Origin of the sequence: Anaerotignum sp. MSJ-24 (assembly GCF_018918145.1) — a bacterium.
Classification (GTDB): domain Bacteria; phylum Bacillota; class Clostridia; order Lachnospirales; family Anaerotignaceae; genus Metalachnospira.
Map to the genome: position 1 here is coordinate 1 of NZ_JAHLPX010000005.1, position 115,343 is coordinate 115,343.

The 115,343-nt window shown below is 38.6% G+C and carries 109 protein-coding genes, 1 tRNA gene, 1 rRNA gene and 1 riboswitch (1 of these 112 running past the window's edge); of the genes, 74 read left to right on the forward strand and 37 right to left on the reverse strand.

The genetic code is table 11. The features are described from left to right. Together KQI66_RS04385 and KQI66_RS04390 are read right to left on the reverse strand one after the other, a co-directional pair. Positions 1–111 (reverse strand): 16S ribosomal RNA (locus KQI66_RS04385); the annotation flags it as partial. Between the two features lie 353 nt (positions 112–464). After that, positions 465–1,178 (reverse strand): FadR/GntR family transcriptional regulator, encoded by a 714-nt coding sequence (locus tag KQI66_RS04390; protein WP_216427472.1) that lies wholly within the window; start codon positions 1,176–1,178, stop codon positions 465–467. Positions 1,179–1,350: 172 nt separating this feature from the next. Here KQI66_RS04390 and KQI66_RS04395 point away from each other — a divergent pair, with 172 nt between their 5' ends. Further along, a complete protein-coding gene (locus KQI66_RS04395) occupies positions 1,351–3,441 on the forward strand; it encodes a PTS transporter subunit IIABC (RefSeq protein ID WP_216427473.1) in 2,091 nt (696 codons plus the stop codon). 526 nt (positions 3,442–3,967) lie between these two features. Further along, a complete protein-coding gene (locus KQI66_RS04400; protein WP_216427474.1) occupies positions 3,968–4,693 on the forward strand; it encodes a FadR/GntR family transcriptional regulator in 726 nt (241 codons plus the stop codon). Positions 4,694–4,734: 41 nt separating this feature from the next. Here the strand turns inward: KQI66_RS04400 and KQI66_RS04405 are convergent, their stop codons facing one another. From KQI66_RS04405 to dnaA, 14 genes are all read right to left on the reverse strand, one after another. After that, the gene (locus tag KQI66_RS04405; protein ID WP_216427804.1) at positions 4,735–5,868 is read right to left on the reverse strand and encodes a glycerate kinase family protein; all 1,134 of its coding nucleotides are present in this window, start codon (positions 5,866–5,868) and stop codon (positions 4,735–4,737) included. 17 nt (positions 5,869–5,885) lie between these two features. Continuing rightward, a complete protein-coding gene (gene thiI, locus KQI66_RS04410; RefSeq protein ID WP_216427475.1) occupies positions 5,886–7,061 on the reverse strand; it encodes a tRNA uracil 4-sulfurtransferase ThiI in 1,176 nt (391 codons plus the stop codon). Positions 7,062–7,066: 5 nt separating this feature from the next. Further along, the gene (locus tag KQI66_RS04415; protein ID WP_216427476.1) at positions 7,067–8,218 is read right to left on the reverse strand and encodes a cysteine desulfurase family protein; all 1,152 of its coding nucleotides are present in this window, start codon (positions 8,216–8,218) and stop codon (positions 7,067–7,069) included. Between the two features lie 11 nt (positions 8,219–8,229). Then, complete coding sequence (locus KQI66_RS04420) at positions 8,230–8,973, reverse strand: 16S rRNA (uracil(1498)-N(3))-methyltransferase (RefSeq protein ID WP_216427477.1); 744 nt, start codon at positions 8,971–8,973, stop codon at positions 8,230–8,232. A gap of 4 nt (positions 8,974–8,977) precedes the next feature. Beyond that, positions 8,978–9,970, reverse strand: a complete 993-nt coding sequence (gene prmA / locus KQI66_RS04425; protein ID WP_216427478.1) for a 50S ribosomal protein L11 methyltransferase — start codon at positions 9,968–9,970, stop codon at positions 8,978–8,980. A 21-nt stretch (positions 9,971–9,991) separates the two neighbouring features. Then, positions 9,992–11,242: a CapA family protein gene (locus KQI66_RS04430; protein ID WP_216427479.1), complete on the reverse strand. Its 1,251-nt coding sequence runs from the start codon at positions 11,240–11,242 to the stop codon at positions 9,992–9,994. Further along, complete coding sequence (locus KQI66_RS04435) at positions 11,208–11,759, reverse strand: Fe-S-containing hydro-lyase (protein ID WP_216427480.1); 552 nt, start codon at positions 11,757–11,759, stop codon at positions 11,208–11,210. The genes KQI66_RS04430 and KQI66_RS04435 overlap by 35 nt, the downstream gene beginning before the upstream one ends. Continuing rightward, the gene (locus KQI66_RS04440) at positions 11,756–12,598 is read right to left on the reverse strand and encodes a fumarate hydratase (RefSeq protein WP_216427481.1); all 843 of its coding nucleotides are present in this window, start codon (positions 12,596–12,598) and stop codon (positions 11,756–11,758) included. The genes KQI66_RS04435 and KQI66_RS04440 overlap by 4 nt, the downstream gene beginning before the upstream one ends. Positions 12,599–12,874: 276 nt before the next feature. Then, entirely contained in the window at positions 12,875–15,400 is a 2,526-nt protein-coding gene (gene gyrA, locus KQI66_RS04445; RefSeq protein WP_216427482.1) for a DNA gyrase subunit A, read from the reverse strand. Positions 15,401–15,425: 25 nt separating this feature from the next. Further along, positions 15,426–17,360: a DNA topoisomerase (ATP-hydrolyzing) subunit B gene (gyrB, locus tag KQI66_RS04450; protein ID WP_216427483.1), complete on the reverse strand. Its 1,935-nt coding sequence runs from the start codon at positions 17,358–17,360 to the stop codon at positions 15,426–15,428. Between the two features lie 159 nt (positions 17,361–17,519). Next, entirely contained in the window at positions 17,520–18,605 is a 1,086-nt protein-coding gene (gene recF, locus KQI66_RS04455; protein ID WP_216427484.1) for a DNA replication/repair protein RecF, read from the reverse strand. A 55-nt stretch (positions 18,606–18,660) separates the two neighbouring features. Further along, positions 18,661–18,876, reverse strand: a complete 216-nt coding sequence (locus KQI66_RS04460) for an RNA-binding S4 domain-containing protein (protein ID WP_216427485.1) — start codon at positions 18,874–18,876, stop codon at positions 18,661–18,663. Between the two features lie 15 nt (positions 18,877–18,891). Beyond that, complete coding sequence (gene dnaN, locus KQI66_RS04465) at positions 18,892–20,001, reverse strand: DNA polymerase III subunit beta (RefSeq protein WP_216427486.1); 1,110 nt, start codon at positions 19,999–20,001, stop codon at positions 18,892–18,894. 385 nt (positions 20,002–20,386) lie between these two features. Then, on the reverse strand, positions 20,387–21,715 hold the full coding sequence (gene dnaA, locus KQI66_RS04470; RefSeq protein WP_216427487.1) for a chromosomal replication initiator protein DnaA: 1,329 nt from the start codon (positions 21,713–21,715) through the stop codon (positions 20,387–20,389). Between the two features lie 561 nt (positions 21,716–22,276). On the opposite strand from dnaA, the gene rpmH reads away from it, so the two are divergent. From rpmH to KQI66_RS04515, 9 genes are all read left to right on the forward strand, one after another. Continuing rightward, positions 22,277–22,411 carry a 50S ribosomal protein L34 gene (rpmH, locus tag KQI66_RS04475; RefSeq protein ID WP_177936339.1) on the forward strand — a complete coding sequence of 45 codons (135 nt, stop codon included), beginning with the start codon at positions 22,277–22,279 and terminating at the stop codon, positions 22,409–22,411. A 135-nt stretch (positions 22,412–22,546) separates the two neighbouring features. After that, complete coding sequence (rnpA, locus tag KQI66_RS04480) at positions 22,547–22,906, forward strand: ribonuclease P protein component (protein WP_216427488.1); 360 nt, start codon at positions 22,547–22,549, stop codon at positions 22,904–22,906. 18 nt (positions 22,907–22,924) lie between these two features. Continuing rightward, positions 22,925–23,134, forward strand: a complete 210-nt coding sequence (gene yidD, locus KQI66_RS04485) for a membrane protein insertion efficiency factor YidD (protein ID WP_253287691.1) — start codon at positions 22,925–22,927, stop codon at positions 23,132–23,134. A 47-nt stretch (positions 23,135–23,181) separates the two neighbouring features. After that, positions 23,182–24,273, forward strand: coding sequence for a YidC/Oxa1 family membrane protein insertase (locus KQI66_RS04490; RefSeq protein WP_216427489.1), 1,092 nt, complete (start codon positions 23,182–23,184; stop codon positions 24,271–24,273). A 2-nt stretch (positions 24,274–24,275) separates the two neighbouring features. Continuing rightward, positions 24,276–24,899 carry an RNA-binding cell elongation regulator Jag/EloR gene (jag, locus tag KQI66_RS04495; protein ID WP_216427490.1) on the forward strand — a complete coding sequence of 208 codons (624 nt, stop codon included), beginning with the start codon at positions 24,276–24,278 and terminating at the stop codon, positions 24,897–24,899. Between the two features lie 60 nt (positions 24,900–24,959). Then, a complete protein-coding gene (mnmE, locus tag KQI66_RS04500; RefSeq protein ID WP_216427491.1) occupies positions 24,960–26,354 on the forward strand; it encodes a tRNA uridine-5-carboxymethylaminomethyl(34) synthesis GTPase MnmE in 1,395 nt (464 codons plus the stop codon). Between the two features lie 14 nt (positions 26,355–26,368). Beyond that, positions 26,369–28,261 (forward strand): tRNA uridine-5-carboxymethylaminomethyl(34) synthesis enzyme MnmG, encoded by a 1,893-nt coding sequence (gene mnmG / locus KQI66_RS04505; RefSeq protein WP_216427492.1) that lies wholly within the window; start codon positions 26,369–26,371, stop codon positions 28,259–28,261. 1 nt (position 28,262) lies between these two features. Next, entirely contained in the window at positions 28,263–28,982 is a 720-nt protein-coding gene (gene rsmG / locus KQI66_RS04510; protein WP_330655016.1) for a 16S rRNA (guanine(527)-N(7))-methyltransferase RsmG, read from the forward strand. 150 nt (positions 28,983–29,132) lie between these two features. After that, positions 29,133–29,954 (forward strand): ParB/RepB/Spo0J family partition protein, encoded by an 822-nt coding sequence (locus KQI66_RS04515; protein WP_216427493.1) that lies wholly within the window; start codon positions 29,133–29,135, stop codon positions 29,952–29,954. A 31-nt stretch (positions 29,955–29,985) separates the two neighbouring features. Here the strand turns inward: KQI66_RS04515 and KQI66_RS04520 are convergent, their stop codons facing one another. After that, positions 29,986–30,453: a PaaI family thioesterase gene (locus tag KQI66_RS04520; protein WP_216427494.1), complete on the reverse strand. Its 468-nt coding sequence runs from the start codon at positions 30,451–30,453 to the stop codon at positions 29,986–29,988. 60 nt (positions 30,454–30,513) lie between these two features. Further along, complete coding sequence (locus KQI66_RS04525; RefSeq protein WP_216427495.1) at positions 30,514–31,452, reverse strand: alpha/beta fold hydrolase; 939 nt, start codon at positions 31,450–31,452, stop codon at positions 30,514–30,516. A 148-nt stretch (positions 31,453–31,600) separates the two neighbouring features. Between KQI66_RS04525 and KQI66_RS04530 the strand changes: the two genes are divergently transcribed. The 11 genes from KQI66_RS04530 to KQI66_RS04580 all read left to right on the forward strand — a co-directional run bounded on the left by KQI66_RS04530 (position 31,601) and on the right by KQI66_RS04580 (position 41,804). Next, entirely contained in the window at positions 31,601–32,086 is a 486-nt protein-coding gene (locus KQI66_RS04530; protein WP_216427496.1) for an RNA polymerase sigma factor, read from the forward strand. After that, positions 32,070–32,675, forward strand: coding sequence for a hypothetical protein (locus tag KQI66_RS04535; protein WP_216427497.1), 606 nt, complete (start codon positions 32,070–32,072; stop codon positions 32,673–32,675). The genes KQI66_RS04530 and KQI66_RS04535 overlap by 17 nt, the downstream gene beginning before the upstream one ends. Positions 32,676–32,846: 171 nt before the next feature. After that, positions 32,847–33,899, forward strand: coding sequence for a PhnD/SsuA/transferrin family substrate-binding protein (locus KQI66_RS04540; RefSeq protein WP_216427498.1), 1,053 nt, complete (start codon positions 32,847–32,849; stop codon positions 33,897–33,899). 14 nt (positions 33,900–33,913) lie between these two features. Further along, a complete protein-coding gene (phnC, locus tag KQI66_RS04545; RefSeq protein WP_216427499.1) occupies positions 33,914–34,672 on the forward strand; it encodes a phosphonate ABC transporter ATP-binding protein in 759 nt (252 codons plus the stop codon). Further along, positions 34,665–36,188 carry a phosphonate ABC transporter, permease protein PhnE gene (gene phnE, locus KQI66_RS04550; RefSeq protein ID WP_216427500.1) on the forward strand — a complete coding sequence of 508 codons (1,524 nt, stop codon included), beginning with the start codon at positions 34,665–34,667 and terminating at the stop codon, positions 36,186–36,188. Before phnC ends, phnE begins: the two co-directional genes overlap by 8 nt. Before the next feature lie 61 nt (positions 36,189–36,249). Then, positions 36,250–37,947 carry an arginine--tRNA ligase gene (gene argS, locus KQI66_RS04555; RefSeq protein WP_216427501.1) on the forward strand — a complete coding sequence of 566 codons (1,698 nt, stop codon included), beginning with the start codon at positions 36,250–36,252 and terminating at the stop codon, positions 37,945–37,947. A 180-nt stretch (positions 37,948–38,127) separates the two neighbouring features. Then, positions 38,128–38,901, forward strand: a complete 774-nt coding sequence (locus KQI66_RS04560) for a ParA family protein (RefSeq protein ID WP_216427502.1) — start codon at positions 38,128–38,130, stop codon at positions 38,899–38,901. After that, entirely contained in the window at positions 38,901–39,776 is an 876-nt protein-coding gene (locus KQI66_RS04565) for a ParB/RepB/Spo0J family partition protein (protein ID WP_216427503.1), read from the forward strand. Before KQI66_RS04560 ends, KQI66_RS04565 begins: the two co-directional genes overlap by 1 nt. Before the next feature lie 14 nt (positions 39,777–39,790). Further along, positions 39,791–40,477, forward strand: coding sequence for a DUF4446 family protein (locus tag KQI66_RS04570; protein ID WP_216427504.1), 687 nt, complete (start codon positions 39,791–39,793; stop codon positions 40,475–40,477). A 92-nt stretch (positions 40,478–40,569) separates the two neighbouring features. After that, a complete protein-coding gene (locus tag KQI66_RS04575) occupies positions 40,570–41,649 on the forward strand; it encodes a Cof-type HAD-IIB family hydrolase (protein ID WP_216427505.1) in 1,080 nt (359 codons plus the stop codon). Positions 41,650–41,716: 67 nt separating this feature from the next. Then, positions 41,717–41,804 (forward strand) — tRNA-Ser (locus KQI66_RS04580). A gap of 156 nt (positions 41,805–41,960) precedes the next feature. On the opposite strand, the gene KQI66_RS04585 is transcribed toward KQI66_RS04580, so the two are convergent. Beyond that, positions 41,961–42,629, reverse strand: a complete 669-nt coding sequence (locus KQI66_RS04585; RefSeq protein ID WP_216427506.1) for a copper amine oxidase N-terminal domain-containing protein — start codon at positions 42,627–42,629, stop codon at positions 41,961–41,963. A gap of 98 nt (positions 42,630–42,727) precedes the next feature. Between KQI66_RS04585 and KQI66_RS04590 the strand changes: the two genes are divergently transcribed. Next, a complete protein-coding gene (locus KQI66_RS04590) occupies positions 42,728–42,874 on the forward strand; it encodes a hypothetical protein (RefSeq protein ID WP_216427507.1) in 147 nt (48 codons plus the stop codon). A 79-nt stretch (positions 42,875–42,953) separates the two neighbouring features. After that, the gene (locus KQI66_RS04595; protein WP_216427508.1) at positions 42,954–45,530 is read left to right on the forward strand and encodes a translation factor GTPase family protein; all 2,577 of its coding nucleotides are present in this window, start codon (positions 42,954–42,956) and stop codon (positions 45,528–45,530) included. A gap of 78 nt (positions 45,531–45,608) precedes the next feature. On the opposite strand, the gene KQI66_RS04600 is transcribed toward KQI66_RS04595, so the two are convergent. From KQI66_RS04600 to KQI66_RS04620, 5 genes are all read right to left on the reverse strand, one after another. After that, on the reverse strand, positions 45,609–46,313 hold the full coding sequence (locus KQI66_RS04600; RefSeq protein ID WP_216427509.1) for an ABC transporter ATP-binding protein: 705 nt from the start codon (positions 46,311–46,313) through the stop codon (positions 45,609–45,611). Continuing rightward, positions 46,300–47,148 (reverse strand): ABC transporter ATP-binding protein, encoded by an 849-nt coding sequence (locus tag KQI66_RS04605; protein ID WP_216427510.1) that lies wholly within the window; start codon positions 47,146–47,148, stop codon positions 46,300–46,302. Before KQI66_RS04605 ends, KQI66_RS04600 begins: the two co-directional genes overlap by 14 nt. Beyond that, positions 47,148–48,275: a branched-chain amino acid ABC transporter permease gene (locus KQI66_RS04610; RefSeq protein WP_216427511.1), complete on the reverse strand. Its 1,128-nt coding sequence runs from the start codon at positions 48,273–48,275 to the stop codon at positions 47,148–47,150. The genes KQI66_RS04605 and KQI66_RS04610 overlap by 1 nt, the downstream gene beginning before the upstream one ends. A gap of 10 nt (positions 48,276–48,285) precedes the next feature. Then, positions 48,286–49,167: a branched-chain amino acid ABC transporter permease gene (locus tag KQI66_RS04615; protein WP_216427512.1), complete on the reverse strand. Its 882-nt coding sequence runs from the start codon at positions 49,165–49,167 to the stop codon at positions 48,286–48,288. Between the two features lie 108 nt (positions 49,168–49,275). Next, positions 49,276–50,472 (reverse strand): ABC transporter substrate-binding protein, encoded by a 1,197-nt coding sequence (locus KQI66_RS04620; RefSeq protein WP_216427513.1) that lies wholly within the window; start codon positions 50,470–50,472, stop codon positions 49,276–49,278. A 255-nt stretch (positions 50,473–50,727) separates the two neighbouring features. On the opposite strand from KQI66_RS04620, the gene KQI66_RS04625 reads away from it, so the two are divergent. From KQI66_RS04625 to KQI66_RS04650, 6 genes are all read left to right on the forward strand, one after another. After that, positions 50,728–51,636, forward strand: a complete 909-nt coding sequence (locus KQI66_RS04625; RefSeq protein WP_216427514.1) for an MBL fold metallo-hydrolase — start codon at positions 50,728–50,730, stop codon at positions 51,634–51,636. A 364-nt stretch (positions 51,637–52,000) separates the two neighbouring features. Further along, positions 52,001–53,101: a PfkB family carbohydrate kinase gene (locus tag KQI66_RS04630; protein WP_216427515.1), complete on the forward strand. Its 1,101-nt coding sequence runs from the start codon at positions 52,001–52,003 to the stop codon at positions 53,099–53,101. Further along, positions 53,098–54,021 carry a pseudouridine-5'-phosphate glycosidase gene (locus KQI66_RS04635; RefSeq protein WP_216427516.1) on the forward strand — a complete coding sequence of 308 codons (924 nt, stop codon included), beginning with the start codon at positions 53,098–53,100 and terminating at the stop codon, positions 54,019–54,021. Before KQI66_RS04630 ends, KQI66_RS04635 begins: the two co-directional genes overlap by 4 nt. A 164-nt stretch (positions 54,022–54,185) precedes the next feature. Continuing rightward, complete coding sequence (locus tag KQI66_RS04640) at positions 54,186–55,457, forward strand: 2-hydroxyacyl-CoA dehydratase subunit D (protein WP_216427517.1); 1,272 nt, start codon at positions 54,186–54,188, stop codon at positions 55,455–55,457. Continuing rightward, on the forward strand, positions 55,454–57,106 hold the full coding sequence (locus KQI66_RS04645) for an acyl-CoA dehydratase activase (RefSeq protein WP_216427518.1): 1,653 nt from the start codon (positions 55,454–55,456) through the stop codon (positions 57,104–57,106). Before KQI66_RS04640 ends, KQI66_RS04645 begins: the two co-directional genes overlap by 4 nt. Continuing rightward, entirely contained in the window at positions 57,096–57,716 is a 621-nt protein-coding gene (locus KQI66_RS04650) for an ImmA/IrrE family metallo-endopeptidase (RefSeq protein ID WP_216427519.1), read from the forward strand. Before KQI66_RS04645 ends, KQI66_RS04650 begins: the two co-directional genes overlap by 11 nt. Before the next feature lie 51 nt (positions 57,717–57,767). Here the strand turns inward: KQI66_RS04650 and KQI66_RS04655 are convergent, their stop codons facing one another. Next, entirely contained in the window at positions 57,768–58,907 is a 1,140-nt protein-coding gene (locus tag KQI66_RS04655) for a pyridoxal-phosphate-dependent aminotransferase family protein (protein WP_216427520.1), read from the reverse strand. A gap of 8 nt (positions 58,908–58,915) precedes the next feature. Beyond that, positions 58,916–59,452 carry an ECF transporter S component gene (locus KQI66_RS04660; RefSeq protein ID WP_216427521.1) on the reverse strand — a complete coding sequence of 179 codons (537 nt, stop codon included), beginning with the start codon at positions 59,450–59,452 and terminating at the stop codon, positions 58,916–58,918. 133 nt (positions 59,453–59,585) lie between these two features. On the opposite strand from KQI66_RS04660, the gene pdxR reads away from it, so the two are divergent. From pdxR to larA, 6 genes are all read left to right on the forward strand, one after another. Continuing rightward, on the forward strand, positions 59,586–60,989 hold the full coding sequence (pdxR, locus tag KQI66_RS04665; protein ID WP_216427522.1) for a MocR-like pyridoxine biosynthesis transcription factor PdxR: 1,404 nt from the start codon (positions 59,586–59,588) through the stop codon (positions 60,987–60,989). Between the two features lie 116 nt (positions 60,990–61,105). Next, positions 61,106–61,276: riboswitch (Lysine riboswitch) on the forward strand. A 104-nt stretch (positions 61,277–61,380) separates the two neighbouring features. Continuing rightward, a complete protein-coding gene (locus KQI66_RS04670) occupies positions 61,381–62,265 on the forward strand; it encodes a transporter substrate-binding domain-containing protein (protein WP_216427523.1) in 885 nt (294 codons plus the stop codon). Positions 62,266–62,318: 53 nt separating this feature from the next. Next, positions 62,319–63,137, forward strand: a complete 819-nt coding sequence (locus tag KQI66_RS04675; RefSeq protein ID WP_216427524.1) for an amino acid ABC transporter permease — start codon at positions 62,319–62,321, stop codon at positions 63,135–63,137. Positions 63,138–63,142: 5 nt separating this feature from the next. After that, positions 63,143–63,886, forward strand: a complete 744-nt coding sequence (locus KQI66_RS04680; protein WP_216427525.1) for an amino acid ABC transporter ATP-binding protein — start codon at positions 63,143–63,145, stop codon at positions 63,884–63,886. Between the two features lie 438 nt (positions 63,887–64,324). Beyond that, entirely contained in the window at positions 64,325–65,626 is a 1,302-nt protein-coding gene (locus tag KQI66_RS04685) for a hemolysin family protein (RefSeq protein ID WP_253287675.1), read from the forward strand. A 131-nt stretch (positions 65,627–65,757) separates the two neighbouring features. Beyond that, the gene (larA, locus tag KQI66_RS04690) at positions 65,758–67,062 is read left to right on the forward strand and encodes a nickel-dependent lactate racemase (protein WP_216427526.1); all 1,305 of its coding nucleotides are present in this window, start codon (positions 65,758–65,760) and stop codon (positions 67,060–67,062) included. 51 nt (positions 67,063–67,113) lie between these two features. Here larA and KQI66_RS04695 read toward each other — a convergent pair whose 3' ends face one another. The 4 genes from KQI66_RS04695 to KQI66_RS04710 form a co-directional block, all read right to left on the reverse strand. Continuing rightward, positions 67,114–67,731 (reverse strand): HAD family hydrolase, encoded by a 618-nt coding sequence (locus KQI66_RS04695; protein WP_216427527.1) that lies wholly within the window; start codon positions 67,729–67,731, stop codon positions 67,114–67,116. After that, the gene (locus KQI66_RS04700) at positions 67,731–68,048 is read right to left on the reverse strand and encodes a thiamine-binding protein (protein WP_216427528.1); all 318 of its coding nucleotides are present in this window, start codon (positions 68,046–68,048) and stop codon (positions 67,731–67,733) included. Before KQI66_RS04700 ends, KQI66_RS04695 begins: the two co-directional genes overlap by 1 nt. Before the next feature lie 203 nt (positions 68,049–68,251). After that, on the reverse strand, positions 68,252–68,560 hold the full coding sequence (locus KQI66_RS04705) for an AzlD domain-containing protein (protein ID WP_330655021.1): 309 nt from the start codon (positions 68,558–68,560) through the stop codon (positions 68,252–68,254). Continuing rightward, positions 68,547–69,302, reverse strand: a complete 756-nt coding sequence (locus tag KQI66_RS04710; protein WP_253287676.1) for an AzlC family ABC transporter permease — start codon at positions 69,300–69,302, stop codon at positions 68,547–68,549. Before KQI66_RS04710 ends, KQI66_RS04705 begins: the two co-directional genes overlap by 14 nt. Before the next feature lie 137 nt (positions 69,303–69,439). On the opposite strand from KQI66_RS04710, the gene KQI66_RS04715 reads away from it, so the two are divergent. Then, positions 69,440–70,312, forward strand: a complete 873-nt coding sequence (locus tag KQI66_RS04715; protein ID WP_216427529.1) for a LysR family transcriptional regulator — start codon at positions 69,440–69,442, stop codon at positions 70,310–70,312. Positions 70,313–70,838: 526 nt separating this feature from the next. After that, complete coding sequence (gene ltrA, locus KQI66_RS04720; RefSeq protein WP_216427530.1) at positions 70,839–72,122, forward strand: group II intron reverse transcriptase/maturase; 1,284 nt, start codon at positions 70,839–70,841, stop codon at positions 72,120–72,122. A gap of 84 nt (positions 72,123–72,206) precedes the next feature. On the opposite strand, the gene KQI66_RS04725 is transcribed toward ltrA, so the two are convergent. Beyond that, positions 72,207–73,409, reverse strand: coding sequence for an FprA family A-type flavoprotein (locus KQI66_RS04725; protein WP_216427531.1), 1,203 nt, complete (start codon positions 73,407–73,409; stop codon positions 72,207–72,209). A 137-nt stretch (positions 73,410–73,546) separates the two neighbouring features. Between KQI66_RS04725 and KQI66_RS04730 the strand changes: the two genes are divergently transcribed. The 24 genes from KQI66_RS04730 to yfcE all read left to right on the forward strand — a co-directional run bounded on the left by KQI66_RS04730 (position 73,547) and on the right by yfcE (position 96,723). Beyond that, positions 73,547–73,909, forward strand: coding sequence for a hypothetical protein (locus tag KQI66_RS04730; protein WP_216427532.1), 363 nt, complete (start codon positions 73,547–73,549; stop codon positions 73,907–73,909). Beyond that, positions 73,885–74,424: a molybdopterin-binding protein gene (locus KQI66_RS04735; protein WP_216427533.1), complete on the forward strand. Its 540-nt coding sequence runs from the start codon at positions 73,885–73,887 to the stop codon at positions 74,422–74,424. The genes KQI66_RS04730 and KQI66_RS04735 overlap by 25 nt, the downstream gene beginning before the upstream one ends. A gap of 10 nt (positions 74,425–74,434) precedes the next feature. Continuing rightward, positions 74,435–75,697: a nicotinate-nucleotide adenylyltransferase gene (nadD, locus tag KQI66_RS04740; protein ID WP_216427534.1), complete on the forward strand. Its 1,263-nt coding sequence runs from the start codon at positions 74,435–74,437 to the stop codon at positions 75,695–75,697. Between the two features lie 28 nt (positions 75,698–75,725). Beyond that, the gene (locus tag KQI66_RS11265) at positions 75,726–77,114 is read left to right on the forward strand and encodes a sigma-54 interaction domain-containing protein (protein WP_216427535.1); all 1,389 of its coding nucleotides are present in this window, start codon (positions 75,726–75,728) and stop codon (positions 77,112–77,114) included. A gap of 180 nt (positions 77,115–77,294) precedes the next feature. Beyond that, positions 77,295–77,684, forward strand: coding sequence for a hypothetical protein (locus tag KQI66_RS04750; RefSeq protein WP_253287677.1), 390 nt, complete (start codon positions 77,295–77,297; stop codon positions 77,682–77,684). A 26-nt stretch (positions 77,685–77,710) separates the two neighbouring features. Further along, complete coding sequence (locus KQI66_RS04755; RefSeq protein ID WP_216427537.1) at positions 77,711–78,733, forward strand: hypothetical protein; 1,023 nt, start codon at positions 77,711–77,713, stop codon at positions 78,731–78,733. A 14-nt stretch (positions 78,734–78,747) separates the two neighbouring features. Next, positions 78,748–80,007 (forward strand): DUF362 domain-containing protein, encoded by a 1,260-nt coding sequence (locus KQI66_RS04760; protein ID WP_216427538.1) that lies wholly within the window; start codon positions 78,748–78,750, stop codon positions 80,005–80,007. 645 nt (positions 80,008–80,652) lie between these two features. Beyond that, on the forward strand, positions 80,653–81,798 hold the full coding sequence (locus KQI66_RS04765; protein ID WP_216427539.1) for an acyl-CoA dehydrogenase: 1,146 nt from the start codon (positions 80,653–80,655) through the stop codon (positions 81,796–81,798). An 18-nt stretch (positions 81,799–81,816) separates the two neighbouring features. Continuing rightward, entirely contained in the window at positions 81,817–82,605 is a 789-nt protein-coding gene (locus KQI66_RS04770) for an electron transfer flavoprotein subunit beta/FixA family protein (protein ID WP_216427540.1), read from the forward strand. A 16-nt stretch (positions 82,606–82,621) separates the two neighbouring features. Next, complete coding sequence (locus tag KQI66_RS04775) at positions 82,622–83,608, forward strand: electron transfer flavoprotein subunit alpha/FixB family protein (RefSeq protein WP_216427541.1); 987 nt, start codon at positions 82,622–82,624, stop codon at positions 83,606–83,608. 165 nt (positions 83,609–83,773) lie between these two features. Then, positions 83,774–84,409, forward strand: coding sequence for a dTMP kinase (gene tmk, locus KQI66_RS04780; RefSeq protein ID WP_216427542.1), 636 nt, complete (start codon positions 83,774–83,776; stop codon positions 84,407–84,409). Continuing rightward, on the forward strand, positions 84,402–85,412 hold the full coding sequence (locus tag KQI66_RS04785; RefSeq protein WP_216427543.1) for a DNA polymerase III subunit: 1,011 nt from the start codon (positions 84,402–84,404) through the stop codon (positions 85,410–85,412). Before tmk ends, KQI66_RS04785 begins: the two co-directional genes overlap by 8 nt. After that, on the forward strand, positions 85,390–86,262 hold the full coding sequence (locus KQI66_RS04790) for a PSP1 domain-containing protein (RefSeq protein ID WP_216427544.1): 873 nt from the start codon (positions 85,390–85,392) through the stop codon (positions 86,260–86,262). The genes KQI66_RS04785 and KQI66_RS04790 overlap by 23 nt, the downstream gene beginning before the upstream one ends. A 2-nt stretch (positions 86,263–86,264) precedes the next feature. Next, positions 86,265–87,008, forward strand: coding sequence for a tRNA1(Val) (adenine(37)-N6)-methyltransferase (locus tag KQI66_RS04795; RefSeq protein WP_216427545.1), 744 nt, complete (start codon positions 86,265–86,267; stop codon positions 87,006–87,008). 9 nt (positions 87,009–87,017) lie between these two features. Beyond that, positions 87,018–87,860 carry a 16S rRNA (cytidine(1402)-2'-O)-methyltransferase gene (gene rsmI, locus KQI66_RS04800; protein WP_216427546.1) on the forward strand — a complete coding sequence of 281 codons (843 nt, stop codon included), beginning with the start codon at positions 87,018–87,020 and terminating at the stop codon, positions 87,858–87,860. Positions 87,861–87,869: 9 nt separating this feature from the next. Further along, positions 87,870–88,367 carry a prolyl-tRNA synthetase associated domain-containing protein gene (locus KQI66_RS04805; RefSeq protein ID WP_216427547.1) on the forward strand — a complete coding sequence of 166 codons (498 nt, stop codon included), beginning with the start codon at positions 87,870–87,872 and terminating at the stop codon, positions 88,365–88,367. A gap of 56 nt (positions 88,368–88,423) precedes the next feature. Then, positions 88,424–88,825 carry a hypothetical protein gene (locus tag KQI66_RS04810; RefSeq protein WP_216427548.1) on the forward strand — a complete coding sequence of 134 codons (402 nt, stop codon included), beginning with the start codon at positions 88,424–88,426 and terminating at the stop codon, positions 88,823–88,825. A gap of 16 nt (positions 88,826–88,841) precedes the next feature. Beyond that, positions 88,842–89,849, forward strand: a complete 1,008-nt coding sequence (asnA, locus tag KQI66_RS04815; protein ID WP_216427549.1) for an aspartate--ammonia ligase — start codon at positions 88,842–88,844, stop codon at positions 89,847–89,849. An 878-nt stretch (positions 89,850–90,727) separates the two neighbouring features. Further along, positions 90,728–92,818, forward strand: coding sequence for an McrB family protein (locus KQI66_RS04820; protein WP_253287678.1), 2,091 nt, complete (start codon positions 90,728–90,730; stop codon positions 92,816–92,818). Continuing rightward, positions 92,805–94,130: a 5-methylcytosine restriction system specificity protein McrC gene (locus KQI66_RS04825; protein WP_216427550.1), complete on the forward strand. Its 1,326-nt coding sequence runs from the start codon at positions 92,805–92,807 to the stop codon at positions 94,128–94,130. The genes KQI66_RS04820 and KQI66_RS04825 overlap by 14 nt, the downstream gene beginning before the upstream one ends. 246 nt (positions 94,131–94,376) lie before the next feature. After that, positions 94,377–94,859 carry a low molecular weight protein-tyrosine-phosphatase gene (locus KQI66_RS04830; protein WP_216427551.1) on the forward strand — a complete coding sequence of 161 codons (483 nt, stop codon included), beginning with the start codon at positions 94,377–94,379 and terminating at the stop codon, positions 94,857–94,859. Positions 94,860–95,140: 281 nt separating this feature from the next. Next, the gene (locus KQI66_RS04835) at positions 95,141–95,557 is read left to right on the forward strand and encodes a hypothetical protein (protein ID WP_216427552.1); all 417 of its coding nucleotides are present in this window, start codon (positions 95,141–95,143) and stop codon (positions 95,555–95,557) included. Positions 95,558–95,646: 89 nt separating this feature from the next. After that, on the forward strand, positions 95,647–96,171 hold the full coding sequence (locus KQI66_RS04840; RefSeq protein ID WP_216427553.1) for a YgjV family protein: 525 nt from the start codon (positions 95,647–95,649) through the stop codon (positions 96,169–96,171). Between the two features lie 12 nt (positions 96,172–96,183). Then, entirely contained in the window at positions 96,184–96,723 is a 540-nt protein-coding gene (gene yfcE / locus KQI66_RS04845; protein ID WP_216427554.1) for a phosphodiesterase, read from the forward strand. Here the strand turns inward: yfcE and KQI66_RS04850 are convergent. Then, entirely contained in the window at positions 96,720–97,586 is an 867-nt protein-coding gene (locus KQI66_RS04850; RefSeq protein WP_216427555.1) for a LysR family transcriptional regulator, read from the reverse strand. The genes yfcE and KQI66_RS04850 overlap by 4 nt on opposite strands. A gap of 112 nt (positions 97,587–97,698) precedes the next feature. On the opposite strand from KQI66_RS04850, the gene KQI66_RS04855 reads away from it, so the two are divergent. From KQI66_RS04855 to KQI66_RS04865, 3 genes are all read left to right on the forward strand, one after another. Further along, positions 97,699–99,045, forward strand: coding sequence for an MATE family efflux transporter (locus KQI66_RS04855; RefSeq protein WP_216427556.1), 1,347 nt, complete (start codon positions 97,699–97,701; stop codon positions 99,043–99,045). A gap of 224 nt (positions 99,046–99,269) precedes the next feature. After that, complete coding sequence (gene trkA, locus KQI66_RS04860) at positions 99,270–100,631, forward strand: Trk system potassium transporter TrkA (RefSeq protein WP_216427557.1); 1,362 nt, start codon at positions 99,270–99,272, stop codon at positions 100,629–100,631. Between the two features lie 4 nt (positions 100,632–100,635). Further along, on the forward strand, positions 100,636–102,090 hold the full coding sequence (locus tag KQI66_RS04865; RefSeq protein WP_216427558.1) for a TrkH family potassium uptake protein: 1,455 nt from the start codon (positions 100,636–100,638) through the stop codon (positions 102,088–102,090). 34 nt (positions 102,091–102,124) lie between these two features. Here the strand turns inward: KQI66_RS04865 and KQI66_RS04870 are convergent, their stop codons facing one another. From KQI66_RS04870 to KQI66_RS04885, 4 genes are read right to left on the reverse strand one after another with little or no spacing between them, the layout of a single operon-like run. Beyond that, on the reverse strand, positions 102,125–102,964 hold the full coding sequence (locus tag KQI66_RS04870; protein WP_216427559.1) for a tRNA 2-thiocytidine biosynthesis TtcA family protein: 840 nt from the start codon (positions 102,962–102,964) through the stop codon (positions 102,125–102,127). A gap of 15 nt (positions 102,965–102,979) precedes the next feature. Then, positions 102,980–103,699 (reverse strand): tRNA threonylcarbamoyladenosine dehydratase, encoded by a 720-nt coding sequence (locus KQI66_RS04875; RefSeq protein WP_216427560.1) that lies wholly within the window; start codon positions 103,697–103,699, stop codon positions 102,980–102,982. Between the two features lie 15 nt (positions 103,700–103,714). After that, on the reverse strand, positions 103,715–104,425 hold the full coding sequence (locus KQI66_RS04880) for an MBL fold metallo-hydrolase (protein WP_216427561.1): 711 nt from the start codon (positions 104,423–104,425) through the stop codon (positions 103,715–103,717). A gap of 15 nt (positions 104,426–104,440) precedes the next feature. After that, positions 104,441–104,953: a YcxB family protein gene (locus KQI66_RS04885; protein ID WP_216427562.1), complete on the reverse strand. Its 513-nt coding sequence runs from the start codon at positions 104,951–104,953 to the stop codon at positions 104,441–104,443. A gap of 254 nt (positions 104,954–105,207) precedes the next feature. Between KQI66_RS04885 and KQI66_RS04890 the strand changes: the two genes are divergently transcribed. Further along, positions 105,208–105,675: a MaoC family dehydratase gene (locus KQI66_RS04890; protein ID WP_216427563.1), complete on the forward strand. Its 468-nt coding sequence runs from the start codon at positions 105,208–105,210 to the stop codon at positions 105,673–105,675. Between the two features lie 93 nt (positions 105,676–105,768). Here the strand turns inward: KQI66_RS04890 and KQI66_RS04895 are convergent, their stop codons facing one another. Then, positions 105,769–106,761 carry a nucleoside hydrolase gene (locus KQI66_RS04895; protein ID WP_216427564.1) on the reverse strand — a complete coding sequence of 331 codons (993 nt, stop codon included), beginning with the start codon at positions 106,759–106,761 and terminating at the stop codon, positions 105,769–105,771. A gap of 443 nt (positions 106,762–107,204) precedes the next feature. On the opposite strand from KQI66_RS04895, the gene KQI66_RS04900 reads away from it, so the two are divergent. The 8 genes from KQI66_RS04900 to KQI66_RS04935 all read left to right on the forward strand — a co-directional run. Then, the gene (locus KQI66_RS04900; protein WP_216427565.1) at positions 107,205–108,152 is read left to right on the forward strand and encodes an AEC family transporter; all 948 of its coding nucleotides are present in this window, start codon (positions 107,205–107,207) and stop codon (positions 108,150–108,152) included. Between the two features lie 160 nt (positions 108,153–108,312). Next, positions 108,313–109,194: a diadenylate cyclase CdaA gene (cdaA, locus tag KQI66_RS04905; RefSeq protein ID WP_253287679.1), complete on the forward strand. Its 882-nt coding sequence runs from the start codon at positions 108,313–108,315 to the stop codon at positions 109,192–109,194. Next, complete coding sequence (locus KQI66_RS04910) at positions 109,178–110,452, forward strand: CdaR family protein (RefSeq protein ID WP_216427566.1); 1,275 nt, start codon at positions 109,178–109,180, stop codon at positions 110,450–110,452. The genes cdaA and KQI66_RS04910 overlap by 17 nt, the downstream gene beginning before the upstream one ends. A gap of 68 nt (positions 110,453–110,520) precedes the next feature. Continuing rightward, entirely contained in the window at positions 110,521–111,009 is a 489-nt protein-coding gene (gene lepB, locus KQI66_RS04915; protein WP_216427567.1) for a signal peptidase I, read from the forward strand. A 60-nt stretch (positions 111,010–111,069) separates the two neighbouring features. Beyond that, on the forward strand, positions 111,070–112,632 hold the full coding sequence (locus KQI66_RS04920; protein ID WP_216427568.1) for a DUF3794 and LysM peptidoglycan-binding domain-containing protein: 1,563 nt from the start codon (positions 111,070–111,072) through the stop codon (positions 112,630–112,632). Positions 112,633–112,741: 109 nt separating this feature from the next. Next, positions 112,742–113,479: a hypothetical protein gene (locus KQI66_RS04925; RefSeq protein ID WP_216427569.1), complete on the forward strand. Its 738-nt coding sequence runs from the start codon at positions 112,742–112,744 to the stop codon at positions 113,477–113,479. Positions 113,480–113,654: 175 nt separating this feature from the next. Then, the gene (locus KQI66_RS04930; protein WP_216427570.1) at positions 113,655–115,043 is read left to right on the forward strand and encodes a sigma-54 interaction domain-containing protein; all 1,389 of its coding nucleotides are present in this window, start codon (positions 113,655–113,657) and stop codon (positions 115,041–115,043) included. A 241-nt stretch (positions 115,044–115,284) separates the two neighbouring features. Beyond that, a protein-coding gene (locus tag KQI66_RS04935) for a folate family ECF transporter S component (RefSeq protein WP_216427571.1) crosses the window boundary here: on the forward strand, positions 115,285–115,343 show its beginning. The gene runs 463 nt beyond the window's last position; only the first 59 of its 522 coding nucleotides appear in the window; its start codon is at positions 115,285–115,287; its stop codon lies off the right edge, out of view.

Here is a 115,343-nt window from a genome sequence, read left to right on the forward strand (position 1 = left end):
CGTCCGCCGCTAAGATATTCAAAAGCAAGCTTCTAAATATCTCCGCTCGACTTGCATGTGTTAAGCACGCCGCCAGCGTTCATCCTGAGCCAGGATCAAACTCTTATGTTAAAATCCTTTGTCAGTTAACTCTGACTTTTTTGTTTCCATTTATTACTTGGTAGTTTATCTCAATCTCAATAAACTCGTTATTGACTTGGGTTTAATTTTTTACCATCAACTGTTCAGTTTTCAAGGATCAATTCTTTTCTTACTCACTGTCTCACCAGACAGCTTATTTATAATACATTATTTTGTTTCTTTTGTCAACACCTTTTTTCGACTTTTTTAAAATCTTTTGTTATCAGCAATTCTTTTAAATCCATCTCTTTCGGTTGACTTCGCCGCTCTCAGCAGCAACGTTTATTTATTATACTCGGTTTATTTGATTTGTCAACACCTTTTTTCATTATTTTTAATTTTTTTCATTCGGTGTATGTTACTGTTGCATTTACATAGGAAATATGCTCCTTCATAACCGTGTATGCTGTTGCATAGTCCCTATCCTTTATTGCTTTTAACAAATCTCCGTGAACCTTTATTACTACATCCATAAAGCCCCATTTTTTGCTGTAAGCATTAAGTCCTGCCTGCTTTACATCTCTTCTTATTGTTCCATAGGCAGCCTGCATAACATTATAAAGCAAATCATTATGTGCCGCCTTAGCCACATTCATATGAAACTCAACATCATAATAAGAAAACTTTTCTATATCATTTTTACATTCGATCATATTATTGTAGGACTCTGTTATTTTTTCTATATCTTCTTTTGTTGCTCTCTTTGCCGCATAGCTTGCATTTTCTGCCTCAAGCATAAAACGAAATTCAAGTATATCCGCCGGCTTTGAGCTTTCAACTATCATATTAAAAGGAGCCGTGTTTATTGTGTCCTCAGATTTATTTATATATGTACCAGATTTTGACCGTACTATAAATCCTGAAAGCGCAAGTGCAGTATATGCTTCTCGCAAAGAGCTTCTTCCAACTCCGAGCAGCTCACTCATAACATTCTCATTCGGAAGCGCCATTCCTGCCGGAAGCTTTCCCATAACTATAAGATCTCTGAATTTTTTAAACAATGAATCAGAAATATTTTTACCGTCATTATTTTTAAGATACTCTATGTTTTCAAGCAATAACTCGTTTATAACAATCGCCTCCCCTTGTCTGACATTTTAACATTATGAAATTTTTGTGTCAATAAATTATTATCTGATTTAGATTTATATTACTGATAGGAATATTTATTTCGATATATGCAAATATTTATCTCGATATTATTTGTCCCAAAAAGGAGGGCTTTAGATAATGAAGGATAATAAAACTTTCAGTACTCTTCAGCGAATAGGCCGTTCATTCATGCTTCCTATCGCTATTCTTCCGGTTGCCGGACTCTTTTTAGGCTTCGGCAGCTCATTTACCAATGCAACAATGATCAACGCATACGGACTCAACTCCATACTCGGAGAAGGAACATTATTAAATTCATTTCTTACAGTCTTAAATGACTGCGGTTCTGTAATTTTCGATAACCTTCCTCTGCTTTTTGCAATCGGCGTTGCAATCGGTATGGCTAAAAATGAAAAAGCAGTTGCGGCACTTGCCGGAGCTATTGCTTTTCTTGTAATGAACTCGGCTATAAGTGCAATGATAGACATTACAGATGCGGCTAACACACTTCCGGATGGCTCGCTTACAGTATCTTTGGGAATAACAACTCTGCAAACCGGTGTATTCGGCGGCATAATCGTAGGTCTCGGAACAGCATATCTGCATAATAAATACTACAAAATAGAGCTTCCTCAGGTATTGTCATTCTTTGGAGGCACAAGATTTGTTCCCATCATATGCTCCGCTGTTTATCTTCTTGTCGGAATACTGCTTTTCTATATATGGCCGACAATACAGCTCGGAATATCCGCAATAGGCAGTCTTGTTCTTCGTTCCGGCTATATCGGAACATTGATATACGGAATAATAGAAAGAGCATTAATTCCATTCGGTCTGCACCATGTTTTCTATATACCGTTCTGGCAAACCAGTGTCGGAGGAACCGCTATCATAGACGGAACGCTTGTCGAAGGTGCTCAGAATATTTATTTTGCCGAGCTTGCGTCACCTTCAACAACAGCCTTCAATATAGAAGCAACAAGATTTATGGCAGGAAAATTTCCTTTTATGATTTTCGGTCTTCCCGGAGCGGCATTAGCCATGTATAAAACAGCTAAACCGGAAAAGAAAAAAGCCGCCGGAGGACTTCTTCTTTCTGCCGCTCTCACGAGCATGATAACAGGTATTACTGAGCCACTTGAATTCACATTTCTTTTTGTTGCCCCGATACTTTATATTGTTCACTGTGTGCTTGCCGGTCTTTCATTTATGCTTATGCACATATTTAAGGTTGGTGTCGGAATGACATTTTCCGGCGGTCTTATAGATATGTTTCTGTTCGGTGTTTTGCAGGGCAACCCAAAGACACATTGGATCCGGATTGTAATAATAGGAATAATTTATTTTATCATATACTATTTTGTATTTTATTTTCTTATCAAGTCCAGAGATCTCAAAACTCCCGGCAGAGAAGAATTATCAGAAGAAACAAAGCTTTATACAAGAGCCGACTACAACAAAAAGGATAATCCAGACAAAAACAAATCCAAAAACTCTGATAATACCGTTTCAGAATTAATCTGCTCAGGCTTGGGCGGAATAAATAATATTTCCGACGTTGACTGCTGTGCCACAAGATTAAGATGTACAGTATATGATTCGGGAAAAATAGATGAATCAATACTTCGTGCCAGCGGAGCTGCCGGAGTTATAAAGAAAGGAAACGGAATACAGATTGTATACGGTCCGAAGGTAACCGTTATAAAATCAAATTTGGACGAATATATAGAGCATAATTCGGATGAAAACATTTCTGAAGTTGAACCGGACAGCAAAAAAACTATCACAATCGGCTGTCCTGTAAACGGCCGTGTTGAAACAATAGACAAAACACCTGATGAAGCATTTTCACAGGGCTTTATGGGCAACGGCGTTGTTATTTTTCCTAAAAACAATATTGTATATGCTCCCGTTGATTCAACAGTAATGAATATATTCCCGACAAAGCATGCCGTTGGTCTTGTAACCGACGAAGGCATAGAAATTCTTATTCATGTCGGAATTGATACTGTAAAGCTTAACGGAGAAGGCTTTGATGTATTTGTAAAGGAAGGTGACAAGCTTAAGCGTGGAGATAAAATACTTGCCTTCAATATGAAATATATAAAGGAAAATGCTGCATCTGATGCAATTCCTATTGTATTCACCGATAACAATGACATCAGATTAATAAACGGAAGTGCTGTTTATAAAGCAAACGAGGATATGCTTGAAATAGAAACCGAATAAAAATATATAAACAAAGCCGATATATCAAATTTGATACATCGGCTTTGTTTAAAAGGATTAGGAAAATTCAAAATATGCTGTAAGCATAAAATTAAAAAAAGGGAGTTATTTATATCAATCAGCATAAGCTGAGGATTTCAAAAATCCGACAGTTTGCGAGGATGCCGGATTTATTTAAAAGGAGCAATATAATCGCTTTATTACCTACTTGCTTGGCTGAGTAATTTAAAAAAATTATATTTTAATGTTAATTAAGCTCCTTATAATAAACTCATTTAATTCTGTTGTCTGATTTCAATTTGAATTATATAACTAAAGAAATTAGATGTCAATATAAAATTGCTATATTTTTTCAAAAATTTTATTAGTTTTAGGTAACTTAATCAGCATTTATCATAAAAAACATACTATAAAATTTAAAGTAACTCTTTTTGAGATAAGACAACAAATTTATTTTTATATATTTACATGTCAGATTTTTTGTTGTAAAATATTTGCAAGGCAATATATATCTGGGGGATAAAAAATGACTGAAGATAAAATATGTGAGTTTCCTTATGAACTCATTATCGGTGATACAAACAAGCTTACTTCTGATTACCTTGTAAAACAATTTAAAAACGCTATTGTTACCGGAGCTCTTTCTTCCGGATGTATGCTTCCAAACGAAAATACTTTGTGCGAAAAGCTTGGTGTCGGAAGAAGCACATTGAGAGAGGCCTTTAAGGTGCTTTCCGTATATGGGCTTATTAAAAGAACAAAGCATGGAACATATGTAAATTCAATAAAGGATTTTAATACTTCATTTCTTATCGATTATAATTTTGAAGAATCCGATACAAATGAGCTTATGGAATTCCGTATTATATTTGAATCCGAAACAGCCTTCATTGCGGCACAAAAGGCAACAACAGAGGATATTATGGAATTAAAAAAGCTTATTATAAAAATGGAAGGCTGTCGTGATAATATTTCCGCTCTTTCTTACTATGATGCTGAATTTCACTCAAGAATAGCTTACAGCACCCATAATAAGCTTATAATGAGCATTATGAAATTAATCTCCGATACCTACTATAAAGGCATAAAACATCAGTTTGAAAAAATCGACCACATCGGTGCATTATCTACATATGATGCCACTATGCAGTTCCATAACAGAATATTTGACAGCATACTTCTCAAAAATTCCGAAGAAGCCTCAAAGGCTATGCGTGAACATTTAAGCTGTGTTATGGACGAACTTGTATAACAAAAAGTCAGTTCTCAATAACGAGGACTGACTTTTCTTTTTTATTCAAATGTTTTTATAAGATTAAATATCTGTGTTACCGTTTTTCTTATATTTTTCTTTGTTGTTTCCTTACCCATTGCCTCTTCAAGCGACATTGCTTTGTCCGTAACGGCAAATATTGCATCTATTCCGGCGGCATTGCAAAGATATGCGTCATCAGCTACACAGCCGGCAATTCCTATAACCTTTGCACCGTATTTTTTCGCTCTTTTTGCCACACCGACGGGTGCTTTTCCCATTGCACTCTGCGAATCTATTCTTCCTTCTCCTGTTATAACAAAATCCGCGTCCGCAAGCACCTTATCTATTCCTATTTCGTCAAGAACTATTTCTATTCCCGGCTTAAGCTCACCGTTGAGATAAGCTCTGAAAGCATAACCGAGTCCGCCTGCCGCACCACTGCCTTCATCATTGGCACAATCAATTCCGAGTTTATTTTTAGTTACTTCGGAAAAGCTTTTCAGTGCATTGTCAAGAAACTCGACTATTTCCGGTGTTGCACCCTTTTGTGGGCCGTATATATATGACGCTCCTCTTTTTCCGCAAAGCGGATTATCTACATCACAGGCTATTCTGAATTTGCAGTTCTTTATTTTCGAATTTACATTGTCTGTATTTATTCCGGTTATATCGGCAACATATTTTCCGCCTGTTTTCACAGAATTGCCGCCTTTATCGTAAAATTCAAAGCCGAGTGCCTGCAACATTCCTACTCCGGCATCATTTGTTGCACTTCCGCCTATACCGACAATAAATTCATTACAGCCATTTTCAACTGCGTTAAGTATAAGCTCACCAACACCGTATGTAGTTGTATAAAGCGGATTTCTTTTTTCAACCGGAGTAATCGGAAGTCCTGCCGCCGCTGCCATCTCGATTACGGCTGTGTTTCCTATAATTCCGTATTCCGCTGTTATTTTATCTCCTGTCGGGCCGGTTACCTCTGCCTTTACAAGCTTTCCGTTCATTCCCGAAACAAGAGTTTTAACCGTACCTTCGCCGCCGTCTGCAAGCGGCATAACAACTACCTCTGCATATTTATAAACCGATAAAACAGCGTCCTTTGCCGCATATCCGGCTTCAAGAGATGATACACTGCCTTTAAATGAATCAATAGCCGTTACTACTTTTATCATATGCTTACTCTCCCTTACAGTTCGATTACCTCTGTATTTTCAATGGCTTCTTCAAGATATTTGTCAAGCGCTGTAAGCTTAGATTCTATTTTTTCGATAATGCTTGTTTTCGGCTTTGTTTCCGGGTGCTTTGCAACAAATATGGTACAGCAGTCCTCATAAGGTCTTATTGAAATATCAAATGTACCTATCTTTCTTGCTATATCGACTATTTCCTGTTTATCAAAGCCGGCAAGCGGTCTTAATATCGGCATTGTCGCAGCGGCACTTATCGCATGAAGTCCCTGCATTGTCTGGCTTGCAACCTGTCCGACGCTGTCGCCTGTTATTACCGCAAGAGCCTCATCTCTTTCTCCGAGAGTACAGGCAACTCTTGTCATTGCACGCTTAAGGAATATGGTAAGCTTATCATGCGGCACATTATCAAGAAGATAAAGCTGTAAATCCGTAAACGGCACAACATAAAGCTTAAAGCCACCTGTAAATACCGAAAGTCTTTCCGCAAGGTCAACAACCTTCTGCTTTGCTCTTTCACTTGTATAAGGCGGAGAATTGAAATAAACTCCTTCCACCTCAACGCCTCTTTTTGCCATCATAAATGCTGCAACAGGGCTGTCTATTCCTCCGGAGAGCATAGCAATGCCTTTTCCCGATGAGCCTACCGGAAGGCCTCCAAATCCTTTTATAAGCTTTGAATAAATATATGCGTCGTTTCTTAACTCCACATTCACCGTCAAATCCGGCTCATGCACATCAACCGTAAGCTGAGGAAATTTTTCGAGTATATATTCTCCGACGGCCGCCGAAACCTCTCTTGAACCGAGTGGATAACGCTTGTCGGAACGCTTTGTTTCCACCTTAAAGGTTTTGTAATCATCAATTCCGATTTCGTTGATATGCTGTTCGCATACTTTTTTGATGTTTTCTATATCCTGTTCGGTCGTCTTTAATGCAGGGCATACTCCGGTAATTCCGAGTATACAGACCACTCTCGGTATTACCTTGTCAAAATCCATTTCTCCGCCTCTGTCCTCAACAATAAGACGTCCCTGTTCTCTTACGACATAGTAATCACCCATATCGTCAAGATTTTTTCTTATGGCATTAACAAGCCTTGTAACAAACAGCTTTCTGTTGTTTCCTCGCATTGCTATTTCGCCGTATCTAACTATAAGAACCTTTTCTTCCATACAATTTACCTCATATATTTTCTGAGAAAAGCTGCCTTTTCCTTTAAAATCTCAATGCACTGTTCAGCCTCTTCAACCGTATTGTATCGGCAAAAGCTGAATCTTATGGCACCTTCGATACGCTTTTCGTCTATTCCGAGAGCCGATAAAACCGTACTTGCTCCTTTTTTCTTGCTGTTGCAGGCACTTCCTGCCGAAACATATATCTCCTTCTCCTCAAGCGAATGAAGAAGCACCTCGCTCCTTAAGCCCTCAAATCCTATATTGAGCACATAAGGACTTCCTTCCTCGATCGACGGGCCGTTTATATATGTCATCGGTATGCTGTTCAATATTCCTTCTGCAAGAGTTTTCTTAACAAGCTTAACATGCTCCACAGCCTTATCCATTTCAGCCATATCTATTTTTACCGCTTCCGCAAGTCCAACAATAGACGGAGTATTTTCCGTTCCGGAACGCAGTCCTCTTTCGTGACCGCCGCCGAATATAATAGGTTTTACCTTAAGTCCTTTTTTCATATAGAAAAAGCCTACGCCCTTAGGACCATGCACCTTATGTCCGCTTACCGAAAGCATATCTATACCCATTTTTTTGACATTGATAGGATATTTTCCGTATGCCTGCACTGCATCTACATGATAAAGCGTATGAGGATTTACGCTTTTTATAGCCTTACTTATTTCTTCGGCATTCTGTATTGTGCCTGTTTCGTTATTTATAAGTATCGTGCTTACAAGAACGGTATCCTCTCTTATTGCCGCCTTAAGCTCATCTATATTTATATAGCCTTTTTCATCAACGCCGAGAATTGTTATGTCCCAGCCGTTTTTTTCAAGCTCACGCATAGGCTGTAAAACCGCCGGATGCTCGATAGCCGTTGTTATCATGTGCTTTCCGCTTCTTATATAGCCCTTTGCCGTTCCAAAAATTGCCCAGTTGTCCGATTCTGTTCCGCCCGATGTAAAATAAATTTCGTCCGGCTCTGCATTTATTGATGCGGCAATTATTTTTCTCGCTTTTATTACCTCGTTTTCGGCATTTACTCCTGCCATGTTCTGTGACGAAGGATTACCGAAATTTTCAAGCAACATATATTTTACCTTATCGGCAACCTCGTCCAAAGCTCTTGTCGTTGCCGCATTATCAAAATAAATCATTTCAATTCTCCTTACATATCAAGATAAAACAGAGTATTGGCAACAGCGGTAAGTCCGGCTGTTTCCGTCCGGAGTATACGTTTTCCCAATGTTACCGGAACAACACCGGAAGAAACCGCTTTTTCTATTTCCTCTGCCGAAAATCCGCCCTCAGGGCCTATAAAAATACCGAGAGTTTTTTTATTTTCAAGCTTTTTGTATTCATCAAGAAAAGCCTTTATTCCTCTGTCCTGCTCCAGCTCATATGGTATCATTGCCATATCCATATCGGCCGCTTTTTTTAAAGCCTCCGAAAAACTTATAACATTGCCTATCTCCGGTATAATTCCTCTTCCGCTCTGCTTTGCCGCAGATTCGGAAATTTTCTGCCAGCGTTCGATTTTTTTCTTTTCCTTCTTTGCGTCAAGCTTAACTATGCAACGCTCCGTATTTACCGGAATTATAGAAAATACTCCGAGCTCTACGCATTTCTGTATAATAAGTTCCATTTTTTCGCCCTTCGGCAGACCTTGGAAAAGCGTTATTTTAACCATTGGCTCGCTTTCCGTAAAAGTGGTTTTCTTTATTTCAAGCTTAATATTATCCTCCGATATTTCGGTTATTTCCGCCTCATAATCATTTCCCGTTCCGTCACAGACCGTAAGCATATCTCCCGGCTTGCTTCTCAGAACTCTTGAAATATGTCCGGCATCATCCCCGTACAGCGTAATAATATTGTCTTTTATGTTATCATTCTCAACAAAAAATCTCGGCATATTTTCACCCGTTATATCTCGAAGCGATTGCTGACCAACCCTTCTTTTTCTTAACCTCAAGCACCTCAAAGCCATGTCCCTTAAGTGCCTCAAGAACGTCATCAAGTCTTTCCACAATAATTCCCGAAGAGATAAATACTCCTCCGTCCTTTATATACTCCGGAATTTTATCTGTAAGAGCAATTATTACATCTGCAACAATGTTTGCCTCAACAACATCATATTTCTTTCCGCTGTATTTTTCGTTTAAATCTTCATCTTCAAGTATATTTCCGCTTACAACATCATAGGTTTCCCTGCCTATGTCGTTCATTCCGGCATTTGTATATGCAATGTCTATGGCATTCGGATCAATATCGACCGCATCTGCATATTTTGCGCTGAGAAGAAGTGAAGCAATGGAAAGTATACCGCTACCACAGCCAATATCGAGGACCATATCGTCCTTCTTAAGATAGTTTTCTATAAGCTCTATACAAAGCTGTGTTGTTTCGTGTGTACCTGTTCCGAATACATGACCCGGATCTATTTTAAGAACAGTCTTGTTTCCGTCGTCGTTATATTCCTCCCATGAAGGACGTATAACAATTTTGTCGCCTACGGCAAAAGGCTTGAAATATTTCTTCCAGTTATTTGCCCAGTCGTCCTCTTTTATGTTTTTAACCGTAATATCAAGGCTTCCGAAATCAATTTCTTTTTCGTTTTCTTTGGCATTTTTGAGCATTTCTTTTACAAGTTCGAAAGTTTCCTTACCGTTCATGTTATCTCTTACGAAGAAGGTAATTCCGTTTTTGGCATTGTGCTTCTGCTCAACAAGCTCGTCCTCGATATAATCCCAATCTCTTGCAGGATTTTCGAGAAACTCTTCAAAATCATCAGTGTCCTCTATCATTACTCCGGTAATTCCGCACTGATATATAATTCCGCTGACAGGTTCAAAACCTTCCTTTGTTGTTTCTATAAAAATTTCAATCCAGTTACATTCGTTTTCAGTCATTTTCATACCTCATTTTTTTAATTATCTCTGATAAAAAATATATTCATTCTGAATTTCTTCAAGCGGTATATCCCTGTTCAACAGTGTCTGGGCTGTTTCATGGTGAATATCCTTTAATCTCAGTATATCCTTTTGTCTTACTGTTTTATTAAGCTCATCTTCTGGAAGTGTAAGCATTTCGTAAACACTTCTCACGACAAAATAATTTCTGCTGTTATCCGCAACTCTGAACTGCGTCCATATGGGAATATACGAAACCTCTGTTATTTCTGTTTTATTATTTTTCTTTTCCAGCTCAATATTCAAAAGAATACTTGCATTTCTCGGCGGCGTTGTCTGCGACGATATAAAATTTCCCATTGAGTACATTACAAAGCCTTTTCTCTGAGAGCCGTCATCATCAGTTATATCAACCATTTCCATAGGCTGTAATATATGCGGGTGACTTGCCACAACAATATCCGCACCGGCATCAAGCATCATATGAGCCCAGTTTTTGAACGTATCACGAACATATTCCTCATATTCGTTTCCCATATGCGGAAGAACAACAATAATATCCGGATTAAGCTCCTTTGCCCTTGAAATATCAGACTTAACAAGCTGTTCGTCAAGTATATTCACAAGCCAGCTTTCCGGCACAGGTATGCCGTTTGTTCCATAGGTATATGACAGAAAAGCAATATTTATTCCGTTCACATTTTTCATGTATATATTGCTACGCATTTCTTCCGAGGCATATGTTCCTATGTGGTCAATACCCTTTTCATCAAGCACCTGAATTGTTCTCAAAGCACCCTTCATTCCTTTATCCATGCAATGGTTATTCGCCGTTGTAACAAGGTCAAAGCCGGCATATTTAACAGCGTCAACAAAGCTGTCCGGTGTATTGAACATAGGATAATCACTTATGCCAACATCTTCTCCGGCAGTTACGGTTTCAAAATTTCCGATTACAAAATCGCTTTTGTCAAAGTATTTTTTCATATCGGTGAAATTGTGCATAAAATCGTATTCACCTGTCTGCGGATTATATGCCTCTTCATACTGATAGCTGTGAACCATCAAATCGCCTGTAAATGTCAGCTCTGCATCATTTACAAATGTACCTATAACTCTTTCCGTATTGCATTTTGCCGGAGCATTTTTAATAGCCTCAACGACTTTTTCTGAATTTATTGTTTTAAATCCGACTGCAAAAAGCACCGCCACCACAAATACCGGCACAAAGCCGTATTTAATTTTTCCTGTACTTCGCCTTTTCCGTTTCATACAAATTATTTCCTTTGCTGTCTATAATAACAACCAACGGTAAATCCTCAACATAAAACCTATGTATAGCCTCTGTTCCGAGGTCTTCATAAGCAACAACCTCAGACTTTTTGATGTGTCCGGCAATAAGAGCTCCGGCTCCGCCTGTCGCTCCGAAATAAACCGCTTTATTTCTCTTCATTGCCTCAATAACCTCTTTTGTTCTTGCACCCTTGCCTATCATTCCTGTTGAACCGTTATCAAGCACAGTCGGTGCATATGCGTCCATTCTTCCGGAGGTAGTAGGTCCTGCCGAGCCTGTAACCTGTCCCGGCTTTGCAGGAGCAGGGCCGACATAATATATAATCTGATCCTTTAAGTCAAAAGGAAATTTGCCTGTTTTTTCAAAGCCTTCCACCATTCTTTTGTGTGCGGCATCTCTGCCTGTATATATTGTTCCGGTAAGGCTTACTATATCTCCGGCTTTAAGCTCTGCGGCTTTTTCCTTTGTAAGCGGTGTAGTTAATTCTATTTTCATAATATCACCTCCGCATGTCTTGTTACATGGCAGCTTATGTTTACCGCTATCGGCATTCCGGCTATATGTGTCGGATATGATTCAACATTAACTCCGAGTACAGTCGTTCTTCCGCCGAGTCCCTGAGGGCCTATTCCGAGATTATTCATTCTTTCAAGCAGCTCTTCTTCCATTTCTCTTAAATGCGGCTTGTCCGAATGTGAGCCTATTGGTCTTAAAAGTGCTTTTTTTGCGAGATATGCCGACATTTCAAAGTTTCCGCCGACTCCTACGCCTACAACCATGGGTGGACATGGATTAGGACCTGCCTCATCAACTGCTCTTACTATTGCATCCTTTGCACCTTCAATTCCGGCAGACGGCTTAAGCATGAATATCTGGCTCATGTTTTCACTTCCGAAGCCCTTAGGTGCAACTGTTATTTTCAATTTATCACCTTCAACAATATCGTAATGTATTATTGCCGGAGTATTGTCCTTTGTATTTTCTCTTATAAACGGATCCTTAACAACAGACTTTCTGAGATAGCCCTCTGTGTATCCCTTTCTTACGCCTTCGTTTATTGCATCCGTAAGCTTTCCGCCGGATATATGAACCTCCTGTCCAAGCTCAACGAATATAACTGCCATTCCGGTATCCTGGCATATTGGCATATTTTCGTTTTTGGCAATATCCGCATTTTCCGTAAGCTGGCATAAAATTTCTTTTCCTATTTCCGATTCTTCCGTTTTTTTAGCATTTTCAAGTGCATTGTAAACATCACTGTTGAGCTTGCAATTTGCGTCTATGCAAAGCTTTGCAACGGCATTTGTTATTTCCGATACATTTATCTCTCTCATTTTTAAATCTCCTGTTATGTATAAAAAGCCCCGTTTTAACGGAGCCTAAAAATATTAAAAAACTAGAACATTTTAAGCGGAAAGGTTCGGAAAACAAAGAGTTTTCCGAGTGGAATCCGCAGACGGAATTCACTTCCGTCGAGGAGAACGACGTGTTTCAAGGCTTTTGATGTTTTTTTCAAAAGCCGATGGAATAGTCGTTCATACATTAATTTAACCAAGTCGAAAACCTGTTTTCGACTTAGGGCGTACACGCCCTATAACGGGGCTTGTATTTTATTCTTCGGTTTCGTCCGTATTTTCTTCGGGAATAGAAAATTCACCTATCACATTTTCCGTTTCGGCCTCTTCCTGCTCCATAATATCGTCCTCCGATATTTTTGCAACACCGGCAACAGTTATTCCTGCACCGAGATTAATCAGCTTAACGCCCTGTGAAATTCTTCCGAAGGTTGAAATTTCTTTTCCTCTGAGTCTTATTATTACACCTTCAGATGTAACAATCATAAGCTCCTCGTTATCTCCGACCTTTATTACTCCCGAAAGCTTTCCTGTCTTATCGGTAATCTGATGTATTTTTACACCCTTACCGCCTCTGTGCTGAACAGAGAAGTTAGCCTCGTCGGTACGTTTTCCATAACCTTTTTCGGTTACGTTGAGAAGCTTATCTCCTTCTCTAACAATGTCGGCAGAAACAACGTAATCATCATCACTGAGAAGAATTGCTCTTACACCTGTTGCCGTTCTTCCCATAGGACGGACCTCTTCTTCATTGAAACATATTCCCATACCGTTTCTTGTTGCAACGATAATATCGTCCTTTCCGTCGGTAACGAATGCCGAAATAAGCTCATCGCCTTCACGGAGATTTACTGCCGTAAGGCCTGCTTTTCTTATATTTGAGAAGCTTTCCATGCTTGTTTTCTTTATTACGCCGCTCTTTGTTATCATAACGAGGTATCTGTCGTCGTTAAATTCCCTGACGGGAACAACAGCGGTTATCTTCTCACCCTGTGATATGTTGAGAAGGTTGACTATTGCAAGACCTCTTGCTGTTCTTCCTGCCTCCGGAACCTCATATCCTTTAATCTTATATACTCGGCCAAAGCTTGTAAAGAACAACAGATAATCATGGGTTGAGCATACAAACAATCTTGTTACTGCGTCCTCTTCCCTTGTCTGCATTCCGATTATTCCTCTTCCGCCTCTGTTCTGGCTCTTGTAGGTTGCAAGAGGTGTTCTCTTGATATAGTTAAGGCTTGTCATTGCAATAACGCTTGCCTCTTCCTCAATAAGATCCTCTATATCAATTTCACCGGGATTCTGTATAATCTGGGTTCTTCTTTCATCATTGAATTTATTTTTGATTTCGATGATTTCGCTCTTTATTACATCAAAAAGCTTATTTTCATCGGCAAGTATTTCCTTGAGTGATTTAATGAGTGCCATAAGCTGTCTGTATTCCTCATCAATCTTTTCATGTTCGAGTCCCTGAAGTCTTTTAAGCTGCATATCAAGAATAGCCTGAGCCTGAACATCTGAAAGACCGAATCTTTCCATCAATCTTTCTTTTGCGTTGTCATAGCTTGTTCTGATAATCTGGATTACCTCGTCGATATTATCAATGGCAATTCTTAAGCCTTCGAGTATATGGGCTCTCTTTTCCGCTTTATCAAGGTCAAATTTTGTTCTTCTTGTTACAACCTCTTCCTGATGCTTTAAATATTCCTCAAGTATTTCCTTGAGGTTAAGTGTTTTTGGCTTTCCGTCCACAAGTGCAATCATAATTGCGCCGTAGCTTTCCTGGAGAGATGTAAATTTATAAAGCTGGTTTAAAATAACATTGGCATTAACGTCTTTTTTAAGCTCAATAATTATTTTTATGTCATCACCGGAGGAAGCGTCATAAAGATCGCTTATTCCTTCGATTTTTTTATCCTTAACAAGCTCTGCAATCTTTTCTATAAGACGGAGCTTATTCACCATATACGGAATTTCCGTAACAACTATTCTTTCTCTTCCGCCGTGCATAGGCTCAATTTCCGTAAGAGAACGGACTATAAGCTTGCCTCGTCCTGTTCTGTACATTGCTCTTATGCCGCTTTTTCCGAGAATTGTTGCACCGGTAGGAAAGTCGGGACCTTTGATGTATTCCATAAGCTCCTCGACATCTGTTTCTTTTCCGGCTTTTTTGTTGTCTATCATGCAGACAATACCGTCCATAACCTCACCGAGATTATGAGGAGGTATATTTGTTGCCATACCAACGGCAATACCGGTTGTACCGTTCAAAAGAATATTGGGTATTCTCGACGGAAGAACAACAGGCTCCTTTTCATTGCCGTCATAGTTTGGTTCAAAATCAACCGTATTCTTTTCAATATCGGCAAGCATTTCCACTGCTATTTTGGACATTCTTGCTTCTGTATATCGGCTTGCGGCTGCGCCGTAGCCGTCGATTGAACCAAAGTTTCCGTGTCCGTCAACAAGCATATATCTCATTGAGAAATTTTGTGCCATACGAACCATTGCCGAATAAATCGAGCTGTCACCATGAGGGTGATATTTACCCATTGTATCGCCGACAATACGGGCAGACTTACGATAGCCCTTATTGGGATCGAGGTTCATCTCATTCATCGCATAAAGAATACGTCTTTGAACAGGCTTAAGTCCGTCACGAACATCAGGCAGAGCTCTGGCAACAATTACGCTCATGGCATAATCTATATAACATTTTTTCATTTCGTCGTTAATATCAACGGAAATGACTTTATCTATCTCATTAAATCCTTCACTCATCTTTTTCTATTCCCTTTCCGAACCATTAGAAATCCATTTCAGCATACTGTGCGTTTTCGGCAATGAACACTCTTCTCGGTTCAACGCTGTCGCCCATAAGCATACTGAATATTTCATCAGCAAGTACAGCGTCCTCAAGCTTAACAACCTTAAGTATTCTGTGCTCTACCGCCATTGTTGTATCTCTGAGCTGGTCAAAGTCCATTTCTCCCAGACCTTTGTATCTCTGTATATCCTTTATGCCTGTTCTTCCTATTTCATCATAGAGCTTTTCAAGCTCTACATCGTCATAAACATAATAGTGCTGTTTGTTCTTCTCCACTCTGTAAAGAGGAGGCTGTGCTATATAAACCTTGCCTTCTTTTATAAGCTCCGGCATATAGCGGTAGAAGAATGTCAAAAGCAGCGTTCTGATATGTGCTCCATCGACATCGGCATCTGTCATAATGACAATTTTATGGTATCTGAGCTTTGATATATCAAAGTCCTCGGAAATACCTGTGCCAAAAGCGGTTATCATGTTTTTGATTTCTTCACTGTTTAATATTCTGTCAAGTCGTGCCTTCTCAACGTTAAGTATTTTACCTCTTAACGGAAGAACCGCCTGTGTTTTGGGATTTCTCGCCTTTATTGCGGAACCGCCGGCTGAATTACCCTCAACTATATAAATTTCGCATTCCGTAGGATCCTTACTTGTGCAGTCAGTAAGCTTTCCGGGAAGCTTTGTGTTTTCAAGTCCTGTTTTTCTTCTTACAAGCTCTCTTGCCTTTCTTGCCGCTTCTCTTGCTCTTGAGGCAATAAGTGCTTTCTCGAATATTGTTTTTCCAACAGAAGGATTTTCCTCAAGGAAATATTCAAGCTTTTCGGAAAGTACAGCTTCAACAGCGGATTTCGCCTCACTGTTTCCGAGCTTTGTTTTTGTCTGTCCTTCAAACTGCGGTTCACTTATCTTTATGTTTATTACGGCTGTAATTCCTTCTCGTATATCGTCACCGGTAAGACCCTTTTCTCCGTCCTTTATAAGTCCGAACTTTCTTCCGTAATCGTTTACGGTTTTTGTAAGACCGGATTTAAAGCCGGCAAGATGAGTACCGCCGTCGATTGTGTTTATATTATTTACAAACGAAAATATTGTTTCGTTATATTCATCGTTATGCTGAAGTGCAACCTCAACAAGCACTCCGTCCTTGCTGCCTTCGGCATAGAATATTTCCGGATAAAGCGGAGTTCTTGTTCTGTTGATGTACTGAACAAACTCCTTTATTCCGCCCTCATAATGGAACGAGAAATTCTTGCCGACATCTTTCTTGACATCATCAGGATCTCTGTCCTTATCCTCTCTGAGGTCCTTTAAATTTATTTTAAGACCTTTTGTAAGAAAAGCAGTTTCACGAAGATGATTTACAAGGGTGCTGCATGAAAAAATAAGAGTTTCAAATATTTCACCGTCCGGCTTGAAATGAACATAAGTACCATGCTCATCGGTATCGCCGATTACCGTAAGAGGCTGTATAACGTCGCCTCTTTTATATTTCTGCTCATATATCTTTCCTTCGGAAAAAACTCTTACATCAAGCCATTCGCTCAGTGCGTTTACAACTGACGCACCTACGCCGTGAAGACCGCCGGAAACCTTATATCCGCTTCCGCCGAATTTTCCTCCGGCATGAAGAATAGTGAACACGACCTGAACAGTCGGTATTCCCTTCTGCGGATGAATTCCTACCGGAATTCCTCGTCCGTTGTCCTTTACCGAAATCGTATTGTCGGGGTGAATAGTAACATCTATTTCACTGCAGAATCCGCCAAGTGCCTCATCAACCGCATTATCAACGATTTCATAAACCAGATGATGAAGTCCTTTCGATGAAGTTGAACCAATATACATACCCGGCCTTTTTCTTACCGCTTCCAGACCTTCCAGTACTTGAATTGAATTTTCATTATATTCTGCAGACATTATTTCTTCTCTCCTCAAAACTACTATTTACGCAATACATAAACCAATGTATTAATTATACCACAAAATGCCTGTTTTAACAAGAAAACAGGCATTTAAATTCTAAAAATCTTTATTGAAAATAAATAAAAAGCATAATACTTATTCTATAAATTTTTATTAATTAATCTTTGTAAATTCTCCGTTTTTAACATTAAAGACAGTGCTTTCTTTAATATATTTACCAACAGTGTCCTCAACTCCGGTACAGGTGATAAATGTTTGAAGTCCTCCTATGTTCTCCATAAGAAAAGACTGTCTGTTTTCGTCCAGCTCACTCAAAACATCATCAAGCAATAAAACAGGCGTTGTTCCGGTTTCTGCCTCTATAAGTTGAATTTCGGCTAATTTAGCGGACAATGACGCCGTTCTCTGCTGTCCCTGCGAGCCGAAAAACTTCGTATCATTTCCGTCTATCATAAATACCATGTCGTCCTTATGCGGTCCGTTTGATGTTGAGCCGAAGATTATATCACGCTCTCGGTTATGGAGCAGCTTATCGGCAAAAGCATTTTTTTCTGCATTCGGTTTATAGCTTACGGAAAGCTTTTCCTTTCCGCTTGTTATGCTGTTGTGTATTTCCGAAGATATATCATTCAGCTTTTCGACAAATTCAGCTCTTTTATCTATTATTTTTTCCGCATAAACAATAAGCTGTTCGTCCCATACGGATATTGTATCTGCAAGCTCTTTATTCTTCTGGACATTTTTCAACAGATTATTTCTTTGCTTAAGCACTTTATGATAATTTTGGAGATCACGGCAATATATATTGCTGAGCTGACAAAGCTCCATATCCATAAAACGCCGTCTTTCGGAAGGACCGCCCTTAACAAGCCGCAAATCCTCCGGAGAAAACATTACAACGTGCAATGTTCCGAAAAAATCCGACATTTTTTTGACCGCAAGGCCGTTTATCGCCATTCCCTTACGGTTATCCTTTTTTACATGGACATCAATACGGTCGTTGGAACACTCTCCGCAAATAAAAGTGCGGATATGAGCCTCATCATATCCGAACTTTACAAGCTGTCCTTCTATATGTGTTTTATGCGACCTTCCGGTCGAGCATATATACACAGCCTCAAGAAGATTTGTCTTTCCCTGTGCATTATCACCATACAGAATATTTATTTTTTTGCCGAAAGAAATCGTCGTATCCTGAATATTTCTGAAATTAAGGAGTGACAAATCTTTTATATACATAAAACCACTCTTTTATAATTATTAATTTTCAAGTATAAATATACGCAAATGTATATTATTCAGCTTCTACCTCAACCGAGCCCATGCCTTCGACCTCTACAACATCGCCCGGATGAATTTTTTTGCCTCTTTCTGTAACAACAACTCCGTTTACCTTGACTATACCGTCGGCAATAAGCATTTTTGCATCTGAACCGTTTCCAACTATTGATGCAAACTTAAGGAGCTGACCGAGTTTTATAAATTCCGTATTTATAGCAACTTTATCCACAACCATTACCTCCGATTATATTCTCAACGGGAGTATAAGATATTTATAGTTATCCTCTTCTCCGTCTGCCGATTTGAAAACACAAGGACTGAGCGGAGTGTTCAAAAGCATATAAATATATTCATCATCGATTACCTTCAATGCATCAATAAGATATTTGGGATTAAAAGCAATCGAAAGCTTATCTCCGTCAACCTCTGCAAATACCTCTTCGTAAGCCGTACTTGTTTCGGCATTCGCGGTAATTATTATATTTTTGCTGTTAATTTCCATCTTAACAGGAATTTTTCTTGAATCTCTCGATATCAAAGAAGCTCTTTCAAGGCAGTCAAGCATTTCAACTCTGTTAATTTTTGCCGAAGTTTTATAATCATTTGTAAATGACTGCTGATATTTTATAAATTCACCCTGAATAAGACGTGAAACAACAATATTTCCGTTAATATCAACCATAATATGGTTATCTGTGAAATAAATTATAGCTTTTTCCTCTTCATCGGCAGAAAGAATTTTGCTTATTTCATTAAGGGATTTTCCCGGAACTATCGCCTTTCTGCTACCTGAAGCAAGTATAAGTTCAGCCTGTTTATAAGAAATTCTGTAACCGTCAACAGACACAAAATCTATTTTGTTATCATCAATTTCTATAAGCTCACCTGTAAGAACCGGCTTTGATTCGTCCATGGAAATCGAAAAAATGGTCTGTCTGATAAGATTTCTGAGATCGTTTTGACCGACAACAAAGCGTACATTTTTCTCAACCGTCGGTATGGGAGGAAAATCTTCGCCGTTCTGTCCCGGCATTTTAAATTCGGAGCGACCGCATTTTATTGTTACGGAATTATTTTCATCTGCTGTTATATAAACAATATCTCCGTTGATTTTTCTTATAATATCCGAGAAAAATCTTGCATCTAAAGCTATACTGCCGGTTTCTTCTATTTCTGATTCAATATTTGCCGATTCAATGGCAAGTTCCATATCATTTGCTGTTAATTTAAAGCTATTTGTATCTGCTGTGAGCAAAAGGCATTCGAGAATGGGCATTGTTGTTTTTCCCGAAACAGCTTTAGAAGTTATGTTTATTGCATTAAGCAATTCATCTCTGCGACAATTTAGTTTCATTGTTGAAAACTCCTTTCTGTGTTTATATATATAAAAATAAATAAACAACTTAGTAGTCATAGTAATAGTGGCTGTTGATATGTGGAAAACGCAATAATTATTGAATTTACAAGGTTTTTAAGTTATTAACAACTATGTAGACAACATTTTTAAACCGAAAAAGTTATCAACATGTTTAACAGCCTAAGCCAAAACCTAAAATTTATCAACAATTAAAAAACGAATATCAACAGGCAATTAACATGGTTATAAACTCTGAAATTATAATTTTTAAAGTTAAAATAATTCCGAAAATCATTTCAAGAAATGATTTTCATAAAATTTACGTCCACGCTTTTTAAAGGGTGGTAGGGTTTGGGGCAAAGCCCCAAGGTTTTAACTATTTTTACTCACCTTTAATTCTGTTTTCAAGCTCAAATATAACCGACTGAAGGTTTTTGTCCTTTTTAAGATTGTCGTCTATCTTATTTATTGCGTGAATTACCGTTGTGTGGTCACGGCCGCCAAAGCTTTCGCCTATTTTAGGCAGTGAAATATCGAGCATTCGTCTTGTAAGGTACATTGCTATCTGTCTTGGATAAGCAATATTGCTGCTTCTCTTTGATCCGGTTATATCTTCCGGTCTTATATTATAGTAGGCAGCGACAACCTCCTGTATTCTGTCGGGCGTAACCTCAATCGCAGCCTGATCGCTGAATATATCCTTTAGTGCGTTTTCCGCAAGGCTTTTCGAGATTTTTTCCTGTGTAAGCTGGGAATATGCAACAACTCTTGTAAGTGCGCCTTCCAGCTCTCGTATATTTGATACGATATTTTTGGCGATATATTCGTATACCTCGTCGTTTACAACAATATTATCGTTTTCGGCTTTTTTCTTGAGAATAGCAATTCTTGTTTCATAATCCGGCGGATTTATGTCCGCTATAAGTCCCCATTCGAATCTTGAACGCAGTCTTTCTTCAAGTGTTTTTATCTCCTTCGGCGGACGATCGCTTGATATGATTATCTGCTTATGAGCGTCATAAAGTGCATTGAATGTATGGAAAAATTCCTCCTGTGTACGCTCTTTTTGAGATATAAACTGAATATCGTCTATCAGAAGAACGTCAATATTTCTGTATTTTCTGCGGAATTCTTCGTTTTTGTCATCTCTGATTGAGTTAATAAGCTCATTTGTAAATTTTTCGCATGAAACATAAAGAACCTTAGCATTCGGATTGTTTTCGAGTATGTAATGTGCTATCGAATGCATAAGATGTGTTTTTCCGAGACCGACTCCTCCATATAAAAAGAATGGATTATATGCCGTTGCCGGAGATTCCGCTACCGCAAGCGCTGCCGCATGAGCCAGTCTGTTGCTGTTTCCGACAACAAAGGTGCTGAAAACATACTTAGGATTAAGATTGCTTTCAAATTCGGATTTTTGTTTTTCGGGTTTGTTAGACTGAGCTTTTTCTTCCGTATTAATATTTTCTGTTTCTGTAATGGCAATTTTATAATTACTGCCCATAAGATGCTTTATTGTGTTTTCAATCAAATTATAATATTTTGTTTCTACTGTGTTTTTTATAAACGAATCATCTATTTTTAATATTACGGTTGAATTGCTTACAGCTATCGGCTTTATCGGAACAATCCAAGTTTCAAATGATACCGGGGCAATTTCCTGTCTGAGTATTTCCAGGGATTTTTGCCATAGTTCTGTTAAGTCCATTAAATGACCTCCTATAAATATGTGAATAGTGAAAAAAGTTATCAACAGGCTGTTAATATTTTTGTTGATAAAAATAAAATCAAAAACATCCGGTCATTAAATATTAACAGTATGTTAATTTCATTTATCACAACTATAAACAGCGTAAAAATGTTGGATAATTTAATAAATTTTTGAGTTTTACAAAAGTTATACACAGAGTTATCAACAAATTGTTGATAACTTCTGATGATAAATTTATATTGTGAATATCTTCATAAACAATACGATGTTCAAAATGTGTATTAATAATATCAAAAAGAAAAAATTTTATCAACACGCAACATTAACAAACCTTTGTTCTGTGGATAATAATATTTGGTATTGTGCCGAAATATATGTTTTTTTGCCGAAAAATGATACTATATATTGTGGTTTAAAAATATACAAAAGAATATTACCGTTTAAAACAAAATTAATTACGAATTTTCTTGACGAAAAGCGGTTTATTTAATATAATTGTAACAGTGCTTGCTAAGAAGCAAGGATTTCTTATGCGATAAAGAAGGAGGTGCTTACCGTATGAAAATGACATTCCAGCCTAAAAAAAGACAGAGAAGCAAAGTTCACGGCTTCAGAAAAAGAATGGCTACAGCTAACGGCAGAAAGGTTTTAGCTGCAAGAAGAAAAAAAGGCAGAAAAGTATTATCAGCATAATTTTGAATTAACAATCTTTAGCAAAATGTATATAATACAGATATAAAAGGGCCGCTGAGAGTGGCCTTTTATAGTATATACTGTATTTGACTTTATCCGACATCAGATCCTAAATTCTCGGAAAGAGGGACAATCATGGAATTTACCGAATCATTAAAGAAAAATTTTCAGTTCAGATATGTCTATAATAAGGGAAAGTCCATTGCAAACAGACAGCTTGTTATGTATGTCAGAAAAAATGGTAAAAAAACCAACAGACTTGGTATTTCGGTGAGTAAAAAGGTCGGAAAAAGCGTAACAAGAAGCAGGGTTACCAGATTGATTCGTGAAAGCTATCGTCTTATGGAAAATGAAGTTCTAAGAGGATATGATATTGTTGTTATCGCAAGAGTTTCTGCCGCCGAGGCACAATATGCCGAGGTTTCCAAGGCTCTGCGACATCTTTTCAAAAAACATGGGCTTTTAGCAGACAAAACGACGGTTGAAAAGAGCTGATCTAAGTTGAAAAAAATACTGAAAAAATTATTTCTTATGCTGATAAGATTTTACCAGCTTTGTATTTCACCACACTTTCCGCCTACATGCAGATTTACGCCAACATGTTCACAATATGCCTATGAGGCAATAATGAAATATGGTCCTTTTAAGGGAACGTATCTCGGTATAAGACGGATTCTTAGATGTCACCCTTTTAACAAGGGCGGCTATGACCCGGTACCTTGATCGAAGTTTGATTCTTATTTTTGAAGTCTTAAGGAGGACTATTAAAAGTGCTAAATTCAATTTTTGGTATGATGAATTCACCGATACTGCTTGCTGCAGCTGAAAGATCACCAGGAGTTATTGTTGGTCCCATTGCAAAGCTTATGGGAATTATTTTTAACTGGGTATTTAATTTTATTTACTCATTTACGGAAACAGGTTCGCTTGTTTTAGGAATTATCGTATTTACTTTACTTGTAAAGCTTGTACTTTTCCCTCTTTCTTATAAGCAGGTCAAAGGTACATACAAAATGCAGAAGCTTCAGCCTGAGCTTAATAAAATCAAGGCTAAGTATGCAAACAAAACAGACGAGGAATCTCAGAGAAGAATGGCCTTTGAAATTCAGGAATTTCAGAGAGAGAACGGAGCAAGCATGCTTGCAGGCTGTTTACCTATGATTATCCAGCTTCCCATTCTTTATGCTCTTTTCTATATATTCCAGCAGCCCTACAACTATGTAGAGGTTATCAATAATGTATACACTTCGATAGCGAATGCAATTCTCGGAATTGATGTTGCACAGAGAGTGGAAGTATTTAAGCCTATTATTCTTTCAAAGAATATGACAATGGATCTTGCTGTTTTCAGTGATGTATTCAATCTTGTAAAGCATATGGGTTCTGCAGATTGGAATACAGCTCTTTCAACACTTGGTACAAGCGGAACGGAGCTTGCATCTCTTATCGCACAGAAGCATTCTATTGAATATTTCTTCGGTTTGAACCTTGTAACAACAGCGGGACTCGGTTTCCCGGGAATACTTGTACCTATATGTGCAGGTCTTTCAACATTCCTTTCATCTAAGTATATGATGAGCAAGCAGCAGAATGCAACCGGCACAGGCGATGAAGCTGATATGGCTGCGGGAATGACAAAATCAATGAATGTTGTTATGCCTATCATGATGGGTGTAATCACTATAAATACTCCTGTCGCTCTCGGTATTTATTGGACATTAAGCAACCTTTTCTCAATATTCCAGACATGGACCGTATATAAGGTTCTCGGAGCAAAGGATGAAAAAGGTGAGCTTGATTTAGAAAGCAAAAGCGACAAAAAAGCAAAAATTGCCGATAAGAATAAGAAAGGAGCCAAATAACAGTGGACGCAATTCAGAAAACAGGCAAGACAGTTGAGGAAGCTGTTAATGAAGCGCTTAAAGAGCTTAATATAAGCCGTGAAGATGCCGAAATCGAAGTTATCGAGGAAGGCTCAAAAGGATTTCTTGGTGTTTTTGGAGCAAAAAATGCTGTCGTAAACGTAAAGAAAAAATTCAATCCCGAAAAAATAGCATCTGACTTCCTTCGTGAAGTATTTATATCAATGGGTCTTATTGTAAAGATTGATACAAAGCTTAAGGATAAACAGCTTTCAATAACAATAAGCGGCGACGATATGGGTATCATAATCGGAAAAAGAGGACAGACTCTTGATTCTCTCCAGTATCTTGTAAACCTTGTTGTTAATAAGGGTAATGCACCTTATGTAAGCATAACGCTTGATACCGAAAATTACAGAGAGAGAAGAAAAGAAACTCTTGAATCACTTGCTTTCAATCTTGCAAAAAAGGTTAAGCATACAGGAAAGAACATAGTTCTTGAGCCTATGAATCCTTATGAAAGAAGAATTATCCATTCTGCACTCCAGAATGACAGATATGTTACAACATACAGCGAAGGCGAAGAGCCTTACAGAAATGTAGTAATTGCTTTAAAAGAAAAATAAGATTTACATTACCCGATAGTTTTCTATCGGGTTTTTTAAAATATCAAAGGAATGATATATATGAAAAATATTGCTCTCAATGATGTGATTGCCGCAATTTCAACACCTGTCGGCAGCGGAGGAATCGGCATTGTCCGTATAAGCGGAGAAGGTGCAGTCGAAACCGCCGATAAAATATTTGTTTCTGCCGACGGCAAAAAGCTTTCGGAAAAAGAAAGCCATACAATAACTTACGGACATATAAAGGACGCAAAAACGGGTGAAATAATAGATGAGGTTCTTGTTATGCTTATGCTTGCACCGAGAACCTATACTGCCGAAGATACGGTTGAAATCAACTGCCATGGCGGTATGCTCGTTACAAATAAGGTGCTTGAAACAGCCTTGAATAACGGAGCAAGAATGGCAGAACCGGGCGAATTTACAAAAAGAGCTTTTCTTAACGGAAGAATAGACCTTTCTCAGGCAGAGGCGGTTATGGATCTTATTGATTCAAAAACGGAGCTTTCAAGAAAAACTGCCTTAACGCAGCTTGAAGGAAGTATAAAAGAGAAGGTTCATGGACTCAGAGATGAGCTTCTGGATATGATTGCCTCAATAGAGGCCGCAATAGATTATCCGGAGCACGATATTGAAGAAGAAACATATTCGCAGATGAATATAAAAATAACTGCCCTTAAAGAAAAAATAAATGAACTTCTTAAGTCGGCAGATACGGGAAAAATAATAAGAGAAGGCGTTGAGGCCGTAATACTCGGAAAGCCTAATGTCGGAAAAAGCTCACTTCTTAACCGTATGCTTATGGAGGAAAGAGCCATTGTTACGGATATTCCCGGAACAACAAGAGATACTGTTGAGGAATATATGAATTTGGGCGGAATTCCGGTTAAAATAATAGATACTGCCGGAATACGAGATACCGGCGATAAGGTGGAAAAAATCGGTGTCGAAAAATCAAAGAAATGTGCCGAAAATGCAGATATAATATTTATGATGCTTGACGCATCAAGACCTCTTGATGAAGAGGACATGGAAATACTCGATTTTATTGAAGATAAAAAAGCAATTATTATAGTTAATAAAACGGATATTGACAAAAAGATTGATTTTGATACACTTTGTAATTATACGGAAAAAGAAAATATAATATATACGTCTGTTAAAGAGGATAAAGGAATTGACGAGCTTACCGAAAGATTTAAGGAAATATTCTTCGGCGGAGAAATTCAGACCAATGATAATGTTATTATAAGCAATGTCCGTCATAAAAATATGCTTTATAAAGCTATCGAGGCTTTGGACAGGGCATTGGTTACAATAGAAACAAGAATGCCGGAGGATTTTATTTCTATGGATCTTCAGGAGGCACTTTCCGCATTGGGCGAAATAACAGGCGACAGCGTTGATGATGAAATAATAGACAGAATATTTACAAGGTTCTGTCTCGGTAAATAAGGAGGTTTGGGTTCATGTCTTATATAGCGGAGGAGGCTGATGTTATTGTTGTCGGCGGCGGTCATGCCGGCTGTGAGGCCGCTCTTGCGTCTGCAAGAATGGGATTAAAAACAATAATATTCGCTATAAGTCTGGACAGTATAGCAATGATGCCATGCAATCCGAGCATTGGCGGCAGTTCAAAGGGTCATCTTGTAAGAGAGGTTGATGCCCTTGGCGGCGAAATGGGAAAAAATATTGATAAAACTTATATTCAGACAAAAATGCTTAACACAGGTAAAGGTCCTGCGGTCTATTCGTTAAGAGCACAGGCAGACAAAGGGCGTTATCAGCGTGAAATGAAAAGAACGCTTGAAAAAACCGAAAATCTGTATATAAGACAGGGCGAAGTAACCGATATTATCGTTGAGGATAATGTTGTTAAGGGAGTTAAAACATCTTCCGATGCAATATATAATGCAAAGGCGGTTGTTTTGTGTGTCGGAACATATCTTAAAGCACGCTGTCTTTATGGCGAAACCATAATTCACAGCGGCCCCAACGGACTTATGCCGGCAACAAAGCTCAGTCAGTCATTGCTTGATCTTGGTATAACTCTGTATAGATTTAAAACGGGTACTCCGGCACGAATTGACAGAAAAACAATGGATTTTTCCAAAATGATTCCTCAGTACGGTGATGAAAATATAGTTCCGTTTTCATTTGAAAATACTCCTGAAGATATTAAACGTGAACAGGTGCTTTGCTATTTAACCTATACAAACGAAAATACACATAATCTTATAAGAGAGAATTTACATCGTTCTGCCATGTATGGCGGACTTATACAGGGAACAGGCCCGAGATACTGCCCGTCCATAGAGGATAAGGTTGTTAAGTTTGCCGATAAGGAAAAGCATCAGATATTTATTGAACCGGAAGGCGAAAATACAGACGAAATGTATATACAGGGTATGTCCACATCACTTCCCGAAGAGGTTCAGGTTCAGATGTACAGAACAGTTCCCGGACTTGAAAACTGCCGTATAATGCGTACTGCCTATGCCATTGAATACGATTGTATAGACGCAACACAGCTTAAGCTTTCTCTTGAGTTTAAGAATATACACGGCCTTTTCGGTGCAGGCCAGTTTAACGGAAGCTCCGGTTATGAAGAGGCGGCCGCACAGGGACTTATCGGCGGAATAAATGCCGCACAGTATGTAAAGGGTGAAAAACCGCTTATTCTCGACCGTTCCGAGGCATATATAGGTGTGCTCATTGATGACCTTGTAACAAGAGGAAGTAAAGAGCCTTACAGAATGATGACCTCAAGAGCGGAATACAGACTTCTTTTAAGACAGGATAACGCAGATGAAAGACTTACCGAAAAGGCTTATAATATAGGACTTATTTCGGAAGAAAGATATAATAAATTCCTTGAAAAGGAACGACTTATTTCAGAAGAAATAGAACGAGTTGAAAATGTCCGTATAACGCCGAAGGAAAATGTTCTTGAACTGCTTGATAAATATAACAGTACAAGAATTAAATCCGGTGTAAAACTTTCTGATTTAATAAAAAGACCCGAACTTGACTATTTTAAACTTTCGGAAATAGATAACGAAAGACCTGAGCTTGCTTATGCCGTTCAGGAAGAAGTAAATATAAAAATAAAATATGAGGGCTATATAAAACAGCAGATAAATCAGGTAAATCAGTTCAAAAAGATGGAGAATAAGCTTCTTCCGGCTGACATTGATTATAATGAAATAAAAAATCTGCGTATTGAAGCAACACAGAAGCTTAATGCAATCCGTCCTGCCTCAATAGGACAGGCATCAAGAATAACAGGTGTTTCTCCTGCCGATATTACGGTACTTCTCATATATCTTGAACAGATGAAGCATTCAAAAAGGAGCGAATAAGGTGTCCCAGATAGAAGAGCTTTTAGCAGAAAGCTGTAAAAAAATAAATATAGAGCTTACCGAAAAGCAGATAAAGCAGTTTATAGATTATAAGGATATGCTTTTGGAATGGAACGAAAAGTTTAACCTTACGGCAATAACAGACGAAAGAGAAATAATACTTAAGCATTTTGTTGACTGCCTTGCAATATCTGCCGGAGCAGAGCTTGCCGGAAAGAAAATTATTGATGTCGGGACTGGAGCAGGCTTTCCCGGAGTTCCGGTAAAAATTGCTTTTCCCGATACACAGATGACATTGCTTGATTCGCTAAATAAAAGAATTACATTTCTTGAGGAGCTGAAAAATAAGCTTGGTCTTGAAAATGTGACCTGCATTCATTCCAGAGCAGAGGACGGAGGAGCAGATAAAAATTTGCGAGAAGGCTTTGACCTCTGTATTTCGAGAGCTGTTGCAAATCTTGCTGTTTTGTCGGAATATTGTTTGCCTTTTGTTAAGGTCGGAGGCTGTTTTATTTCAATGAAAGGCCCGGATGTAAAGGATGAGCTTAAGGAATCCGAAAAAGCGATAAAGGTTCTTGGTGGTGAGGTTAAAGAAATTAAGCTGATTAATATTCCCGAAACGGATATTAACCATAGTCTTATAATAATAAAAAAGATTAAACCGACTCCGTCAAAATATCCGAGAAAAGCCGGAAAAGCGAAAAAAGAACCTATTATGTAATATTTATCTGCAAATATTATGTAGTAATATATAAGAATATTGTATGTATAAATAAAAACCTTCTTGGAAATATATGGTATAATTTAACTGTAAAATATTAGAAATAGTCAAATTATTCCGTAATATAGTCTTTTTCAAGGAGGTTTTTTAATGGCTTTAAAACAATATGATATAAATGATTCGGCATTTATAAATATATCAGAGCTGCCGATAGATAAAATTAAACCAAGCCCGTATCAGCAGAGAAAATATTTTGATTTTTATTCACTTAACAGGCTTGCGGATTCCATAAAAAAATACGGAGTTCTTCAGCCGATAACGGTTCGGCTTATGAATGGAAACAGCTATGAGCTTATTTCCGGCGAGAGGCGTCTGAGAGCGGCAAAGGCTGTCGGCTTAAAAACAATACCTGCGGTGCTTATGTCGGCAGATGAAGAAAAAAGTTCTTTAATGTCGTTTATTGAAAATATCCAGCGAAAAAATCTTGATTTTATCGAAGAGGCAGAAGGCTATGGTTCTTTTATAGAGGATTTCGGTATGTCTGTCGAAGAGATTTCCGAAAAAACCGGAGTAAATATATCTGTAATAAGAAAAAAGCTGAAAATTCTCGATTTGTCGGAAGAAGATATAAGGCTTGTAAGGGAAAATAAGCTTACGGATGGCCATGTGCTGTCGGCATTGAAAATACATGATGCTGATATACGGAGTACTGTGCTTTACGATATGGCCGAACAGGATATGACGGTTAAAAAAGCAGATGATTATGTAGAAAAAATATTGCTCTGTATGAGATTCGGACATCATGGGCAGAAGGTGAAAAGTAGCTTTAATGATTTTAAGCTGTTCACCAATTCAATAAAACAGTCGGTTGATGCCGTAAGAAAGGCCGGAATACCGGCATATTATGATATTTCGGAAAAATCCGATGCAATAGAAATAAATATAAAAATAAGAATACCTGAAACAGAATAGTAAAAATGGGCGGTGAAAACCGCCCGATAAATTAAAGATTCACTTTCTTATTTAACATCATAAAAGATGATTGAGAAGTAGCCATAAGGACATTGTTTGTCAAATTGAATACTTCACCGCTCATATTTACTATTGTTTTTCCGTTGGATGCCGCTTTTACTTTAACCTGTATAATATCGTTAAGTCTTCCGGGCTTTAAAAATGTTGTGTTTTCGCTTATTGTAGAAATAAATCTGTCACCGGCAAAATAATGGCATAAAAATCCGTAGGCATTGTCAAGCATTGAAACCGTAAGTCCGCCGAAAAGTATTCCTTCCGGATTAAGCTCCCATTCGTTTACCTTGAATTCGATTGTAAGTGATTTTTCTTCGTAATTACAGTTAATAAATTTCGGAGCAAGTGTTGGAACAAGTCCGTTTTTTCCGTCGGCAAGTATTACTGATAAAAGGTCGGAATAATAGTGCTCCATTTCCTGTTGTTTTAGTTCGTTTTCTGTCATTTAATCTTGTTTCTCCTTAATCTTGTTTCTCCTTAGTTTTGTTTTTCTTTTGAATGCCGATTACTTTAAAAAGTTTTTTACAACCGAATTAAAGGCTGTCGGATTTTCATAGTTAGGAAGCTCTCCGGTTTCCTCAAATACTGCAAATTCGCCGTTTGGAATAAGTTGCTTTATCGTTTCCATATTGGCTATGGGATTTGTTTTGCATTTTTCACCCCATATTACCATGGTCGGTATAGTTATTTCGGATAAATAATCCTTAATGTCCATGTTCATAAAGCCGGTAATATATGAAGCATATACAAATCGGTTGTTGCCACCGCCGATATGTGCTGATACATAAATATTGTCGGCTATATATTTTTTGCTCTTTTCGGAAGAAAAAAGTCTGTCGTTATAAATATCCCGTATGCGGTGCTTTGTCATTTTATAAAGATATATGCTTTCGCCGATTACCGGAAGCTCATATAATTTTCTTTTCTTTGTATCGCTGTTGTCTGTGATTTTGTCTGATATTCCGTTGGGATTTATCAAAATAAATCTTTTGAAATTGTCCGGATTTATTTTATATGCAACAGCCGCAAACATTGCACCTTCGCCTACTGCACATATTGCTGTCGGTTTTTGTATTATGTCGCTTATAAAATCGTTTATAAGCTTTCCGAAGGTGTAAGCAGTGTAGGTTGTGTTTACTCTTTCCGATGTTCCGTAGCCAAGAAGGTCGAGTGTATATACCTTGTAGCTTTTTGCAAGTTCATTTGTGTTTTTGCCCCATATTTCAGATGATGATCCTGGAAAAGCATTGTGTATCAGTAAAAGCGGTTTGCCATTTCCTTTTACGCTGTATCCGATTTTTCCCAGACGCCATTCGTATATGTTTTCTGCTTCGTTGAACATATTTATTTTTTCGGTTAAATAAAATATAAGCTTGTTTACCGCAAGCGGTGCAAAAAGCAGTGTTCCGAGTATTGCTGATGATTTGATGTTTTTATTTTTCAAATTAATCACCTCATAATTATTATTGCATAAAACGGCGGAAAAATAAAACATTTTATTATTAATTTTTTCTTTCTGTAACCTTTTTGAGTTATTTTTTGTATTATTAGTGAAAGGCCTTTTAAAGAATATAGAATATGAGGGATCACTCATGAGAATGAAAATTGAAATACTGATGAAAAAGTATAAGGATAATCTGTTTGCGACAGCTTTTAATATATGCAAAAGCTCGGCAGATGCAGATGATGCCGTTCAAAATACATTTATTCAGTACTACACAACTGATAAGCAGTTTGAAAATGAGCAGCATATTCGTGCATGGCTTTTAAGGGTAGTAATCAATAAAGCTAAAAATATAAATATATCCTTCTGGCGAAGAAAAAGCGTTCCGCTTGAAGATTATATAGAAAGCTTAGTTTTTAAAACACCGGAGGAAAAAAATTTATTTAAAGAGGTTATGAAACTGCCCGAAAAATATAGGATAGTTATACATCTGTTTTATTATGAGGATTATTCTGTAAAAGAAATTGCACAAATACTTAATTTAACTGAAAGCAATATAAAGGTTCGGTTGAACAGAGGAAGAAAGCTGCTTAAAAAGAGTTTACGGGAGGAATGGATTGACGATGACGAATAAGGAAAAATATAAGCGAGCATTTTCGGCTCTTCATGCCTCCGAAAATATTTCTTTGGAGGTAGATAAAGATATGAAAAATAAAAGAGTATTCAATAAAAAAATAATGGCAGTATGTACATGTTGTTTGGCTATGTTCGGAGTAGGAGCAACGGTTTATGCTCATAACTATCAGATTATAAATAAAATCTTTGGCTGGGGCAATAATCTTGAAATTACACAGGAGGTAGATGAGAACGGAGAAACATCATCAATTTCAATATTACATACGGATAATCTGACCGAGCCCGTAAAAATAGATGATGGAAAAATTTATTTTGTTGTTAATGATGAAAAAATTGATATTACCGACAAAATATCCGAAACTACTGCATTCGAATATGAGTATACAGATGATGAAGGCAATACACATATATGGCTTGTAGGATTAAATTCTGATAATATTAAGGATTATGGCTATGCCGAGTATATTAAAAATATTGACGGCGATTGGACAGGAGGGTATTCCGCAAGAGTTAATATTGAAAGCGACGGGAAAACAAATGCAGAATGGCTTGAAAATGCTAAAAGTGAAAAAACTATTCCGTGGTAAAAGTAATATTGAAAAATCGTCTCAAAGCCTGTATTTAATTGACTTTTTAACATATATTTAATATAATATCAACAGAGTGTGAAGGTCACATGAAGGGGTACACCACCTTGGGTGTAGTTTTTCGTGTGCCTTTTTTTGTACTCGATTATAAAACAGAAGGAGATAATAAAAATGAAGAAAAAATTATTGGCAGTTGTACTTGCTGTAACCTGTGCAATAGGTATGTCAGCCTGCTCATCATCAAATAATCAGCAGACTTCTGACACCACAGCCGTAGATGTTCAGGTTATTGATGAATTTAACATTGCGTTTGCACCTTATGATGCATCGGAAACAATGCTTGCCGAAACAGAACCTCTTAAAGGACTTTTACAGGAAAAGCTTCTTGAAAAGGGCTATGATGTGAAGGATATTAATCTTACAGTAGGTGCGTCATACGAGGCAGTCGGAGAGGCATTAAGTGCCGGAACAGCCGACGCAGGCTTTATTTCCGGTGGTACATATGTGCTTTATGATGAGGACTGCGATGTACTTCTTACCGCTCTTCGTGCGGCATACAGCAAGGATTCCGATAATCCGGCCGACTGGAATGACGGAACAGAAGGAAAATATACAGATGAGATGTCAAAATACTATAAATCAATAATCATTGCAGGCCCCAGTGCAAAGGGACAGGAGCTTGCCGCTAAGGTAAATAACGGTGAAGAGCTTACATGGGACGACCTTAATTCTGCAACATGGTCCGTAATGAGTGCATCATCTGCATCGGGATATATTTATCCTTCACTTTGGCTCTATGATAACTATGGCAAAACAATCAGTGATTTAAGCAATGTTGTTCAGGCCGATTCATACAGCACATCAATAGCAAGACTTGCTTCGGAACAGGCTGATATTATGGTTGGTTTTGCTCATATGCAGTATAAATATGCTGACCAGTGGACAAGCGAATTCGGAAGAACAGAGCCTATCTGGACAGAAACAAATATACTCGGCGTGACAAAAGGAATTTATAATGATACAATATGTGTAAGTAAGGCTTCTCCCATAATGACAGACGAATTTAAACAGGCTTTCGGCGAGGCTATGATTGAAATTGGTGAAACAGACGCAGGTCTTGAAATAGTTGATAAAACTTTCTCACACAAGGGTTACGAATGGGCTGATTCTTCGGATTATGACGGAGAAAGAGAAGCTGAAAAATTAATAGTAAACGCTGAATAACAGGATTTGATATTGTGATAGAAATTACTGATTTAAAAAAAGAATATACGCTTAACGGCAGAAAAAAATATGCACTTGACGGCATTTCCGTTAAAATACCGGAAGGCTGCTTTGTGTCGGTAATCGGTCCCAGCGGTGCCGGAAAATCAACGCTTCTGAGGTCGATTAACGGTATGATTTCCGTTGATGGCGGAAAGGTCGAAATTAACGGAAAAAATATATCCTCTCTTAAGGGCAAGGAAAAAAGAGAGGTTCAAAAAAATATTTGTATGATATTTCAGGATTTCTGTCTTGTAAAGAGCAGTACTGTCATTAAGAATGTTCTTAATGCCTGTCTTGCTGATATGAATTTGTTTTCCGCAGTATTCGGTATTTTCGGTACGGAAAGAAAAGCCAAGGCTGCGGAAATACTCGAAAGAGTCGGTATGGCTGAAAAAATAAATCAGCCTGCTGACAGCCTTTCGGGCGGTGAACAGCAAAGAACCGCAATAGCAAGGGCGATTATGCAGGGCGGAAATATTCTTCTTGCAGATGAGCCTGTGGCATCGCTTGATCCGGCCAATGCGGAGGATGTGCTGGAGCTTATGAAAAGCTTGCAAAAGGAAAAAAATATAACAGTCATTATGAACAGCCATAATATTGAACAGGCTGTTAAATATTCGGACTGGATAATAGGACTTAACAGCGGAAGGATTATATATGAAGGAAAGCCGGAAAATTTAACGGCTGAAATAAAAGAGGATATATACAGAAGGGATAACAGCAATGGTTAAATCAGAGAATAGAAACAAAATTACAATATTTCTGATTGCCGCCGCTGTTATTTTTTCGTTTTGGTTTACCGGCTTCAGCTTACCAAAGCTCATAAGCCGTGGCAGTCAGTTTTTTGTTATTATAGGAAAAATGTTTCCGCCGGATACAGGCTATTTGGGGAAAATAATATCTCCTTTGCTTGAAACAATAAAAATGTCATTTGCCGGAACCTTTATCGGTTCACTTCTGGCATTGATTGTTGCTCCGTTTTGTGCCTATAACACCGTTGCACCGAAATGGCTGTGCGGTTTATTGAAGGCGGTAATAAATATATTGAGAGCGATACCTGTTTTAATAATTGCTCTTGCGGTATCGTTTATTTTCGGAATAGGCTCCTTTGCCGGAGCTTTTGCAATAGCCTTGTATACCTTCGGAATTATTGCGCGACTTACATGGAAGGATGCGGAACAGCAGTCGCATAAAACCATGGATGCACTTGTTTCCGCAGGAATAGGAAAAACAAAGGCTTTTGCAAATACTGTGTTTATTGATATATTTCCCGAATATCTTTCAAATTGTCTTTATGTGCTTGAAAGCAATGTGCGTCATGCGGCAATACTCGGTTATGTAGGTGCAGGCGGTCTGGGACTTATATTAAATGAAAAAATATCATGGGGCGATTATGCTAAGGTCGGCATGATATTGATTATGCTGTTTATAGTTGTTTTTATTATAGAAACAATAAGCAGTTACTTAAGAAGAATATTAAACGGAAGTGTTCAAACAACCGTTTTAAATAAAAGAATTATATTTATAGTTATTCTCGCTGTTGCGTTGCTGTCAATGGCGGCAATAGATGCTCCGCAGATAACTGATTTGGGAATAAAGGTATTTAAAGGCATTATATACGGAATACTTCACCCGGATATGTCGCTTATTTTCACAACATCACAAAACGGTGTTCCGTATCTCATGCTGGAAACAATATGTATAGCGGCCGCAGGAACATTTATCGGTGCGGTAATATCCGTTCCGTTGGCATTTCCGGGCAGTCGAAACGTAAGCGGAAAGCTTTCTGCCGGAATAATGAAGATATTTATACTTGCGATCAGAACAATGCCGGCTGTAATATACGGACTTATATTTATAAGAGTAACCGGACCGGGAGCTTTTGCCGGAGTTATGACATTGGGTATATTGAGTATCGGAATGTGTACAAAGCTTTACATAAATACATTGGACAGCTTTGATATGAAAACGGCGAATGCACTTAAGTCAATGGGTGTTTCTCATACTGCGGCAATAACCAACTGTATACTTCCGGAGGTAAAAAATAAGTTTTTTGCGTCTGCGATATACCGTTTTGATGTAAACTTAAGAGAAGCATCTGTTCTTGGTCTTGTAAGTGCCGGTGGAATAGGCACAAAGCTTATATTTTCCATGAACGGCTATCTCTGGAGCTATGCCGGAGCTTATATTTTGGGCTTAGTCATATTGATTTTGCTCGTAGATAAATTAAATTCATTAATAGTTTGATTTTTATTCGGCTATATGATAAATTTATTATGCTTAACAAATATTGAAAGGATTGAAATTGATGGATTTTAAATATGAGGCTGCAAAGCTTATCGCTAAAGCGGCGGATATGGAAATAGATGAAGTTTTGGGAATGATTGAAGTTCCTGCAAATAAAGAAATGGGTGATTATGCTTTTCCTTGTTTTAAGCTTGCAAAAAAATTCAGAAAAGCTCCCAATTTAATTGCCGCTGATATTTGTGGTAAGCTTGAAGGCTCTGACAGCTTTACAAAGATTGAATGTGTAGCCGCATATATTAACTTCTTTACAGATAAAAGCAGTTATGCAAAAACAGTAATCGAAAGCGTTAATAATGCCGGAGCTAAATATGGCGAAAGCAGCGAAGGTGAAGGCAAAACAATAGTTATCGACTATTCATCACCTAATATTGCAAAGCCCTTCCATGTAGGCCATCTCCGTTCAACAGTTATCGGCAGTGCTTTATATAATATTTTTGAAAAGCTTGGCTATAAATGCGTTGGCATAAATCATCTCGGCGACTGGGGAACACAGTTCGGAAAGCTTATCGAGGCGTATAAGCTTTGGGGCAGTAAAGAGGCAGTAGAAGAAAAAGGTATCAGTGAGCTTACAAGAATATATGTTAAATTCCACGAAGAGGCTGAAAAAGACGATTCACTTAATGACAGAGCAAGAGCATGGTTCGTTAAAATGCAGGACGGTGACGAAGAGGCAATTTCTCTTTGGAAATGGTTCTATGATATTTCGATAAAGGAATTTGAAAGAGTATATGAAAAGCTCGGAGTAAAATTCGATTATTATACAGGCGAAAGCTTCTATAATGACAAAATGGATGCTGTCGTTGAAGAGCTTAAGGCTAAAAATCTTCTTGTTGAGAGCAACGGAGCTATGATTGTTGATCTTGAAGATGCAAAAATGCCTCCATGCCTTATATTAAGAACAGACGGCGGAACACTTTATGCAACAAGAGATATAACAGCGGCTTTATATAGAAAGAAAACATATGATTTCGATAAATGTATATATGTAACAGCCATTGATCAGAATCTCCACTTCGCACAGTGGTTCAAGGTAATCGAAAAGATGGGCTATGATTGGTCAAAGGATTTGGTTCATGTTCCTTTTGGTCTTGTAAGCCTTGAAGACGGCAAGCTTTCAACAAGAAAAGGCAAGGTTGTTTTAATGGAAGACCTTCTCAATGAGGCTGTTAAGAAAACAACAGGAATTATTGATGAGAAAAATCCGGACCTTCCCAATAAGGAAGAGGTTGCAAAGCAGGTTGGTATCGGTGCAGTAATTTTCGATGACCTTTATAACGGACGTATTAAGGATATTGTGTTCTCATGGGACAGAATGTTAAACTTCGATGGAGAAACAGGCCCTTATGTTCAGTATACTCATGCAAGAGCATGCAGTGTTCTTAAGAAAGCCGGATATGATAAAAAAGCAGAAAACATTGATTATTCTGTACTTGCAGACGATGCGGCGGCAGATGTTTGCAAGACAATAGCTTTATTTAATGATAAAATTAAGGAAGCCGCAAACAGATATGAGCCTTCTGTAATTGCACGTTATCTTGTCGATGTTGCGCAGTCGTTTAATAAGTTCTATCATGATAATATTATTCTTGCTGATGATGAAAATGTCAAGAACGCAAGACTTGCTCTTGTTGATGCAGTAAGAACAGTAATCAAATCAGGACTTGCAATTCTCGGAATTGACGCACCTGAGCAGATGTAATTGAAATTAAATAGTATAAACGAATTTTAAGCCTATGTTTCACGTGAAACATAGGCTTTTGTATGTTAAAAAATGATATAAAATTGAATGTTTCACGTGAAACATATAAATTTCTGTTTTTTTTAGCTATAAACTATGGTATCATAATAAAAAGCAGTTAAAGAAATGAGGCAGTATATTATGAGTAAAGTAAGAGTAATTGCGGTTGTAAACCAGAAGGGCGGCGTTGGAAAAACAACGACAGTTGTTAATTTGTCGGCTTGTCTCGGTGAAGCAGGCAAAAAAGTGCTTGTTATTGATGCCGATGCACAGGGAAACACAACGAGCGGACTTGGTTTAGAAAAAAATAAGCTTGAAAATACATTATATAATGTACTTTTGGGTGAAATATCTATATCTGATGCAATACAGCAGACGGTTGCCGAAAATGTTGATATTGTTCCTTCAAATATGAATTTGTCAGGTGCGGAAATCGAGCTTGTGTCGTTAGAGGATAGAGAGAGTATTGTTAAGGAAAATCTTTCAAAAATAAAAAATAATTATGATTTTATTGTTATTGATTGTCCGCCGTCATTGGGAATTGTAACAATAAATGCACTTGTTGCTGCTGATACAGTGCTTGTACCGGTTCAGTGCGAGTACTTTGCACTTGAAGGCATGGAACAGCTTTTCCATACAATAGGCCTTGTGCAGAATAATCTTAATGCAGACCTCCAGATTGAAGGTGTTGTGTTTACAATGTATGACAGCAGAACAAACCTTTCTATTGAGGTTGTTGAAGAGGTTAAAAAGGTATTAAAGCCGGATATGTACAGTGCTATAATTCCGAGAAACGTACGACTTGGCGAAGCACCGAGCTATGGCTTGCCGATAACTATATATGATACAAAATCCAAAGGTGCCGAAAGCTATAGACTTCTGGCAGAAATGGTTATAGATAAGGAGTGGAAATAATGGCGTTACCTAAAAAGGGTGGACTTGGCTCAAGAGGCAGAGGTCTTGAGGCTGTTATATCTCAGCAGGTCGATTCCATACAGGAAAAAGGTGTAACAGAGATAAGTATAGATAAAATTAGTCCCAACAGAGAACAGCCCAGACGTATATTTGATGAAACGGCTCTTGAGGAGCTTGCGGAGTCAATGAAACAGCTTGGCGTCATTCAGCCTATTGTTTTGGCTAAGGACGGAGATTATTATAAAATAATTGTCGGAGAAAGACGTTGGAGAGCCGCAAAAATAGCCGGATTGAAGAAGATTCCGGCAATAATAAAGGATCTGGACGAAACCTCGGCATATGAAATAGCTCTTGTTGAAAATCTTCAGAGAGAAAACCTTAATTTAATTGAAGAAGCAAGAGGATATAGAAAGCTTGTTGATATTTTCGGACTCAGCCAGGAGGAAGTGGCACAAAAAGTCGGAAAAAGCCGTCCTACAGTTACAAATGCACTCAGATTACTCAATCTTGACGAAAGAGTACAGCAGTTTGTGCTTAATAATGAGATAACCGGAGGTCATGCAAGAGCGCTTCTCAGTATAGAGGATAAGGACGCACAGTGCCAGATTGCCGAAAAAATCATAGAAAACGGACTGAGTGTAAGAGCGACGGAAGCTCTCGTAAAAAATTATAATAATCAGAAACCTGTAAATAATGATAATAGGGTAAACTTTGATACAACAGGCTATAAATCCATAGAGAAAAATCTTAAGGAGCTCTTCGGAACAAAGGTTAAGCTTAATTGTAAGAAAAACAAAGGAAAAATAGAGATAGAATATTATTCCGATGCGGATTTGGAAAGAATTCTCGAATTAATAACAAAAATTGAAGAATAATGGGGTAATATAGTATGAATGAAACAAATACAAGCTTTTTTGCACAGAATTTAGATTTGTGGATTTCCGTAATTCTTGCCCTGCTTATAGTGTTTATTGTGCTTGTTGTTATAGATATGTATAATAACAAGAAAACAATGTCAAGATATGAAGCCTTTATGGGAATAAACAAAAAATATAAAAATGCTGTTGATCTTGAAAAGCTTTTGATTGATTGTGTCGGAAAAGCAGATGCTATTGACGAAAAATATTCCAAACTGCTTGAAATAGTTCAGGATATGGAGAAAAATATGCAGTTCTGCTGCCAGAAGGTCGGCATTGTGAGATATAATCCATTTGAGGAAATGGGCGGAAATCTCTGCTTCGCCATTGCGATACTCGATGCCGAGAATACAGGCGTTGTTATAAACGGTATCCATAGCCGAACAGGTACATTCACCTATGCAAAGCCTGTTGAGCTTGGTGTTAGCACATATATATTGTCAAAAGAGGAGCAGGAGGCAATAGATAAGGCTAAAAACAGTGCATATCAGGCTGTTAAAAACACTGTTACAGCTAAAAAGCCATCAAAAATGCTCAAAGCAAAGAAGAGAAAAGAAAAAGAGGAAGAAATAAAAAACAAGGTTGAGGTTTATAAAAGTGCGGCGGCAAGAACAAAGCGTAAAAGAAATTCACGACCTGTTGATAAACAAACAAAATAATAACATAAATCATAGAGTTATCCACAAATACACTGGGTTATCAACAGTTAAATGTGAATAACTCTTATATTATAGGTAGATTGGTGGTAAAAATGAGTTATAAAATGATTTTTTTGGATTTAGATGATACACTGCTTTCGAGCGATCTGTCAATTTCCGAAGAAAACCTGCTTGCTATCAGAAAAGCCTCGGAAATCGGTGTTAAGGTAGTAATATGCACAGGCAGAGGCATTTTCAGCGTAAAGCATATAGCGGAGCAGTTCAAAATTGATTGGGATAATTGCTATATAATATGCTTAAACGGCGGAGCGGTTTATAAAGGCTTTCCGCCACTGCTTGTTTCGGAAAAGCTTTTTGATAACAGTATAGCCGGGATAGTGTATGAAACAGCTGAAAAATATGGTGTTGACGTGCAGATATACCGTGGAGATAAGCTTATAGTCGAAAAAGTTACCGAAAGAGTAAATATGTATATACAAAAGCTGAATGCAGATTATATTCTTGTTGACAGTGTAAAGAATTATGACGGAAAGCTTGCTAAAATGCTTCTTAACGGCCCGAATGATAAGCTGCTTAAGATAGAAAAAGAGCTTGCACCAAAGCTTGAAGGAAAAATGAATGTGTTTTTTTCAAATCCGAATTATCTTGAATTTACGGCATTTGAGGCTACCAAGGGTAAAGTACTTGTGGAGCTTGCGAATAAAATGGGTGTTGATGTGTCGGAAACAATAGCAATGGGCGACAGCTTTAATGATATTTCCATGGTGAAAGCCGCCGGACTTGGTGTTGCTGTAAGAAATGCGGTTGAACCGCTTAAAAAAGTGGCTGATTATATAACAAAAAATACCCATGACGAAAGTGCCGTAGCCGAGGTAATAAACAGATATATGCTGAATACCTCTGAAAAAAACGAAAATAAATATAAATTCAGATTTCCCGTATTGATATTTGCGGTTTTATTTATAATCGAACAGCTTTTGGCAAGTGCATTTAATATGCAGGCATTGAAATTTATAAGATATATGTATATAAATGGAAATGATACTTATAAAGTACAAATATTAACAGTGCTTATACCTTTTGTATTATGTTTTGCTGTTGATTATATTAACCAGAAAACCAAGAAAGAGGATGAAGAGGAATTCTGGATAAATAAATACGGAAAAAAATAATAAAAATTTTAATAAAATGTTTGACACGCCTCTGTTTTTATGATATTATAGATAGGCAGTAGGCTATGGAGAAGTACTCAAGTGGCTGAAGAGGCGCCCCTGCTAAGGGTGTAGGTCGTTTGCGCGGCGCGAGGGTTCAAATCCCTCCTTCTCCGTATTATAAACCTTGATTTTTCAAGGTTTATTTTTTTACAAATTTTCAATTTGAAATATTATTTTTATCTTAAAAAACTCTTATACAAGCCACTTTGTCAAAGCAAACAAAGTGGCTCGTAAATATCTATTTTATTTTTCTGTTATTAATTAAATTTTCAGTAGCACTTTTTACATGGTGTATATCCGCTGCTTTCTGCCTTAGATAATGTTATAGCTTTTGGAAATTTCATATTACTGCAATTAGGATTGCTATGATATTTTTTACCATTGGCTGTAATGTACACGGTTTTTTCGTTTGTATTAATTGCGTTTTCGGGATGGCCAGAGTCGTTTGCCTGTACCTGTTCAGTATTTTTCGCAGAATTATTGTTTGAGTTTTCATTTTTGACATTATTGTTGTTGTTCGTTGATTTTGAAGAACTTATCTTTATAAGCTGATTGGCTGAATCCCAATTAACATTACATCCGAGAGCTTCGGCAACAAAACGGGCAGGAACCATAGTTCTGCCGTTTACAGATTGTGCAGGAACATCAAGAATAACGGCATTATTGTTGACATAGGCATTATTTGAGCCAAGTGTTATTTCAATATTTGTTGCACCTTTGGTGGCTGAAACGGTTTTTGTTTCGTTGTTCCAGATAACATCTGCACCGAGCTCTTCAAAAATACTTCTAACCGGTACCAGTGTTCTGCCATCAATTATGACCGGTGAAACATCAGTTGTAAGCGGTTTGTTGTCAACTGTAATGTTTATAGCTGCAAAAGCAGATGTTGAAATTAATGCTGATATTAATACTGAAAGTGTAAAAACTTTAAATTTCATAAATTATCTCCTTATATTATATTCCATATTTTCCAGAAAATTTTATATTATAAGCATAGCATTTGATTACTTAAAATTCAAGTACTCATTAATTTTGTTTGAATAATAAAGGTAAACCGGATAAATTTGTGAACAATAGTTCCAAGATAAAGCCTACACGTTTTACAAATTATGATGAGCATGAATGGGATTACGACGAATTGAGCCGTATTAAACAGGCTGAGCTTTTACAGAAAATCATGTAGTTATATTATCTCCTTGCAGAACATATCCAAACAGGCTAAAATATAGTTATTATTTGATTATACAGTTAGGAACGATATTATGAAACAGCTTGTGATAGGAATAATTGCACATGTAGACTCCGGAAAAACAACGCTTTCGGAAGGAATGCTTTATTGTGCGGGACAAATAAAAAAATTGGGTCGTGTCGATCATGGAGATACGTTTCTTGATTCATATGAGCTTGAACGAAGCCGAGGAATAACCATATTTTCAAAACAGGCTATTATCGATTATAAGGATACGCATATAACATTGCTGGATACTCCGGGGCATGTGGATTTTTCGCCCGAAACCGAGAGAACCTTTAAGGCTATGGATTATGCTGTGCTTGTTATAAGCGGAACAGACGGCGTCCAGAGTCATACAGAAACGCTTTGGAAGCTTCTTACACATTATGAAATACCGACTTTTATATTCGTAAATAAGATGGATATTGACGGTGCAGATAAGGCTGCCGTTCTTAAGGAGCTTAAGGAACACCTTTCGGAAAGCTGTATAGATTTTTCCTCTGATAATACCCCGGAATTTTATGAAAATGCGGCAGTATATGATGAAGAAATGCTCGAAAGCTTTTTGGAAAACGGCGATGTAGATATACAAATGCTTGCCTCGGCAATAAAAAGCAGAAAAATATATCCATGCTGTTTCGGCTCTGCACTCAAAATGGACGGGGTAAAGGAATTTATGGACTGCCTCGACAAATATACCGTTGAGCCCGAATACGGCGATATTTTCGGAGCAAGAGTGTTTAAAATAACCGAAGATGAGCAGAAAAACAGGCTTACACATATAAAAATAACAGGCGGAAGTCTTAAGGTTAAGGCTATGCTTTCCGGTTTCGACAGAAACGGAGATAAATGGTCGGAAAAAATAAATCAGATAAGGATATATTCCGGTTCAAAGTTTTCAGCTCTGGATGAGGCTGTTGCCGGAACGGTCTGTGCCGTAACAGGACTTACAAAAACATATGCCGGCGAAGGTCTTGGCTTTGAGCTTGATGCCGAAGCGCCGTATTTAGAGTCTGTTTTGACTTATAAGCTTGAAATTGAGGACGGAACGGATATACATACCGTTTTGTCAAAGCTCAGACAGCTTGAGGAGGAAGAACCGGAGCTTAATATAGTCTGGAATGAGCAGCTTCAGGAAATCCATATACGTCTTATGGGCGAGATACAGACTGAGGTGCTTAAAAAACTTATTTATGACAGATTTAATATTTCGGTCAGCTTTGGACAGGGAAGTATAGTATATAAGGAAACAATAGCCGATGCAGTTGAAGGCATAGGCCATTATGAACCGTTAAGACATTATGCGGAAGTGCATCTTCTTCTTGAGCCGGGAAAACGTGGCAGCGGACTTAAGTTTTTTACAAGATGCAAAGAAGATATGCTCGATAAAAACTGGCAAAGACTTATATTGACTCATCTTGAGGAAAAACAGCATATCGGCGTTCTGACCGGTTCGCCTATAACCGATATGAAAATAACACTGCTTGCCGGAAAAGCCCATAATAAGCATACGGAAGGCGGAGATTTCCGACAGGCAACCTACAGAGCCGTAAGACAGGGTTTGAAATCGGCAGAAAGCATACTTCTTGAGCCTTGGTACAGCTTTGTGATAACTGTTCCGACCGACAATATCGGCAGAGCAATGTCAGATATACAGAAAATGAACGGTACTTTTTCACCGCCGGAAACCTCCGGTGCGGTTTCTGTGCTGAAAGGCAGTGCACCTGTTTCGGAAATAAGAGATTATCATAAATCGGTAATCGAATATACAAGAGGCAAGGGAAGAATATCCTGTGTGTTTAAGGGCTATGAGCCATGCCATAATGCCGATGAGGTAATAGAAGAAATCGGCTATGACAGCGACAGTGATATGTATAATTCGGCAGATTCGGTTTTCTGTTCACATGGAGCAGGTGTTATCGTAAAGTGGAATGAAGTGCGTGAGCATATGCACGTTGACAGCGGATGGAGTCCGGTGAAAAAAGAACCGATTAATGCCGAAACAAGGAAACGAATATCCGATTATTGTGCAGGGCTTGCCGATGATAAGGAGCTTATGCAGATATTTGAAAAAACCTACGGCCCGGTTAAGCGTGACTTAAGGACCGCTATGGATTCGGCAAAAAGCAAAGAAGCGGCAAAAAAGCTTAAAACGGATTATATATCCAATGGACCGGAATATCTGCTTGTAGACGGATATAATATAATTTTTGCATGGGACGAGCTGAAGGAGCTTGCAAAGGATAATCTTGACGCGGCAAGACAAAGATTGATTAATATTATGTGCAACTATCAGGGCGTAAGACAGTGCAATCTGATACTTGTTTTTGATGCATATAAGGTTAAAGGTAATGTCGGCGAAATCGAGAAATATCATAATATAACAATCGTATATACAAAAGAGGCGGAAACAGCCGATATGTATATCGAAAAAACAACAAATCAGCTCGGTAAGGACTATAGGGTTCGTGTTGCAACATCAGATGGGCTTGAACAGCTTATTATACTTGCACATGGTGCGTTGAGAGTGTCCGCATCGGAATTTAAGTATGAGGTTGACGCAGTCGAGAATGCCATAAGAGAATTTATAACAGAGCAGAATACTTAAGGATATTGTGTGGATTTGCTGCATGATTTGGATATGAAAAAGGCTTGTTCATCTGATTTGAACAAGCCCTTAATTTTTTTATTTACCTTTTCCGAGATATAACTCCTTAACCTTTTCGTTTGCAAGCAACTCTTGGCCTGTGCCGTGCAGAGCAATGGTTCCTGTTTCAAGAACATATGCAAGGTCGGCAATATGAAGTGCCATGTTTGCGTTCTGCTCGATAAGAAGTATCGTAACGCCTCGTTTATTGATTTCCTTTATAATATTGAATATTTCCTTAACTATGATGGGAGCAAGACCGAGTGAAGGTTCGTCCATCATAATAAGCTTGGGACGGCTCATAAGTGCTCGTCCGACAGCGAGCATCTGCTGTTCACCACCGGAAAGTGTACCGGCCTGCTGCCAGTTTCTTTCCTTAAGTCTGGGGAAAAGTGAATATACCCATTCAATATCGTCATTAAGATTATCTTTTCTTAAATATGCACCGATTTTAAGATTTTCAAGAACAGTCATATCGGGAAATACATGACGTCCTTCGGGAACAAGTGTAATGCCCTTTGTAACGATAGTGTGTGTAGGAAGCTTTGTAAGCTCTTCTCCGTCATATGTTATTGAGCCGGAAGCCGCATGTACAAGCCCTGTTATTGTACGAAGGATAGTCGATTTTCCGGCACCGTTTGCACCGATAAGAGTAACTATCTTTCCGTCGGGAACCTCGAAGGATACGTTTCGTACAGCCTTGATACCGCCGTAGTTTACAGAAAGATTATCAATTTTCAGCATCGTTGCTCACCCCCAGATATGCCTCAATAACACGAGGATTGTTCTGAATTTCTTCCGGTGTTCCGCTTGCGATTGTTTTTCCGAAGTCAAGAACATAAATACGGTCTGAAATCTGCATTACAAGATCCATATGATGCTCAATCATAAATACCGAAAGATTGTAATTTTCTTTTATTTCTTTGATAAAATCGGTAAGCTCAAGTGTTTCCTGAGGATTCATACCGGCAGCCGGTTCGTCAAGCAGAAGAAGCTTTGGATCGGTTGCAAGAGCTCTGGCTATCTCAACTCTTCTTTGAAGACCGTAGGGAAGAGAAGAAGCAATTTCGTCCTTAAGATGAAGCATGTTCTGCATATCGAGAAGCTCCATAGCTTCCTTACGCATTCTGTTTTCTTCCTTCATGTTAAGACGGAAAGTAGCGGAAAAAATATTCTGCTTTGCTCTCATATGCTTTGCTATAAGTACGTTTTCAAAAACCGTAAGGTTTGAGAACAGACGAATGTTCTGGAATGTACGTGCAACACCGAGCTTTGTAATCTGGTCGGGTGTTTTACGCATTATATGTTTATATTTATCTGCATTTTCGCCCTTATACATTGAAACCATTTTTCCCTGAGGATGGTTTTCGAGTATTGTTTCTCCGTTGAAGGCTACAAGACCGTTTGTCGGCTCATATACGCCTGTGATGCAGTTGAAAGCTGTTGTTTTTCCGGCACCGTTGGGGCCGATAAGAGCAACGATTTCGTTTTTGTTTACATCAAGAGAAAGATTATTTACGGCAACAACACCGCCGAACTGCATTGTTACGTTTTCTACATGGAGTACGTTTTCGCTCATTATTTATCGCCTCCACTTTCTTCAGCATTTACTTTTTGTTTTTTTCCGAACCGCCCCGGTATACTTCGTATCAGCCGTCCCAGACCGTCCCATGAGAATTCTGATGTTCCCATGATACCTTTACGATAGAAAAGGACGACAACCATAAGGAGTATTGAGAATATAACCATACGGAAGCCTGTACGGAAAAGAGGAATCTGTACACCGGCGATTGTAAGCGGTGTATCGAAGAAACGGAGCCATTCCTGACCGCAGTTTACAAGGAATGCACCAATTATACTTCCTGTTATCGAACCGATACCGCCGATAACAACCATAAGAAGTATGTTATATGTAAGTGATACCTGGAATGTCTTTGCCTCGATTGAACGCATGAATACCGCAAGAAGTCCGCCTGCAATACCTGTGAAGAATGAGCTTAATATAAAAGCAAGCTCTTTGTGTTTGAATAAGTTTACACCCATTGCCTCGGCTGCTATCTCGTTTTCTCTTATAGCTTTAAAAGCACGTCCGTATGATGAATTTATTATCAAAAGCATTATTCCTATACATATTACCGAAATTATAAACGGAGTGAATATAGAGGAAAATCCGGGGATGTTTTTAAGTCCGTAAGAACCGTTTGTTATTCTGTCCATCTGAGGACAAGCAAGAAGCGCTCTGATGATTTCGGCAAAGCCGAGTGTTGCGATTGCAAGATAGTCGCTCTTAAGACGGAGTACGGGAATACCGATAAGTGCTGCAACAACTGCCGCTAAAACACCGCCGAGTATAAGAGCAGCCCAGAACGGCATATGAAGATTTGCTATTATCGGGCTTATACCGCTCATGTAGTATACACTGGGACGTACATCAACGGGAATTGTTAATATGGCAACTGTATATGCACCGATAGCCATAAAGCCTGCCTGACCGAGAGAGAAAAGACCTGTAAATCCGGTAAGAAGGTTCATTGATACGGCTACAACGGCGTATATAAGGCTTCTTTCGATAATTGATATTGCATAGCTGTGCTGTGCCTTGTTTGTGTCAAGATAGAAAAGTATGGCAACAATTACAGCAAGTGCAACGATTGATAAAACCAAATTTCTTTTTTTGTTTGGTGAAACTGTCTGTATATTTTTCATAGTAATCACCTCAAACCTTGTCTGTTGCTTTTTCGCCGAATATACCTGTCGGTCTGAATAAAAGCATTATTATAAGAAGTACGAATGTAAATGCGTCGCTGAATGTTGAATATCCTGCGGCAGTAAGTATTGTTTCACCGACACCGAGTATAAATCCGCCGACAACTGCGCCCGGAATACTTCCGATACCGCCGAGAACGGCAGCTACGAAGCACTTAAGACCGGGAAGAGAGCCGCTGTAAGGATAAACGGTCATACGGTCTGTGAAATAAAGTATTGAACCGATACCGGCAAGAAGCGAGCCGATAACGAATGTGTAGCTGATTACGTTGTTTATTTTGATACCCATTATCTGTGCTGTGTCATAATCTTTTGAAACGGCACGCATAGCCATACCCATTTTTGTATGATTTATAAGCTGCATAAGTATGATAACGAGGACGATTGTAAGCACCGGAGTTATGAATGTAACGAGAGATGCGGATACATCGCCGAACTGATATATTTTTTTGAGTACGGGTATTTCGGGATAGCCCTTAGGAAGAGCTGTGAAAAGATATGTTGCAAGATTCTGAAGCAGATATGAAACACCGATTGCCGAAATCATAATAGACATTCTCGGAGCTGTACGTAACGGCTTATAGGCAACTTTTTCGATAACTACGCCAAGGGCAACTGTTGCCAAAAGCGTTATCGGTATAGCAATATACCAAGGAAAGCTTGCCATTGCGAAAATCATAAAATAACCTGCCATCATGAATATATCACCATGTGCGAAGTTAATAAGTCGCAATATACCGTAAACCATTGTGTAACCAATGGCGATAAGTGCGTAAGCACCACCCAGAGAAATGCCTGTCAGACAGTGCTGAATTATTGTTGATATACTCATAAATAAAGCCCCCTGTTGGTTGTTCTCTTTCTTACTTAAAAATTTAAACTGATTTTAAAAAAATTAGTGGGGAGAGAAGACTCTCCCCACTTAAAATTCACTTATTTATTACTCATCGATTGATGTTGTTGTTAAGAATACGATTTTACCGTCTTTGATAGTCTTGATATAAGCCATATCCTTATTAGCATCGCCGTTTTCATCAAATGTGATGTCACCTGTAACGCCTTCTACATGTACGTTCTTGAGAGCATCTTTGATTGCTGCGGGATCAACTGAATCAGCATCTTTGATAGCCTGAACGGCTGTGATGTAAGCATCATATCCGAGAGCTGAAACTGCAGGGATAATGTCTGATTCACCAATGCTTGTAAGGTAAGCTTTGAAACCGTCAACGAAAGCTGCAGCTTCGTCGTTTGCAGGAGCAGCTTCATCATAGAATGTTGAGAATACAGCGCCTTCTGCGTCAGCACCTGCATTTTCGATGATTGTTGCATTTTCCCATGTATCTCCGGCAGCGATTACTGATGTGATACCCATTTCACGAGCCTGCTTAAGGATAAGCGGAGCTGTTGTGATTGATGAAGGAGCAAAGATAAATTCAGGGTTAGCTGATTTGATGTTTGTAAGGATAGCCTTGAAGTCTGACTGGTTTGTCTGGAACTGTTCTTCAGAAACGATTGTTCCGCCGAGCTTTTCGAAAGCTGCCTTAAAGAATGAACCAAGACCTGATGAATAATCATCACCGAGCTGTGTAATAACAGCAGCTGTTTTGTATCCGTTCTGGATAGCATAGTTAGCCATTACAGTTCCCTGGAAAGGATCAAGGAAGCATGTACGGAAGTACCATTCGTTGCCGCTTGTAACCTGAGGGTTTGTACATGAGCAGCCGATTGCGGGAATTCCTGCTTCTGCAAAAATATCACCGGCAGCGATTGAAACGCCTGAGCCGTATGAACCGAGAACAGTAACAACGCCTTCTGAAACAAGCTTCTGAGCTGCTGTAACGGCTTCTGTCTTATCTGATTTGTTGTCAACTTCTACAAGCTGAATTGTGTATTCTGTTCCGCCGACCTCAACTGTAGGATAAACCTGGTTAGCGTAACGGATACCATAAACCTCCTGAAGACCGCCGCCTCCGTTTTCACCTGTCTGAGGCTCGAATACACCGATTTTAATTACATTGTCACCGGAAGCTGATGCGTCATTTCCTGATGATGTAGAACTTGAGCTGCTGCTTCCGCATCCTGCAAGTGCACCCATAACGAGGCATGCAGATAAAGCGATTGATAAAAATTTCTTCATACTTTCTTCCTCCAATATTATGTTTTTGTGTTTACACTATGAACAAATGTCCATGTGATTTACGAAATTATTATACATTAATACATGATTAAATGCAATACTTTAATTTAATAAGTTATAATACAAAATAATTATGCTAAATGAGCAAAAATATGTAAAAATAGCACGAAAGCCAGAGATTTCGTGGCACTTGAAAAAATATGACGAAAAGTGTTATATTATCTAAATATATCGAAATATTCGGAGGATTAATATATGGATAACTTTTATTGCGTAAAAGGAAATACGTGGTGTATTGATACCGGTGCAACTCTTATGGCGGTATACAGACTTAATGAACATGATATTGTTATGATAGATACCGGACTTGCATATGGCAGACCGGAAACAAAGTGCATTATGCACGTTCTTGACGGTTTTCAGCTTAATGTAAAGGCAATAATTGCGACACACGGACACCTTGACCATATAGGAAATAATAATATATTAGCAGGAAAATATGACTGTAAAATATATATGTATGGCTCTGAAGCTTATGATTGTATGAGTGTTGAGTCGATGAGAATACAGCATACCGGTGTTGCCTATGAAGAGGTGAAGGACGCTCTTGTTAAAATGACCAGCCGGGTTGATGTTTTTATAACGCCTTGGGAGAAAAAGATAAATATTTTGGGTGCGGATTTTGAGATTGTGCATACTCCGGGACACAGCCCTTCGCATATATCCATTATAACTCCCGATAATGTTATGATGGCAGGAGATGCCCTTATGTCAAAGGACGAAATAGTCAAGGCAAAAATACCTTATGCCTGCAATTTTGCCGTTGATTTTGAGTCAAAGAGAAAAATCGCCGCAATGAAATGTGATAAATACATAATTTCGCACAGAGGCATTTGCGACAGCGAAAGTATAGCCGATGAGGTAGAGGCAAATATTGAATATCTTAAGAGCAGAGCTGAAATAATCCATGGTTATATTGAGGACGGAATGTGCTTTGATGATATTGCTGCCGCAGTCTTGACTTTGATGAATATAAAGGTAGCGAACAGATATTATTTCTTTGACCTTCACGGAATGGTAAAGCCTTATGTGCAGTATCTTGAGGAATGCGGAGAAATTCAGGCATATTATGAAAAGGGCTATATAAGATATAAAGTACTTTAAAAACTTTATTGCGGTAATTAATTATTTTAATAGTGAATCAACAAATCAGAAGAGGAAAATTTATTAAATTTATACATTTTGTAAAATAATATAGGAAAATCAGACGTTATGTATATTTTACCATATATAACATAACCTGTATAAAGAAAAATATGTAGCAAAAATCAATATATAATAATCAATAATGTAATAAATAAATCAAACCTTAAATACAAACAGGCAGTTGTCAAATTCGATTGCCTGTTATTTTTAATTTTAACCGAATTGAATATTAAATTATCTAAAAATATGTTGACGGATTAAACAACTGATGATATAATAAACACAAGCTTAGAGTTTAAATATTTATATTGGTGGTGAAAAAGTGACTCCGAGAGAACATGAAATACTTGAAATAATAAAAACAAAGCCTACCATAGAACAGAATGAGCTTGCGTCAATGCTTGGCATAACAAGAAGCTCGGTTGCCGTACATATTGCAAACCTTCAGAAAAAAGGTTACCTCATCGGAAGAGGTTATATCATAAATAACGGTAACTATATAGTAGGTATCGGTGCTGCCAATGTGGATGTGCATGGAAAATCCAAAAAAGCAATAAATTTACATGACAGTAATCCGGGACATATGAATACCTCTGCCGGAGGCGTTACAAGAAACGTATCGGAAAACTTCGCAAGACTGGGCGGAAATGTAAAGCTTATAACCGCTGTCGGAAACGACGTTTATGCGGATAAAATAAGAAACGAATGTATTTCTGCCGGAATTGACATAAGTCACATACTTAAGGTTGAGGATCATGCTTCATCTACATATATATCGGTTCTTGATGAAAACGGAGATATGTTTGTTGCTCTGTCTGATATGTCGGTACTTCAGGAAATGACAGTTGATTTTATCCATTCAAAATCAAGCATTATAAAAGGAAGCAGACTTATCACCTGCGATCCTGCTCTTCATCCTGATGTAATGGAGGAAATACTTAACCTTTATTCAGATACAATACCTGTTTTTGTCGATCCGGTTTCATGTGCATATGCCGAAACAATAGTTGACTTTATAGGTAAGTTCCATACCGCAAAGCCTAATATACTTGAAACAGAAATATTAAGCGGCATGAAAATCAAAAGCAAAAAGGATCTTTATAAGGCTGCCGAAAAGATACTTGATAAGGGACTGAAGAGAATTTTTATCAGTCTTGGCGCAGACGGCTGTCTTTATATGGATAGAGAGGGCAAGCATATCGAAAGAAAGCTTGCACCTGTCGAGCATATGGTCAATGCTTCCGGTGCCGGTGATGCATTTATGGCAGCTGTTATATATAGCTATATTAACGCATTTACATTAGATAAAACTATCGATTATGGTCTTGCCGCCGGAATTGTGGCTATTTCACATGAAAAAACAATTAACCCGAATATGAGTGTTTCACTTATTGAAAATATTTTAAAGGAGAGAAAAATATGACACAGAAAGATTATTTATCAATCACACCCGAAATTGAACAGGCAATCAAAGAAGGCAAACCTGTTGTTGCTCTTGAAAGCACAATATTAAGCCATGGTATGCCTTTCCCTCAGAACGTAGAGTTCGCTCATAAAGTAGAAGAAATCGTAAGAGCAGAAGGTGCTATCCCTGCAACAACAGCTATCATCGGCGGCAAGCTTAAGGTAGGTCTTACATCAGAAGAGCTTGACATCATGTGCAAGGCTGAAAACGTAGGTAAGGTTTCACGTCGTGACGTTGCTGTTTATCTTGCAACAGGCAAGACAGGTGCTACAACAGTTGCTACAACAATGATGATTGCTGAAATGGCAGGAATCAAAATCTTCGCAACAGGCGGTATCGGCGGTGTTCACAGAGGTGCTCAGGAAACAATGGACATCAGTGCAGACCTTCAGGAGCTTGCTAACACAAAGGTTGCAGTTGTTTGCGCAGGTGCAAAATCACTTCTTGACCTTGGCCTTACACTTGAATATCTTGAAACATTCGGTGTTCCCGTACTTGGCTTAAGAACAGACGAATTCCCTGCATTCTACTGCAAGACAAGCGGCTTCAAGCTTGATTACAGAGCAGAAACAGAAGCAGAAATCGCTAAGATTGCTAAGACAAAATGGGATCTCGGTCTTAAGGGCGGCTTCGTAATCGGCAATCCTATTCCTGATGAATATGCTCTTGACTATGACGAAATGGAAAAGGTTATCGTTAAGGCTCTTGAACTTGCTAAGGAACAGGGTATCCACGGTAAAGACACAACACCTTTCCTTCTCAGCCATATCAAAGATATGACAGAAGGCGTTTCATTTGCATCAAACCTTCAGCTTGCATATAACAATGCTAAGGCTGCAAGTAAAATCGCTGTTGAGCTTGCAAAGCTTGAAAAGTAATTTGAATATCATATAAATACAGAAAGCCTCCGTAATGAACTGCGGAGGCTTTTGTGGTATCAGACGTAAACAGATTTTTGTAATTGTCTATTTATAACATAAATTTATTCAATTATAATAGGTAGCAAAGTTTTTATTACAGATACAGACATAAGGAGATACAAATGGCTGACATAATAACAAAATTCGGACAATATGTAAATAAGGAAATGCTGAACCACCCGGACAGAGCGAGAAAAGAGCTTATTTTCGGATTCAGTGCTTTTAATTTAAAGCTTAAATATTCACCGGACAAGGAGCTTTCGCCGGCAAGAAAATATCTTGCACAGGTTTGCATGAAGGCACATATTGATTCGCTTAAAAATGTTGAAAATGCAGCACTTATAAGTATTTTTCTTCCTTGCGAAATATTGCAGTCCTTTGGTATTACTCCGTTTTTTGCGGAAGGCTTTTCCGGCTATATAACCGGAGCATACGCCGAAAAAGGTTTTATAGAGGCGGCAGAGGCAGCTGGAATTGCGGAAACCTATTGCTCGTATCATAAAACCATAATGGGTGCGGCATTCAGCGGTGTTCTTCCGAAGCCAAAATTTATTATAAATACATCAATAGCCTGTGATGCAAATAACCTCACATTCAGAGCATTGTCGGAATATTTTGATGTTCCTCAGTTTTATATTGATATTCCGCCGGAACAGAGCGAAGAAAGCGTCGAATATGTCGCAGACCAGCTTAGGGATATGGTTAAGTTTATCGAGGAACAGACAGGAAAAACTCTTGATGAATCCAGGCTTAAGGCGGCAGTTTCAAGAACTGCACAGTCGCTTAAAAATATGGACGAAAGCTTCCGTCTTAAAAAGAATGTGTGCAGTCTTAACGATATAACAAGCGAAATGTATGAGGTGTTTATGACGCATCCGCTTTTGGGAACGGAGGAAATGCTTAAATATTCAGGTATGCTTGTGGACGATCTGAAAAAAGCACCGCCCAAAAAAGGAATAAGACTTCTCTGGATGCACACCATTCCGTATTTTCAAGAGCCACTGAGAGAAAGACTTAATTTCAATGAAAAATGCCAGATAATTGCCTGTGATATGAATTTTGAAAATATTGTGGAAACCGATCCGGAAAAGCCCTATGAAAGCATGGCAAGAAGAATTGTAATGAGCAGATTTAACGGTTCGTCAGATAACAGAATAAATAAAGCTATTGAAATGTCGAAGCTTATGGATATTGACGGCGTTATTTATTTCTGCCATTGGGGCTGTAAACAGACAATGGGGGCGGCAGTTAATGCCAAAAAGGCACTTGAAAAAGCAGGTTTTCCAACACTTATATTAAACGGCGACGGTGCAGACCGAAGCAACACAAGCGACGGACAGGTGCTTACAAGACTTGATGCTTTTATTGAAATGCTGGAGGATATGAAGAAATGATATATTATGTCTGTAAATATACGCCCATTGAGCTTATAGAGGCATTGGGCGGTAAATGTGCAAAAATGGAGCCGCTTCCCGATAATTTCGATACGGCAGACAGCCTCGGACACCCTAATATGTGCGGCTATGGAAAGGCTGTCATAGAAGAGGTGTATTCAAAAAATATAACCGAGCTTATACTTGTTGACTGCTGTGATGTAATACGAAGAGTTTATGATATTCTTGCGGCAAGCGGAAAAATGAAGTTTTTATATCTGCTTGAATTGCCGCATAAAAATGGAAGTACCGAGGTAAAGCTTTTTTCAAAAGCACTCAAAAAGCTTGCGGACGCTTGTTCGGTTTACAGCGGAAGCAAATTTGACGCCGATTTGGCTGTGAATGCTTTTAAGGAAGAAACAAAACCGGAAAATGAAAAATATATAAGCCTTATGGGTGCCCATGGCGGTAAGTTCCTTTATAATGCTGTTGATGAAAAATTCGGACTTCCCATACATGATGATACCTGTACAGGCAACAGATATTTGCCTAAGCCGGATAAAAAATATACTGATATAAATGAATTCATAGGTTATTATGCGGAAAAACTGCTCGACCAGACACCTTGTATGAGAATGCTCGATAATAAAAAGAGAAAAAGACTTGCCGACGGAGCAGTCGGAATTATATATCACACAATGAAATTCTGTGATTATTACAGCTTTGAATATATGGGAGTAAAGAGCAATACCGATACACCGCTTCTGAAGATAGAAACCGACTGCACAAGCCAGAGTGAAGGTCAGCTTTCGACAAGACTTGAGGCTTTTGCGGAAACCATCGGAGCGGTAAAGAATGAGGAGAAAATAAAAATGCGTACAGACGGAAAGCTTTATTCGGCAGGAATAGACAGCGGTTCAACAAGCACCGATGCCGTAATTATGGATAAAGATAAAAATATAATAGGAAAAGCGATAGTCGCTACCGGTGCAGGTGCTACCAACGGAGCAAAAAAGGCTCTTTCACAGGCTCTTGAACAGGCAGGACTTACCGAGGACGAGCTTACTATGGTTGTTACGACCGGCTACGGAAGAGAAAACATAGGCTTCGGAAATTCTTCCGTAACAGAAATAACCTGTCATGCAAAGGGTGCACATTTTCTTGATCCTTCGGCAAGAACGGTAATAGACATAGGCGGACAGGATTCAAAGGTAATCAGAATTGATGACAGCGGAGCGGTTGTCAGCTTTGTTATGAACGATAAATGTGCGGCAGGAACAGGACGTTTTCTTGATATGATGGCAAGAACAATGGAGCTTTCTCTTGATGAAATGGGTGAACTCGGTTTAAAATGGAAGAGTGATGTAACGATTTCAAATATGTGTACCGTATTTGCCGAGTCGGAGGTAGTTTCGCTTGTTGCACAGGATACGCCTCCGGAGGATATAATACATGGACTTAATAAATCCGTTGCCGGAAAAACGGTTTCGCTTGTTAAACGTGTCGGCGGAGAAAGCGGATATATTATGACCGGCGGAGTTGCCAAAAACAGAGGCATTGTTGCCGCCATAGAAGAAAAGCTCGGAGAAAAGCTTTTTATATCCGAGGATGCACAGTTATGTGGAGCGATAGGTGCGGCACTTATAGGAATGGAATCTGTTGCCGAATAATAAATGGGGTGGCTGTATGGATATATATGATAAATATAAAAACGGACGGGATATGGCATGGAAGGCTTTGCTTGAAAGCGGTGTAGGCCGTCTTCCGGTGAATCTTAAGGCTGTTGCCGATGCCTACAATATAGAGATATATTCATACGATACTGCCGTTAAAAACGGACTTATATCGGAGGAAAATGCCAAAGGCAGCGGCTTTTCGAGATTTTATAACGGCAAAAAGCAGATATTTGTTGATGGAAGCAATGCCAAGTCATTTGTGAGATACGAAATGGCAATACAGCTCGGACATTGTATTATGGGGCATTATCTGACAGGAAAGCCTTGCGAACGTAAATCAAAAGAAAAGAAAAGTATGTCTGCAACCGACTATGAGGCATATATATTTGCAAGAGATCTGCTCATGCCGGCAACGGTTTTGTACGGACTTAAAGTACATTCGGCAGAGGAAATAGAGGAGCTTTGCAATGTTCCGCATAAATTTGCGGTAAAGAGAGCCAAACGCATGGAGGAGCTTTATAAACGTGATAAATTCAACAGTTCCGAAACAGAAAGGCTTGTGTTTGACCGGTTTATAGAATTTATATATAAGTATGCAAATTAAAAAGACGGCTGTTTTAATGAGTTGATTTAAAACAGCCGTCACTTTTGGTTATTATTCAAATTTGTTTATTTCATCAATGAATACATCTGCCATAGAGCAGTTAAGGTGATAATTAAGCTTCTTGAATGTTTTGTCAAGAGCCGAAAGTGTTTCGGCAACATCTCTTATATTTGCATTTTCGCCCATATGACCTATTCTGAATACCTTTCCGGCAAGAATATCGAAACAGCCGGCAATGAGAATGTTGTAATCATCTCTCATTGTGTCGAGTATCTGTGTATCGGTAAGACCTTCGGGAACATTTATTACGGATACCGTATCGGAATATCCGCCCTTTGCATAGAGTGTAAGTCCTGCCGCAGTTACGGCTTTTCTTACAGCCTGTCCGATTATATGATGTCTTTTTAATATAGTCTTGTCATGCAGTACATTTGATATTGCTTTGTTAAGACCGATTATGTCGCTTATAGGCATTGTATAAGGGAACCATTTGTCTTTATAATAATTTTTAAATGTAAGTATGTTGCAATAGAAAGAAGCGATAGGTGTTTTTCGGTTTTCCATTGCTTTAATGGCATCGTCGCTTACAGAAAGCATTGTAAGTCCCGGAGGTGCCGAGAGTGCCTTCTGTGAACCCATACAGCAAATATCTATTTTTGCCGCATCTACATTAAGAGGTACGCCGAATGATGCCGATACGGTGTCAACAACCGTCATTATTCCGTATTCCTTAAGAAGAGGACATATAGCCTCAACATCATTGAGCATTCCGCTTGGTGTATCACAGTGGACAACCGTTGCATATTTAAAATCGCTGTCGGTGTCAAGATATGCCTTAAGCTCTGTTACATCGATGGGCTCTGTGTAGTCCTTTGTGTAATATACAGGTGTTCCGCCGTATATTTTTACAAAATCGCCAAAGCCTTTGCTGTAAATTCCGTTGTCGATTATAAGAACTCTGTCGCCGGCCTCCGTAAGAGAAGCACAGGCTGCCTCAAGACCGAGTATGCCTTCGCCGGAAAGAATATATATATTTCCTGTCGAATGGATTATTTCTCCGAGCATATCGCATGTATGCTTATAGTATTCCGTAAAGCTTGTGTCTATGTCCGGATTTGTTGTTATAAGGCTTCTTGCCGCACGTACGTTGTCCTTGACCTGTGTAGGTCCCGGTGTCATTATTTTATACATTTAATATTTCAACTCCTTGTTATTGCTGAAAGCTGTTTCTTGAGAGGTTTTGCAAGCGGAAGAACAATAACGGCTGCTGTAAGAATCTGTACAATGTTTCCGGGAATGCTTGCTGCGGGAGCAACCCAGTTGCCGTATATAATTCCTTCTGCTATATAATAGCCTACAATTTTGATTGCAAGAGCCGCAAGAATTGCGATTACATACCATAAAATTGTGTTGTGGCTTTTATCCTCTGTAATTTTTCCTACTACCCAACCCATTATTCCTACTATTACGAATGTGAACGGGGCCCAAAGTGTCCAGCCGGAGAAAAGATCGAAAAGAGCCATTCCGACAGCACCTGAAATAGCGCCTGTTTTCTTGCCGAAAATGATTGCCGCAAGGAAAAGAGGAACATTTCCGAGATGGATAAGACCGCCGTTTGCTACAATGGGAAGTCTGAGGTTTATAAATCCGGTTGCTATAAATACAAGAGCAATGGAAATACCGTTTATTGCTACCTGTTTTGCCGATGATGTATTTGCTGCTGCTGAGTTGTTCATTTTGAATTACCTCCATAAGTTATACGATTTTATACTTATTGACCGGTTCAATTATGTGGATTATAATACTATCAAACTGACCGTATTAAAACAACCAGTTTATGATTTTTTTATAGTACCAGATGGAGGCTTTATGATAGCGTTAGAGGATAAGAATAATCTCGGTTCACTCTATTTTCAGATATATTCACAGCTTAAGGACGATATTCAGTCCGGAAAGCTTAAGGCCGGAACAAAGCTGCTTTCCAAAAGAAAAATGGCGGAAAGGCTCAGTGTGAGCGTGAATACTGTGGAAACGGCATATTCACAGCTTGTTTCGGAGGGCTTTATAGAGGCAGAGGCAAAAAGAGGATATTTTGTCTGCAAAATAGACAGACTTAATATAGATAATAAACCTAAAATAGAAAATGAACCGGATAATGAATATAACAAAGGAAATAATATAATCGTGGATTTTGCGACAGACGGCGTTGACGGCGATAACTTTCCTTATAACACATGGCGAAAGCTTATGAAAAACTGTTTTAATGAATATAATCCGGATATATTGAAAAGTGCGCCGCCGGAAGGCGATTATAAGCTGAGAAAAGCCGTAGCCGGACATATATATGCCTCAAGAGGTGTAAACTGCTCCGTAAATCAGGTTATAATAGGTGCCGGAGTCGATAATCTGCTCAATATCATAAGCGGAATTATAGGAATAAAAAGTAAAATTGCCATGGAAAATCCCGTATACTATGAAGCATATTCATTGTTTAAGAGTCTTGGACATGAGATAATATCCATACCTGTGGACGATAAGGGAATGAGAACGGATATGCTGCCGGAAGAGGATAGTATTATTGTGTATGTAACTCCGTCACATCAGTTTCCGCTTGGTATAACAATGCCTGCCGGAAGACGGGTAAAGCTTATGAATTGGGCATATGAAACGGAAAACAGGTATGTAATCGAGGACGATTATGACAGCGAATTCAGATATAATTCAAAGCTTATTCCGTCGGTTCAGAGCATAGACAGAAAAGGAAGGGTTATATATCTCGGAACGCTTTCAAAAACCATTGCTCCGTCGGTCAGAATAAGTTATATGGTTCTGCCAAATGAGCTGCTTAAACGCTATAACGAAAAATACAGAAAATTCAGCTCTGCGGTTTCCGTTCTTGAGCAGAATATGGTTACGGAATTTATAACCGAAGGCTATTACGAAAGACACCTTAACCGTATGAGAAAGCTTTACGGTGAAAAAAGAACGGTACTGCTTGCGGAGCTTAAAAAATTCGGCAGTGCTGTAAAGCTCAACGGCGAAAACGCCGGGCATCATATGGCGGTAAAGCTGACAAACGGAACATCGGAGGCAGATATGGTAAGGCTTGCGGAAAATGTCGGAGTTAAGGTCTATCCTCTGTCGAAATACTTTGTGGATAAGGTTCCCGATAAATATAAAAGTACAGTGCTTATCGGTTATGCAACGCTTTCTGTGGATAAAATTAAAACAGGTGCGGAGCTTTTGAGAGGTGTATGGACTGATAATATATAATTAGGTAGAAAATTTTTGTAAAATAGCTGTAAATATTACAAAGTTTTATGATTTATATTGACTTTGAAGCCAATAGGTGTTAGTATTCAACTGTATATATTCTTGTTTTGAATACGGAATATGGTAGAGGTGCAGAAAACATCAGTATTTTGTGCGTAAGACGGGCGGTCGGCACAGAGGAAAGGGTTTTTTGCCGAAGCTTGTATAATTTCTGCCCGAGGTTTGCAGGCTGGGCCGGCTGTAAAATATGCAGCGGACTGTCACTTATGTGGAGAGCTATCATTTAATTGTGACTGTGGTTTTTATATGCCGAATCTTCACCTGAGTTGAGATTGGGCATTTTTTAATTATGTAAATATTTTATTTATCTACAAAGGAAGGTATGTGTATTATGAAGAAAAAATTATTATCAGCAGCAGCACTTGCTATGGCATGTATGCTCTCATTTGCAGGCTGCTCATCATCAAGCAGCAGCTCATCATCAAGCGATTCAGATTCATCATCAGATGCTTCGGGAGTATTAAACGACAACGTACTTACAGTAGCTATGGAATGTGGTTATGCTCCTTATAACTGGACACAGCCCGATGATTCAAACGGCGCAGTTCAGATTAAGGACAGCCCGGACTATGCTTACGGCTATGACGTTATGATGGCTAAGCATATCGCAGAAGAGCTTGGTATGGATCTTGAAATCGTTAAGCTTGACTGGGATTCACTTGTACCCGCTGTTCAGTCAGGAACAGTTGACTGTGTTATCGCAGGCCAGTCAATCACATCAGACAGACTTGAAATGGTAGACTTCACAGAGCCTTACTACTATGCTTCAATCATTACACTTGTTAAGGCAGACGGCCCTTATGCAAACGCAGCAAGCGTTGCGGATCTTGCCGGAGCAACATGTACTTCACAGCAGAATACAGTATGGTATGATACATGTCTTCCTCAGATTCCCGATGCAAACATTCTTCCTGCACAGGAATCAGCACCTGCTATGCTCGTTGCACTTGATGCAGATAAATGTGACATCGTTGTAACAGACCAGCCCACAGGTCTCGCTGCCTGCGTTGCATATCCTGATTTCAAACTTCTTGACTTCTCAGGCACAGACGGAGCTTTCCAGGTATCAGACGAAGAAATCAACATCGGTATCTCAATCCAGAAGGGTAACACAGAGCTTAAGGATAAAATCAACAGCGTTCTTGCAGAAATGACACCCGAAGATTACACAAACATGATGAACGATGCTATCGCTGTTCAGCCCCTTAGCGAATAATTTTTAAAAGATAAATCTATTCTCAAAACTTATGCGGAAAGGAGAGTGCTAATATGCCCGCAACATTTTGGGGAAGAGTTGCTTATATACTGGAACGAAACGGCGAATCCTTTCTGCGTGGAGCTGGGAATACAATGCTTATTGCTTTGGTTTCCACCTTTATCGGATGTATAATCGGATTTGCTGTCGGTATAGTTCAGACAATTCCCACAGACAGAAAGAAAAACCCGATAAAATGGGTACTTATAGGCATAGTTAAATTTATACTTAATGTTTATGTGGAGGTATTCCGAGGAACACCTATGATGGCACAGGCGATGTTCATATACTTCGGTTCTGCCGCTCTCTTTAACATAAACATGGGTATGTGGCAGGCAGCCTTCTTTATAGTTTCTATAAACACAGGTGCTTATATGGCAGAAACAGTCCGTGGAGGTATTCTTTCAATAGATCCCGGCCAGACTGAAGGTGCCAAGGCTATCGGTATGACACATTTCCAGACAATGATAAATGTCATACTTCCTCAGGCATTAAGAAACATTATGCCTCAGATCGGCAACAACCTTATTATCAATATCAAGGATACATGTGTACTTTCGGTAATCGGTATCGTTGAGCTCTTCTATACAACAAAGGGTGTAGCCGGAGCATTGTATACTTACTTTGAAGCTTTCACAATAGCAATGGTAATATACTTTGTGCTTACATTTGCCTGCTCAAGAATACTCCGTGTCTGGGAAAACAAAATGGACGGACCGGATAACTTTGATCTTGCAACAACAGATACGCTTGCACACACAAGCGGTATGTATAAATTCAATGATAAAAATATGGTCGGCGATTTAAACAGCGACAGCAGGGAAGGAAGGTAAGTTAGATGGCAGATAATCATGTATTTGAGATAAAGCATTTAAGCAAAACCTTCGGAACCAACGCTGTTCTTAAGGATATTGATTTCAGAGTTGATACAGGCGATGTTACCTGTATAATCGGTGCTTCCGGTTCCGGTAAGTCAACACTTTTAAGATGTATCAATCTTCTTGAAACACCTACAAGCGGCGAAATACTTTATCATGGAAATGGTATTACGGGAAAGAATTTCAACCAGTCCGCATATCGTGCAAAGGTTGGAATGGTGTTCCAGAGCTTTAATCTTTTCAGCAATATGACCGTGCTTGAAAACTGTATGGTCGGCGTTGTAAAGGTACTTAAAAAGAGCAAGGAAGAGGCAAAAGAGCTTGCCATGAAATATCTCGAAAAGGTTGGAATGGCGCCTTATGTAAACGCAAAGCCAAGACAGCTTTCCGGTGGTCAGAAGCAGAGAGTTGCCATTGCGAGAGCGCTTGCAATGCAGCCGGAGGTTATTCTTTTTGATGAACCTACATCGGCACTTGACCCTCAGATGGTCGGCGAGGTTCTTGCGGTTATAAGAACTCTTGCAGAGGAAGGCTTCACAATGATAATCGTTACACATGAGATGGCGTTCGCAAGAGATGTATCGAGCCATGTCGTATTTATGGCTGATGGCGTTATCTGTGAAGAAGGAACACCGCAGGATATATTCGAAAATCCCAAAGAATACAAAACAAAGGATTTCCTTTCAAGATTCAGAAATTCATAAAAAATTTGAGCGGTTTGCATTTGTGCAGACCGCTTTTTGATGTACATATTATGATTGGTATTATTTTCCATAGCTGCATTCGTAGAATATAGCTTATCAAAGTTTTAATCAAAACTTTTTAAAGTTTTGTAGGGTTTGGGGCAAAGCCCCAAGGTCTTTGTAAAAGTATTATAATTGATATTGACCTTATTATGTTTTTATGATAGGATTAATAGCAATACTTAGTGTTAATTATAATTATTGTTTTTTGAGGAGGATTGGTTAGACAATGGACGACTGTAGCGGTGATAGTTGCGGCGACGATAATTGTCGATTGTTTAAACTTAATAATAGTATAAACGGCATACCGGTATTTATGGTTTTATAGCTTTGTAAATACAGGTGTGCCTTTTTGCGATTTTTTAAAGTTTTTGTTTTGTGTTTTTTAGGAGGATAAAATTGAAATCTTTGATATTACAGATCATTCTTATATTTCTTAATGCGGTGTTTGCTTCTGCCGAAATTGCGGTTATTTCCGTAAATGAGGCAAAGCTTTCAAAGCTTGAGGAGCAGGGCGATAAACGAGCCGGAAAGCTTAAAAAGCTCACAGCGGAGCCGGCAAAATTCCTTGCGACCATACAGGTTGCCATAACACTGTCGGGCTTTCTTGCCAGTGCCTTTGCCGCAGATAACTTTGCCGGAAAGCTTGTGGATATGCTTGTTGCCGCAGGTGTAAGCATTCCTCGTGCAACGCTTAATTCTATTGCGGTTATTGTTATCACAATAATTCTTTCGTACTTTACGCTTATTTTCGGTGAGCTTGTGCCTAAAAGACTTGCTATGAAGAAAACAGAAATCATGGCTCTCGGTATGGCGAATATGATTACCGTTGTGTCCAAAATATTCGCACCGATAGTATGGCTGCTTACTGTTTCCACAAATGCTGTTTTAAGACTTATCGGTCTTGATCCCAATGCGGACGAAGAGGATGTAAGCGAAGAGGAAATCCGTCTTATGGTCGATGAAGGCGGCCAGAAGGGTGTAATTGATGTTGATGAACAGGTAATGATTAATAATGTTTTTGAGTTTGACGATTTGACTGTTGACGAATTTGCAACTCACAGAACGGATATATCCCTTCTCTGGGCAGATGAAACACTTGACGAATGGGCTGAAACAATACACGAAAGCCGTCATTCAAGATACCCGGTATGTAATGAAACAGTCGATAATGTAATCGGTGTGCTTAATGTTAAGGACTTCTTCAGGCTTATGAATGAGCCAAAAGAGGTTATAATGAAAGAAGCTGTTAAGCCGGCATATTTCATTCCGGAAAGCATTCATGCCGATGTGCTTTTCAGACAGATGAAGAAATCACATAATTATTTTGCGGTTGTTCTTGACGAATATGGCGGAATGAATGGCATTGTAACAATGAATGACCTTATTGAGCAGATTGTCGGTGACCTCGATGAAGAACCTACACCCGATGAGGAAGAACCGGAAATCGAAAAAATCGATTCACAGACATGGAAGATACAGGGCGGTGCAGATCTTGAAGAGGTTGCAGAAGCACTTCATATTGAATTGCCTGTTGATGAGTATGACACATTCGGTGGATATATATTCGGAAATTACGGAACTATTCCCGATGACGGAACAACATTTGAAATAAGCCTTCCTCCGCTTAATGTGAAAGTTACGGAGATAAAGGACCACAGAATTAAAAAAGCGTTGGTATGCTTTGATAAAGAAGTATAAATTGTTTAAGCTATGATATTTAGGTATCATAGCTTTTTATTTAAAAAGCAGACTTTATTGCGTTAAACTGTTTAAAGTGTTAAAATAATACATATACTTTGGTTGCAGACATAATAGAAAGGACATAAAATATGGAAACTATAAATCTGAAATACGGAAAAGGTTCGGTTGAAATACCTGTTAAGGGCGCAAAAAGCGTAGAAATGCTTCTTGAAAACCCTATGAGAGAAATATCGGATATTAAAAAGGAGTTTATTAATTGTGTTACAGATGGCGTTATAGGCACAAAACCTCTTAATAAGCTTATTAATGCCGATGATAAAATAACGATTGTAATAAGCGATTTAACACGCTTTTGGATGCATCAGGATGTAATCTGTGAGCTGCTGGTTAAATATCTGCACGATGAAATAGGTGCAGCTTTTGAAAACATTATGGTTGTTGTTGCGCTCGGAACACACAGAAAAAATACACAGGACGAGCTTAAAACACTTGCAAGCGAATATGTTTATAATAATGTCAAGGTTGTTGACCATGACTGTGATGCACAAAACCTTGTGAATGTAGGAAAGACAACATATGGCACAGATGTATATGTAAATCGCTACGCAGTCGGAAGAAAAGTTATTGTAATAAGCGGAACCGTTCATCATATCATGGCAGGCTATGGCGGCGGCAGAAAGAGCATTATTCCCGGAATAGCAGGCAGACAGACAATAAAAATGAATCATTCAATGGCACTTGATCCCAATGAGAAGAAATCCAATGTACTTATAGGCAGTGGCAAGCTCATCAAAAATCCCATTAATGATGATATGGAACAGGCAGGCAGAATGGTAAATCCTGTTTTCGGAATAAGTATATGCGTAAATTCCGCATCAAAGCATAGCGCTCTTTTCTGCGGTGATTTTGATATGGCATGGAAAGAAAGCTGTATGTATATACAGAAATCCTACGGACTTCCGATAAATTATGAAGCAGACGTTGTGTTTGTCAGCTGTGGAGGATTTCCGAAAGACTTAAATTTCTATCAGTCGGTTAAAAGCCTTTTGAATGCCGTAAATGCTATGAAAAAAGGCGGTACACTCGTATTGCTTGCACAGTGCAGTGAAGGCAGTGGAGCAAAGGATTTCTTTGATTGGATTATACCGCTTAGGGAAGGACATCTTGATGAAAGCCTCAGAAAGGATTTCACAATAGCCGGTTATATTTTTTATGCCGCTTGTGAGGCAATAAGAAAGGGTAATGTAGTTCTTCTTTCCGAGCTTGATCCGGAAGAGGTAAAGGCAATGGGTGTTACGGCATACAGTGACATTAATGAGCTTATGAAACATATTGATATAAAGGACAAGGATGTATATGTTATGCCTTACGGAGGAAGTGTTTTGCCGCAGTTGAAGGAAACATATGATAAGCTGGTTAACGAATTAAAGTAAACAAAAAACGGAGTGAATACCGGATTATTAAGTATTCGCTCCGTTTTAATTTTAATCCTTTATTATTTCATCTGCAAGAGACTCAATTTCTGACCAGTCGTTTCTCTGCATATTGTCGTATACGGCAACAAGCTTACAGCCGGCGGCTTTTGCGCTTTTTGCGGCATAAAGAGCGTCCTCGTAAACATAGGTTTCGGAGGGCTCAAAGCCCATTATTTCACAGGTTTTCAAAAATATTTCCGGCGTACGCTTGGAAAGCTTGAGCTGTTCCGGAGTGTATACATCTGTAAAGCAATGAAGTATACCGTTTCGCTTGAGTGCGGCAACGGCAAGCTCTCTTGCGGTTGTGGTAAGTATACACATTTTGGATCCGTCTGCATATTCCGAAAGCACAAGCTCCTTCATGCCCGGCTTCATTCCAAGCTCATTGAAATATTTGTCACGGATAATGCCGACAATTTCGCTGACAACCTGCTTTACCGTTCCTTCAAGATGAAGCTCGTTTATGAAATATTCGGCGGCCTCATCGAGAGTTTTTGCTTCTATAATCTCTTTTATATCATCGGGCGGAGTTATGTTTCGGCTTTTGAGATAAATTGTTCCGAGATTTTCCCACATTCCCATTGAATCGAGAAGTGTTCCGTCCATATCAAATATTATATTCTTCATTATTCCCATTCTTTTTCGTTGTTGCCTGCAAGATATTTGTCTGTCTTTTCGTTGATTGTAAGAACTCCGTCGGTAGGATTGAAGTCAATCTTAACATAGCTCATTACGCTGGGAGCACCTGCTTCGATGGCGATATACTGGCACTGCTTAACAATGTCGATAAGCTGGTCAAGCTCGCCTTCGATTGTTGTTTCAAAAGGTGAAACGAATGTCTTAAGTCCCTGAGCCTTTATGTATTCAATACATTTGTCAACGATGGGACATATTTTATCTTTTTCAACACCTGGTAATACCTGAATTGCAACGCTTGCTTTCATAATAAATTCCTCCTTGTTTTTATAGCCTTAATATTAACAATAGAATAGCACAATACTTATTCCAATTCAATTAAAAACATATGGATGGTAATAAGGATTTTTGTCCGTAAACTATAAAGAAAGCCGACAGAAGAGAGGTTTTCCGTCGGCTTTATCCATGGAACTATTTGCAGGCGTTTCATGGAAGTTAAATATTTATGTAGTTATAAAAACATTTCAAGTACAAAAACTGTAAGGCATGCAAATATTGTTACCTTTATAAGACTGCCGCCTTTGTATGCTATTATCACAGCAACCACAAATGCCGCAAGAGCCGACCATATACTGTCCGTTGCTGAAAGTATTGCCGGAAAAGTCATAAGCGACAGCGTTACATACGGCACATAATAAAGAAAGGAACGAACCGTTACGTTTGTTATTTCTTTTTTAACAAGTAACATTGGGAGCATTCTTATAAGATATGTAACCACAGCCATTATTAATATGTATAAATATATATTACCTGCTTTCACAGCTTACAGAGGCCTCCTTTTCGACAGCTTTTTTATCGTCCTTTTCTTCGATAGGGAATAAAACAGCGGCTGCCAGCGAAATCACAACAGTAAGAATTATTATCATTGTTCCGGAAGAAAGCTGCTTGAGTCCCGGAAGATATGTAAATAATGTACTTGCCGCCATTGATATTATTACGAGAAATCCGACAATTTTGTTTTCCTTTGCCGGAGGAAGAACTATTGCGATAAACATACAATAAAGTGCTACATTCATCGCACTCATAACACTTGCGGGAAGAATACTTCCGCTGAGTGTTCCGAGAAATGTTCCCATTGCCCAGCAGGGCAGTGCAGCGGCAATGATTCCGTATGTGTAGTAAGGTGAAAGTCCGTTTCTCTGGCATACGGATAATGCAAATATTTCGTCTGTAATATCGAATGATATAGCAAGACGATGGCCTATGCCTGTTTTGGAACCGAGCTTTTGGGACAATGCACAGGACATAAGAATATATCTTAAGTTAAGGATAAGTGTTGTAAGAGCTATTTCGATATATGCACCGCCGTTTTTAATAAGGTTGATTGCTGAAAATTCACTTGCGGAGGCATTGCTTGTAAGTGACATAAGCATTGCCTGGATCGGTGTAAAACCTGCTCTTTTTGCAGCTATTCCCAGTGTGAACGATACCGCTAAATATCCGAGTGCAACGGGTATTCCGTGATGCATTCCTTTTAAAAATAATTGTTTCTTGTCCTGCATATTTATAAAACTCCTTTGTTTTATTATGTATTCTTTTTTTGGATAGATTGAAGTATAACACTTAAATTGACATAAGTAAAACAAATATATATAATAGTATCATTAGAAAAACTTATTTAACTTTTATGAGGTGCATTATGATTCGATATGAGGCATTTGTTAAAATAACGGAAAACGGAAGCTTTACAAAAACGGCGGAAGATTTAGGCTATACGCAGTCTGCCGTAAGCCAGATGATAAAAAATCTTGAGGAGGAGCTGGATACTTCTCTTGTAATACGTTCAAGAAAGGGCGTAACTCTTACACCGGACGGCGAAGAATTTCTTCCTTATATAAAAAATGTATATAATGCACACAGAGAGCTTATTGAAAAGAGAAACGAAATGAGAGGCCTTGAAAGCGGAATAATACGAATGGGCACTTTTTCGAGCGTTTCGAGCAACTGGCTGCCGGGACTTATTAAGAAATTTAAGGAAACATATCCTTCGGTGCATTTTGATATTAAGCAGGGAGAATATACAAATATAAGCAACTGGGTAAAGGACGGAAGTGTTGATTTCGGTTTTGTTACACCGGAGGCAACGGATGGGCTTACGGTTGTTCCGTTAAAAACTGATGAAATGATGGCAGTAGTGAATATAAACCATCCGCTTGCACATAAGGCAGAGGTAACAATGGAGGAGCTTGCGAAGGATTCCTATATACTTCTGGACGAAGGCGAGGTCAGCGAGCCCATGGAGTATTTTAAGGCTAATAATATTGAGCCAAATATACAGTTTGTTGTATTTGATGACTATACGATTATGTCTATGGTTGAACAAAATCTTGGAGTATCAGTTCTTCCGAAGCTTGTTTTGAGCAGACATCCGCACCATATTGCGGTAAGGCAGATTAAGCCGGCAATAAAAAGAACCATTGCAATAGCCTACAAAAATAAAAATGTATTGCCGATAGCCAGCAGATATTTCATTGATTTCATAATAAGAGAAATGGACAGCTTCAGATATTAAAAAACCGCTGTGACTGAAATGTCACAGCGGTTTTATCGTTTGCGCGCCATGGGCGCGCTCTAACAGGTGAAAGTCCCGAACACGCCCAGATAGTGGGAAGTGTATAGCTGAACAGCAAGGGTGTCCATCGTGAGATGGAATCTGAAGGAAGCTGTAAGCAAATCTCTGGTCCGACGGACAGAAATCACATATAAGGCTAGGCTATGAGAGATAAGTTGGCTATAAGCAACGAAGTCTAATAACTATCACTTTTGTAGTAGCAGAGTAAATGTGGCGGATATATGGAGAGAAAGAGCGTGCACCTTAAGCGTGGAGGTCTCACAGAGGTTCCATTAGCCTAGTAACAACGAACTGTGAGAAGTCAGCCGAGCCCATAGTAGTGAAGAAGTTTCTGTAATGGAAATGGAGCGAAGGGGCGAACAATCAATAAGTTTGAGTATGTCTCGTATTGCAGAAATGGCAACATCTGCCGTAACCAATCGGGTAAAAGATGGTCAAATCAAGCGAGACGGAAAGGAAAGAACGCATGGACACAAGTAGTCTAATGGAGCAGATTTTATCTAGCGATAATCTCAACAGAGCGTATCTGCAAGTCGTACGAAATAAAGGTGCAGAGGGAGTGGACGGAATGAAGTACACGGAACTCAAAGAACATCTTGAAAAGAACGGCGAAATCATCAAGGAACAGTTGAGGACAAGAAAGTACAAACCTCAACCAGTACGAAGAGTGGAGATACCAAAGCCTGATGGCGGTGTCAGAAACCTAGGAGTACCAACAGTAACAGACAGATTCATACAGCAAGCCATTGCACAGGTATTAACACCAATCTACGAGGAACAATTCCATGAACATAGTTACGGATTCAGACCGAATAGATGTGCACAGCAAGCAATCCTAACAGCACTTGACATGATGAATGATGGTAACGATTGGATTGTAGACATTGACTTGGAAAAGTTCTTTGACACGGTAAACCATGACAAGCTTATGACTATCATAGGCAGAACTATAAAAGATGGAGATGTTATCTCTATCATAAGGAAATATCTTGTCAGTGGAATCATGATTGACGATGAATATGAGGATTCTATTGTGGGAACACCGCAAGGAGGAAATCTTTCGCCGTTATTGGCAAACATCATGCTCAATGAACTTGACAAGGAAATGGAAAAGCGAGGGCTTAACTTTGTGCGATATGCAGATGACTGTATTATCATGGTTGGAAGTGAAATGTCTGCAAATCGGGTAATGAGAAATATATCTCGATTTATTGAGGAGAAACTAGGTCTCAAGGTCAACATGACAAAGAGTAAAGTAGACAGACCAAGCGGACTTAAATACCTTGGGTTTGGGTTCTACTTTGACACAAGAGCACATCAGTTTAAGGCAAAACCACATGCAAAATCAGTAGCGAAGTTTAAGAAGAGAATGAAAGAACTCACCTGTCGTAGCTGGGGTGTTAGCAACAGCTATAAAGTGGAGAAACTTAATCAGCTCATAAGAGGTTGGATAAACTACTTCAAAATAGGTAGTATGAAAACACTTTGTCGAAAATTAGATGGTAACATCAGATATAGACTTCGTATGTGCATTTGGAAACATTGGAAAACTCCACAAAACAGAGCAAAGAACCTTATGAAGTTTGATGTACCAAGATGGGCGGCATTTAAAATAGCGTATTGTGGAGATAGATATGCAAGACTCGCCCATAATGGATGGATACAAAAGGCTATAAGTACAAAGAGACTAACCTCATTTGGATTAGTCTCAATGTTAGATTACTACACCGAAAGGTGTGTTACTTGTTAAGTTGATTGAACCGCCGTGTACCGAACGGTACGCACGGTGGTGTGAGAGGTCGGGAAATTTAGTTAAATTTCCCTCCTACTCGATTTATTTCATGGATTCGATTATTGCGTCTGCAAGTGCGTCAATGTTCTGCACATCGGAATCCTTTCCGGCAGATTTGATAGTTACTTTAGGCTCAAGCAAGGTCATGTTCTTGAGATTGTTGTTTATAAAGTTTGTCATATGAGATGCGGCTCTCGGTCCCCATGAGCCGTTTTCCATTAATGCAATAGTTCTGTTCTGAACCTCAAGTGCCTTCATATCCTCAAGATAATCAAGCATTGCGGGGAATAAGCCTGTGTTATAGGTTACAGAGGCAAGAACGATATTGCTTAATTTGAAGGATTCTGATATAAGCTGTGATACATGAGTGTTTGAAACATCATATACCTTTACGTTTGTGCAGCCTTTTTCAACAAGCTTTGCTGCAAGGCACTGTGCGGCTGCTTCTGTGTTTCCGTACATTGAGGCATAGGCAATAAGAACGCCTTTTTCTTCCGGCTCATATTTGCTCCATTTATCGTGCTTGTCTATAAAGTATTCAAAATTATTTCTCCATACCGGGCCATGGAGAGGGCATATCATCTTTATATCAAGACCTGAAGCCTTTGTAAGGAGCTTCTGAACGAATACGCCGTATTTTCCTACAATATTTGTATAGTATCTTCTTGCGTCATCAATCCAGTCACGGTCAAAGTTAACTTCATCGTTGAAGAGTTTTCCGTCAAGTGCGCCGAATGAACCGAAAGCGTCGGCAGAGAAAAGAACGCCGTTTGTTGTGTCGAATGTAACCATTACTTCCGGCCAGTGAACCATGGGAGCCTCAACAAATGCTACTGTGTGCTTTCCGAAGCATCTTGTGTCGCCTTCCTTAACAGTATCAAAATCTTTATTAACTGCTATGTTGAACTGCTTGATTATGTTTACAGCCTTTGTTGAGCAGATTATTGTTGCCTCCGGGTGACGGAGAATAACCTCTTCAAGTGATGCACCGTGGTCGGGCTCAAAATGGTTTACTACTATATAATCAAGAGGTTTTCCGTTTAATACGTGTTCAAGATTTTCAAGGAACTGACGGCATACGGACCAATCAACCGTATCGAATAAAACTGTTTTTTCATCAAGAAGTACATAAGAGTTATAGGACACACCGTTGGGAATTGGATGTGCATTTTCGAAAAGTGCAAGACGGTGGTCATTTGCACCTATCCAGAAAAGATCTTCTGTTACGTTTCTTATACAATACATGTTTAATCCTCCTTTATTTTCACTGCTGATTTTCAGTCAGATGAATTGCATTATTGTAAATAAAAGTATAATCTGATAATATAAGAATATACTTTTATTTTTATATAGTCAATTAAAAAAAGGAGGCACATTTTTCAATGAATGGTGCAGATGATAACAAAGTTATTGTCCAGGTGGACAAAACGGTTGTAAAAATTACAGGAGTTGACGTAAAAGGTCTTAATATACAGGAGCTTGAGTCACTTCTTAAAGATAAACTTAAAAGCATGGTAAGAATAATCGGTGTAACAGGTTCATCTCTTGAAATGGACGTTTACGGAATCGAAGAGGAGGACGTTCTTAAGGAAGAAAACGGCATAATTAAGGCTGTTGCTCTTGCCGATGGAATCACTCTTACCGACCTTGCACAGATTTCTTCTGTTAATAAGATAAAGACAGTTGATATTAATGACGTTCCTTCATATTCAGAGGGACAATGTATGAAAGAGAGGTGGCTTTGATGTTTACAAAGGCTATGATTATTCCGACAGGTGATGAGCTTGCGGCAGGCATTGTGCTTGATACAGACGCTCCCGAAATAATGAAAAATCTTCTTGCCATTAACGGCTCGGCAGAGGTTGTAAGAATTGCTCCCGTTATTGATAAGGAGGAGGCTATTGTCAGCAAAATAAAGGAAAGTGCAGCAAACGGCTATGACCTTATCGTGCTTATCGGCGGCTCAGGCGGCGGACACCGTTTCAGCACAACTCTCGGTAAGGATTATACACATTCTTCTCTCGATATGATATTGAGTGATAAACAGGAAGGCGCTCTTTACGGCAAGAACGGACATATGTGGAGCAAGCTCGTTATCGGCAAGCTCGGAGATACACTTGTGTTTAATGTTCCCGGACCTTATGAAGAGGCAACCGCTACAATAAAGGCATTCAAGGACAGCTATAAAAAGGACAGCCATAATCTTGAAGAAATAAATAAAAGTATGCTTGAGGCACTTAAAGCTAAATACGGAGCATAAGGTGATTTGAATGGAATCTTTTACATATTCTCTTTGCACGAAGGATAAAGTTCCGATTGCGGTAAGCTGTCTTTGTAAGGACGGAAAAACTACAGAGTGCATTGAAAGACTTAACAGCCTTAAGGAATATGATTTTGGTGAATATAAATCCGAATATACCATTGATTACAGACTTCATACAATAATAGATGGCTGTATGTCGGATATAAAGGAAGATATAATATGTATCGGTGCGTCTGTCGGCGTTGATGATGCGGAAGGCAGAACCGGAGGAATATTCGGAAGCTGTAACAACGGAGCAAGCTCGGCAACGGAAAGTGTATTTTTCGAAAACGGAATGGTTTTCGGCGTAAAGCCGGGAAAGGGTGCTTTTGCCATTGAAGAGGAAAAGGAAAAAGCCGAAAATATAATAAATTTCTTTGCCGACGAATTCGACGGAAGCTATGAAAAAAGCATAACGCTTTATAATAAGCTTTGCGAAAACGGAAATATTTTTATTCTTATGACCGATGGCAGCGGAGAAGGCTCTTACGGCATTGCGGCAGACAGAAAAAATATTGTTACCGTTGCGGAAACGGCCTATAAAGGCATTGAAAGAACCGATTATAAGGGCTTTAAAAGAATAGGCATAATGGGCGGCACATTTGATCCTATACATAACGGACATCTTATTGCGGCACAGACAGTCTGCGATAAGCTTAAGCTGGATATAGTCGTGTTTATGCCGACAGGAAACACAAGCTATAAAAATAAAAAGTTTGTTACCTCCGGAGATATGCGTTTTGCCATGACAAGCATTGCCGTAGAAAGTAATGAAAGATTTTCCACGTCATCAATGGAAACAGAATTTGATGGTATTTCCTATACGGCGGATACAATGGAAAAGTTCAGAAGGTTCTGTGATTATGATGCGGAAATATATTTCATTGTCGGTGCTGATGTTCTCAAGGATATGACCTGTTGGAGAAATTTCAGAAAGCTTATTTCTCTCTGCGGCTTTGCCGCTGTAACAAGACCGGGTTATCCTTCGGTAGACCGTAATAAATATACGGAGCTGTTTGAAAATGACGGTTCGGAAATAAAATTTATTGAAGTTCCGGCATTGGATATTTCTTCGTCATATATAAGAAAAGCCGTAAAGGACGGTTTAAGCGTAAAATATCTTCTTCCGGATTCGGTTGAAGAATATATAAAGGTACATCATTTATATGAAGACAACAAAAAAGCCAGAAACGAAAGTGAGCTTGACAGAATACTTAATCTGATTAACTGACCACATAGATGAAACGGAGATGCGGCAGGTGGAAAATAAAAACTGCAAAACGCTTGAAATGCTGAAAAGATGTCTTGACTATTATTACGGAAACATATTGATTTCCGATGTCAGCGGCAAAATATTGTATGTTAATGATACGCTTGTAAAGTCATACGGTCTTACTATGGAGAAGGCATTGTCTATGTCAGTGTATGACCTTGTTAATGACGGAGTTCTGGACAGATCTGCCGTAATAAATGTTCTAAAAACCGGAGAGGCATCACTTACCAAAATAGGAATAAACTCCGGTGCAAAAATAGACTGTGTGGCAAAACCTGTCTATAACGATGATGGCAAAATGGAATATATAATCGCTTTCAGCTATGATGAAAGCTTTATGTCTGAACTGCAAAATGAGCTGCGTATAGAAAAGAAAAAGAATGAGGAAATAAAGGATACGCTTTTGTTCATTCAGCAGGCAAACAAAAAGTACAGACCTATAATAACAGCCGATGACCAGATGAAAAACATATTTGACAGCATGAGTTATCTGGCAAAGACCGACAGCTCTATAATACTTTATGGTGAATCCGGCGTAGGCAAGGATGTGCTTGCAAATTATATACATAATAACAGCTTACGGAAAAACGAAATTTTCATTCCGGTGAACTGCAGTGCAATTCCCAATGAGCTTATGGAGTCGGAATTTTTCGGTTATGAAAGAGGCTCATTTACCGGTGCGGATAAAAATGGACATAAGGGCATATTTGAAATGGGTAACGGAGGAACGGTATTTCTTGATGAAATAGGCGATCTTTCCGCGCTTATGCAGGCAAAGCTGCTTAGGTTTTTGGATTCGGGCGAAGTTAAACGAATAGGCAGCACAAATATTATTTATACGGATGTGCGTATTATTGCCGCAACAAACAAAAATCTTAAGGCGATGGTTGATAATGGTACATTCAGAGAAGATCTGTATTACCGATTGAATATTATTCCGGTTTATATTCCGCCGTTGAGAGAAAGACAGGATGATATAGGGGCATTGGCAAACTATTATCTTAAGGAATACAATCAGAAATATGACCATAATGTTCAGTTTACCGACAGCCAGATAAAAATGCTGTATGAGTATTCATGGCCCGGAAATATAAGAGAACTGAGAAACGAAATAGAACGTTACGTTATTACGGACGGAAATGTGGATATATTAATAAACAGAATTGCACCGACCGAGGAAAAGGCTTCGGTCGTTAAATCCGACACTTCGGCGGATTTAAGAACCGCAAAGGATAAATTTGAAAAGGATTATATCAAAAATGTTCTTGAGGAATGCGACTGGAAGGTGCAGAAAGCGGCAGAAAGGCTCGGAATACACCGTTCTGTTTTGTATACGAAAATAGAAAAATATAATATTAAGAAATGTAAGTCGTGATTCTAAGACATATGTCTTGAAATCACGACTTATTTTGTTTTGAAAACAGGAAATTTCAATTTAATTAAATTGAAAAACAGCGTAAAATAATGATTTTTTGTATTTTGAAAAGTTGGCACGGATTTTGCTTATTATATATAGTGAAACCTTATATTATTATAAGAAGAGAGGATGAATAATATGAAATTATTACACACAAAGTTACCGGAATTCATCAAGAAGATGCAGGTAGCGGCTGCAACAAAGGGCAGTACACCTAAAGAAATTAACATTATGGGTCTTGAAAACTTAAGATCAGCTAAAATGCAGAGCCTTCGTACAGGTCGTATTGAGCATGCGGTAGGCGAAATAGCTGCTCTTGACAATGTAGAAAGACTTGAACTTATAATGATCCCTCGTGTACCCGAAACAATGCAGACAGTTATTGTAAAGGGTATTGATAAAGAAGGAGTATGCCAGAAGGCAGTTCTTGAAATTATCAATGTTCTTCATCCCACAGAAGAAGCTTATCTTCTTGACTGTGATCCCGAAAATGTTGAAGACAGAAGACCTGCAATCGGAAATCATTGATTTAGTTATTTAAGGAGGGAATTGTTATGGCACAGTTAAAATATAGAATGATACCGGAGGGAATGCTTAACGGAAAGCTTATTCCTCTTAACATAGTATTAATTGATTACAAAGACGTAAAAGAATGCGGACTTGAGCCTAAGGAAGCTTTTGAGGCAGTTGCAAAGACAATTGATGGACCTGCCGGACTTAACATTATTGACCTTGATGCAGTTACAACAACAAGCGATGGTATCGTTGTTGAAGGTACAATCATAAGAATGGCTGCATCGGACAGAGGCAGAATCAACAAAGACTTCGGTTATCTTGAAATGATTCCTCTTAACTACACAGACGAGGATGTTAAGAGAGAGCCTCACTTAAAGGTATGGAGAGAAAAATATCCTGACAGAACACTTTACATGGGCCCCGATTACAAGAAAAAGATTATTCCCGTACATAACGTAGTTATAACAGGCCGTGCATCAAACAACAACTCTGCAACAGAGATGATGAACATTGTAACAATGGAAGAAATCCTTCTCCCTATCCTCGGACAGCTTGAAATCCTCAGAGGCGGCAAGGTTCTTCTCGGCTACACAGGCGAGGTTATCTCAGTTGGTATCGGTATGGTTGTTGCTGAAGAATACGGACGTATCGTTCCTAAGAGACAGTATAGATGCGGTGATACAGCACACGGTTCAGGAGAATATGCTAAGACACTTAAGAAACATATTCCTATCATCTGCGCCGAAAAGCCTGTACTTGCTAAATATATTATCCAGGCTCTTGAATGCGGTCTTGTTCCCGGACGTGACATCGGCGGTTCACCTGCAGTTCTTACAGTAGCTAAATATCTCCATAAGGATATTGATTTCGATAACATTACAGATCGTGCATATGAAGAGCTCGCAAGCATCGGCTTCACAAAAGAGTGGATGCATTCAGAATTCCCTCTTCTTACACCCGAAGAAATCATTGCAAGAGCAGACGAGCTTATCCCCGGATGTGAGGATTATGAAATCTATGATTCAAAAGACCTTGTACAGGTTAAATATGCGGAATGCTGATGAGGTGAGTTACAATGTATCATGTTGAAAGTAATTTTACATATCCAAAGATGTATAAGGTTCGTCAGCATTTAAACTCAGAAAAGCTCGCTGACATCAACAAGACTGTTTATGACGAGCTTGATGCAATCGGGATTGGCGAAAAGATTAAAAAAGACAGTGAAATAGCAGTTTGTGCCGGTTCAAGAGGTATAAACAATATTGATAAAATCGTTAAGGCTGCCGTTGATTACGTTAAGGATCACGGCGGAAAGCCTTTCATTGTTCCCGCAATGGGCAGCCATGGCGGAGCAACAGCAGACGGACAGATTCATGTTCTTGAAAAATACGGCATAAGCGAAGAAACAATGGGCTGTGAAATCCGTTCGGATATGGAGCCTGTATATCTCGGAGATGCTGAAAACGGTGCTCCCGTATACTTTGATAAAAATGCTTACGGTGCAGCCGGAATTATTGTTGTAAACAGAGTTAAACCTCATACAGACTTCCTTGCCGAAAACGAAAGCGGCGTTGTTAAGATGTGTACTGTCGGCCTTGGCAAGGAAAAAGGCGCAACAGCTATGCATGGCTATAACCTCGGAGAAACCATTCCGCTTTCCTTCAAGGTATCGCTTAAAAAAGCACCTTATCTTGCAGGTCTTGCAATAATCGAAAACTCAATGGACGAAACATATATGATTAAGGCTCTCAAGCCCGAAGATTTCCTTGAGGAAGAGAAAAAGCTTCTTAATATTGCAAAACAGCAGGTTCCTCATTTCCCTGTAGATCAGCTTGATGTTCTTATTGTTAAGGAAATGGGTAAGATGTTCAGCGGCACAGGCGTTGATACAAAGGTTATAGGCAGAATTATGGTTAAAGGTGTGCCCGAACCCGAAACACCTAAAATCAATAAGCTTGCTATATTAAGACTTTCACCTAATTCTTACGGCAATGCGGTAGGAATCGGCCTTGCAGACTTAACAACACAGAAGCTTGTGGATATGATTGATTACGAGGCTATGTATATTAACCTTGTTCCTACAACATATCTTGAAAGAGGAAAAGTACCGCCTCATTTTGCAACAGAAAAAGAAACCATTGCCGTTGCTCTTAAGACACTCGGCAAGGTTAAACCCGAAGAAGCAAGAGTTATTGTATGTGAGAACACACTCCATATAAGCAAGCTCCTTGTTTCGGAAGCAGTATATAATGAAATAAAAGATAAGGTTGAGCTTCTTGAAGAAGATGTTCAGTGGACATTCGATGACAAAGAAGATTTAACAATGGAATGTTAAAATGTTAATGAAACCTTAAATTTCTATCCTTTTGCCGTCTGCACAGTTGTGCAGGCGGTTTTTGGTTACTATGAGTTGTTAATATTATATAAATAAAAAATTAAAAGTTTGCAATAAAACTAACGAAAATATTCCGCAATATTGACATTAAATATATATAAAAAGTTAGTTTCAACTAAATACAAAGTGATAGCATACAATGTGCACAGATTATTTTGTATAAAAAATAATATTAAGTATAAAAAATGAGACTCGATAAAAATGGCATAAATTATAGAATAATATTTAATATGATGATTATTTTATAAAAAATAAGACTATATTTGCCATTTTAAATATAGATTGTGATTATTAACAGACTACGAAAATATGTTTTAGTAAAAAGTTATAACGGAATTGTTAAAAATATTGCAAATTTCCCAAAAGCTATTGACGTAAAAATAACAAATGTGATAGAATGTTTACCATAAAGAATAAAGCAGATGAGATATTGTAAATATCCCGCTCATTCTTTTAACGGACACTCTTTTATTCATGTATAGTTCTTTCTCCGCACAGCGACTTTGCGGAGAAGGAATTAATTGATTAGATGAGTAATAAATAATGTAAAATATTTTATTTTAATTATAATAGGAGGCTTAAAAAATGGTTGGTTTTAATTTATCTAAAGAACATTTACTCCAGCAGCAGCTTTACAGAAAGTTCGCTGAAACTGAGGTAAAACCTAAAGCAGCTGATATGGATGAGGCTGAAAAATATGATGTTAGCATCATGGATAAGATGGCTAAGTTCGGTATGCTCAGCATTCCTTTCCCTAAGGAAGACGGCGGTGCAGGTGCTGACACACTTTCATATGTTCTTTGCATTGAAGAGCTTGCTAAGGTAGATGCAAGTACAGCTACAGCTTGCTCAGTACATACATCACTTTGTACAACAGCAATCGGCAGATTCGGTACACCCGAGCAGAAGGAAAAATACTACAAACCTCTTGCATCAGGTAAGAAATATGGCTGCTTCGGTCTTACAGAGCCTAACGCAGGTACAGATGCTGCCGGTCAGCAGACAGTTGCTGTTAAGGAAGGCGACCATTACGTATTAAACGGAGCTAAGATTTTCATCACAAACTCTGGCTTCTCAGATATTTTCCTTGTATTTGCCATGACAGACAAATCAAAGGGAACAAAGGGTATTTCAGCTTTCATTCTTGAAAAGGGTATGCCCGGATTCACAATCGGTAAAGACATTCCTCGTATGGGTATCAGAGCTGCTTCAAACTGCGAGCTTGCATTTGAAAACGTAATCGTTCCCGCTGAAAACCTTATGGGTAGAGAAGGCGAAGGCTTCAAGATCGCTATGCAGACTCTTGACGGCGGACGTATCGGTGTTGCTGCTATCGCTCTTGGTATCGCTCAGGGTGCTATCAACGAAACAGTTAAATATGTTGGCGAAAGAAAACAGTTCGGTAAGAGAATTGCTCAGTTCCAGAATACACAGTTCAAACTTGCAGAGCTTCAGGCTAAGGTTGACGCAGCAAGACTTCTTGTTTGGAGAGCAGCTTGTGCAAAAGATAACCACGATCCTATTTCAGTTCCGGCTGCAATGGCTAAGCTCGTTTGCTCAGATGTAGCTAATGAAACAACAAGAACTTGCGTACAGTTATTTGGTGGATATGGCTACTCAAGAGAATATCCTGTTGAAAGAATGATGAGAGACGCTAAGATTACAGAAATCTATGAAGGTACATCAGAAGTTCAGAAGATGGTTATCTCTGGAGCAATGAAGATTAAATAATTCGGGAGGAAAATAACAATGAAAATAGTTGTATGTATTAAACAGGTTCCGGATACAGCGGAAGTAAAACTTGATCCTAAAACAAATACACTTATCAGAGATGGTGTTCCCAGTATCATCAACCCTGATGACAAAGCAGGTATTGAGGTTGCTTTAAGACTTAAAGAGCAGGTTGGCGGTACAGTTACATTAGTATGTATGGGACCTCCTCAGGCAGACGTTGCATTAAGAGAAGCTCTTGCTATGGGTTGTGACGATGCAGTTCTCATCTCAGGCAGAGAATTCGGTGGTTCAGATACACTTGCTACATCAACAATCATCGCAGCTGGTATCAAGACACTTGACTATGATGTAATCATCACAGGTCGTCAGGCTATCGATGGTGATACAGCTCAGGTTGGTCCTCAGATCGCTGAGCACCTTGGAATTCCTCAGGTATCATATGCTGAAGAACTTACAGCAGACGGTGACAGCCTCATCGTTAAGAGACAGTTCGAAGACAGATACCAGAAGATCAGAGTTAAAACACCTTGCCTTATCACAGCTCTTTCAGAAATCGCTGAGCCCAGATATATGACAGTAGGCGGAACAATCGACGCTTATGCTAAAGAAATCAAGGTTCTTGGTTTTGAAGAACTTAAGGATAAACTTAATCCCGAACACATCGGTCTTAAGGGATCTCCCACAAATGTTGTTAAGTCCTTTACAAAACAGGCTAAGGGTGCCGGTGAAGTATTAAAAGATGCTTCAGCAGACGATGCAGTAAAGGCAATCATTGCTAAGATGGAAGAAAAACATATTATTTGATGAGGGGTGAACTAAGATGAGCAAAGATGTTTATGTATTAGCAGAACAGAGAGACGGAAATATACAGAAGGTTGCATTCGAGCTTGTTGGAGAAGCAACAAAGCTTGCTAAAGACCTTAACGAACAGGTTGTTGCAATTCTTTTAGGAGACGGTGTAACAGCTAAAGCAGAAGAACTTATCCAGCACGGTGCTGATAAAGTTATCGTAGTTGATGATCCTATGCTTGCAAAATATGCAACAGAGCCTTACGCAAAGGCAATCACAGCTATCATTAAAGAATTCGATCCTGAAATAGTTCTTTACGGAGCTACATCAATCGGCCGTGACCTTGCTCCCCGTGTATCAGCAAGAGTTCACACAGGTCTTACAGCAGACTGCACAAAGCTTGAAATCGCTGAAGACACAAAGCTTCTTAACATGACACGTCCTGCATTCGGTGGTAACATCATGGCTACTATCGTCTGCAAAAACCACAGACCTCAGATGGCTACTGTACGTCCCGGCGTTATGGCAGCACTTGCAGCAGATACAGCAAGAAAAGGCGAAGTTGTACCTTTCAAGGTAGAATTTACACCTGCTGATATGAATATTGAAATCATTGAAGAAGTTAAGGAAACAAAGAAGATCGTTGACGTTACAGAAGCTAAGGTTCTTGTATCAGGCGGTCGTGGTATCGGTTCACCTGAATTCTTCAATACTCTTAAAGAACTTGCTGACCTTCTTGGCGGTGAAGTTGCAGCTTCAAGAGCAGTTGTTGATGCTGGCTGGATCGGTAAGGAATATCAGGTAGGCCAGACAGGTAAGACAGTTAGACCTAACCTTTACATTGCTTGTGGTATCTCAGGTGCTATCCAGCACGTTGCAGGTATGGAAAGCTCAGAAGTTGTTATTTCAATCAATAAGAACGACGGAGCAGCTATCTTCGACGTATCAGACCTTGGTATCGTAGGCGACGTTAAGACTATCATTCCTAAGCTTATTGAAGCATTAAAGAAGAGATAATTAAAATAAAATATTCTTTCTTAAAGGAGCTCTGCATATGCAGGGTTCCTTTTTGCGTGTATGTATGTTAAACTATAAAATGGTAACGTATGAAAATATATCTGTATCGAAGTATGATGATTTGTGATATAATTAATTATTAGGTTAAATTTGAGGTGTATTCCGATGAAGGGAAAGTTTATAACTGTCGAAGGAACCGACGGTTCAGGTAAAAGTACACAATTAAAGCTGCTTATGGATTATCTCGGAACAAAAAATTGTGATGTTGTTTTCACAAGAGAGCCGGGCGGCACTGAAATAAGCGAAAAAATTAGAGATGTAATACTTGATATAAATAATAAAGAAATGACGGATATGACCGAGGCTCTGCTTTATGCAGCGGCAAGAGCACAGCATGTGCAGCAGAAAATAATTCCGGCAATAAACGAAGGAAAAGTTGTTATCTGCGACCGCTTTGTTGATTCGAGTATTGCATATCAGGGTGCGGCAAGAGGTCTTGGAACGGATAATATAATGCAGATAAACAGCTTTGCTCTTAACGGAATTATGCCGGATTTGACATTGTTTTTCGATTTGCCGCCGGAAAAAGGCATATTGAGAAAGAAAAACGAGAAAGAGCTTGACCGCCTTGAGTCGGAAAAGCTTGATTTTCATGTTAATGTATACGAAGGCTATAAAAAGCTTTGCAGTCAGTATCCCGACAGAATAAAAGTCATTTCTGCCGATGATACTGTCGAAAATATAAACAGACAGGTTATAGAGATAATCGACGGTCTGCTTAAAGGAAAATATTATGAATAATTTCAGTGACATAATCGGAAATGAACAGATTATAAAAAGTATAAGGCGTGTATTGAAAAATAAAATGATTTCACACGCATATATAATTGCCGGAGAAGAAGGTGGCGGCAAAAAAATGCTTGCCAATGCTTTTGCAAAAACATTGCTTTGCGAAACCGGTGGTGATGAGCCTTGTGACCAATGTATATCGTGCAGAACCTTTGACGGCGGAAACAATCCGGATATTATATATGTCCATCCGGTCAAAACCAAGGGCATTTCCGTAGACGATATAAGGGAACAGGTTACATCAACGGTAAATATAAAGCCTTATAACCATAGATATAAAATATATATAATGCCCAATGCCGACACAATGACACAGCAGGCACAGAATGCACTTCTTAAAACGCTTGAAGAACCTCCCGAATATGCGGTGTTCTTCCTTCTTGCGGAAAACATATATGCTTTCCTGCCTACAATAATGTCGAGATGTGTGTTGTTTAATATCAAACCGGTTCCGGCCTTTAAAATAAAAAATTATCTGCTTGAAAGAAAGCTTGCGGACGAACAGGCAGATATGGTTGCCGAATACGCACAGGGGAGCATAGGAAAGGCAATCCGTTTTGCCGAGTCCGAAGAATTTTCCGCTATGCGCCAAAAGGTTATCGAAACGCTTTCGGGAATAAAAAATGCACCGTATTATGTTTTGACCGAGGCGGCTAAGGAGCTTGCGGCAAATAATGATGCGGCAGATATAACGGATATGATTTATCTTTGGCAGAGAGATGTTCTTGCTTATAAAATTACCGAAGATAAAAATTGCATAATAGAAAAGGATATGACAGACAGAATTGTTGACGAGGCAAGAAATAATTCCTATGAGGCCTTGTGCGGTGTACCCGAATTTATAATGAAAACAAAGAAGTATCTTAAACAGAATGTAAACTCACAGTTTGCACTTGAGATGCTTTTTATAAATATAAAAGGAGAGTTAGTTAATGATAGAAGTAGTAGGAGTTAGATTTAAGAAAGCCGGAAAGCTCTATTATTTCGATCCGGACGGTCTTAAAATAAATGAAGGCAATCATGTAATTGTCGAAACAGTACGTGGAATAGAGTATGGTACTGCGATAAAATCAAACACAATGGTTGCCGATGACGATGTTGTTCAGCCGCTTAAAAAGGTAATAAGAGTGGCAACAAAGGAAGATGATGAATGCGAAGCCGAAAACCGCAATAAAGAAAAAGAGGCTTTTTCGGTATGCGAGGAAAAAATAGCAAAGCATGGTCTTGATATGAAGCTTATAGATGTTGAAATAACATTTGACCATAATAAGCTTATATTTTATTTTACATCTGATGAAAGAGTTGACTTCCGTGAGCTTGTTAAGGAGCTTGCGGCTGTGTTCAGAACAAGAATTGAGCTTCGCCAGATAGGTGTCCGTGATGAAGCAAAAATGATGAATGGTATAGGTATCTGCGGACGTCCGCTTTGTTGTGCCACATTCCTCGGCGATTTTCAGCCTGTAAGCATTAAAATGGCGAAGGAACAGAGCTTGTCGCTTAATCCTACAAAGATTTCCGGTATCTGCGGAAGACTTATGTGCTGCCTTAAATATGAAGAGGACGTTTACGAGGAGCTCAATAAAAAGATGCCAAGTGTAGGCGATATAATAAGTACTGTTGACGGAACAGGCGAGATACTTTCCACAAATGTGCTTATGCAGGTTGTAAAGGCGGCAGTAAGAAAGAAGGAAAACGATCCTCCGACAATAGATTTCTATTCCGTTGAAGAAATAACAGTTATTAAGTCAAAAAAACAAAGACAGAAAAAGGAAGAATCGGCTAAAAATAAAGATGTGGTTGAATAATTATGGAGTACTCTGTTGAAATAAAAGAATATGAGCGTGTTGACGATTTGCATAGAAACGGATATATGATTATACAGGATCCCAAGAGGTTTTGCTTCGGTATAGATGCGGTTATATTAAGCGATTTTGCCAAGGTGAAAAAAGGTGACAGAGTTATTGACCTTTGTACAGGTACGGGAATAATACCTATACTTATGGAGGCAAAAACAAAGGCAGCGTCATTTAATGCCGTTGAAATACAGCCCGAAAGTGCTGAAATGGCAGAAAGATCGGTAAGGCTTAACGGACTTCAGGACAAAATTACGATAAATGTAGGCGATATTAAAAATATTGATGAGCTGTATAAACCTTCAAGCTTTGAGGTTGTTACCGTAAATCCGCCGTATATGAATGAAGGCGGCGGTTTGCAAAACGATTTTTCTCCGAAAACCATTGCCAGACATGAGGTGCTCTGTACGCTTGAGGACGTTGTTTATGCCTCGGCAAGACTCCTGGTTACACAGGGCAGATTGTATATGGTTCACAGACCGCACAGGCTTGCGGATATTATCGTTACGCTTAGAAAATATAAGCTTGAGCCTAAAACGCTCAGATTTGTACATTCATATTATGACAGAGAACCAACTATGGTGCTTATAGAGGCCGTTAAAAACGGCAGACCGATGACAAAGGTTATGGCTCCGCTTATTGTTTATAATAAAGACGGAAGCTATACAGAGGAAATACACAGGATATATTATGAGTAAGGTGGATATATGAGCGGAACATTATATTTATGTGCTACACCGATAGGTAATCTCGGAGATATTACGCTTAGAGTTATTGAAATACTCAAAACCGTTGATATAATTGCGGCTGAGGACACAAGAAATACACTTAAGCTGCTTAATCATTTTGAAATAAAAACGCCTATGACAAGCTATCATCAGCATAATTATGCCGTAAAAGGCCCTCAGCTGATTGAAAAGCTTAAGGCAGGAGAAAATATTGCACTCGTTACCGATGCCGGTATGCCGGGAATATCGGATCCCGGTGAAGATATGGCAAAACGCTGTCGTGAGGAAGGCATACCCGTAACAATAGCACCGGGAGCGTCTGCCGGAATATCGGCACTTGTGCTTTCGGGAATGGATGCAAGAAGATATGTGTTTGAAGGCTTTCTTCCCGTTGATAAAAAGGAAAGAGCCGCTGTGCTTAAAAATCTTGAAAAGGAAACAAGAACAACGGTGTTTTATGAAGCACCGCACAGACTTACGGATACATTAGCACAGCTTTTAAAAACAGCCGGTGACCGTGAGGCGACAACTGTAAGAGAGATAACAAAACGATATGAAGAGGTAAGACACGATACTCTCGGCTGTCTGCTCAGCTGGTATAAGGAAAATCCGCCGAAGGGCGAGTTTGTTATAGTTGTCGGCGGAAAAAATGAACAGGAGCTGCGACAGGAGGAAATTGATAACTGGAATAGCATAACAATAGAGGAGCATATGAAAAAATATATGTCCGAAGGAATGACCGAAAAAGAGGCAATGAAGAAGGTTTCTAAGGACAGAGGAGTTTCCAAAAGAGAAATATATGCTTATCTTAATAAGGATTGAGACGTAAATATGGAAGATAAGGAAAAAAGAACCTACGATTTTCTTGATAAGCTCGGCGTTGAGTATACAAGATATGAGCACGAGCCTCTTATGACGATAGCTGCGGCAGAGGAGCTTGATAAAAAGATAGGTCTTGAAATATGTAAAAATTTGTTTTTGAGCACAAGACACAGTACAGAGTTTTATCTTCTTGTAATGGTAGGCTCTAAAAAATTCAATACCGGAAAGGTTTCAAAGCAGATAGGCGTTCCGAGAATGACCTTTGCCGATGATGAGCATATGCTTGAGTTTCTTGATATAAAGCCCGGCAGCGTAAGCCCGTTGGGGCTTATCAATGATAAAAATAATAATGTAAAGCTGTTGATTGATTCGGATGTGGTAAATATGGAAAAGATAGCTGTGCATCCGTGTGTCAATACAGCAACGGTAGTTCTAAAAACAAAGGATCTGCTTGAAAAAATTATTCCGGCATGCGGACATGATTTTACTGTTGTAACTGTGGATTGAGAATATATCATAAAAGATGTATAATAGCATAATATCACGGAAAGGAGTTGACAGCTATGCTTGATAAGCTTGCGGTGCTTAGCGGTTATGATTATTTTTATGCGGCTGTGCTTGCATTTCTTATAACATATCTTATTATGAGAGTCAGAAATTTCAGAAACAATGTACTTAAAAAAGATGAGCTTGAAATGGACATAAAAAATGCCGATAGAAAATCCATTATGGACAGATGCTCAAAAATGTTTCCGATAGAAACAATGAGCTTCGGTGGAAATGTGTTCAAAAAGGGCATGATTGTAAGAATAACAACAATGCAGCAGAAGGTATTCCAGGGTGAATTTGTAGGAAAAAACGATATGGATATCATATGTATCGTTACAAATAAGTGTATTGTTGCCCATGAAATAAGAAAAATAACCGAAATGGTTTCTATGAATCAGCAAAAAGATATTCTTTAATATAATGAGGTGTATTATGAACAGTGTTTACATTCCTGAGGGATATAAAAGCCCTTTAACAATTTATGAAATGCAGAGAGCTATTGAGTTTATAAAGAAAAATTTCCAGTATCATCTCAGCAGCCAGCTTAATCTTAAAAGAGTTTCGGCTCCGTTGTTTGTTGACGAAGCATCGGGACTTAACGATAATCTTAACGGCTATGAACGCCCGGTAAGCTTTGATGTGCCTGCAACAGGCAAAGAAGGACAGGTTGTCCATTCGCTTGCAAAGTGGAAAAGATTTGCCCTTAAAAAATATAATTTCTATGTAGGCAAAGGTCTTTACACAGATATGAACGCTATCAGACGTGATGAAGAGCTTGACAACATTCATTCAATATATGTTGACCAGTGGGACTGGGAAAAAATTATTCGCAGAGAAGACAGAAATATTGAATATCTTAAAGATACGGTAAAGAGAATTGTCAATGCTATCTGTGATACTCACGGACAGCTTCTCAATGAATTTCCTATACTCGGAACAAAGCTTAACAGAGATGTTTTCTTCATAACAACACAGGAGCTTGAGGATATGTATCCTGATATGGACGCACATGAAAGAGAAAATGCCATTGTTAAAGAGCATAAAACAGTGTTCCTTATGAAAATCGGCGGTGCATTAAAGTCAGGTAAGCCACATGATGGCAGAGCACCAGACTATGACGACTGGGAGCTTAACGGAGATATTCTTTTCTGGAATGATGTTCTCGGCAGAGCCTTTGAGGTATCTTCAATGGGTATCAGAGTTGATGAAAAATCTCTTGACAAACAGCTCACAATAGCAGGTTGTGATGACAGAAGAAACCTTCCATTCCACAAAATGCTCCTTAACGGCGAGCTTCCGCTCACTATCGGCGGTGGTATCGGACAGTCAAGACTTTGTATGCTTTTGATAGGAACGGCTCATATCGGTGAGGTTCATTCAAGCATGTGGGACGATAAAACAGTTGAGGCATGCGAAAAAGCAGGAATTATGCTGCTGTAATTGATTAGAGATAATGAAGAAAATAAGCATCTTTACTTTGCGGTTGGGATGCTTATTTCTTTTTGATGTTAAGGTATAGTTACAAAATTAGTAGAGAAAATCATATGTTTAGTGAGGTTCGATATTATGATAAAAATACTTTTTATCTGCCACGGCAGGACTATGAAAAGCCTTATAAATCAAGGAATAATGTGGCAAAACGGGGTATAGTCTGGTAGTTAGAGCATTTGGGGACTACAGTAATACTACGAATGAGGGAATGCAAATGAGCCGATGTAGAAGTGCAGATTTTAACGGTAGTAGCAATCGTTAAATTGTAGGGGCTATCGTTATATAGTGTGCAATCGTTGAATAGTATAGCAGTATCGTGTAAAATGAATATCTAGTTGGATACGGACATATAATATTAATGCAGCCGCAAGCTGTGATTTGAACTTATATTTGACCTTGACAGGCGGCACATTTGAATGTGTACTTTAAGTACAGTAAGAGATTACTGCAAATGTTTGTTGCTACTCGGTATGCAACTCAAACAAGGTCGAGTTCAAATGTTTGTCGCTACTCGATATGCGACTTAGAAAAGGTCGAGTTCAAATGTTTTGAGGTTCCGTTCGAGAGGACGGAGCCTCTTTTTGACGATAGGAGAAGAAATGGAAATAGGACATTTTTATTATATTGATGATCAATACTTTAAAGATTTTCCAGATTCTTATTTGATGCAGAATAAGGAAAAGGTAAATGGACAGTTACTGTATTGAGTTATAAAATTAGCACTTAGGCAGAAATGCCTGGGTGCCTTTTTGTGTTAGCACCACTTAACGATTGTGGGTGTCAAAACACCTGTTTAGTGATATAATGAATTTTGTATATTCATTAAAATGGAGGTGCTTATCATGGCAGTCCCAAAAGTTGACGGACAATTTATAGCAGAGGCTATTAAATATATTGATGAGAATGGAGTTCCTTGGCACAATACGCGTACCAAGTATGAGCTTGTATGGGAAAACGGTAATACCTATCCACCAAAGTATGTCATCGCAGTAGCAAATCATTTGCAGAATGGTGCAGAGATAGATGTATCTGGATATAATGCTGTCGAAGCAAAAAACTATCTTACTGCAAAAGGATATGAGATTCAGATTAAGCAGACAAAATACGAGATTACTATAACATCAGATTCTGTTACTTCTACTGATGATTCATTCACTATGGATAATATTAGTGCAGGAGATGTGTTCAAGCCTTTGGATGCATCATTTGTTGCTGTCGATGGAACTGTTATCAAAAGAAATTATGGGAAAGGTGAGAGACGGAATACAAACCAAACTTTACCACGTATTGCATTTCAAATTTATGAAAAACAGATTGCAGCCTTGCCAGTAGAAGAAAAAGAACAGTTTCCAATTTGTCAATACGCTCCAGACAAGGAAATGATTCGTGGAATTTATTACAGCAAGGACGAAGCAGAAGCACACAATATAAATCCGTTCAATACAATGTCGTATGATTATGATGATGGCAGACAGTTTGTAATTTATTCATGGAATATCTTTACAACTCTTAGATTTGTTCAGGAGTGTTTGACACGTTTCGGTAATCCGGGAGATTCCTTCAAATTGGTTTATCGTGAGAAGGACGAGAAGGAAAATGCGGAGGAAAAGGCAGCAGTTGTAGAGAAAGTAAAACCAGCAGAATTTAATGGCTATCTGAATCCATATTCTACTATGCTTGTGGAATCTAAAAACATTATATTCCGAGGTGCTCCAGGAACGGGAAAGACTTATCTTGCAAAAGAAATTGCTGCTGACATTATTAGCAATGGCTATTTTGATGATTATACGATGCTCACAGATGAGCAAAAGCAACAGGTAGAGTTTGTCCAATTTCACCCAAGTTATGACTATTCGGATTTCGTAGAAGGACTCCGTCCAAAGACGAATGAAGATGGTTCTATGGGTTTTGAATTGCAGGATGGCGTGTTTAAGAAATTCGTGGATAAGGCTAGAAGAAACTATGAGAATTCTAAAAAGTCCACAGAGGTCATTGCAAAGGAATTATCTGTTCAAGAAGCAATGAAAGAGTTCTTTGATGATGTGGACACAGGAAATAACATATTCAAGACCAAAACGGGTACAGAATTTACAATCACAGATGTCAATGATGAGCATATTTATCTTTCAATACCACAAAATGCATCCATCAACAGTATCCGATTGAATATTTCTGAAATTAGACAGATGTTAGAGTCTGGAAGAGAATTTAACAAATTAAAAGATATTACGGAATTTTTTAATATCAATTTTACACAGCAGAGATATTCCTACAATCTTGTTATTTTTAACGAGATTCAGAAAAAGAAAAAGGCTGCAAGGATTATAAGACAGGAAGAGTTGAAGAAATATGTATTTATCATTGATGAGATAAATCGTGGTGAGATATCTAAGATTTTCGGAGAGTTGTTCTTTGCTGTTGATCCGGGATATAGAGGTGTGGCAGGAGAGGTTTCCACCCAATATGCAAACCTTCATGCTGATAGCAATGAAAAATTCTATATTCCAGACAATGTTTATATCATTGGTACGATGAATGATATTGACAGATCTGTAGACAGCTTTGATTTTGCTATGAGACGAAGATTCCGTTTTGTGGAGCTTCGTGCAGATGAGCGTCTTGAGATGCTTGCTAACTTGAACAACGAAGAGAAAGAGGCTGAGGCAATTGCCAGAATGTCAGCTTTGAATGTGGAAATTGCAGCAACAGAAGGTCTGAATGAAAACTATCAGATTGGTGCATCCTATTTCTTGAAGCTGAAGAATATTGACTTTGACCAGTTATGGTCAGATTACCTACATCCGTTGTTACAGGAATACATAAATGGTATGTATGATGAAGAAGGTATTATGGAGCGATTTAAGAAAGCATATAACCAAGGAAAGTCGGATGGAGTTGATGTAGATGAGTCGAATTAAAATAAAAGATAATTCGAGAATACCTAAGGCGTCATTGTCTGGCATATCACTTCTGACAAGCAAAATTGCAGATAAAACTTTGGAGCAGTTGGAGAATGAGGGGGTATTTGTATTCCCGGAAATTCTTAGAGATGCAGATGATATTACAAAAGACCAGATGATTTTACAAAGTGTAAACAATTATTATTTGTCGAGCAATGTCATGGGCTTCATGGGACTTGGAGATGAGAAACTCATAGTTGAATCAAGATTTAGTGGTAATGAGCGGGACTTCCTATTTCAATATTTGCTTGAGAGAGTATTTGATGTCCCGAATATTGTAGATTTGGAAACAGATGCGAACAATGATGATCGTGTTTTCAATCTGCTTGTTTTTATCTTCCCATATTACTTAAAGAGTGCCATGCGTAAGGGTGTCTTTAAGACTTATGTGAGAAAAACATACAATGACAGCAATGTTAAGGGAACGATAGAAATAGCGAGACACATTGTTAAGAATACACCGTTTGTTGGTAATGTAGCATATTCGCAGAGGGAGTATTCCTTTGATAATGATTTGATGGAATTAATCCGTCATACGGTGGAGTTTATCAAACACAAGCCATACGGACATAAACTGCTTGCACAGGCTAAGGATGAGGTCAAGGATGTTGTAGCGGCCACTTCTAACTACGAGATGTGTAACCGACAGAAGATTATTGATGCAAATAAGACCAATACCATTAGACACGCATATTACCGAGAATATTGTGAACTGCAGAACTTGTGTCTACTTATCTTACAGCATCAGAAACATCAGATTGGAATGGGAAGCAAGAAGGTATATGGATTGCTCTTTGATGGCGCATGGCTTTGGGAAGAGTATATGAATTCGATTGTGGACGAGATTTTCTATCATCCGATGAACAAAGCTACAAAAGGTTCTCAGCGTTTGTTTGACCATAATCGCGGACTTATCTACCCAGACTTCATCAGCAGAGACTCAGAGGCACGAGTGATTGCAGATGCGAAGTACAAACCGATTGATAATATTGGAAACAAGGACTATCTGCAAGTATTGGCATATATGTTCCGATTTGATGCCAAGAAGGGATTTTATTTTTATCCTGAAATGGGAGAGGAAGAAGATGCTGTTATGTGGCTCAACCGTGGTTCGACTTATGAGAAGAATGTAGAGGCTCGAGAGGATATTTGTCTCATCAAGCACGGATTTCAGATTCCTACAGGGATAGATGTATATAGTGCTTTCACAGAGCAGATGCGATGTAATGAAATCAAATTCCTTGATGGAATTTTAACGTCCGTGAAATAGGAAAAATATACCTTTTAACGATGCACCCCCTCGGTTTAGAAATACTCCAAAGGGGGTGCAAAATCCAGAGTAGTAATCCTGAAAATTTTGACTACGATTTTACTACGAATGAGGTGTGTGAATTGCACTGTTTTGTCGTATTTTGCAAAATCGGCACTTAAAATGTAACTTTTATATTAGAAGAAACAAGTCGGTAAAATGCCCCAAAACACGGCATTTCTCGGCTTTTTATGATAGGAGAAATTTATGATTAGAGTTTTATTTATCTGCCACGGCAACATCTGTCGCTCGCCAATGGCGGAATTTATATTTAAGAAAATGGTATCTAACACAGGTATTTCCGACAAATTTTATATTGCCTCTGCGGCAGTCAGCAATGAAGAACATGGAAATCCCGTATATCCGCCATGCAGAAAGCTTTTGAACGAGCATGGAATTGATTGTTCGGAAAAAAGAGCTGTACAAATCAAAAAATCGGATTATGATAAATATGATTACATAATTGCAATGGAGGCCTATAATTTGATTGGCTTGAAACGCATAATCGGCGATGATACCGAAAACAAAGTTCATCTTTTGCTGGATTATACCGAGAATCCGGGTGATATAGACGATCCATGGTATTCGGGTGAGTATGTGACTGCCTATAATGACATTGAAAGAGGCTTAAAAGGCTTTTTAAGCAATGTTTCTAAGTTTGAAGATAAAATGTATAAATTCTTATTTTAAGAACTGCATGAAAGATTTATTCTAAAGATATATTTAAGATTATTTTATAAAAAATTGATAATTGTGAGATAATAAAATTAATAGATTTTAAGTTCATATATCTTGTTAATTGTTTACTTTTGTATAGATAAGTGAAGGACAATAAAATACAAAATAATAAAAAACTATTTAGTATAAATAAATTATAGAATAGAAAATAGTATATTTAAAATTAATGAATGGATAACTTTTTTGAATAATTATGTAATAAATTAATATTTATTATAGGGAGGTTTTATATAATGGATTTTGATAGTTATTATTTTATATCAGCTAATTTTGAAGCTATAAAAACGAAGGAAGTATTTGAAGCAAAATTTGAAAAAAATGATCGCTTTTATAATTATTTATTACCATTTTTACAAAAAGGAAAGGCAGAGGGTATGACTCCTTTAACTATAGATTATTTGTGTATACCAACTTTTGCCTATTCAAATATAGAAAATAAAACATTTCAAATGACAGCAAAAGTCATATTTCAAAAAAAATATAAGGATAGGGAAAATATTTGTCGCCATGGCTTTGTAACAATAGATAGATTGTGTATAGATAATATCGATCCAAGAAATATTGAAAAAAATGGAGATGAAATGGTAATAAAGATGTGTAATTTAGTTTTACAATATCAAACAAAAATTAAATATGTTGAAATAGAATAATTTACTAAATAAAATAAATAGCATTCAATTATGAAATGCTATTTATTTACATAATATTGTTAAAATTGTAATGATAAGGACATAAGAAAATGACAAATTTGATAATCGGAAACATAATTTCTTTTATATCGGCAGTATTTCTCGGAATGAGCTGTTATGCGAAGGAAAGAAAAAAGATATTTCGCTTACAGCTTTTGAATTGCTTTACATACGGTGTGGCATCATATTTCTTTGGTTCGTATGCCGCAATAGCAACGCTTGTTTGCTGTTGTCTGCGTTGTATATTTATTATGAAGGATATGTTCACCAAAAGAACTGCATATCTGCTCACTCTTGTGGTTATTGTATCGGGAGTTATGACCAATAATATGGGCTTTATAGGCATTTTGCCGGTTATTGCTACTGCTGAATATACCTTGTGCTGTTATTATATCGAGGATCCGCACAGAACAAGATACAGCATAATGGTAAATGAGCTTATATGGGTTATATATGCAATCATAATAAAGGACTTTTCAACAACTGTATGTGATGCCGTTGTTATCGGTGCGGATATAATCGCTATAATAAACTATCACAAGACTAAAAAAGTAGAAACTGCACATATAAATTAAAGGAGATAAATAATGAAGTGGTTGATAGCGTCAGATATACATGGCTCTGCCTTTTATTGCAGAATGCTTATAGAAAAATTTAAAGAGGAAAAAGCGGACAGGCTGTTGCTTCTCGGCGACCTTCTCTATCATGGACCGAGAAACGACCTGCCAAAAGAATATGCACCTAAAGCGGTTATTGAAATGCTTAATTCTGTTTCCGATGATATAATCTGCGTAAGAGGCAACTGCGAGGCAGAGGTTGACCAGATGGTTCTGAATTTTCCGGTATTGGCGGATTATGCCGTAATATGTGTCGGCGATAAAACGATATATGCAACACATGGACATCATTTGGATAATTTCAAAAATATCCGTAAGGATTCAATCCTTCTTTTCGGACATACACATATACCTGAAAATACGGAAAAGGACGGGATACTCCATGTAAATCCCGGCTCTGTGTCAATCCCGAAGCAGAATTCGCCGCATAGCTATATCGTTATGAACGATAACGGTCTTGAATGGAAAGACCTTACTAACGGCGAAGTCTATATGAATCATAAGTTTTAAACTATACTTTTGAAACGGGTTGTGAGAAAATCATAAAAATCATTTACCGCACTTTGCTCGTCATAAAGTCGGTCGGAATTTTTTACTATTATAATTTCTCTGCTGCATTCCGGTGATATGACCGGGAGCAGTTTAACTCCGTTTACGGTTGTTCCCCATGTATGTTCCGGCCAGAAACCTATGCCGTTTCCCGATGCAATGAAGTTTTGCACTGCGGCATAATTGTCGCTCTCAAATATAACATTGGGAACAAAACCGGCCTTTCTGCAAAAATCATCGCATAACATGCGGAATCTTCGTGTTCCGGCAAGACTTATAAAGCCTTCCGAGCCAAGCTCGGACAGTATAACGCCTTTTTTATCCGTCCATTTGCTGTTTTCCGGTACGGCAAGCATTATTCTTTCCGTTACCGTTATTGAAGAACCATGCGTTTTCTCATCATTTTTATTATAGTTTCCTATGCTTACGTCCCATAAATCCGTTTTCTCGTTCTGCACGACTGAAAATGATACGTTGGGATTTTTTCTTTGGTATTCAATTATGCACTGAGTGACAAATGTTGATGCCGCTAATACGTTTAATCTTACTGCGGAGCGGTTTTGGTCTGCAAGCATTTTTATTTCGGACGGCAGTGTTTCAAATACATTTAACGGTTCAATAATTCTTTCATAAAGGTATTTTCCGTATTCTGTGAGAGCTATGTTTCGCCCTTTTGGGGCAAATAACGGAACACCGAGCTCATGTTCAAGCTTGTGTATTGATTTGGTTAATGCCGGCTGTGCGATATGAAGAATCTCTGCGGCTTTTGTTATATGCTGTAATTCGGCTGTTGTTTTGAAGTATTTAATCTGTGTAAGTTCCATGATAAGCCTTTCATAACTAAAAGTTATTATTTTTATATAAATTATATATTTGTATTTATGATTGGTCAATGCTAAAATATGTGAGGTTCAACAAAAATAGGGGGTAGTAATAATGAATAAAGATTTGACGGTAGGTAAGCCGAGTACGATACTCTGGCAGTTCTGCCTGCCTTTGGTCGGAAGTATTTTGTTCCAGCAGCTTTATAATATAGCGGACAGCCTTGTTGCCGGAAAATTTATTGGTGAAAATGCTCTTGCAGCAGTAGGAAATAGCTATGAAATAACGCTTATATTCATTGCATTTGCTTTTGGTTGCAATATAGGTTGTTCAGTCATAGTTTCCCAGCTTTTCGGAGCAAAGGATTTTAAAACAATGAAAACAGCAGTATATACTACGCTTATCGCTTCTGCGGTTTTATGCGGAGTGCTTATGCTTTGCGGACTTACTTTGTGTGATTCATTGCTTAATCTGATAAATACACCACCGGAAATAATTGCCGATTCAAAGCTTTATCTCGATATATACATATTTGGTTTGCCGTTTATGTTTTATTATAATGTGTCAACCGGAGTTTTCTCGGCAATGGGCGATTCCAAAACACCGTTTATTTTCCTTGCCGCTTCGTCAACTTCGAATATAGTTGTGGATATTTTGTTTGTAAAAGCTTTAAATATGGGTGTTGCCGGTGTTGCATGGGCAACGTTCCTTTGTCAGGGCGTAAGCTGTATACTTGCGGTTATATTCGTTTTACGCAGACTTGCCAAAGTAGAAACTGAAGGTAAAATACAGAAATTCTCTTGGACTATATTGAAAAATATATCTATAATAGCAATTCCCAGTATTCTTCAGCAGAGTTTTGTTTCTGTTGCAAACATAATAATACAGAGTATAATCAATTCCTTCGGTGCAAGCGTTATTGCCGGATATGCGGCATCGGTAAAACTGAATAACCTCGTTATAACCTCGTTTACAACACTCGGAAACGGTATGTCCAATTATACGGCACAGAATGTAGGTGCCGGTAAGCTTGGACGAGTTAAGGAAGGCTTTGCGGCAGGCTTAAAGCTCATATGGCTGCTCTGTATTCCTGTTGTAATACTTTATCTTGTCGGAGGCAGATACCTTGTATATCTGTTCATGGAAAGCCCGACAGGTCCGGCAATGGATACGGCATTGCAGTTTATAAAAATAATAACTCCCTTCTATTTTGTAATATCAGCTAAACTTGTTGCCGATGGTGTCCTCAGAGGCGCCGGAATGATGAAGAAATTTATGATTGCAACATTTACCGATATGATATTAAGAGTTTTGCTTGCAAAAATACTTTCAGGCACCGGTTTCGGCACATCGGGTATATGGATGGCATGGCCTATTGGCTGGTCGATAGCAACGGTTATATCCATACTTTTCTATCGTACTGGAAAATGGAATAAAGTGCCGAAAGAAGCCGAAAATTAAATAATAATGCTTGAAATTAAGTGCCTTCATTCAACAAAAAGAATGAAGGCATTTTTCATAAATTCAGACAGTAAATTTGTTTGGCATAATTGTATATTTTTCTAATTTACAAAGACTTTACATTTGGGATTTATATGATTGTTTTTTCTAAAAAAGCTGTTATAATGATTTATGCAATCAGCATAATTTAACCTTAAAAATGATTTTTCAAGGGAGGATAAATCGTGAACATTATTATTGCAGGCAACGGCAAAATGGGTTCTTCTCTTACACGCCAGCTTTCGTCTGAGGGATATTCAATTACCGTAATTGATTCCAATGCTACGGTGCTTGAATCAATTGCTAATGATTATGATATTATGACTATCCAGGGCAACTGTGCGTCTATGGACGTTCTTTTGAAAGCAAATGTGGAAAGTGCAGATCTACTCATAGCGGTTACCAATCAGGATGAAACAAATCTTTTGTGCTGTGTTACGGCACATGTTTTAAATCCCGATCTTCATACCATCGCCCGTATACGTAACCCGGATTACAGCGAACAGGTATACAAAATGCATGAAATGTTTGCTCTTAATATGACAGTAAATCCGGAACGACAGGCGGCTAAGGAAATAGAAAGTCTGCTTAAATATCCGGGATTTTTACGCCGTGATACATTTGCAAAGGGAAGGGTAGAAATTGTGGAGCTCCGTATTGATGAAAACAGCAAGCTTTGCAATCAGCCATTAAGTTCCCTTCATTCAATAACAGGCTGTAAGGTGCTTATTTGTGCGGTACTCAGAGGTGGTACTGCGGTTACACCGAATGGCAACTTTATATTACAGGAAAACGACAGAATTTTTGTAACAGCTTCAATCGACAACATCAGTACACTTCTCGAAAATCTCGGTCTTATCAGACGAGAGGTTAAAAAGGTTCTTATATGCGGTGGCGGAAGAATAAGCTATTATCTTACACAAAAGCTCATAAAGAGCAGAATGGATGTAACAATAATAGAAAAGGACTTTGCCCGTTGTGAGTATTTATCGGAAAAGCTTCCGGAGGCAACTATTGTCCATGGTGACGCCAGCAGACAGAGCCTTCTTGACAGCGAAGGAATATTCAGCAGTGACGCTATTGTATCGCTTACGGGACTTGATGAGCAGAATATGGTTATATCCATGTATGCGTCTACATGTGATGTGCCAAAGGTTGTTACAAAGCTTGCACATCTCGAAAGCAGTCCGATGCTTAACCGTCTGCCGCTGGGAAGTACAGTAAATCCCATGCAGCTCTGCTGTAACACTATAATACGTTATGTAAGAGCGTTGCGTAACCAGACCGGTGCAGCTTTAAGCGTACATACCATTGCGGATAACCAGGTTGAGGCGTTGGAATTTCTTGTTGACGAAAACACAAAGCATTGCGGTGAACCGCTTAAAAATCTTAAGTTAAAACGCAATGTCCTGATAGCAAGTATTGTATATGCCACTAAAACCGAGATATTGAGCGGTGACTCAATATTCCAGCCGGGCGATACGGTTATTGTTGTTACCAGCAGACAGAATCTTATAAATAAGTTTAACGACGTTTTTGAGGAATAAGACTATGAATTATAAAATGATTGCACGGTTTATGAGCCGTATTCTTCTTATGGAGGCGGCATTTATGCTGCCGGCTTTGATTATAAGTGCAGTTGACGGCGTAGGAGATGCCGTTTTCGGTTTTGTATGCGGAATTTTGATTACTCTGGCTGTATCGGCTGTTATGGGTTTGGTCAGCCGCAATGCACAGCTTAAGTTTTATGCAAGAGAAGGACTTATTTGTGTAGGTCTTTCGTGGATTGTTCTCAGTATAATGGGCTGCCTTCCGTTTGTTATTTCCGGTGAAATACCGTTTTTTATTGATGCACTTTTTGAAACAGTTTCCGGCTTTACAACAACGGGAGCATCTATACTTCCGGAGGTGGAAAAGCTTTCAAGAGGCATTCTCTATTGGCGAAGCTTTACCCATTGGGTAGGTGGCATGGGAGTACTTGTGTTTCTTCTTGCCTTCAGCCCCGGAGGAGAAAAGGGCATCGGCTTTACAATGCATCTTCTTCGTGCGGAAAGCCCCGGACCGGATATAGGGAAGCTTGTGCCGCATATTAAAGATACGGCAAAAATACTTTATATTCTCTATGTTATTATTACACTGTTGAATATATTGTTCCTTGTGTTAGGAAAAATGCCATTTTTTGAAGCAATATGCACTGCTTTCGGAGCAGCCGGAACAGGTGGATTTGGTATTAAAAATGATAGTATGGCAAGTTACAGTCCGTATATACAGAATGTATGTACAGTGTTTATGCTTTTATTCGGCGTAAATTTCAGCTGTTATTATCTTGTAATGCTCAGACATTTTAAGAGCGTAATTAAGGACGAAGAAATCCGTATGTACTTCGGAATTGTTTTGGTAAGTATCATATTAATATCCTTAAATATAAGAGGCTTGTATCCTACCCTTGAAGAAACAATACGTCATGCGGCATTCCAAGTATCAAGTATAATAACAACAACAGGCTTTGCCACAACGGATTTTGATTTGTGGCCGAGCTTTTCAAAGGCTATTATATTGTGTCTTATGGTTGTCGGAGCCTGTGCCGGAAGTACCGGCGGTGGGCTTAAATGCGGTCGTGCATTGCTCATATTAAAGAGTCTTCGCCGTAACATTCATCAGGCATTAAGACCTAATCAGGTTCAGGTTGTAAGAAACAACGGAAGAAGAGTTGATGAGCGTGTTCTCAGAAATGCGGATGCTTATCTTGCGGCATACGTGGTTATAATAATCGCAAGCTTTATAATAGTGTCGCTGGATGGTTTCAGCATTACAACCAACTTTTCGGCAGTTCTTTCATGCTTTAACAATATAGGTCCCGGTCTTGATGCTGTCGGCCCGACCTGCAATTTCTCGATATACAGCGTTCTTTCAAAGCTTGTGCTCATTGCGGATATGCTTGCGGGACGTCTGGAAATATTCCCTATACTTGTACTTTTCTCAAAGAGTTCATGGAAACCAAGGTAACAAAAATGCCGCAGAAAATTTTCTGCGGTATTTTTTAAAGCTTATATTCATCTAAAAAGCTGTGTTCAACGCCTTTTGTTTTATATCCAACGAGTGTATCAACATTTACATCGTGTATACTGTTGAAAATGTTTGTTTCTATGAGCGGATTGTTGACTTTAAGCTGTTTTATAAGCTCTTTTGTTTCTTTTCTTTTTGACTTGCTTTCTTTGTTATCCACAGCTATGCTCTCGGTAAATTTACAGGCACACTGAAGAAATTCAAGCTCATTATAGTTTCGCCATGCAATGATGGAATCCTCATGTACACAGTATAACGGCCTTATTAATTCCATTCCTTCAAAATTGGTGCTGTGGAGCTTTGGACGCATTCCCTGTATCTGTGCTCCGTAAAGCATTCCCATAAGCGTTGTTTCTATTACGTCGCTGAAATGATGTCCCAGTGCAATCTTGTTACAGCCGCATTCCTTTGCTTTGCTGTATAAATGGCCTCTTCTCATTCTTGCACATAAGTAGCACGGATTTCTGTCCGTATTGTTTGCCACATCGAAGATATCCGTATCAAATATAGTAAGCGGTATATTGAGTATTTCGGCATTATCAAGTATTTTCTGTCTGTTTACCGCATTATATCCCGGATCCATTGCTATATATTTTACCTCAAATGGATAATCGCTTATTCTCTGGAGCATCTGCATCATTTTTGCAAGCAGCATGGAATCTTTTCCACCGGATATGCAGACCGCTATGCGGTCACCTTCCTGTATAAGCTCGTATTTTTTAACAGCTTCGGTGAACGGACGCCAAAGCTCTTTTCTGTATTTTTTGTTTATGCTTCGTTCTATCTGCTGACATCTTGTAAGCTCTCTTGCCATTGTTATTCTCCTAAATCAATTAATTCCGGAAATGTCTTTTATAACCTCGCCAGCAACAATAAGTCCGGCTACCGAAGGCACAAAAGAGATACTTCCGGGTACGGAACGCTTTGAGGTGCTTTCGTCATAGCCTTCCGGAACAGATGCTTTTATTGCCGGCTCTTTGGAATAAACCACTTTGACATTTTTAATTCCACGTTTTTTCAGCTCATACCGCATAACCTTTGCAAGTGGACAGACCGATGTTTTTGATATGTCGGCAACTTCAAACATTGTCGGATTGAGCTTGTTTCCGGCACCCATACTGCTTATGACGGGTACATTACACCTTTTTGCCTCTTCAATTATCGATAGCTTTGCGGCAACGGTATCAACCGCATCAACAACATAGTCGTATTTTGAAAAATCAAAGTCGTCTTTGTTTTCCGGAAGATAAAAACAGTTGTGTACTTCTACGACTGCATCCGGATTTATGTCGGCTATTCTGTCACGCATGACCTCTGTTTTATATTTGCCGATTGTGGAATGAAGGGCAACTATCTGACGGTTTATATTTGTAAGGCTGACGGTATCGTTATCAATAAGCACAAGATGGCCTATTCCCGCTCTTGCAAGCGCTTCTGCAACAAAGCCGCCGACTCCGCCGATACCGAAAACGGCAACGGTCGAGTTTTTAAGCTTATTAATATTTTCACTTCCTATAAGAAGCTCTGTTCTTGAAAACTGGTTTATCATAGTTCCTCCGTATAATCAAAGCTTTTCCCTTAATGACACTAAAAGCTCGTCCTTTGTTTTTGGTGCAAAGTGGCCTTCGACAGCGATAGTGAAATCAAGCTTTTCAAGCTCGGCTATTAATTGACTAAGCTTGTCACTGTGACCTATCCACTGATCCCTTACAAGCTCTTCGTATATGCTGTCACCGAGAAATACAACCTTTTCATTTGGGATATATACAATAACGCAGTCATCTATATGTGGACTTACAACATTTTTAAGTATACAGGGCTGATTGCCTAAATCTATTGTCATTTCTGACTTAAATTCAATATCGGCAGGCTTAACCTTTATTTCGCTTAAATCGGGATATTCCAATCTGATATGAGGTTCGCAGAATAAAGGAATTTTGTCCTCTGCAACATATTCGGTGAGCATATTTTCAGACCATTTCCACTCAGCCATTTCTCGGAGAAGAGCATTGGTTTTGTCGCAGGCAATGGATACGGCATTGAGATATGACAAGCCGTAGCTGTGGTCCCAGTGTGAATGGCTTATTGCGACAAAATCTGGCTCTTTTAATCCGTTTTCCTTAAGATGCTTTAAAAACAGGTTTACATTTGCCTTTGAGTTTCCCGATTCAACCATAAGAGAATATTTATCGCCCTTTATATAGCCCATTGCAGGTCTGTCGGTAGCTTCTTCGTGGTCGGTATAATAAACATTTTCGGATATTTTATGAAACATAATCTGTACTCCTTATCATTTGAATTTGGCATTAACACATTTCTCGATTAAAAAGCCTCTGAATTCTTCTGAATTGTCTGCTATAAAACCGTTTTTAGCGGCAACAATAACGCTTTTGGATTTTATTTTGAGAAGATAAAGGTTTGCGGTTTCGGTTACGGTTGTAACATCTGTGTAGTAGGTTTTTACGGCACCTTTAATCTGTTTTGTTGAGCCGATTATTTCGTTTTCATAGAAAAACAGGTGAGTTTCAAGATTACTGCCGTACTGTTTCTGATAGTTTTTGTACATCTTCTTTGCCGTTGATGATGCTTTTGTTGAAACCATGTAGAGCATGAATGCACAAGCGGCATAAAATATTGCGGAATAGACCATCTGACCGGTACGGTTATATACAAGACCGAGAACAAAAAACACGGCTGCTGCGGCAACACAGTATATTCTGTATCCGACCGATACTAAGGCTCTGTTCATTTCCTGCAATACACTCATTGTATATATACATGTATTAGAAAAAAGCGGTTCCATAAATTATACTCCTTTTGTGTTATTTATTAATTTTGTTATATAAAAAATATTTATTTAAATTATGCGAATTAAAAATTAAACAATATTGTTCTTATGTAAAGACACAATTTTTACACACGTTACACATTATACCATAAATATATATTTTGTGCATTTATTTAATGGACAACAAAAAATGCGTTTGATATAATTTAATTACAATAAATATGAGAAAAGTTAATATTAATATATATCGAAAAAGAGGAGTGATAGTAATGAGCAGCAAACTTGATCCTAACAGCTTAAATATGAGCGGTTACAGTATCGGAGAAATTCATCTTGGACAGAAGGCAAGCGTAACAAAAACTATCGAAGCAGCAGATGTATATACATATGCCGGCATTATCGGAGACATCAATCCCGTTCATGTTAATGCAGAGTATGCAAAAACAACACGTTTCGGAAAAAGAATAGCTCACGGTATGCTTACAGCATCATTTTTCTCAACAATCGTAGGTATGCTTATTCCCGGTGCAGACGCAATTTATTGCGGACAGACACTTAAGTTTACGGCACCCGTATACTTCGGCGACACAATTACAGCAGAGGCTGAGGTTACAAAAATTATTCCCGAAAAGAGAATGATTGTTATGAGCACAATCGTTAAAAACCAGGACGGAAAAATTGTTGTTGAAGGCGAAGCAACAGCAATGGCAACAAAACCCGAAGAAACAGCAGAATAAAATCTGATATGTTTACAGCTCTTTGAGATTACTCAAAGAGCTGTTTTTTGCCGAAAAAAAGCCCTTCCGTTTATACGGAAGGGCGAATAATTATCAATCTTTGAATGTTGCAATCTTCTCAAATAATATTTTGTTGAATAAATCTCTGTCTGCATCAAGTGCAACATAGCAGTTATCGGGAAGGTTATGGATATGACGAGTATCAACGATAGTCATACCGTCGGCAAAACCACCGCCCATATCAACATCAACTCTTGTATGGATTACGTTCTTAAGAACTGCCGGATTTAAGAGATATGCAACGCAGAGAGCGTCATGGATAGGGCATAAATCGGGCTCTGCAAGAGGCTGAAGAATGTTGTATGCTCTTGTACGGATTTCGATAAGCTCTGCAAAAAGATCGCCGACAGATGTATGTAAATCACGATACTGCTGTGCTTCGCTGAGTCTTGTAGATGCCGCATGTGTTGCGTCAAGAGGAACAAGAGTGATTTTTGCACCGCTGTTTAAAACGATTTCCGCAGCTTCGGGATCCTTCCAGATATTGAATTCTGCGGCAGCAGTTGAGTTTCTTACGTCATGTCCGCCACCCATGATAACGATTTCTTCGATGTTGTCAACTAATGAAGGTTCTGCACGAAGAACGATAGCAATGTTTGTAAGAGGTCCTACGGGTACGATAGTAACCTTTTTGGAGCTGTTCTTGATTGTGTTTATATACCATGTTACGAAGTTTTCATCAACAGGCTTTAATACAGGCTCGGGAAGGTTGAATTTTTTAGGATGGTAACAGATCTCCTCTCCGTTTTCATCAAGCTGGATTTCAGCAGTCTTTGGATTTTTGTTTCTTCCTGCAAGAAGGTCACGTACAAGCGGCTGGGCTGCACCCTTAACAACGGGAATTTTATCTTCCATCTTAAGAAGTTCGATAATCTTAAGTGTGTTTGTAAGTGTATCGGAAAGAGGTCTGTTTCCGTTTACCGCACATACACCGAGTACATTGAGTTCTTCTGAGAGAGCTGCAAGCATTATCGCACAAGCGTCATCTGAACCTGTGTCAACGTCTAAAATTACATTTCTTGCCATAAATAATTCCTCCATTTTAAAAATTAACAGCGGTTGCTGTTTAGTTCACATCAATAATTCTATTATAAAACAAAATATCGTTTTCATCAATTAATTAAAAAAATCACAATATACATTTTGTTTTTTGACCGAAAAATTACGCATATATTTCCGGCTTTTATGCACAGTATTATGAATTTTATTAAGTGAAGATTTTTTTGGACGGCTCTTAAACCTTGATTTATCGGGAATTTAAGGTTTTTGGCGTTAAAGTGCGTTGGTATAAAAATGTATAGCTTAATGAAAAAAAGAGAGTTGTATTTATATAAAATAATTATTTTTACAATATCAATATACGGATTGTACAAGCATATGTGCATTTTGGTTTTTAAGTTCTTTTATTTTGCTTATTACAAACGAAATTTTGCGATAGTAAAATTTATATAAAGAAATGAGGTGCTTTTATGGATTTATTTTCAATTATACTTATACAGATGGTTATGCTTGCCATATATGTACTTGTCGGAATAATAGGTATTAAAACCAAGGTTATGAACAGAGATGCTCTTGAGTACATATCGAGATTTATTATGAAGCTGTCTTTGCCTATTATGATATTCACAAATACACTAAATGGAGCAACATCAAGAGAAGTAATAGAAACTCTGCCTATGCTGTTGATTGCATTTTGTATGTTTGGATTTATGTTCTGCGTCGGAACGGTTGTCAGCAGAATATTTAAAATGAAGGGCGACAATAAACAGCTTTATAAGGCACTTATTATGTTCGGAAACGTCGGTTTTATCGGAATACCGCTTATTGCATCAATTTTTCCGGAAAGAGGTATGCTTTATATTGCTATATTTACAATCGCAGATCAGGGTCTTCTTTGGACGGTAGGAATGCAGCTTACTACACCGGAGGCTAAAAAGACAAAGGGAAGCATTGCACAGACTGTTAAAAAGATGATAAATCCGGCGATTGTCGGAATACTTTTGGGTGTTGTCGGAATATTTGCCGGAGTAAAGCTGCCGACTGTTATTGATTCCACACTTACGAAAATAGGAGCAACAACAACTCCGCTTTCAATGATTTATATAGGCGGTCTGTTTTGTTATGTTGACATAAAGCAGTTTGTTAAGAAAGCGGAGTACTATGTTATTCTTTTGCTTAAAATGATTGTATTTCCCGTTTTGCTCTATCTGGTTATAAGAAATATGTCGTTTATAAGTGAAGAAATAAAAATAACGCTTCCTATTCTTGCCGGACTTCCGTGTATGTCATCTGTTGCCATGTTTGCAAATGCCAACGGCGCAGACGGAGATTATGCGATAGGTGCTATTTTTGTAACGACAGTTGCATCGATGGCGACTCTTCCGTTTGTAAGCTATGTCATAGGAACAGTATTTTAATATAAACCGAATAATTAATTTTAATTGCCGTATGCAGTATATTGTATACGGCTTTTGCCTTAATTTTAAGAAAAAAATAAAATATAAAATGTTCTCATATAAAGACTAATATGTTATACTTAATTTAGAATATTATTTTGCGTCTGCCGGAGGTGATAGGATGGAGGACCAGAGCCTTAGCTCAATTTTAAGAACGTTGAATTTTGCAAATATGACTAAGCCCGAAATGAGCATAGTTGACATAATTGATATTTTAATAGTTGCCTATATAGTCTATAAAATAATTACATGGGTAAAGGAAACAAGAGCGTGGACATTGTTTAAAGGTATCGTTGTTATCTTTCTGCTTTATGCGGTTGCGACAATGCTCCAGTTGAATACTATACACTGGCTTTTATCAAAAACTATTTCGGTAGGTATTATTGCTTTCGTAATACTTTTTCAGCCGGAAATGCGTAAAGCCCTTGAACAGCTCGGTAACGGACGAATGATAAAAGGCTTGTTTAAATTTGAATCGCAGGATATGGACAGCAAATTTGAGGAGCAGATAATAGAGGAAGTTGTTACTGCGGCAGAAAAAATGGGCAGTGTAAAAACAGGTGCGCTTATTCTTATTGAGCGTCTTGTTCCTCTGGGCGATCATATACGTACAGGTATACAGATTGACGGTATTGTTACAAGTCAGCTCCTTATAAATATATTTGAACATAATACACCGCTGCATGACGGTGCGGTTGTTATCAAAAACGGTAGAGTTGCTGCTGCGGCATGCTTCCTTCCTCTTACAGATAATAAGGTGAGCATGGAGCTGGGAACAAGACACAGGGCAGCTATCGGAGCAAGTGAGGTTTCCGATGCCGATATAGTTGTTGTATCCGAAGAAACAGGATATATTTCTTTGGCAAGGGGCGGTACTTTATATAGAAATATTACTCCCGATGAGCTGAGAAAAATGCTCACGACCTCCAAAATGGAAACGACGGGAGTACGAAAAAAAATAATACAGTGGAAAGGCAGGCGATCTGATGATGAACAAAAGTAAGTTTACCAAGGATATCGGCTGGAAACTGCTTTCCCTCATTATTGCAATAGGCTTGTGGTTTACTGTAATCAACACCGAAAATCCTCTTGAAACAAGAACATATACGGCGGCTATACAGCTTCAGAACAAGGAATCGCTTTTCGAGAGAGGTTATGTGGTTGTAAATAATGATGAGCTTACATCTACCAGAGTTACGGTAAGACTGAGAGGACAGAGGCTTGCATTGGACACTCTTTCAAAGAGCAATACAAGAGTGCAGGCGATAGTTGATCTTGAAAACGTAATATATTCCTATGACGGAAATCCTGTTTCCGTTCCGGTAAGCATAGTAATTCCCAGTGTTGTGAATAACAGCTTTGAAATACTTTCAAAATCGCTCCAGAGCGTAACGGTTGATATACAGCCTTATGTAAATCAGGATTTTGAGGTTGAGCCGGTTGTAGAATATACACAGGAAGGCAGCTCCAATACTGGCGAGCTTATAAATGCGGTTGCTTCTCCGGGAACGGTAACTGTATACGGTGCAAAAAGCATAGTCGGAAAGATTGCTTCGGTTAAAGCAACGGTAAAAACAGATAATGTTTCTAATGATCTTGTAATAACTGCACCACCGGTTGCATATGATGAAGATGGTGTTCCTATAAATGATGTGACATTCAGTGTTTCCGAGGTATCAATTAAGATAAGTCTTGATGATATGAAAAATGTGGATATAAACGAAAACATTGAAGGAACTCCGGCTTCGGGATACAGTATTTCCGGAATATACATTGCTCCGGACAACATTGATGTTGCCGGCGATGAAAGTGCGTTGAGGTCAATAAGAAGTATAGAGCTTCCCGAAATAGATATAAGCGGTGCATCTAATAACATAATAAGAGAGTTTAAGCTGGAAGATTATCTTCCTGACGGAGTAAGAGTTGTCGGAAGCAGTAATTCAACCGGTTATGTTACGGTTACAATAATTATGGAAAAAGATATTCAGAAAACAATTACTATACCGACAGATAATATTTCCGATAACGGAACAACTCCGGAAGGCATGATAGCTCAGATAGAAAGTGGAAATATTGTGTTCTCCGTAAGCGGCACACAAAGCGATGTAAACGATATAAGTGCCGATGATGTTAAGGCTTATGTTGATTTGAGCGGTTACAGCGAAGGTACCTATGAGAATGTACCGGTGCAGATAGTGCTTCCGGACGGAGTTATGCTCGTCAGTGATGAACCGGTATATGTAAGTGTAACATTGTCATAATTATTATGAGAGGAAAGGCTGATGGTATTTTCCATAGGCTTTTCCTCTTTTGGGTTTTGGAGGTTTTTATGCTCAGGGAATGGGTACAGTCCATAGTTGAGGCTGTGATTATACTTTTGGTTTTGTTTGTTTTTCTCTGGCCTGTCAGCATAAACGGAACATCAATGCAGTCTTCGCTTGAAAATAAAGACAGAGTTTTTATATCAAGATTTTCAGCATGGACTGACAGCTTTGGAAGAGGCGATATAGTTGTTTTTGATGCAGAGGATTTTGATGAAAATATGGTCAAAAGAGTTATAGCTGTCGGCGGAGATTATATCGAGATAGCAGACGGCAATGTTTATGTAAACGGAGAAATGCTTGACGAGGATTATATAGCAGGCAGTACATACGGAGATATAAAATTGAATATTGACAATGACCAGATTTTTGTTATGGGCGATAACAGAGAGAAAAGTACAGACAGCAGATATTTCGGAACGGTAGACAGAGATGACGTTTTCGGAAAGGTTATAATGCGGTTCTTTCCTCTTAATAAAATAACAATATTTGAATAAGCAGTCATAAAAAGCCTCCCGGTGACTATATTATAATAGATTATACTTGGGAGGTTTTTTATGTCGTTAGATACCAATACAGATATATTAAAATTTGACAGCAGAGGCAAAGGAGAAACAATACAGATAATGACGGAAGGTGAAATGATTGTTCCGGACATTAACCCCGACATTTATCAGATACTGAAAACAGAGGAAGACGTAATTATCGACAGAGTGAGAGCTGAACAGGGACGTATAAATTTTGCAGGACGGATATGCTGTAATGTGCTGTATTACGGAAGAAAAACACAGTATCCGTTAAGCTCCATGAAATCTGAGCTTACCTTTGATGATTACATAATGTCGGAGGATATAACCGAGGAATCCGATGTTGACGTTTCTGCCGAGCTTGTACATACGGATTACAGAATGGTTAATGACAGAAAAATAAGCGTAAGGGTTGTTACGGCTATAAAGGCTGTATGGAATAAGAAAAATACGGTTTATGCCGTTACTGATATAAGCGGAAACAATGCAGTTCAGTGCCAATACGGTTCTATCGGCACAGGAGGAATAAAGGAGCGTAAAACAGAAGAGTTTAATATACATGAAGAGCTTGCGATACCTTCCATAAAGCCCGATATTATACAGATACTCGAAGTGTCGGCGGCTATACAGCGTAGGGATATGCGACCAAACGGAAACAGCCTTGCCGTCAGCGGAGAAATAAAAATAAATGTGCTTTATATTTCCGATTCGGAGAATAATGCCGCAGAGTCGGCAGAGTTTATTGTTCCGTTCAACGGTTCTGCGGAAATCGAAGGCAGTGAAAACGCATTATATATGCCGAGATTGCAGATTAAAAAGGTATCGGCGGATATAATGGCTGATGAAAACGGAGAACCGAGAATTATTTCTGTTGATATACCTGTTGAAATAACGGTCAAGGAATTTTCGCATGAGGATAAAAATATACTTGAGGACGCATATTCTCTGTCGATACCCATTGAAATACAGCGTGAGGATATAAGCTATACCGATGTTGTCGGAAAAAATATGGCACAGGGAGTATATCGTACCGTTATGACAGCCGAAGATTCACAGCCTGATATAATGCAGGTAGTTAAGGCTTGGTGCAGTTTGAGAGGAATAAAAGCCTCATGTGCCGAGGATAAGGCTCAGGCGGAAGGAATCGCGGAAATAAATGTAATGTATATAGCAAAAGACGATGAAAGACCGCTTGATGTTATAGAAACAATACTGCCGTTCAATCAGGAAATAGAAATAAATGGACTTAATGAGAATTCGCAGCTTGATATAAATGCAGTTGCAGAAGATTTAAGCTTTTCGATGCTTTCGGAAAAAGAGGTGGAAATAAGACTTACCGTAAGCTTTGATGCGGTTGCCACCGATATGAAAAATGGGAGTATAATAACGGCTGTGACCGAAAGCGAAAATGAACAGCCGTGTCAGCTTAAAGGCGGTGCGGTTATATATACTGTTAAGAAGGGTGATACACTCTGGAATATAGCGAAAAAGTACCATACAACGGTTGAGGATATTGTAAAAATAAATAAAATAGAAAATCCCGATTTAATTTATCCCTGCCAAAGACTTTTGATTTTTAAGAAATTTGTATAACTATTTTAATCGAATTAAAAGACATATCGGTTGTATAGATTATTTTAAAAGTATATAATAAACGTACACATAAGAGGTTTAATTTGAAATACCGAAAGGAAGGAATAACGTGAAGAAATTACTTTATATATCCGTATGTGCGGTTATGCTTTTTTCTATGGCAGGCTGCAAATCAAACGGAAATTCAAATAATGCGGACAATAATACAAACAATGAAATACAGCAGGACACCGAGCAGAATAACGATGCTGCTTATGCGGAAACAGTAGCGGAGTATTTTCCGACAGATTCAAAATACAGATTGTATAACGGCTATGCAGAGGCCGGTTTTGAAATTAAATATTCCGGAAAAAGTGAAAATAAGGAAACCGGCAGTGTAACGTACAGCTATGACGGTGCAATGTGCGACGGAATGGGAAGTGAAGGAGAACGAGTTTTTAAGGCTGTTTATATTGTAGAGGATAACTCGGTTATAGAGAGTGTTGAAAACAGCGATACAAATGCCTCAAGCTCAAGAAATGTGTATTCTATAATTCCCGATTTTATAGTTCTTAAGGGTGATATTCAGGTTGACAACAGCTGGGAACAAAGAGTTGATATTGACGGAAAGGGCTATATTGGCACAACAACAATAATCAATGTTACAGATGACAGCTTTACAACAAGAACCGAAATACCTATGGCAGGTTATAAAAACAATACCTATACAGAGGAAAGAACATATAAAAAGGGTGTCGGAATAACTGCATTCAACAATACACCCTATGGTTCTGACGAAGACGATACACTTATATTCGGATATGGTTTTTCAACCGAAAATGACAGATCGGTAACAGGCGAAATATAATTATTTAAGTCGAAATTTTGTCATTGCAACCGCACCTTCTTGTGCGGTCAGCGATTTCGACTTTGTTGATACTGAAAACGGCAATACGTTTGCCGTTTTATTTTTTTGCAAATTTCTGCCTAATGTCCGATATTAATGATATAATTAAAGCATTAATGTAGAGGAGCCGTCTGCCATGGAAGATAGAGATTGCAAATATATACTGGATGAAATACTCAAGATGACCGATGATGGTTTTCTTATAGTTGATAAAAACGGGATAATAATAGAAATGAATGAACAGTACTGCCGTTTTATCAAAAAGGCTAAGGAAGAAATCATAGGTAAACCGGTCGAAGAAATACTGAAAACAACAAATCTCAAAAAGCTAATTGAAATAAAGGGAAGAGAACAGGGACAGATAATAAAAATCGGCGAAGATACGGGTTTTTCACAGGACATGCTGACTATTGTCAACAGAGGAGCCGCCTGTGACGAAAACGGAAATGTTATCGGAGCTGTTGCACAGGTGAAGTTCAGAATACAGACTGTTGAGTCTGCCGAAAAGCTTACGGAAAAATATAATGAGCTTGAATTTTATAAAAACGAATATTTTAGAATACAGAACGAAAGAAAATATTTTGAACAGGCAATAGGAAACAGCGATGAGTTTGAGGCAGTCAAAAGACAGGGCCTGAAGGCCGCAAAAACCTCTTTTCCGATATTTCTTACAGGTGAAACGGGAACAGGAAAGGAAACCTTTGCGTCTGCAATACATAATGCCAGTGCAAGAAATGATAAACCCATGGTAAGCGTTAACTGTGCAACAATGTCACCGGAAATGCTGGAGGCAGAGCTGTTCGGATACATCGACGGCAGAAAAGGAAAAATGGAGCTTGCTGACGGAGGTACTCTGTTTATTGATGAAATAGGCGATATGCCGCTTAATGTACAGGCAAAGCTGCTTAATGTTCTTCAAAACGGAGAAATGGAAAGAGCGGACAGAAGCAAAACGGTAAAGATTGATGTAAGAACAATAACGGCGGCGAGAGAAAATATTGAAGAGATGATAAAAAACGGCGAATTCAGAGAGGATTTGTATTACAGGCTTAATGTAATAAATATAGAAATGCCTCCGCTCAGAAACCGAAAATCCGATATACCGCTTTTGGCAAAGCACTTTCTCGATAATTTGAACAATGAATATAAAACAAGAATAGTGCTTTCGAAGGAAGTTCTGGATTGCCTGAGAAATTATTCATGGCCGGGTAACATACGTGAGCTGGATAATGTAATAAAAAGTGCATATGCTGTGTGCGACTCATTCAGAATAAAGATTGTTGATCTTCCGCACAAAATAAAAATGTCAGAAAATGATAAAAATGCGTTGGCAGGCAACAGAAAAAATCTCAAAGAATACGTGAACGAATATGAAAAAAGCATTATAATGGAGGAGCTGTGTAAAAACGGCTGGAATTGTAGGGAAACGGCAAATGAGCTTGGTATTCACAAGAGTTTGTTGTATAAAAAGATAGAAAAATATAATATAGACCTCGGAAAAGAGCGTTATGAAAGTAATAAATAGATATATTTTCATTTCGATTTGTAACAATTTTTGATTAAATATATTTGCGATTGATGCTTAGAAAGCAGTACATATAATTATAAACTTTACAGAATGAATTATCTATGTTAATTTTATATATATGGTTTTTATACATATATATACATCATTACATTATAAGGGAGGATTTTTTTAAAAGTAACCTAAAACTAAATTAAAACAAACATAATTGTAGAAAGGAAACGTCATGAAGGAAATTGGCTTGAAAGACAAACTGAAAGGTGAGAAACTTAGCAGCCCCAAAACATTGACGGGTGCAGC

Coding starts and splice junctions, on each gene's coding strand:
- KQI66_RS04395 (WP_216427473.1), top strand. CDS start 1,351: ATGAAGGATAATAAAACTTTCAGTACTCTTCAGCGAATAGGCCGTTCA.
- KQI66_RS04400 (WP_216427474.1), top strand. CDS start 3,968: ATGACTGAAGATAAAATATGTGAGTTTCCTTATGAACTCATTATCGGT.
- thiI (WP_216427475.1), bottom strand. CDS start 7,061: ATGGAAGAAAAGGTTCTTATAGTTAGATACGGCGAAATAGCAATGCGA.
- KQI66_RS04415 (WP_216427476.1), bottom strand. CDS start 8,218: ATGATTTATTTTGATAATGCGGCAACGACAAGAGCTTTGGACGAGGTT.
- KQI66_RS04420 (WP_216427477.1), bottom strand. CDS start 8,973: ATGCCGAGATTTTTTGTTGAGAATGATAACATAAAAGACAATATTATT.
- prmA (WP_216427478.1), bottom strand. CDS start 9,970: ATGACTGAAAACGAATGTAACTGGATTGAAATTTTTATAGAAACAACA.
- KQI66_RS04430 (WP_216427479.1), bottom strand. CDS start 11,242: ATGAAACGGAAAAGGCGAAGTACAGGAAAAATTAAATACGGCTTTGTG.
- KQI66_RS04435 (WP_216427480.1), bottom strand. CDS start 11,759: ATGAAAATAGAATTAACTACACCGCTTACAAAGGAAAAAGCCGCAGAG.
- KQI66_RS04440 (WP_216427481.1), bottom strand. CDS start 12,598: ATGAGAGAGATAAATGTATCGGAAATAACAAATGCCGTTGCAAAGCTT.
- gyrA (WP_216427482.1), bottom strand. CDS start 15,400: ATGAGTGAAGGATTTAATGAGATAGATAAAGTCATTTCCGTTGATATT.
- gyrB (WP_216427483.1), bottom strand. CDS start 17,360: ATGTCTGCAGAATATAATGAAAATTCAATTCAAGTACTGGAAGGTCTG.
- recF (WP_216427484.1), bottom strand. CDS start 18,605: ATGTATATAAAAGATTTGTCACTCCTTAATTTCAGAAATATTCAGGAT.
- dnaN (WP_216427486.1), bottom strand. CDS start 20,001: ATGAAACTAAATTGTCGCAGAGATGAATTGCTTAATGCAATAAACATA.
- dnaA (WP_216427487.1), bottom strand. CDS start 21,715: ATGGACTTAACAGAACTATGGCAAAAATCCCTGGAAATACTCAGACAG.
- rpmH (WP_177936339.1), top strand. CDS start 22,277: ATGAAAATGACATTCCAGCCTAAAAAAAGACAGAGAAGCAAAGTTCAC.
- rnpA (WP_216427488.1), top strand. CDS start 22,547: ATGGAATTTACCGAATCATTAAAGAAAAATTTTCAGTTCAGATATGTC.
- mnmE (WP_216427491.1), top strand. CDS start 24,960: ATGAAAAATATTGCTCTCAATGATGTGATTGCCGCAATTTCAACACCT.
- mnmG (WP_216427492.1), top strand. CDS start 26,369: ATGTCTTATATAGCGGAGGAGGCTGATGTTATTGTTGTCGGCGGCGGT.
- KQI66_RS04515 (WP_216427493.1), top strand. CDS start 29,133: ATGGCTTTAAAACAATATGATATAAATGATTCGGCATTTATAAATATA.
- KQI66_RS04520 (WP_216427494.1), bottom strand. CDS start 30,453: ATGACAGAAAACGAACTAAAACAACAGGAAATGGAGCACTATTATTCC.
- KQI66_RS04530 (WP_216427496.1), top strand. CDS start 31,601: ATGAGAATGAAAATTGAAATACTGATGAAAAAGTATAAGGATAATCTG.
- KQI66_RS04540 (WP_216427498.1), top strand. CDS start 32,847: ATGAAGAAAAAATTATTGGCAGTTGTACTTGCTGTAACCTGTGCAATA.
- phnE (WP_216427500.1), top strand. CDS start 34,665: ATGGTTAAATCAGAGAATAGAAACAAAATTACAATATTTCTGATTGCC.
- argS (WP_216427501.1), top strand. CDS start 36,250: ATGGATTTTAAATATGAGGCTGCAAAGCTTATCGCTAAAGCGGCGGAT.
- KQI66_RS04560 (WP_216427502.1), top strand. CDS start 38,128: ATGAGTAAAGTAAGAGTAATTGCGGTTGTAAACCAGAAGGGCGGCGTT.
- KQI66_RS04565 (WP_216427503.1), top strand. CDS start 38,901: ATGGCGTTACCTAAAAAGGGTGGACTTGGCTCAAGAGGCAGAGGTCTT.
- KQI66_RS04570 (WP_216427504.1), top strand. CDS start 39,791: ATGAATGAAACAAATACAAGCTTTTTTGCACAGAATTTAGATTTGTGG.
- KQI66_RS04575 (WP_216427505.1), top strand. CDS start 40,570: ATGAGTTATAAAATGATTTTTTTGGATTTAGATGATACACTGCTTTCG.
- KQI66_RS04585 (WP_216427506.1), bottom strand. CDS start 42,629: ATGAAATTTAAAGTTTTTACACTTTCAGTATTAATATCAGCATTAATT.
- KQI66_RS04595 (WP_216427508.1), top strand. CDS start 42,954: ATGAAACAGCTTGTGATAGGAATAATTGCACATGTAGACTCCGGAAAA.
- KQI66_RS04600 (WP_216427509.1), bottom strand. CDS start 46,313: ATGCTGAAAATTGATAATCTTTCTGTAAACTACGGCGGTATCAAGGCT.
- KQI66_RS04605 (WP_216427510.1), bottom strand. CDS start 47,148: ATGAGCGAAAACGTACTCCATGTAGAAAACGTAACAATGCAGTTCGGC.
- KQI66_RS04610 (WP_216427511.1), bottom strand. CDS start 48,275: ATGAAAAATATACAGACAGTTTCACCAAACAAAAAAAGAAATTTGGTT.
- KQI66_RS04615 (WP_216427512.1), bottom strand. CDS start 49,167: ATGAGTATATCAACAATAATTCAGCACTGTCTGACAGGCATTTCTCTG.
- KQI66_RS04620 (WP_216427513.1), bottom strand. CDS start 50,472: ATGAAGAAATTTTTATCAATCGCTTTATCTGCATGCCTCGTTATGGGT.
- KQI66_RS04625 (WP_216427514.1), top strand. CDS start 50,728: ATGGATAACTTTTATTGCGTAAAAGGAAATACGTGGTGTATTGATACC.
- KQI66_RS04635 (WP_216427516.1), top strand. CDS start 53,098: ATGACACAGAAAGATTATTTATCAATCACACCCGAAATTGAACAGGCA.
- KQI66_RS04640 (WP_216427517.1), top strand. CDS start 54,186: ATGGCTGACATAATAACAAAATTCGGACAATATGTAAATAAGGAAATG.
- KQI66_RS04645 (WP_216427518.1), top strand. CDS start 55,454: ATGATATATTATGTCTGTAAATATACGCCCATTGAGCTTATAGAGGCA.
- KQI66_RS04655 (WP_216427520.1), bottom strand. CDS start 58,907: ATGTATAAAATAATGACACCGGGACCTACACAGGTCAAGGACAACGTA.
- KQI66_RS04660 (WP_216427521.1), bottom strand. CDS start 59,452: ATGAACAACTCAGCAGCAGCAAATACATCATCGGCAAAACAGGTAGCA.
- pdxR (WP_216427522.1), top strand. CDS start 59,586: ATGATAGCGTTAGAGGATAAGAATAATCTCGGTTCACTCTATTTTCAG.
- KQI66_RS04670 (WP_216427523.1), top strand. CDS start 61,381: ATGAAGAAAAAATTATTATCAGCAGCAGCACTTGCTATGGCATGTATG.
- KQI66_RS04675 (WP_216427524.1), top strand. CDS start 62,319: ATGCCCGCAACATTTTGGGGAAGAGTTGCTTATATACTGGAACGAAAC.
- KQI66_RS04680 (WP_216427525.1), top strand. CDS start 63,143: ATGGCAGATAATCATGTATTTGAGATAAAGCATTTAAGCAAAACCTTC.
- larA (WP_216427526.1), top strand. CDS start 65,758: ATGGAAACTATAAATCTGAAATACGGAAAAGGTTCGGTTGAAATACCT.
- KQI66_RS04695 (WP_216427527.1), bottom strand. CDS start 67,731: ATGAAGAATATAATATTTGATATGGACGGAACACTTCTCGATTCAATG.
- KQI66_RS04700 (WP_216427528.1), bottom strand. CDS start 68,048: ATGAAAGCAAGCGTTGCAATTCAGGTATTACCAGGTGTTGAAAAAGAT.
- KQI66_RS04710 (WP_253287676.1), bottom strand. CDS start 69,302: ATGCAGGACAAGAAACAATTATTTTTAAAAGGAATGCATCACGGAATA.
- KQI66_RS04715 (WP_216427529.1), top strand. CDS start 69,440: ATGATTCGATATGAGGCATTTGTTAAAATAACGGAAAACGGAAGCTTT.
- ltrA (WP_216427530.1), top strand. CDS start 70,839: ATGGACACAAGTAGTCTAATGGAGCAGATTTTATCTAGCGATAATCTC.
- KQI66_RS04725 (WP_216427531.1), bottom strand. CDS start 73,409: ATGTATTGTATAAGAAACGTAACAGAAGATCTTTTCTGGATAGGTGCA.
- KQI66_RS04730 (WP_216427532.1), top strand. CDS start 73,547: ATGAATGGTGCAGATGATAACAAAGTTATTGTCCAGGTGGACAAAACG.
- KQI66_RS04735 (WP_216427533.1), top strand. CDS start 73,885: ATGTATGAAAGAGAGGTGGCTTTGATGTTTACAAAGGCTATGATTATT.
- nadD (WP_216427534.1), top strand. CDS start 74,435: ATGGAATCTTTTACATATTCTCTTTGCACGAAGGATAAAGTTCCGATT.
- KQI66_RS04750 (WP_253287677.1), top strand. CDS start 77,295: ATGAAATTATTACACACAAAGTTACCGGAATTCATCAAGAAGATGCAG.
- KQI66_RS04755 (WP_216427537.1), top strand. CDS start 77,711: ATGGCACAGTTAAAATATAGAATGATACCGGAGGGAATGCTTAACGGA.
- KQI66_RS04760 (WP_216427538.1), top strand. CDS start 78,748: ATGTATCATGTTGAAAGTAATTTTACATATCCAAAGATGTATAAGGTT.
- KQI66_RS04765 (WP_216427539.1), top strand. CDS start 80,653: ATGGTTGGTTTTAATTTATCTAAAGAACATTTACTCCAGCAGCAGCTT.
- KQI66_RS04770 (WP_216427540.1), top strand. CDS start 81,817: ATGAAAATAGTTGTATGTATTAAACAGGTTCCGGATACAGCGGAAGTA.
- KQI66_RS04775 (WP_216427541.1), top strand. CDS start 82,622: ATGAGCAAAGATGTTTATGTATTAGCAGAACAGAGAGACGGAAATATA.
- tmk (WP_216427542.1), top strand. CDS start 83,774: ATGAAGGGAAAGTTTATAACTGTCGAAGGAACCGACGGTTCAGGTAAA.
- KQI66_RS04785 (WP_216427543.1), top strand. CDS start 84,402: ATGAATAATTTCAGTGACATAATCGGAAATGAACAGATTATAAAAAGT.
- KQI66_RS04790 (WP_216427544.1), top strand. CDS start 85,390: ATGATAGAAGTAGTAGGAGTTAGATTTAAGAAAGCCGGAAAGCTCTAT.
- KQI66_RS04795 (WP_216427545.1), top strand. CDS start 86,265: ATGGAGTACTCTGTTGAAATAAAAGAATATGAGCGTGTTGACGATTTG.
- rsmI (WP_216427546.1), top strand. CDS start 87,018: ATGAGCGGAACATTATATTTATGTGCTACACCGATAGGTAATCTCGGA.
- KQI66_RS04805 (WP_216427547.1), top strand. CDS start 87,870: ATGGAAGATAAGGAAAAAAGAACCTACGATTTTCTTGATAAGCTCGGC.
- KQI66_RS04810 (WP_216427548.1), top strand. CDS start 88,424: ATGCTTGATAAGCTTGCGGTGCTTAGCGGTTATGATTATTTTTATGCG.
- asnA (WP_216427549.1), top strand. CDS start 88,842: ATGAACAGTGTTTACATTCCTGAGGGATATAAAAGCCCTTTAACAATT.
- KQI66_RS04820 (WP_253287678.1), top strand. CDS start 90,728: ATGGAGGTGCTTATCATGGCAGTCCCAAAAGTTGACGGACAATTTATA.
- KQI66_RS04825 (WP_216427550.1), top strand. CDS start 92,805: ATGAGTCGAATTAAAATAAAAGATAATTCGAGAATACCTAAGGCGTCA.
- KQI66_RS04830 (WP_216427551.1), top strand. CDS start 94,377: ATGATTAGAGTTTTATTTATCTGCCACGGCAACATCTGTCGCTCGCCA.
- KQI66_RS04835 (WP_216427552.1), top strand. CDS start 95,141: ATGGATTTTGATAGTTATTATTTTATATCAGCTAATTTTGAAGCTATA.
- KQI66_RS04840 (WP_216427553.1), top strand. CDS start 95,647: ATGACAAATTTGATAATCGGAAACATAATTTCTTTTATATCGGCAGTA.
- yfcE (WP_216427554.1), top strand. CDS start 96,184: ATGAAGTGGTTGATAGCGTCAGATATACATGGCTCTGCCTTTTATTGC.
- KQI66_RS04850 (WP_216427555.1), bottom strand. CDS start 97,586: ATGGAACTTACACAGATTAAATACTTCAAAACAACAGCCGAATTACAG.
- KQI66_RS04855 (WP_216427556.1), top strand. CDS start 97,699: ATGAATAAAGATTTGACGGTAGGTAAGCCGAGTACGATACTCTGGCAG.
- KQI66_RS04865 (WP_216427558.1), top strand. CDS start 100,636: ATGAATTATAAAATGATTGCACGGTTTATGAGCCGTATTCTTCTTATG.
- KQI66_RS04870 (WP_216427559.1), bottom strand. CDS start 102,964: ATGGCAAGAGAGCTTACAAGATGTCAGCAGATAGAACGAAGCATAAAC.
- KQI66_RS04875 (WP_216427560.1), bottom strand. CDS start 103,699: ATGATAAACCAGTTTTCAAGAACAGAGCTTCTTATAGGAAGTGAAAAT.
- KQI66_RS04880 (WP_216427561.1), bottom strand. CDS start 104,425: ATGTTTCATAAAATATCCGAAAATGTTTATTATACCGACCACGAAGAA.
- KQI66_RS04885 (WP_216427562.1), bottom strand. CDS start 104,953: ATGGAACCGCTTTTTTCTAATACATGTATATATACAATGAGTGTATTG.
- KQI66_RS04890 (WP_216427563.1), top strand. CDS start 105,208: ATGAGCAGCAAACTTGATCCTAACAGCTTAAATATGAGCGGTTACAGT.
- KQI66_RS04895 (WP_216427564.1), bottom strand. CDS start 106,761: ATGGCAAGAAATGTAATTTTAGACGTTGACACAGGTTCAGATGACGCT.
- KQI66_RS04900 (WP_216427565.1), top strand. CDS start 107,205: ATGGATTTATTTTCAATTATACTTATACAGATGGTTATGCTTGCCATA.
- cdaA (WP_253287679.1), top strand. CDS start 108,313: ATGGAGGACCAGAGCCTTAGCTCAATTTTAAGAACGTTGAATTTTGCA.
- KQI66_RS04910 (WP_216427566.1), top strand. CDS start 109,178: ATGATGAACAAAAGTAAGTTTACCAAGGATATCGGCTGGAAACTGCTT.
- lepB (WP_216427567.1), top strand. CDS start 110,521: ATGCTCAGGGAATGGGTACAGTCCATAGTTGAGGCTGTGATTATACTT.
- KQI66_RS04920 (WP_216427568.1), top strand. CDS start 111,070: ATGTCGTTAGATACCAATACAGATATATTAAAATTTGACAGCAGAGGC.
- KQI66_RS04930 (WP_216427570.1), top strand. CDS start 113,655: ATGGAAGATAGAGATTGCAAATATATACTGGATGAAATACTCAAGATG.